Genomic DNA, 115,343 nt, shown 5'->3' with positions numbered 1-115,343 from the left:
GCCAGGCGCTTGTCGAGCACGCCATGCAGGCGGCGCACTTCGGCGTTGTAGCGCTCGATCGCGTAGGGAATCTTTTCCGGCGCATAGACGTTGAAGTGGCCCATCTGGCCGCTCATCGGCCCCAGCCCGCCCATCTGCCAGAACAACCATTCCAGCGCGGCGATGCGGCCACGCGCATCGCGCGGCAGGAAGCGGCTGGTCTTCTCGGCCAGGTACAGCAGGATGGCGCCGGATTCGAACACGCTCTGCGCGGGACCGCCGTCAGCCGGTGCGTGGTCGACGATCGCCGGCATCTTGTTGTTGGGCGAAATCTGCAGGAAGGCCGGCTCGAACTGCTCGCCCTTGCCGATGTTGACCGGCTTGAGCGTGTAGTCCAGCCCGGCTTCTTCCAGGAACAAGGTGACCTTGTGGCCATTGGGGGTGGGCCAGTAGTACAGGTCGATCATCGTGCGCTCCAGTTCGGCAGGGGGGTGGCACGCAGCCGCGCGCCTCGACGACCGATGGTACGACCAAGCCCGCGACCTGCGCGTGCGCTCGCCGTGGTGCTGACTGGAACGATGTGTGACGCGATTGCTCGCGGCCGATGCTGCAGTGCAAGTTGACTTGGTTAAGGCTGCGCTCACAAATGCACGACTGTTTCATCGACCTTCGCCTGTCCCGCCTGGGGCCGGCTTATCTTCACTTGGGGAAGAATCATTGTGAGAGAGCCACGCACCCTGCCGCGCACGCGGCGTCTGACGTCTGCCCTGCTGTTTGCCTTGTCGACGCCGCTGGCCGCGCAGACCGCACCGCCGCCGCAGTCCGCGTCCACCGTTCCGGGCGCAAGCCAGGCCGATCCGGCCACGCTCGATGCGGTGCAGGTCACCGGTATCCGCGGCAGCCTCACCTCGTCGATGAACGTCAAGCGCGATGCGCAGGGCATCGTCGACGGCATCGTGGCCGAGGACATCGGCAAGTTCCCCGACACCAATCTGGCCGAGTCGCTGCAACGCATCAGCGGCGTGTCGATCGACCGCTCGCTGGGCGAAGGCTCGCGCGTCACCGTGCGCGGCGTCGGCCCGGACTTCAACCTGGTGCTGCTGAACGGCCGCCAGATGCCGGGCGCCAGCATCGAGGAGTCCAACGCCTCCAACTCGCGTGCGTTCGACTTCGCCAACCTGGCGTCGGAGTCGATCTCCGGTATCGAGGTGTTCAAGACCAGCCGCGCCAGCACGCCCACCGGCGGCATCGGTGCGACCATCAACATCAAGACCAGCCGGCCGCTGGACAACCCGGGCCTGCATGCCAACGTCGGCCTCAAGGGCGTGCACGACAGTTCCAACGAGAACCTGCCCGGACGCCTGCAGGGCGATTCGCTGACACCGGAAATCTCCGGCATTTTCAGCAACACCTCGGCCGACGGGCGCTTTGGCGTGTCGCTGAGCGGCAGCTACCAGGAACGCGACTTTGGCTATAGCCAGGTCGGCGTGCCCAACGGCTGGCGTTCGTTCCGCGGCGATGCCACCGCCTACGGCACCATCCCGCAGCCAGGTACGTCCGGCTCGGAGAACATCGTCAACCGCCCCGGCCCCAACGATATCTATTCGGTGCCGCAGAACCTCAACTACCGCGTGGTCGGCGTGGAGCGCCAGCGCACCAACGGCCAGCTGGTACTGCAGTACAAGCCGCTGGACAACATCACCACCACGCTGGATTACACCTATTCGGAAAACAAGATCCAGCAGCAGCGCAACGAGATGTCGGTGTGGTTCAACTACGGGCCGTCGGCCAGCGCCTGGACCAACGGCCCGGTGGCAGGGCCGGTGAGCTATTCGGAAATCGTCAATCCGGCCACCAGCGATCTGGCCACCGCCGGCTCCAATGCGGCCACGCGCAACCAGAACAAGTCGCTGGGCTTCAACGTGGATTGGGCGGTCAATGATCAGTTCAAGCTCAACTTCGACATCCACCGCTCCACCGCCGAAGCCGGTGCGGACAGCCCGTTCGGTTCCAGCAATTCGCTGGGCGTGTCCGGCTTTTACCGCGGCACCTCGGTGGTGGATTTCAGCAAGGATTTCCCGGTGTTGCAGCAGCAGTTGGGCTTTGGGCTGACCGGACTGGATCCGTCACGCACGCTGGTCACCGGCTCGGCGTTCCGCAACAGCTACATGAAGTCGGAGATCGACCAGGCCCAGGTCAACGGCGACTTCACCTTCGAAAACTATTCGCAGTTGAAGTTCGGCATCGGCAGCACCGAAGTCAAGAACCGCTCGGCGTTCTCCAACGTGCAGCGCGATACCTGGAACGGCAACGGCACCGCGGCCGATTATCCGGACGATCTGTGGATTCCAAGCTCGTTCGCGCAGTACTTCGACGCGATCGACGGCAGCGGCAATCCGGCGCAGTTCAATCAACTGTTCCTGTTCGACTTCGAACGCGCCCGCCAGGCCGCCGCGCAGGTGGCCGGCGACGATGCGCTGTACCGCACCTCGCCGGTGTTCACCACCGACCGCCGCGTGACCGAAAAATCCAAGAACGCCTACCTGCAGTGGAACAACAGCTGGGACGATCTGCGCGTGCCGATCAGCCTGGCCGCCGGTGTGCGCTACGAAGAAACCAAGGTGGACGCACAGGCGCTGGTGCCGGTACCGGTGGGCATCGACTGGGTCGCCAACAACGAGTTGCCGATTCGTGTGGCCAACTCGGCGTTCGCCAGTGGCAGCGGCAAGTACGAATACTGGCTGCCCAGCCTGGACCTGAGCTTCAAGCTCACCGAAGACCTGGTGCTGCGCGGCAGCTACGGCGAAACCATCGGCCGGCCCGGCTGGGGCGATATCCAGGGCGGGCAGACGCTCAGCGAGATCGCGCGCGTGGAAGGCGGCACCGGCCAGGAAGGCAACCCGGGCCTCAAGCCGCTGCTCTCGCACAACATCGACCTGTCGCTGGAGTGGTACTACAGCGATGCCAGCTACGCCTCGGTGGGCTTCTTCCGCAAGAACATCGACAACTACATCGGCGTGACCACGCGCAACGATACCTCGCTGGGCTTGAACACCCCGATTGGCGGCACGTACTGGAACGAAGCGCTGGCCAATGGATGCGCCTCGGCCGACCTGACCTGTATCCGCAACTACATCTTCCGCAACCGTAACGGTTCGCCGGGCGTAGTGCGCGAGGCCGATGCCAACGGCAATGCCACCGGTGTGATCAGCGGGCAGCCGGGCGACCCGGTGGCCAACTTCGCCATCACCGCGCCAGCCAACCAGCGCTCGGCCTCGCTGGACGGCTGGGAATTCAACCTGCAGCACATGTTCGGCGACAGCGGCTTCGGCGTGTCGGCCAACTACACCATGGTCGACTCCGGCCTGACCTACGACAACTACGTGATCGGCGAGCAGTTCGCGCTGGAAGGGCTGAGCGATTCGGCCAACGTGGTCGGCTTCTACGACAGGGACAAGTGGCAGGTGCGTGCGGCCTACAACTGGCGCGACGAGTTCCTGGCCGCACGCTTCGACGGCAGCGGCCAGCCCAACCCGGTCTATACCGAAGCCTATGGCCAGCTGGACCTGAGCATCGGCTACCAGTGGACCGAGAACCTGTCGCTGAGCCTGGAGGCAATCAACCTCACCGACGAGGTGCAGCGCCAGCACGGCCGTCACCCGAACCAGATCATCTACGCCACCCAGACCGGCCCGCGCTACATGCTGGGCGTGCGTTACAAGTTCTGGTGATCTGAATGAGGTACCGAGCGTCCCGGCAGCGCGCCTGCCGGGACGCCCGCACCGCCTTTCCGCGCGCTGGCCGCAGTTGCTGCATCCGGCACTTGCCACGCGGAGGGGAACTGTCCAAGCATGGGCCACGCGCCCCGCGTGATCTGCCTGCCCCCATGACCAATGCCGTGTTGTTGAACAACCTCGATCACCGCGATCTGCGCGTGATCACCGCGCACGGCGCCGCCTTCGGCGATGACGTGATGTCGGCTACGACCTTTCCGCAGGAATTCCGCCAACTCCAGGCGCAATACCCGATCGTGTTCCATCGCAGCGGCGAGCGCAGTTTTCAGCCGCTGGCGTTGCTGGGCCTGCGCCTGGGCGAGAACCTGTTCCTGGACGGTACGCGCTGGGATGCGCCGTACGTGCCGCTGGCGATCCAGCGGCAACCGTTTCTGATCGGCGAGCAGGCGGGCGGACCGATGGTGCACGTGGACCTGGACAGCCCGCGCATCAGCCGCAGCGAAGGCGAGGTGCTGTTTCGCGAACATGGCGGTACCACCGAATTTCTCGACCACATCAGCCAGGTATTGCGCACCTTGCATGATGGCCTGACCGCGAGCGAGGCGTTCGTCGCACGCTTGCTGGGCTACGACCTGCTCGAACCGTTCGTGTTCGAGGCCACGCTGCAGAACGGCCTGGAATGCCGTCTGACCGGGCTCTACGCCGTGCACGAAGAACGCCTGCGCGCGCTCGACGATGCCGCACTGCTCGATCTGCACCGGCATGGCGATCTGGAACCGCTGTACATGGCGGTGGCCTCGATCGCGCAGTTCCGCCACCTGCTCGACCGCCTGCAGCGCCGCCATGCTGGTTGAGCCGCGCGCCATCGAAGAGCGACACGGGCTGGACCCGCAGCAGCTGGATCCGGCCGTGCTGCGCTCCACCACGCCGCTGGTCTTGCGCGGGCTGGTGCGCGACTGGCCGCTGGCGCAGGCCGGCGCGGGCTCTGCGCAGGCGGCGGCCGCCTACCTGCGCGGTTTCGATCGCGGCGAGGCGGTGGTGGCGCAGGTCGGCCCGCCGGAGATCGATGGGCGCTTCTTCTACAACGCGGACATGAGTGGCTTCAATTTCCGCCCCGAGCGGGTGCCATTGAACGTGGTGCTGGAGACCTTGCTGCGCGATCTGCACAACCCGCAGCCACCGGCGATCTATGTCGGCTCCGCCACGCTGGACACCTATTTGCCCGGCCTGCGCGCGCACAACCCCATCGCGCTGCCGCAGGCGCAGCCGCTGGCCAGCATCTGGATCGGCAACCGCACCCGCATCGCCGCCCACCAGGACCTGCCCGACAACCTGGCCTGCGTGGTCGCCGGGCGGCGCCGCTTCACGCTGTTTCCGCCGCAGCAACTGGCCAACCTGTATATCGGCCCGCTCGATCTCACCCCGGCCGGGCAGCCGGTCAGCCTGGTGGATATCGCCGCGCCGGACCTGCAGCGCTTTCCACGCTATGCGCAGGCGCTGGAACACGCGCTGGTGGCCGAGCTGGAACCGGGCGATGCATTGTTCATTCCCAGCATGTGGTGGCATCACGTCCAGGCGCTGACGCCGTTCAACGTGCTGGTGAATTTCTGGTGGCGGCAGAGCCCGGCCTACATGGATTCGCCGATGAATGCGCTGATGCTGGCGCTGCTCACCATGCGCGACCTGCCAGCGGAGCAACGCGCCATCTGGCAGGACGTGTTCGACCATTACGTGTTCGATGCCGACGCGGACACCGCCGCACACGTGCCGGAGTCTGCGCGCGGCGTGCTGGCGCCGATGGACGAGGTCCGTGCCCGCAGCCTGCGCGCGCGCTTGCTGCAACGCCTGAATCGCTGAGGATCTGATGCCATGACCGACACCACGCCTGCGGATCCACAACAGCGCCCGGTGCGCCGCGTCGTCATCGCCGGTGGCGGCACCGCCGGCTGGATGGCCGCCGCCGCGTTATCCAAGGTGCTGGGCCGGCACCTGCAGATCACCCTGGTGGAATCGGACGAGATCGGCACGGTGGGCGTGGGCGAGGCCACCATCCCCAGCCTGGTCACCTTCCATCGTCTGCTGGAGATCGACGAGGCCGCGTTCATGGCCGCCACCCAGGCCACCATCAAGCTCGGCATCGGCTTCGAGCACTGGCGCGATGTCGACCGGCACTACATCCATTCCTTCGGCCATACCGGCACCGATCACTGGAGCGCCGGCTTCCAGCATTTCTGGTTGAAGGGCCGGCAGCGTGGCGTGGCACGCGACTTCGGCGACTACTGCATGGAGCTGCGCGCCGCGCAGGAGGGCCGCTTCGCCCACCTGCCCAACGGCGGCATGAATTACGCCTATCACCTGGATGCCGGCCTGTACGCGCGCTTCCTGCGCCGTTTCAGCGAAGGCTTCGGCGTGCAGCGTATTGAAGGCCGCATCGGCAGCGTGGAGACCGATGCGCACAGCGGCTATCTCACCGCGCTGACGCTGGACAACGGCATGCGGGTGGAAGGCGATCTGTTCCTGGATTGCACCGGCTTTGCCGGCCTGCTGATCGGCAAGACGCTGGGCGTGGGCACGGACGACTGGTCGCAGTGGCTGTTTGCCGACAGCGCGCTGGCGGTGCAGACCGAATCGGTCGGCGCGCCGGTGCCCTACACCCGCTCGCGCGCCGATCAGGCGGGCTGGATGTGGCGCATTCCGCTGCAGCACCGGGTCGGCAACGGCATCGTGTATTCCAGCCGCTACATGGACCAGGACAGCGCCGCGCAGGTGCTGCAGCACAATCTCAGCGGCCGCGCACTGAGCCAGCCGCGGGCACTGCGCTTCACGCCCAATCAGCGGCATCGGGTGTGGGAAAAGAACTGCGTGGCGCTGGGGCTGGCCAGCGGCTTTCTGGAGCCGCTGGAATCGACCAATATCCATCTGATCCAGCGCGGCATCATCCGGTTGATGCAGACCTTTCCGCAGGTCATCAACGATGTCGACATCGCCGAATACAACCGCCAGGCCGCCGCCGAAATCACCCATATCCGCGATTTCGTGATCCTGCATTACCACGCCACCGACCGCCGCGACACGCCGTTCTGGCGCGATTGCGCGGCGATGGACATCCCTGACACGCTGCGCCATCGGGTGGAGTTGTTCCGCCAGAGCGGGCGGGTCTTCCATCAGGCCAACGAGCTGTTTGCCGAGAACTCCTGGGTGCAGGTGATGCTGGGCCAGGGCATCACGCCGAAGCAGCATCACCCGGTGGCCGACCTGATGGGCGATGCCGAGCTCCGTCATTTCCTGGAGACCATCCGCACGCGTGTCGATGCTGCCTTGCTGCGGCTGCCGGCGCATGCGGACTTCCTGCGGCGCTATTGCCCGGCACCGCTGCCCGAGCCGGCAACGCGGCTGCCGACCGACACGGCGCTGGTCACCGGGACGGAATGAATTTCGCGCCCGGCAGGCGCCCCCCTTGGCTTAGACCGCCCCAGCAATGCTAGATTGCCGCTTTGCCAGCCATTGCGGGAACAATGGCCGGCGCTCGCCGCAGCATCTTTTTGCAATCGGGGTAAGGGGGACGCATGTTGGATCTGACACAGGGCCGTATGGCACGCCGGATCGCGCCGGTCATTTTGTTGGTCGGCCTGGCCGCCTGCTCCAGGCAGGACGACAAGGCCGCCACCACCGCGCCTGCCACCGGCGCCACGCCTGCGGCACCGGCCACCGCGCCGACGCCGACCACGGCGGTGTCGCCGCAGGTGCAATCGATGGCTGCCGACCAGTTGCGCGCCTCGGCCACCAAGGCCTTGCAGGACAACCGCATGTACGCCCCGGCCGGCGACAACGCGGTGGAGTACTACCTGGCCCTGCGTGAGAAGCAGCCGCAGGACGCCACCGTCAACAGCGCGCTGACCGACCTGCTGCCGTACACGCTGATCGCCGCCGAACAGGGCATCAGCCGCGAAGAATTCCCCGAGGCGCAGCGCTTGATCGCGCTGATCGAAAAGGTGGACCCGAAGGCACCGGCACTGCCGCGCCTGAAAAGTGGCCTGGACACCGGCATGAAGACCGCCGCCAGCCGCTCCGAGCAGGATGCCGAGCAGGCCAGGAAGCTGGTCGAGGACAAGGCCAAGCAGGCGGCCGAGCAGAAGCGTCTGGCCGAACAGCAAACCCGCGAGGCGGCCGCCGCGCAGCAGATCGCCGCGCAACAGGAAGCCGCCCGCCAGCAGAGCGCCGAGGCCGAACGCCAGGCCGCCGCGCGCCGTCAGGCCGAGACTCCGGCGCCTGCGCCGACCCCGGCGGCCCCGCGCCCGGCACCGGCAACTGCCGCAGCTGCACCGGCCGCACAGTCGCTGCGCCCGATCAGCACCCCGGCACCGCGTTACCCACCCGAAGCGCTGCGCGCCGGCACCTCCGGCGAAGTGCTGGTGGAGATCACCGTCGGCACCGACGGCTCGATCACCGCCTCGCGCGTGCTGCGCGCCACCCCGCCGCGCGTGTTCGACCGCGAAGCGCTCAATGCGGTCAAGCGCTGGCGTTTCGAACCGGTGGCTGCACCGGTGACCACGCGGCGCACGCTGTCGTTCAACCCGGGGGGTTGAGTGGGGCGTTGGGCGATCAGGTAGTTCTGCATGCGGCTGAGTGAGTGAGTCCGTTGATTGCTTGGTCGTTGATTCCTTGATTGCTTGGTCGTTGATTGCTTGGTCGTTGATTGGTTGATTGGTTGATTGGTTGATTGGTTGATTGTTGGCTCATGGCTCATGGCTCATGGCTCATGGCTGCCGATGATCGATGCACTGCACTCCCGGCGGATGTCGGGCGCCAAACAAAAAGCCCGCATCGCTGCGGGCTTTTTGTTTCCTGGTGATCCGTACCCTCATCCGCCCTTCGGGCACCTTCTCCCGAGGGGAGAAGGAACTGCTAGCTGCTAGCCCGTTGCCTCTCGCCCCTCGGGAGAGGGGTTGGGGTGCGGGTACGGCGACAGAGTCGACGTCACGCACTGCGCAGACAACAACACCGTTCAATCAATCAACGTCAACATCGACATGCGTCACTGCGCATTCGTACCGGCAATTTGCACCGTCCTCCGGCGCTGTGCGACACCGTCTCCCGGCAGGAGAAGGAGCATCAGCCGGAAATCGCCAGCCGTTCCTGGTGATAGCGCCTTACCGCCGCGTACCACAGCAGCGCGGCCAGGCCAAAGCCCGCCAGCAGATACACCGCCCAGGTCTGGGCGTCGATCTGCTCGTGGCGGATCACCTTGAGCAGCATCTGGTTCTGCGCCAGAAACGGCACCGCGAAATGCCACAACTGCGTCTTCAACGGATACGCCATCAGCGCATAGCCCGGCAGCATCGGCAGCAGCAACAGCCAGGTCATATGCGCCTGCGCTTCCTTCATGCTCTTGGCGGCGGCGGCCAGATAGGTCAGCAGCGAGGTGCCGATAAACAGCATCGGCACCAGGATGAACAGCATCTGCAGCATCGGCACGACGCCGACATTGAGCTGGCGGCCCAGGTTCGACGTGGACAGCTGCGCACTCACCTTGAAGGCCAGCAAGGTCAGCAGCAACGACAGCATGCCGATCACGCAGGCGGCGGCGATCTTGCCGCTGACGATCGCGCTGCGCGGCGCCGGCGTGGCCAGCAGGGGTTCCAGCGACTGGCGTTCGCGCTCGCCGGCGGTGGCATCCAGGATCAGCGAGGCGCCGCCCAGGAACGAGGTGATCACCAGCAGCACCGGCAGCAGCATCGCCATCATCTGCCCGCGTTTGGCTTCGGCGGTGGCCAGATCCTGCGCGGCGATTTCCAGCGGCCTGCCCACCTGCGCATCGATGCCGCGCGCCAGCAGGCGCAGTGCACCGACCTGCTGGCTATAGCTGCTGAGCGCGGCCTGCAGGCGCAGGTTCGGCACGTCGGCCTCGCGCCGCGTGCTGTCCTTGATGACCTCCACCAGGGCCGGGCGCCCGGCGCGCCAGTCGTCGGCGTAGCTGGCGCTGATGCGCAGTGCCACATCCACATCCTGGTTGCGGATTGCGGCGGTCAGATCGGCCGGCGCGTCGACCGCGTTGAGCCCCTGCGCGGCCAGAAAGCGCACCAGATTGGGCGCGTTCTCGCGGCCGAGCATGGGAATTTCCAACGGCTTGTCGATCTGGGTACGCACGCGGCTTTCGCTCAGTGCCCCCATACCCAGGATCAGGATCGGATACAGCAATGGCGACAGCAGCAAGGCCAGTGCCAGCGTGCGGCGATCGCGACCGATGTCGCGCAGTTCCTTGCGCAGCACCGTCCACAGCGTGGACAACAACGATGTGGTGCTCATGCGTGCAGTCCCTCGTCCGAGCCAATCGCCTTGACGAAGGCGTCTTCCAGATTGTCTTCCCCGGTGGCGGCGCGCAGTTCGTCGGCCCTGCCGCAGGCCACCACCGTGCCCTTGGCAACGATGACGATGCGGTCGCACAGCGCCGCCACCTCCTGCATGATGTGGCTGGAAAAGATCACGCAGCGGCCCTCGGCCCGCAGTTGCTGCAGAAAGCCGCGCATGGCGCGCGTGGTCATCACATCCAGCCCGTTGGTGGGCTCGTCGAGGATGACGTTGCGCGGGTCGTGCACCAGCGCGCGTGCAATCGCGGTCTTGGTGCGCTGGCCCTGGCTGAACCCTTCGGTCTGGCGATCGAGAATGTCGTCCATGTCCAGCGCGGCCGACAGCAGGCGCGTGCGCTCGGCGATGCGCGTGCGCGACATCCCGTGCAGCTCACCGAAGTAGGCGATGTTCTCGCGCGCGGTCAGCCGCTTGTAGACGCCGCGCGCATCCGGCAACACGCCCAGCGCGCGGCGCACGGTCACCGGGTCGCGGGTGGCATCCACGCCATCGACAGTGACGCTGCCCTGGTCGGGCGACATCAGCGTGTAGAGCATGCGCAAGGTGGTGGTCTTGCCGGCACCGTTGGGGCCGAGCAGGCCGGTGATCTGGCCATCGGCGGCACTGAAACTGACCCCATCGACCGCCTTCACCGGCCCGGTCTTGGTCTTGAACGCTTTGTGCAGGTTGTCGACGACGATCATGCGTGCGCCTCCGTGGCGTGGTCGGTACGGCTCATGGTTCCCATCCGTTGAACGAGGTAAACGCGGGCACGTTGTTGAGGCTGGCCACGCACTGCGCATCCAGTGTCTTGGCATTGGCGGTCTGCAGGAACTGACCCAGCACCTTGGGCATGCAGCCGAGGCGAAAGACGCCATGGCCCTGCCCTGGCGCCACCAGGTGGCGGCCATTGGGCAGGCCCTGCAGTACACGTTCGGCATAGCGCGGCGGCGTCACCGGATCCAGCTCGCCCGACAGCAACAACACCGGCAGGTTGGACTTGAACGGCGCGGCATCGGCAGCCGGGGCCGGCTTGGTCGGCCAGGCCGTGCAGGGCGCGAAGAACATCTGCGCCACGTCCGCTCCCAGCAAGGTCCCGTCCTTGGCGGCTGGCGGGGTATAGCGTCCGGCGTCCTCGCTGCACAGCACCGACCACTGCATCGGGCGATTCATCTGGTCGGACATGTCCGATGCGCTCATCTGCGCCAGCGCCATCAGCGAGGCGTAACGGCCCGCCGCCGCCTCGTCCAGCACCAGCGGCAGCAACGAGGCGGTTTCCGGCGCATACGAAAACCCGAATGCCAGGCCGACCACGGTATCGGCCGTCACCTGCTCGTGGTGCAGTTCACCGGTGCGCGGATCGCGGTAATCCACTGCAACCGGCGCCTGCCGCAGGCGCTCCACCACCTGCCGCAGCTGCGTGCGCGTGTCCACCGGAAAGCGCTTGGCGCAGGCGGGTTCCTTGCGACATTGGCTGGCCTGCAACGCAATCGCATCTTCGAACGTCCGCGCAAATTCGCCGCCGATCACCAGATCGTTTGGCGCAACGCCATCGATCACCAGGGTGCGTGTGTGTTGCGGATAGCGCGCCGCATAGTGCTGTGCCACTCGGGTACCGTAGGAGCCGCCAATCAGGTTGAGCGTCTGCACGCCCAGTGCGGCGCGCACCGCATCCAGATCGCCAACGGCCTCACTGGTGGTGAAATAGCGTGGATCGGCGTCATTGCGCAGCCCCTGTGCACACTGGCGCGCGTAATCGGTCAGTTGCTCGGCGGTGGCGGCACTGCTGTTTTCCAGCATGAGCGGCTTGCCGGCGGCATCGCGGCACTCCAGCGGATGCGAGCCGCCGGTTCCGCGCTGGTCGACCAGGAAGATGTCGCGCTGCTTGCGGACTTCATGCAGCCCCATCTCCACGATCGCGGCGACCTGCGTGGCCGATTGCCCCGGCCCACCGGCGATGAAGAACACCGGGTCCGGCGTGCTGCCCGCACCGGCATCGCTTTCCAGCCAGGCGATCTTCAGGTCGATGCTGCGCCCTGTCGGCGCGGCCGGGTTTTCCAGCACCCGCAGGCTGGCGCACTGCGCTTCGATATTGCCGGCCGCGCTGCCGGAACTCAGCGTGCACGGTGCAAAGTGCAATGCGCCGTAGCGATTGCCGGCGGCGGTGCCGGTCTGCGCCGTTGCAGCACGCGGCCGCACGCTGCCGGACGCGGCCGGCACAGCCTTGGTCGCGCCAGCTGCGTTTTCAGCCGGCTGGTCCGCCCGCTGACATCCGCTCGCCAACAGCGCGAGCAGCAGCGCTGCCACCAGTGTGGGTTGCTTGACCATATTCACCATCTCTCCTGATATCCCTGTCCCCTGACACCGCAGCCGGTCGGGTGTGACCGGCGCGACTACTGCCCGTCTTCGTAAAGAAAGACGTGCTCGATCGATTCCCCGAACAAGCGCGCGATGCGAAACGCCAATGGCAGGCTGGGATCGTACTTGCCGGTCTCCAGTGCATTGATGGTCTGCCGCGACACACCCAACTGCTCGCCCAGCTCGCCTTGCGACCAGCCACTGGCCTCGCGCAGTTCGCGCACGCGACTATTCATTGAAACCGTCGTGCGTTGATGCTTTTGGTGACGCCGTAGATGGCGCACAACATCGGAAACACCCACAACATCGCCACCGTCGCGGGAATGTCGATCAGCTTGGCGGCCTGCAGAAAGCCGCCGGTCATGTACGCGCTGCTGAGCAGGCCGGCGGCAATGGCGATGGACTCCAGCTCGATGCGTCGCTGCATCTCATCCGAGTCGCGCACGTAGCGCGCCACCGCGCGGATCACCAGGGCGACCAGCACCGCCGGCAACAAGGCGATCAGCACGCGCGCCCAGCCCGGATCCACGCGGGCAAGCACCTGGTTCCAGAACAGCATCACCACCACATACATCCCCATCGGCACGCCGAACTCGCGGTGATAGCGTCGCGCCAGGACCGGCCGCGTGCTGTCGCGCAGGCTGCCACGCGACAGCCAGAGCAGCAGCGACAGCAACAGGCACGACACGCCCCCGCCCACGCACAGCCCGGCAAGGTAGGCGCTCAGCGGCAGCAGCCGCCAATGCCCGAGCACCCCCACGGCAAGCAGGCCCGCACCCAGGCAGAGCGCCATCAGCGCGTTGCGATTGCAGCCGGTCATGCGCCGTGCCGCGCAGGTGTCGATGCAGGCAGTGGCAGGCCAGCGCTGCGGATTCCGACTCCGCCGCGCAGCAAGGGCTGCGCCGACCATGCCGGTCTGCATTGCAGTTGCCGATGCCGCTGACGCATTCCCTTCGCCTGTCAAGTCAACTTGACAGGCAAGATGCGCCTGCCATGGCCGGCTGTCAAGCACCCTTTACATGGTCGATCGTGTGCGCCTTTCCCCCCGCTGCGGCGCGACGATCGCGGGAATGTGGGAATACCCAAAAGGCGCTAGTTCGGTACCCATAAGACGCTAGCGCGGCACCCATAAACGGCTAGTAGCGCCAGTTCGGACTCGACAGAGGGCTCGTACCTACCGAGACGTCTATTTGGATGGGCTTTAGGCATCGGCTAGTCGCGCACTAGCAAATTAGAGCTCCCTGCCATCCGTTTGGCGGATCACTCTTGCGCTTCGCACCGCTTTACGCACGCAGGACGGCGCAATGCTCCACGTCAACTACTTCTTCGAACTCGAGAAACGAGGAAGGTTTGGATGCCCGCGCTTCGGCGGCCGCCAATTCGCGACTTTTCTCATCCCAAGAATGCTTGACTCGCCAGCTCTTCGTGGGGCGGTAGAAGTTGTCTTGTCCTACCTCAATGAAGCCCGAGGAGAGCAGATAGGAGCGCAGTCGCGGGTTGTGTACACATTCCACCAAAATCGCATCCCAAGGCACAGCGTGGTCAGCCAGATCTATGAAGTCTTTGAACCAGCCCTTTCCGCGTAGCTCCGGCACGAGAAAGACACTAGCAAGGTCTAAAGTCGTCACATTCCTCCCAATAAGAGGTAATGACCAGCATGTTGATCGACGGATGTACAGCTTACAGACCCGCGTTGTGAGATCGATGCAGCGAGCAATTTTTCTGTGATCCACGAGTTGTGCCCAGGTGAAGAACTGCAGCTCTACCGACGGCAAACGACGAATCGCAATTTCGTTCTCCCAAGCATCATCCGAGATATTGATCATTGCATCCTAGTAGCGTCTTTGATTCGTTGATGAGCTCAAGCTCTGTAAGAAGAGCATCTCAACGTAAACGTTCCTGGAGTCCATCGACAGTTGAAGCCGTCGAACTGTCGCCCCAGTATCATTCAATGGCCAATGCTTACCAAGGCCTGGATAAAAAGCGGGCCAGACACCAGATGCCTGACTCCTGTCTGACGGCTTCAGTGAGAGTTTTGGCAATTCAATCCCTGCGCCGAGGGAAGCGGGACGCACAAGTTAAGGAGCAGCAGTAGCAATGCCGAAAGCTAGCCTGCAGATCAATCTTACCCTCCGACACGTGCGGTCTGCCCGCGCGCTTTTAGCTTGGTCACAAAAGGATCTAGCAAAGTGCTCAGGCGTCACTACCTCAATAGTTGAGGATTTCGAGCGAGGGCAGTGCACGCTTGCACTGGAAGATGTACAGGCTATTCGTGGCGCCCTTGAAGGCGCCGGCATCCGTTTCCTGCCCACTGGTGCGGTGACCGGCCCTGATGTTCCCGCAATCGCGTTTCTCCATCACTCAGGAACACCGGTTCGCTGGGTGAACGCCGACGACCTGTCCGAGTGGGCGAACCGGATAGATGCAGCTCATAGCCTGCCCGAACTCCTCGCTCATTTGATCCGTGGTAGCCATAGTTCAAAGATCCGGCTTCGCTTTCCCTCCGATAGTGGTGTGCGGCACTCCGGATGGGATGGTCAGACCTCCACGACCGAGGCAAGCGACTACGTCCCGCGCGGGAACACAGGATGGGAGATCGGCAGTCAGCGCAGCAATATCACCCGAAAGGCTAGCGAGGATTTTCTTAAAAGAACCGGGGATCCCGCGCCGCTCGATCCAGCCAAGGCAACCTATGTGTTCGTCACGCCTAGGCATTGGCCGAGGAAGGACCAATGGGCCAAAGCCAAACAAGCAAAGGGCATCTGGAAAGAGGTGCGTGCCTACGACGCCAACGATCTGGTGCACTGGATCGAGCAGACACCCGCGGCCGGATTGTGGCTGGCAACTCGCCTCGGGAAGCGTCCCATCGGCACGCGGCGGGTCGAAGATGTTTGGGATGAGTGGTCCCTCGCCACACAGTGGCCGCTGACGGAAGAGCTCGTGCTGAGCGACCGTGACGAGGACGCGGTGGAAGTGTTGCAGTGGCTTCGCAACGAACCGACCGTCCTCTCGCTGCAGGCGACCACCACGGATGAGGTTATCGCTTTTTTCCATGCGACCTTGGGCATGCTTCCAGAGTACGTGGCGAGCGTCTACCGCGCCCGCAGCCTGGTGGCGACCACCGCCGCCGGCGCCCGGGCGCTTCTGAACGCGCCGGGGCCACTGATCCTGCTACTCTCCGAAGCCGAGCCCGGACTCGCAAGGAGCTTGGTCGAGCACGGACACTACGTGCTGCAGGCTTACGACGATAGGCCTGTTTCCCGCGGCGAGATTCGGCAGTTGGAACGACTTTCGCGGGAAGGGATCGCATGCGCCTTGCTCAATACTGGCATAGCGGAAGCCAGGGCCCATGGCCTCGCCCGCGACAGTGCACGCAATCTTGCCATCCTGCGTCGACTTATTCCCAGCGCGCCGGGCCGCGCACCAAGTTGGGCTCAGGAGCCAGCGTCACGGGCATTGCTGGCAGGGCTGCTGGCCGGAGGATGGGACGAAGATTCCGAAGCCGATAAGGCGCGCGTTTCCGAGCTTGCCGGCCTGCCATACGAACACGTGACCGCCGCGCTTGCACACTGCGTGGGCGATCTCGACAAACCGCTGAGGAAGATCGGCTCGACCTGGCGCATGGCGTCTCCGCCGGATGCTTGGTTCCTGCTGGCGCCCAACCTCACGAGCGCAGACATCAGTCACTTTGAGGCCGCAGCGCATTCCGTGCTGGGTTCCACGGATCCGCGTTTCGATATGGATCCTGGCGAGCGCTGGATGGCCGCGATCAAAGGCGTCCACCCGGACTATTCTGTGCTGATGCGCCACGGCATCGGCGAGGTGCTGATCCTCCTCGCGCTGTGGGGCGACCGGGCGCACACGGTGCCCGATGCGACGAACCGCGTCGACGCCATAGTCCGCAAGCTGCTTTTGAACGCAGATCGACAACGCTGGTGGTCGCTTTCTGGCGAGTTCCGGCTGTTGGCCGAAGCTGCACCAAAAGCTTTTCTGGACGGAATTGAAGACAGCCTGGATCAGGCCGACCCGCCGATCCGAGCGCTGTTTGGTAGCGATGGCGACGACCTTTTTGATAGCGAACATCTTTCCGATCTGCTTTGGGCGCTGGAATCCCTGGCCTGGTCGCCGGACCTCATGCAGCGCGTGACCTACGTGCTGGCGCGGCTCGATGTCATCGACAATCCGCCGGGGCGGCACTCCAATCGGCCGGCCAACAGCCTCCGCGCAATCCACTTGCTGTGGAACCCGCAGACCTTCGCAGCGTTGGACCCACGGCTTGGCGCGCTTGACTTCATCCGCAGACGCGAACCCGATGCAGCATGGAAGCTCATGCTGCGCATCCTGCCCAGCGGACACGACAGCCTGAGCCCGTCCCCGCTGCCGCGTTGGCGCGACTATTCAGTCGATCAGGTCGAAGTCGTCACCTACGGGCTCATCCGGCGCGGCGCAGCCGCCATCTCCGAACGCCTGCTCGCCGAAGCCGGGTCCAGCGGGAAGCGGTGGACGGAGCTGCTCGAACATCTCACCCACCTCGCTCCCAACGTCCAGACTGGCCTTAGCGCACTGGAGCGTGCCGAGCCATCGATCACTGACGCTACTGATCGGCAAAAACTTTGGAAAGCCCTGCGACACTTGCTGCATCACCATCGCTCCTTTCCCGATGCCCAATGGTCGATGCCGGTCAGCCTGCTCGACCAACTTGAGAAAATCTACGACCGGTTCGCACCCATCGATTCGCTGGAGAGCGTCGCATGGTTGTTCGGATCAGGCGTGGAGCTACCCAACCCGTCGCAGCGCGGTTGGCAGGCAGCGCAGCGGGAAGTGGACGCTACTCGCGTCGACGTGGCGCAGTCGCTGTATGCAGAGCGCGGCGCCGCGAGTGTCCTTGCATTGGCGCAAACTGTGGAGGCTTCAGGACTACTCGGAAAAGCATTGTATGAGGGCGGCCTGCGAGGAAGTGATCTCGATGCCTTAGTGGAGACCGCAGTGCGAAGCGATCACCTGCGAGAAAGGGCCCTCGCCCACGGATTGATCGCGGAGGCATTCCGCGACCTCAAAGAAGCATGGGGAGAAGCCCTACTTGCCAGAGCGAAGGCCCACGCCTGGGGAGATGTCGCGCTGCTGACGATCCTGAGGGCATTCCCGAGCGAACGATGGACATGGGACCGGGTGGCAGAAACGGGAGAGGCAATCGAGGGCAACTACTGGCGTAACTTGCCAGTGTTCTGGATTGAAGAGAGCGCAGACCAGATCCAGTTCGTGATCCGAAAGTTCATGTCCGTCGGCCGCCCACGTCATGTGTTGCCGCTGGCCCAAAGTGGTGGAAAATCCGCACAGTCTTCTGAACTGTTGATCGAACTATTGCAGGAGGCGGCTAAGCAGCCAATCACCAGCGACGAGGGCGGCAATGAAGCGACGATGTTCCAGCACTATGTCGCTGAGATCTTCCGGATCTTAGATGAGCGAAGCGAAGTTGATGAGGGTGTGCTTGCCCCGCTCGAATGGACCTATCTGTCTGTGCTTAACCATTCTCACAGGCCGGCCAAGGCGCTGCTGAAAGTGCTGTCGGAGCAGCCGGCGCTGTTCGTGCAGATGTTGAAGGCGATCTCCAAGCCGGCCGGAGGCAGCAGAGTCTATGAGCCGGAGCCGGATGATCCTGAGCATGCAGGGACTATGGCAAGGCAGGCACGCAAACTTCTTGATCTATGGAACCGTGTGCCTGGAACAGATGAGCACAATAAGATCGACAGAGTGGCGCTTGAGCAATGGGTCACAGAAGCCAAATCGCTCTCGGAGTTAGTTGGCCGGGGCGAAATCGCAGACAAGAGAATCGGGATGATGTTGTCGGCCTCGCCGATGGGAGCCGACGGGCACTGGCCTGCCGAAGCCGTAAGGGACGCCCTCGATCTTTTCCGCAGTCGACCCATGATCGATAGTTTCTGGATCGGCAAGCGTAACCGCCGCGGCATGACAAGCCGAAGCCCGCGTGATGGTGGCGAGTTAGAGCGTAAGGAGGCGGCGAAGTATGCCAACTGGGCAAAGGCCATTTCCTTGGACCATCCGTACACAGCAAGGGCACTGAACATGCTGGCTGATAGCTACGAAGAAGAAGCAAAGCGACATGATGAAAGTGCCGGGCGCCTAGATTGGGAGTAATGGGAGTGGCCATTCGCACGAGAAAAATTACGCGGACGCTATGTCGCCTAAATGTGGGCGACCTTAGTCACGCAAGATCCGATGTGCAGTGGCCTTTGTGGACAGGCGGCTCATGCAGGTGAGCTGCAAAGAGGACTGTCAGCACGCCAGCACACGCCAGAGGCCTTCCCGGCTAGCGGCTCGCAAGCCGATACCCCACATCACCTAATGAGCGCGTGGTATGCTCAGGTCGTGAGTGCCCATAGTCGCCAAGAGCCAGGTTTCCGAATACAGGCGTGATCCCAAGGATCACGCCCCTGTAGCTCAATTGGTAGAGCAGCGGATTTATATCCCGTCAGCGCCAGATAAGCGGCAAATGCCGGTTCAAGTCCGGCCAGGGGCACCACTTAGTCCGCCGTCGAAGGTGACGCACTGACACGCGCTTGCCTTTACCCCTTGGAGGCTCACTAGGCAGCTTAGGTAATACGGCAATATGCGTTAGTCGATACCTAAACGCTCCGATTGGGCATGTCTCTATAAGCCGCATGCCATGTTCAAAGTCGGCACTGACGCTGTGCGGCCTATGCCCCCTCCGATCTGAGCAGCGGTCGGTTTAAAGTCCTGAGCTATTTGGCCCTAAGTTCGGCCCTATCCGTTATAGGCACTAACGGCACGTTATCCAAGCCATCGGCTATCCACTCAGCCCAACACACGGAGTGAGCAATCGGATGGTCCGCGAAGCAAAGTCGGAGGTAAGGCGCGAGGAACTTTCTCTGAGGGCATGCTTGATCTTAGTTCCTCTCTCCAAGGTGATGGCCCACAGCGAAGCTTAGTGGTCAGTGCGTTACCAAGCGCTCAGGCGCTCATGGTCGACTCCTTGTTTGATAAGAGAAGTGTTGTGCTTGCTCGGGTGGATGATTCAAATATCTACACTTAATCCAATCAATATCAATCCAGGAAAGCCGGACTTCATGGATTCCAAGTAAGGCCCGTTGCGAGAGATCGTACTGAGGTCCTCGTTGTTCGACTTCGAACGCGCGGATGATCTAGAGAGCTTTATGGAGCTTTTATCCGAACTGCCCACAGTCTTTAACGGAGCGGGCGATCTCGGGCTGGGCTTTCCCTATTAGTACCGATCTACCCCGGAGTAGATCTCCTTAACGGCTTCCAAGCATAAGCAGTCCCGTTTTAGGGAGATGGCTTTTGATTCTCTAGTTTCAGTTGTAACTTTTCCGTAGCCGCTTGATGCAAAGAGAGCATCTCCTCTAGGGAGAAGCCAAGTGGAAACGTTGAAGTCATCTTTCTAAGGACAGTGGCCACCGTCCCCTCCTGAAGTTCAACCTGCGTCAGGCCGCTCCTCTCGTAGATTCGGTCCGATAGCTCCGAAAGCCGTACATCCATTCCGTGCATCCCGCCTCTGGCTTCGACAGCGATGCGGCAGGCTAAGATCGCCCAGATGCAGGTGACAACCCCCTCCACTAGCTCAACAGCCGGACCATCCGCGCCTCGCACTACGCGAAGCTCCCCAATCAAGTCGCCTTCCTTGTTAAAGAACGTCGACAGGAGGCGACCGATCAAGAGCGCCCAGGATTGCTCGCCATCGGCTGGAAGTACCTGCCACTCCGTACCATGGCCCTTTAGCCTGTCCGAGCCGATAGGATAGGCCGCGCCAAGCATCATCAGTAGCACGGCCCTTAGCCGAAACATGTCTTGAAGCACCAGCGGCGACTTCTTCGCTTTTTGCCGCATTTGGTCGCAGAACTTTGCCGAGAACGCCACAATCTCATCCCTTGCCGCGAGGCGTGCAGCAAAGGCACCGCGGATCTTGTCCTTCTCAAGCTGCTGCCGGCGATCCTCGGAGAAGTCACCGGCGTACAGCTGAACTTGTGTTGGCGAATAGTCGTCGTCCTGGTCAACCTGGGCCTCGTCCTGCAGCTCAAGGGCCGCACGGACGTCGGCTGCATCGTCCAACTGTGCATGCTCCACTGGACCAGCTTCGAGACCAATAAGACGGTTCAAATACCTTCGGACGAGATCGAAGTCACTTCCCGCGAACGCTTGATGGAACTCCGTTTTGTGGTCTGGTCCAGACTTGCGGTTTGCGGTGAACTCCTCATAACTCAGCGTCCTGGAAGAGAGAGTAGGAGCGCGTAGTCTGGCGGCAGGCTTCTTCTTTCCCGCCTTGATCTGGTCGGGCTCAGATTCCAGCTCAGCCGTCTCGGCCTGAGCGATCAAATCGATGAACTCCAGAATCCACGGACCGATCCGTTCGTTTCCCCTCAGGCGGCTGCTTTCCTCATCAAATCGTCGAGACCTGGGCTCCCTGGTCTCCTGTCGAAGGACATCTGCCAGAACGATGATGGACGCGACCGATGTGTTATCGCCTACGCGCGCTCGCGCAAAGTAGGGCATCTCCGTCAGAGGGGGCATGGTGTACCTGCGGGCTGCATCGACCCAGGCGGTGTGCTTGTTCAGTTCAACTGGAAGCGCGGTGCCATTTTGGTCCAACAGGTCCAAGCGTGAATCGGGGTGACTGTAGGCAGTGGACGGCCACCACAGCAAATGCGTGCCCTTGATCTCAAATCGGCCGGGGTTTCGCGCCATCGCAGCATTCCGAGGCACGTCCGGCCGCACATGCCACCTCGGTAAGTCACTCCCGCCAAGTGCCCGCCCTTTGACCAACGAAGCAGTCAGCCCTAACTCGCTAAGCGCAGCTCCTACTTTCATTCGGCGATAGAGGCAGGCCTCCTCATTTCGCCAAGGAAAAAGACGGGCGCCACCCAATCCAGCCGTTGTGCAATTGGCGCTGCCATACAAAACGTGGTCGGCCTGCTTTGTCTGTGCAATGTAAACCTTGCCGTGAACAAATCGGCTCTGCTCTCCGGTAAGCGAGTACAGCCGAATCGAGTCTGAGTCCTTCAGGGCTTGAGCCGGGAATGAAGGCGCGGGGCCGCCGACTAGCACGCATACCTCATCGGCACCGATAGCCTTCTGCAGGGTTCGAAGCGTCCTAAGGTCCTCGTCCCAGTAAGGACTGATGACAATGAGCTTTTTCACGTTGTCCCCTGCAATATAGCGGGAGAATCGCGTACTAGTCGTCTGCTTGGATTGGCTATCAAGGAACGCCGCGGCATCGCCATTGGATAGCGATACCAAGCCGTCGGCGGGCTGAATATCCATCAGCCACGCAGTCTGCTTGCGTATTCTTGCGACTTGATTGGCGATGGCTTCCTGCTCCAAATCTAAGAAGCTCTGAGCGTACCTCCAGGCTGATGCCAATAGTTGAGACTCTCCGATCATTCCAGACGAAGCGGCCACCTGACCAATGACCTCTTTGTTGCCCCCTAGGCCTGGCGCGGTGAGGTTGGCCGACGAAACGAACAGCCGGCCAACTTTGACACCCAGCTGCAGGATCAGCTTTGGGTGGAACACGCCCTCAGCCTTGGCCCCTGTAACCGTGTACCGGCGCCCAGCATGTAGTGGAAACTCAGAGGTACTCGCCATCGCATAGGCAAGCATGCCTGCGTCCGCGATGACAAGATTATTATTACAGCCCACTGAGCGGAGGCGATTTAGTAGTACGTTCTCAAAAGCAGCGAAATCGATGGCGAAGCTTGTCATTACGCAGGAGTGATAGCCACGTTGGGAGAACTGCTCGAATAGCTTCATTGCCCCCCCAGCAGACGACCGACACGTGTCGCGGATGCATTCTCTCCAAGAAGGCCTAAGTCCTCAAGGAAGGTGATGGCATTGACCAACCGTGGACCGGTCCAGACGGGGCCATCGTCGCCACGCTTCCGGATCAATCCATCATCAGTCTCGAAGAGAAACGTATAGTCCCCATGGAATCTAAGCTTTCGCATTGCCACCCAAAGATGCCTTCGCAAGACTCGATCGAGGAACATTTGCCTGATCATCTCACTGAGAGTGAGGCTGCTGTTTTCTTCCAAGAAATTGAGTTCGGTCATAAGTGAACGGAAGCCGCTTTGGTTCAGTCCGGAGAGCTCGGTTGCAATCTCAGCTTTGTATGGCGTCATTCTTCTCTGCAGGACCGCCAGAACGCGAACTGCCGCGGCACACTGTTGGCCAGTGCTCATATCGTGCTTGCTAGCGCTCATCCACGAATGTCGAGTCAGATTCCACTCTGAGCCTGGATGATGCGGGTCTGATGCATCTGGCGATAGCTCTTGCAGAGCAACGAAGGTACTCCAATCCTTCGCTTCCGGGAGCTGGGCCGACGTCGTAGAGACGGCACGCTCAATCAGTTCACCTTGCGAGCACCCTGAGGGGTACGCTTCCAAATGAGTCAGAAGACCCATTAGCAGAGTCTCCATCGCAATATGCGCGATATCGTTAGCCTGATACACCGCCCACCGGAGCCTGTGGTCCTCAAGGCCACTGGGCAGAAGCCAAGGCGCCCCCGCTGGCAGGTAACCTGAGTACATGCTCCACCGCAGTTCGTCCGACCGCGGTGAACTGCCGACCCCGTCAGCCCAACGAAGAATGAGCTTCAGGGTGTTGCCCCGCATCTCATCGCGATTCGCGGGGGCGCTGTTTCCACCGAAGAGAATAGCCTCGTAGCAGTCCTGTTCATCGCCTCGGGTAATGCAGGATGGAGCCAGGGGGGCCATCTGCTCAAGCTCCTTGAGCGTTGTCCACCCGCGAGTGATTGTTCTGAGGAAAAGCTCACCGAGTTCACCCGCAGAACGGGCAAAAGCCTGCGCGAGTGCGCGCCCCAGTCCCACAGCGGTGGTTGCGATGTAGTGGTGCGTGTGCCTTTCCATTAGACCCATCTCTATAAGCTGGCTCTGATAGGCCTGCCCAAAGACGCCCCATGCATTCTGCAGGTAGTGCGTGTCGCTTCCAGGCTCCGTGTCGTCTTGGAAGTTCAGCCTGCCTTGCTCTGCAACCGCCAAGCGCCTTTGGGCCCAGTCTGCCCCGCCGACTCCGCGCTCTCCGCCTTTGACGTGAGAGATAAGCGCGTACAGCGCCTCGGCACGCCTGATCCGCCGCTGCCAAGTGGTTAGATTGGTGTCACCAAGATCCCGCGAGTAGCGGTCGGCCAACCAGAGATACAGACCATAATAGCGAATGCGCAGCGTGACGTTGCTAATGCCAGGCAGTAGTCGTTGATAAATGATAACGCTGGAATTCTGCATCCCCAGCGGATCGATTCCCCGCTTCTTTGATAACTGCGTCCATACCGGAACAGCGTTCCTGCTCAACTTGGTAATCCTTGTCGTATAAGGCCGGCAATGGGGAGTGGCCCAGATCCATACCGCCAAGGCTGCTTTAGCGGCTACGGATTTGCAAGCCAGCTTCCTGGATTGAAGTGCACCTACTGCTGGCGATTGGGCAGGTTTGCGGCACGTCCGCTTCGGCCAATAGCGGCCGTTGTCGTTGTCATTGTCAGCTTTGGATAGTTCGAGATAGGCGCCAACGACCCAAATGGGGCGGTGTTCGCACGGTAGCTAGACGTTGGGCTACTCACGCTCCTCGACGAGCACGTGACTAACGCTTTTAGCAGCCGCCAACGACTCCACAAGGCTCGTCTTGAGTGCTTGAGTCGCAACAGCAAAGTGTTCGAGCTGCGCGATGCGCTTCTCCAATTGCTCGATACGATAATTTTCGAGCTCTGCCTCCTCCCGTCCTGCCCTCACGATCCTAATACGAAGTTCGGTGAGAGGGTCTTCTTCGTCCAGGTGTTGGGCCAGCTCCAACCACTCGGCGCTGTCTCGCCCCGCCGCATGCGCGGCTTGCGTAAGGACATAGTGGATGAGGTTGCGAGCCGCACCATCTATCCCTAAGGCGGTCGTCAGAAGCTCCTCGACTTCACTGTCCCCGTTAGTCGCACGTGCATCAAGGGCGCGCCAGAGATCGTTGCGATAATGCGGTCCACCCTCCGGATGCAGGGAGTCGATGACCTCGATCACCCGGTCAATGGACTCGAAAGCCGATCGCTTTGCGGTGAAAGCCCGTGCCTGTGCCCACAGCTCCAGGATAGCGCGCGCACACAGCTGCTGAACCTCATCACGCTCGGGCAGATCGGCGTGCTCAGCGCGTACCATCAGCTCAGCCGTGTAATGCGCCATCCATCGCGCGAGCGTGTCGGTCGATTCAGCGAGCTTTAGTTCGACGACGAGCTTTTCGCCGAGGGCGAACGTCGCGGCCGACAATGTAGGGTGCTCTCGCTTTTTCGATAGTAATGATGCTCGTCGAGCGTTCTTCTTCAACATCTTCACTCCTGCTTTCGTAGTTGAAGGGGACCACTTGGCGATGGCAGGTGACTTCAAGGATCAACGTTTGCTCCTGCCGACCCAGGATCTTCTGCAGGAACTGTGTGTCGACCAGGAGGCGTCCCCCACTTGGAGTGCGCCCACGCTCATCGTCGGCGCTTTCTCTCCACCGCTCGACCCAGGCCACGCACGTACCGTCATCTTGGTGCCACTTACCAGAGGCTTCGTTCAGGAAAATTCCGAGTTCAGCCGCCACGGGCCCGGCGAGATCCGGAAAGCGTCGGGCCAATCCGCCGGTCCACGGATCATCTGAATCAGCGCCGGACTCGGCGCCTGACTCCGTCACCCACCCTTCCAAAACGAAGTCGCCGTGATGGATCTCATGAGTGTCCTGGAATTCGGGCAGTGCGTAGTCGTAAGGGTTCCGGGTCGTCGCCAAGGCCCGGGACAGTGCGCCAGCGCGGGCCCGCGACGCGAATGCGCTGACCACGCGGAGGGTTTCGCTGTTGCGCCCCTCGTACTGCGTCCACCGGCCTGCAACAACCACCGCCCCGACTTGGGCCATGAGACGCGAAAGCGCGTAATTCTTTGCCGGAGGGGCGGGCCACGCGCCCTTTTTGTGTGCTGGGAACTCGATGGCATCCGCCGGAGGCATCTGCCTGCGGTCCGCCAGCCAGTCGCCCTTCGCATCGAGCGAAGCCTTGTCCTCTAGCCAATGGGAAAATGATCCCCATGAACTTTCAGGGTCCTCATGGAGCGGATGTGTCTTCAGTAGCTGTCCTGCAGTCTCCATCAGGGCGTGATAGGAAAGATAGAACGAAAGGTTGTCCTGTTCGCCCAGTTCGCTTTCGCGGCGCCTAGAGTGTTCCTTGAATTGGCCGCACAGAGCGCGCGCATCCCGATCGTAGTGGCCGTTTTCCTGGAGCCCCCAGTCCTCGCGAATGACCCGGCATGCCTCGACCTCGATCTCTCTGGGGCTTATGGCAAAGCACCGTGCCAACGACTCCATCCAGCTGCTCGAGAAGTCGTAGCCGAAGGTGAACTCGCATACGACGTCCGAACGGGGCGGACTGCGGTGTGACCGGGTGTGATAGGCGGAAAACTGGGTCGGAAGCGTGGACGCATTGATCCGAACTAACGCATCTCGGGCCACAGGAGTCACAGGAACGTGGCCCCTATCGGCTAACGCCAACAGGGCGCGAGCTGCTATACCGCGCCACATAACATGACGATTCTGCCGCAATGCGAAAGACTCAAGCCAAGCGGCATGGCGCGAGACAACATCCCCGCTTTCGCGCGAAGCGCGGTCGAGAGCGGTCAGCAACCACTGGATCGCATGCATTCGATAGAAGTGGAAGCTTGCGTCTGTAAACGCTGACGCATCGCCGCCTGTCGAGAGCTCGAGGATATCCGCGAGGAGCGCATCGCGACCCAAGAAGCATAGCGCCCGGACCGCGTGCGCCGCCTGCCACCGGCGCCCCGATTCAACTGCCCCGAGAGCGGCCCAGATATAGCCTGCGATGCTCTGGCGACAGCCCCCGGTAGGCGCCAAGCGTGGGCTCCACGGCCCATCACCTTGCTCGCAGCCGAGTGTCTCCTCAAGATGCTCAAGGCCATAGCTCAGCGCGGATCGCGCTTCAACAGGATTCAAGAATTGAGCAAGGACAGCGACGAGCTGGAAAAAATCGCGCGACGTAGTCGGCAGGCTTGTCTCGGCGATCGCCTCCAGCGCACACCGCAACAGCTCTTGGCGCGAAACCCCTGTCTTCTCAAAAACAAGCTCGTAGGACAAGGATTGGTAATGACGGTTGACCTCGAGCGAAGTGGCATGGTCGCGGGCCATGCGCCGAACGAACGACGCCAATGCCTGTCGCGACGCAAGTCCATCCATCCAAGTTGCAGGGATCTGTTCGAGAAGCCCACGGACGGCATAGGGACTCCAATCGTCAACCGCCTCGAGGCTCTCGACGAACGCGCGTTCCCTGCCTACCTGCACGCGACCTATGGCTTCGCCGATCCATTCCTCGCGCCATCGCCCGAAACGGCGCTCAGGCATTCGCGCTTGGCTTTCGAGGAGGCCCGACGCGCTGGCGAGATCGATACCTGCAAACACTGCGTCCCAGTCCGGACTGGACTCGCGCCCGCTCGTCACAGATGACTGGTATGAGTCAGGATCCGATTCAGACCGTTCGGCGCGCTCTTCCAGTTCGCGAAAAGGCTGGGCATTCAGATCCCGTGCCTGGACCACATTGGCTACCTCTTTTAGAAACCGTCTGGAACTCGTTGAGAAGCGCAGGAATCGGTAGAACTGCGCTAGCAGCTTGTCTTTCTCAGGGCGGCTTCCGGCCGCATCGAGCGCGGCCGTGACCAGGCCCGGCCAATCCCAGTAGCCTTCGAAACAGACGAGGGCTGCCGCATCCCGACCATCCAGGTCACCACGCTTGCACAGGACGTCGACGAGCTGAGGGAAAAACCGCTCTGGCTCGCCGAATCTACGATCGCGCCACCGGCTCATGATTGCCGGCGCTGTGCTCGGCGACAGCGTGGCGATCGCCTCGATTGTGTGCTCCCAATCGAAGTGCTTGTCGCGATCGACGTACGATCGTGTTAGCTCGGCCGCACGGGCGAATCGATACGCTAGGCGCGGGTCATCGGCCCTATCTGCGGCGCAGACATCGCTCAGATACAAGAGGGCATGCCATCGCTCCAAGTTCTCCTGCCCGATCTTGCTGGCGACACGAACGGCCTCATTGAAATACTGCAGGGCCTCATCCTCTCTGGCCCCCAGCACGGCACGCGCTAGGAGGACGAAGCTGTCGGCCATGGATTCAGCGAGCTCCGAGTCCTCTCCGATCCTACCCCGAGCCTTGTGGGCAAAGGAAAGGACGATATGTGCGGGGCCGCCCGTCAATGCCGCCCGGCGTGCGAGGTCTGCCAGGATCGGAATGAAAAGTGGAATCCGTAGGCCCTCCTGCCATTGTAATAGGCGTGCCCAGAGCGTCTCATCTCCTCCAAGCAAAACAATGCATTCGGACCATAGCCGAGCGACCTCGTCCGCCGTTGCTGACCAGTCCTGGTAGATGTCGCGTCGATGGCGGGTCCATTGCTCCAGCGCCGCCAATAATGCGGTCTCAAATTCGCCTTTCAACATTGCGCCGGAACGGACCTTCACGCTCAGTTCGTGCCACGGCAATAACACCTTGAGGTTCTCAAATCCCCGGCCGCTGAAGCGATTATCGCTCGTCGGTTTTTTGCGCGACTTGCGCTTTGCGCCATAGATGAATTCGAGCGTCAGCGGCTTACCCAAAAGCGCTGCCAGCAACGCATACGTTCGCAGGAATGCAAGCCGATCGTCGTGGAGATTTTCCGATTCGAGAGTGCGAGACGCGCCTTTAGGCAAGTACCGACGCAAGAGGCCGGCGAGTGCACGCTTTGACGCCAAACGGTAGTGCCGCGCGGTATCGATAATCGACGCAACCGTACCAAGTCGCGTGCTCTCGCCTAGCCAGTCGCCCGGCGCATCGAGCTTGACTCGTGAATGCAAGAGTAGGCGCACAGTGCGTGCAGCGGCGGCTTTCGGCACATGCCGCTCGACTGTCCTGAGTTCGTCGGCTATCGCGAGAACCAGCCCGATATCATTGCCGGCTGCCAGAGCTAGGGCATCGGCATCCGCCCATCGCGCTCCGTCGACCAGGCGCTCTACGAGCAACCGCCCCACGCGATAAGAGAGCTCGCGCGGCTGCCATCGCCGCAACTGGGCGGCGCACTGGGTAGGGCCATGGACATTCAGCTCCGCCCATTCCAGCTCAAGGATATCGTTGTCCTTGACCGAGGTTCGGTGATGACTCTCCTTCCGGTTCCGCAGCCAATGGCCGAGCCAGTCATAAGCAAAGCGCAGCTGGGCACGTGCTTCACCCTCCAGGCCTTTTTGTCCTGAAAGTAGCGCTGCCTCATAGGCATGCTCAGAGCCAGTCCAGCTACCGCCGACAATCTGACGCCTGGATACCTGCTCCAGGAGTTGGTCCCGGTCCAGAAACCGCGATGCAAGATCCACATTTCCGCTCAGAAGCGTCTGTTGTCGGGCATCGGCCGCCACCCTCCCACCGGCCTTCAATGCAAGCTTGACGGCATCGGCGTAACGGCGCGCTCGAAGCGCGGCGAGTGTCGCAAACTCCAGCCGCTGCAACTCGACGTCACGCCGGGCGATCTCGTCCTTCTCAGGCAGTGCGTCGTCGTCCAGTGCGAGTCGAACCAGCTCATCGAAGCGATCCGTGCTCAACATCAACGCGGGAAGCGCCGACGCGGCATAGCGGCTTTCCCGCGCGAGCGGCTTCAGGCGGCGGACGAATGCCTCGAGTTCCTCGTGGCCCGGTTTGAAGTGCTCTTGGAACCATGTCTCCGTCGGCTCGTCCCTGAACTGGACGGAGTCGTCACGAAGCAACAGCGGTCGGCCGAGGTCATGGACGAAACTCCGGACCAACCCCTCGTCAACGCCCGCTGTTAACGCGATAATTCCGACGGGCACGAACGGACGCAGCGTAGCGAGCGCCGCGCAGATACGGTCGATCTGAAGCCGTTCGACCGCTGCTGCGACATGCCGGACCTGCCCTACGGCATGCTCCAGTAGGTCGCCAATGGTGTCGTCGACCGTGCGAGGCGATGGGCCTAAGCTGCGCAGGACCGTCGCCAAAGACGCTGCCGAGTCCAGGTCTAGCGCTGTGCGCTGCACGCGTGGATTGCGCGATGTCAGGCGATGGAATTCCCGAACGTCCACCTCTCGCACGTCCGGAAAACGGGTCCTGAGAAAATCCCCAGTCTCCTTCTCGGTAAACCCATCGAGCACAAAGCGGACCACGTCCGGTGGCGGCTGGAGCTTATCGACCCGATGAGGGCGCGAGGTGAGCACCAGCCGAACATTATCGGGAAAGGACTCTGTGAGCAGCAGACGCGGGAAGCTGGGCGGATGGTGGAACTCTTCGGCTGCCATCTCCGCATTGTCCGCCGCGTCTAAAATCAGAACGAGGTACGCATCAGTGGCCTGACTCCGCAAAGCGGCGCTGGCTTGGGCGACCCGCGCCAGAAACGCATGCACATAAGCAGCGTCGTCCGCTTTAGGTGTGGGGATCAGAGGGTGGCACAGGCCCTTAACAGCCATTTCGTTGGCTAGCTGGACCAATCCGTCCTTCGCGCGGTGTCTCAGGCCGGTGGCGCTTCGGTACCCGCCATTGCCGAAGCAGTCATAGACGAAGGCGATGCCTGGTAGCGCGTCCCCGATCTGGGTGGCGACGACGGATTTGCCATAGCCGCCATCGGCCGACACGATCATCGATGTCGGCGACTCAATAATCGCCTTGACCAGATCCGACATCTGGGCGCGAGGCACGACGACCGGAGGCGACTCGATGACGTTCGTCGCCGGAAACAGGTCATCTAGGCGGACGCCGATGGTGTCCAAGACATCCTCACGGCGGATCTCGTGATTGGACTTGAATTCAGACGTGGCCTTGCGTGCGACAAGCTCGCGTAGCGCGATCGCAGCATCCTTGTCGTTATCCGGGAGGTAGGCCCGTAGATCACGGTTGAGTAACGCACGCTGCTCGAGAAATCCCTCGACGCGCGTGATAGGCAGGAACAGGGAGGCAAACGCCTGGAGGTCAGCAGACGTCAACCCGGTCACACGGCAGATATAGTGGGCGTCGCGCCCCTGAGTGCCCTGCCTCAGCTCCGCTAGCGCTTGATACACACGAGGTGAGAGTGGGCGGTTGGTTTCGAACTCGAAAGTAAACCGCGCACAGACCTGTTTGATACCGAATTGTACGACCAATGCAGTAAAGCGGTCAGCGAAGTCCTTGAGCGTCTTTCGCAGGCCGCTCGCTGTCCACTCCTTGTCGGCGTGAAGTGTCGAATGCTTGAGCTGGCGATAGCGTACGAGCCGTGCCGTGGGCAGACTGTCACTGCCGTAGTAGAGGGCGAGGTCGATGGACTCGATGCCCGCGTTGACGGAGTCCTGCTTTGAAATGCCTTCAACAGACACGACCTTGAGGTCGGAGGAGGCTTCGAGAAGCTCCAGGCAAAGGCGGGACGCGCGTGAGTAATGAAACTGGTCGCCGTCTCGGCTGGGGCCAACATCAAAAATATCAGTCTGCCGTGACATCAACTCGTATGTCCCACGTCACAATGACGATCCGCGCCAAAATCTAGTGCGCACGCAGAGGCAGTCCAACCGATCAGGCGGACGTGCGTTGGCCCCATAGCTAGCACGCCTCAGTTTTACCCGAAGGTGCACTCCCCCCGCCTATGTTTGGGGCCGCACCGTCAGAATTTACTTGATCAGCATCCTAATCCTCCGCGCACCGGGGTGTCCACGTTCGGCCAACAGGAGAGTATCACCGCTTCCAAGGCCTTCATTTATGTTCGCAGATGCAAGAAGCGCTCTTACAGATAGCCGTGATTGACGCCGGGGGGCATGTGCACGACAGAGATGCGGCACATCTCGCCTGAGATGCCGCACTTCGTTGGCATGTCTTTACTAGCAGAAATTGGCGGTAGAGCAGGTTGTATCTTCCTCTTTTACCAACCCTTCGACCACCACAATCTCATGCAGGAAATGCCGCCCTGTTTCCAAGTATTTGTGGCGAAATCAATAGCTTAGTTGACTTCCCAATCTCTGGGGCTTCATAGTCGCTTGAAAGATGCTTATGGGCATAAACCGGCATGCGTAGACCGTCTTCGGCCGATATCGAAGCGAAATTGCTCGAGGAATATGGGGTTCTGCTCAACTCAGCAGATGCAGCCCAGGTACTTCGCTATCCAAGCGCCAATGCCCTAACCAAGGCGCGCCGAAAAGGCACCCTAAAACTGCCCATGATGCGAATCGCCAATCGCCGCGGCTGGTGGACAACGCCGCAGGAACTTGCTCACTACCTTACTGCCTTGTCTGCTGGAAATCGCCCACATCGTGAGGAGGCGGCGCAGGAGCAAAGCTGATTAATTCTCAAGAAATTCGAGAGCTGAGGTACATGAGCCACACCCAACATGAGAGGTGAAATCAGATGAACTAGGCCAATTACGTGCGCGTACCACACAACTCCGGGCCCTGAAGGCAGACAGGCCCCAGTTCTCGCCAAAGAACTGAGGCCCAAAACGCAGTGAAGCTTACCCTGCTTGACTGCAAGACTGCATGAGGCGACCGCCCCATGTCAACACGCTTTGATCGCGTGGCGGGCGGCGTTTGCCCGGATCCCCTCAAACCAGATATCTCCCCTTTTATGGGGAGGTATTGGCTTCAGGACGATCCAATGCCAGCACCCAATCCGATCTCAAGCAATACACGCTGGGCAGATCTACCACGCTGCCCCAACAACGGTGTCCCCGGCTACCAGCTGTACATCGAACCCCCGGCTGTCGCGCAGATACGTGTCCGTCGCCTCGTGCATCGAGGCGCTCCGCGCCCGGTGTATAAGTTTTGGTCCATCAAGCTCAACCGCATCGTGCAATGCGAATCCCTACTAGAGGTCGAAGTAGGGCAACTTCTCGATGCTTCGCCTGGCGTTACCTACTTCGGTGAACAGCCTGTTGTTATCCACTATTTCGAATACGGACAATGGCAGCGGCATATCCCGGACTTCTGCATGCAAATGCAACGGTCCCGGGAGTTCATTGAGGTTAAATATACGCATACGGTTGACCAAGAGACCGAGCGTCGTACAAATACGCTAACACATCAGCTTGCACGCCACGGCTGGGGCTATCGGTTGCTCACCGAGTCCGAGGTCCACCGCGGACCTTGGTTGTCGAATGCGCAGGTACTACTACGCAGGGGACGCGAAGCAGCCAACACGCTTTGGTCGTTGCATGCGTATGAGCAGGTACGCCAACGGTGTCACAATTTTCTTGGCGATTTCGGATGGACTAAGACTGAAAGCCAGGACGCAGTCTGGATAGCGAATGAGCTGATCCGAGGAACCCTTCTAGTCGATCGATCGAGCCCCCTCACCGCGCTAACCCCGGTAACGCTTCCAAGCCACGACCGGATGGGGAGAGCGCTCCCATGGTGAGTGGCTTTTTTCAGGTTGGTCAGCGATTCTTCCAAGAGGGCCAAGAGTATCGATTCATGCGCAAGGTAGAGCCTGATCTGTGGACCTTCGAGAATATCTCCACTGGAAGCTGGCAAGAAAAAACGGTAGATCAGCTACTTTCATATTGGACAGAAGGTAAGCTCCACGTCGCCGGAATTTCTAATGACGGTGCTGCAACGGCCCGCGCGAGTGCGTATCAGGACGCAGCGATAGAGGCTTTTCGTCAATCCTATCCGTCGATCCTGTGGCAGCGAGCGCAAGCAAAATTTCTCTACGTGCGTCGCCTTCAACGCACTCCTCTTACAGAAGCAATTGCGAGGCCGCTGATAGAGGAAATCCATAATGACAAGAGGTTGTGGAAGCAAGGTCAGATCTTTCGTGGTCCTCCCCACTTCACGACCGTGGCGAAGTGGCGAAGAAGATACTTTGATGCAGGTGAAGACATTCGTGCCCTGTGTGATCGGTTCCATGAAAAGGGAAACGAGAAGTCTCGCTTCGGAAATGAGGTCGACGCTCTAGCCGACGACGTGCTCGATACAACGTATCTGCAACCAGAGCGCCCCTCAATCGCGAGCTGCTTAGAGATCTTGCGCGGACGCATCGCACGTCTTAATCAAATGCGATTGCCAAGTGAACGTCTGGCCAGACCTGGCTTCGCTTATCTCAAACACAAGATAGGCCGGCTGAATCCCTACGACGTCTGTGCAGCACGCTACGGAAAGCGACACGCTGAGATTAAATTCCGCTCTGCCGGCATGGGGCCGCAGGCAGGTGCTCCTCTGAAGCGGGCTGACATCGATCACTGCCGAATGGACGTGATGGTTGTCGATGACAACACCGGACTCCCGCTCGGGAGGCCGTGGCTAACCCTGGTGCTCGATGAGGCGACCCGTTATATCTTGGGTTTCAATATTGGCTTCGAAGAACCCAGCGTCGTCAGCGTCAGCCGGGCAGTGCGCTGTGCCCTCATGCCAAAGGCTCAGCTATTAGCTGATTGCCCTGATCTGACGAACGGCTGGGACGCTTGGGGTGTCATTGAAATCCTTGTCGCAGACAATGGGCTGGAGTTCCACGCTGGCACCCTTGACAATGCAATCGGTCGCTTCGGCATGGTTCTGCAGTTCTGCCCGCGTCGCAAGCCTTGGTTCAAAGGCAAAATCGAGCGGTTCTTCGGTACGCTCAACGTAGGCCTTATCAACTGGCTACCCGGGAAGACATTCTCGAACGTGGTTGACAAGTGCGATTATGACTCGGCTAAGCACGCGATAGTTGGCTTGTCTGCGCTGAAGCGCATCGTGCTGACTTGGATCGTCGACATCTATCATCAAAAAAAACACCGTGGGATCGGCATGAGCCCCGCAGGCGCGTGGCGTGAGCAAATCTCAGGAGTCGACCGCTGGTTGCCGCCTTCATCGCTCGCTGTCGAGAGCGCCTTCAGTCGTAGCGATACCCGGCGACTAACCCACGTAGGAATTGAGTATTCCGGGCTGCTATATAACAGCCGCGATCTACGCTTGTTGCGTGAACTCCATGGCAGCGAGATCACGGTCGAAATCAAGGTGATGGATGAAGACATTGGTAGCATCGTTGTGGTCGTGCCCAACTCGACGGAGATCATCCGAGTGCCGGCATTGAACCAAGCCTACGCTGCCGGCCTAACTCGTTGGCAGCACCTGGTATGTAGACGCTATCAGCAGCGAATCAGCGAAGACGACGGGCTAGACATCGCTCTGCTTGATGCACGCGAACGCATACGACGAACGTTGGAGCAGGAACGCAAGCGTGGCAAGCCTCTGTCCAACGTCGTAGGACGATTCGAGGAGACGGGAGCCGTTGTTGCAGAAAAAGTAGCGCGCCCAGTCCCCGGTGCGCCGCTATCTGAGTCGCCCTCCCTGCCAACACAAGCGGAAGTGGAGAGGCCGAGCTTTCAGATCGGGGCAGAGGCAGAAGAGCTCATCCCTGATCTTGCAAGTCGTCGCGTCATCTCTACATTGGGGGCCAGTCATGCCGAAGAATGATCCTCAGAACCTCCTCGGCCTGGTCGCCTCAATCCGAGTTGAGCACGCAGCTTACACCCTGGGGTACGAGGCCCTGCGCGATGCCCTGAGGTCCGTCGGGAGCTCGGCCAACCCCATCTGTCTACATATCGTAGGTGATACCCGAACGGGCAAATCGACGCTTTTGGAGGATTTCATCCAGCAGCACGGGCGAAAAGTTACATGCGAGGGAAGTCGGCAAGCGGTGGTGTACGTCAAAGTGCCAGACAAAGGTACGGTTAAAGGCTTGCTAGAGCGGTTACTTCGCGCCCTAGGTGATCCGCACTGGCACCGCGGCTCCGAGACCAATCAGACCCATCGGGTGCTCACCCTTCTGGAAAGTGTTGGCTGCCGAATGATCATTCTAGATGAGTTTCAGCATTTGTCTGATAAAGGACAGAAGAAGCAGCTACGCAGTACTGCTGACTGGCTCAAGACGATGGTAGATAGCAAGCAGTGGGCCTTGGTGGCGGCAGGGCTGCCAGAATCTGCCTCCGTTATTCAAAGTAACCGCCAACTTCGCGAGCGCTTCGATGCACCTATCATTTTGCCCACGTTTGACTGGCGCCAGGTTGACCAGCGCGTGCAATTTCGCGCTGTTCTCAAGGCCTTCCAGTCGCAATTGTCTTCCGTGCAGCTGCCAGATTTGGTTAGCGCACCGATGGCGCTCCGTATGTACTTGGCCACTGCCGGACGCATTGGAATCGTGGCAAAGCTATTGGATCGTGCTGTCAGAAATGCTGTTAAGAGTGGTAGCCATGACATTTCATGCGCGGCATTGGGTAAAGCATTTGCTGAGGTTGTCTGGTACGCCAATCGCTTCCCTCACGAAGGAGGCCCGTTTTGCTCGCGCCTAGATGAGCACTGTAGCGCGCACTTGCTCGACCAGGTAATTGCTATCGCCAGCGAGGATAGTTACGCCGATCACAGCGGCGAGGTCCAGGTGGTCTCCAACGAATCCGACCGGTCAGTTCCCAGCCAATCCGAGGCCAAGCGAAAAGCCAAGCGCTCTGTTCGCCAAGTCAGGGCAGCTTTGCGAGGCGCTGCATGAGACTGGTGGTGACGCCAGCACCACTGGCAACCGAATGTGTCACGGGCTATCTCCACACCCTGTGTGCCCACAACGGCTACCCACGTCCTTCTTTTCTGCTTACCGGCCTAATCAGCGTCGGTAAGAACAGCTTCAAACAGGTGACGCCAGCGCTGCTTCAAGAGCTGTCCGGTCTGCCCCTCAGTGTGGCAAAGCGCCTATGCTTTGAGGGCCCCAAGCGTAGTTCGCGCCTCATGTCGCGACTGGTGGGCCAGCTTATCCACACTAGCCAGCTGCGCATGGATATCTTTGCGATCTGCCCAGCCTGCATAGCGGAGGGCGGCCGACATGAGGCAGCCTGGCACTTAGATCTCGTCGGTTGGTGCCCGCGTCACGGTCTGCGGCTGCTTCAAAAGTGCGAAATCTGCGACCGCGATTTGGAGTGGAATAGGCCGACTCTGGGCAAGTGCTCCTGCGGTGCAGATCTTACCAAGCAGGGACACCATGGCCAGGTCAGCCCGCCCGCTCTAGCACGTTTAGTCCAGGCCATAGAAGCCTCGCTCTATCGAAGGATTGATGTACGACCGTATCCGGCACAGATGCAACACTTGGCACATCTAACCCCGTATGCGCTTAGCCGCTTGATTGTCGTGTTATCGGAACAGTACACGCCGACAGGATCCGTATTACTTGAAGGTCGCAAGAGGGGCCGGAACGTCACGGCTGATCAGCTTGAAAAGGTGGCTGAACTATTGGACGACTGGCCTCGCGGCTTTCAACGATTTCTGGCCCTGCGGTATGGGAAGGAGGCGCTGGAAGACAAGGATGGTGCGGGATTTCGACAAGCATTCCATTGGGCGCTCAACACGTTATCCACCGCAGAGGCGTCCGCTGGCCCCATAGAATTCGGATTTTTAAGGGATCAGCTCTATCGCTTCGGTGAAAATTACCTTTCTCGCGAGCAACTTGTCAGAGGAGACCGTGTTCGTCGTCCGATCGCGACTTCTTGGGGCGCCCTCTTAGACGTCGCACTTGAGGCTAATGCCGATCCAAGGGCATTGGTCAAAGGAATGCGAGAAGACGACGCACTTTCTGTGCAGACAGACTACAGGCGGCTAAATCGCAATCTCATCGTTGATCCGCGGTGGCTTGAGAAATACAAGATTTCGCAATATGCCCCTATTCATGAACGAGATGCCGCCGACACGATAGGCATCTCTGCGTCACTGCTGAGTGCATTTCGAAAAGGTGGCATCTACGAATCCCACTTCTATGCGCGGAGCATCGGCGGATACTCTGAAGAGGACGTTGGTAGATTTGCCAAGATCCTGTCCGATCTCACAGCTCAGTACTCAATAGATGCGACGCCCGGCGGCATTACCTTAGACGGAATCAGTCTCAGAACTACCAAGAGCCTAGAGCTACGTACAGAGCTTATGGTCAAGCTTCAAATCCAGCATCCCGACGTTTGGAGCCGACAAAGGACGACGGTCGATGACCATGGCGAGGTGGAGGTGTGGGTTTATGGCCATAACCCGGCCATCGTGGGGAGGGCTTCAGTAGAGAACGATCCAAGACTACTGGTCCGCTATCCAAGCGGTGACATCGTGACTGCTCAATCAGCGTCAGATATGGCGGCACTACTCATAGAAGATGGCTTCAAACAGCACGATGTCGCATTGGCACGACCTGGGGGCGACATCACCTCACCAGATCAGCACACGTCCCAAGCTTTTCTACGCGTCTGGGACGAAGAGTGGAAGCGTCTGGCGGCATTACAGGAACGCATTTCATCCGGATTTCCGGATTGGTTCGATGCGCGCAAGGTCTCGCGCTTGCTCCGCCTAGATGATCCAAGAAATATCACAAAGCTGGAAGCGCAGGGCAAGTTACTGGGTATCCTGCTCCCCGTCTGGGGCCAGCGCATATATCCAACGTTTCAGTTCGATGCTACAACTCTCAAGCCGCAGATTGCCGAGCTGCTATCGTATCTTCCTCGCGATCCCAACGGTTGGGCGCAGGCTATCTGGCTAATCTCGAGTAACAAGCAGCTTGGGGGATCAGCGCCGATCGATATGGCAGAAGATTTAGCCGCCCTCGTTCAGGCCACAAGCCCCTAAGCAATTGATGTGGGAATGATACCAATGGTTGCGTTTGGCGATCTATACTAGGCACGCAATGACCTGTTTATCGCGTCTAGTCCGTGGTCACTAGGAAGCGGGCGTCCGGAGGAGGCATGCTATTCCGCAAAGACTTATAGGGAGATTCCGTGGCTCACACATTTGGCGACATCGCCTGCATTAAAGCTCAGCGCCTCCCGGGTGATCTTCCTGCACTCACGCTTGAGAGAATGCGGGAAAACCAGGCAAAAGGCGTTGACACACAGCTGATTCCTGACACCAATGTCGTCATCGACATGATCGATGCAGTTGGACGAGACGACCCACTGCGCACACAGAGGGCACGCGATCGGCTTGGACCCTTAATTGAATTTCTGCGCGAATGCAGCAAACAGGGATTGACCTACTACTTCAGTCCAAAGTTCGGTTTGGATGAAATGAAGAGAGGAGAAACAACAGAGGGAATCTCATTGCTGGACACGTTCGGCCGTCAATTTGGCCTGAACTGGGGCGATGCCCATCCAGAACATCCGATACCAGACGAGGTGGGTACCGTCGACGCGAACCGCAGCTTTTGTAAGCTAGGCATTGATCATCAGCTGCTCTTGTCCCTTCCCTTTGGTGCGCTACTACTTGCACTTGTGGTAGGCCGAGACCTTGCGTCCGCTACGCCACTGGCCAAGTTTCGACACTTCGTGCGCCTCTATCGCCGCATGATAGACATCGTCTCGATCCGGGAGATCACCATCGCCAGATTCATATTTGCTCCACCTGCCGCAGAGGTTAGCCCGATCAAAGCTGTTCAGGACAATATCGTCAGGAACTTCGCCCGCGATAGACGACGCGACGTGCATTGGCCCCAAACTTATGAGCAACTTGACCGAACCGCTCTGAACGGAGCATTCGACTTGCATCTGTTAAATGTGGCGATCACCAGCGATCACATCAGCGTTGATGAGCAGCCTTTGGATACTTGGATCCTCAGTGCTGACTCCAAGCTGGCTGCGCTGACCGATGCATTACACCACTCTTCCATGGGAACCGATGAGTCCGGCAAGTACTTCGTCACGCAGGATTATTGCGACTATGGCGACTACTGGCGCCAAACTCATCAGGATATGCAGAACGTGATTCAGCGCTTCCGTGCAGATCTAGAGCATTCCTTCATACACCAGCGCGCACGCGCATTTGGTGTGCTTGCACTGGCGGAGCAGGGCCTACGAGGTGATCGGCCAGTACAAGGTGTTCAACTTCGTCACGCAACATCACCGCGTAACGGCGAGGACCGACTTGGCGTGTTGGTGCAGCCACAGTTGGTTTGATGCAAGACTGCGGGAGTGTTTTAGCTAGCTGCGAGAACTGCTTGCCGATCTTGCTGAAGCACGTACTGAGGAGTTTCGCCATGGTGAGGAACCACTACCCACACTAGCCGGTGATTTGCTCTCGGCATGCAAGTAGAGTCATGCCCGCGCCTGATCCCTCAACAGCTCATCGAGACTAGCAATAGGCGGCCGTTGGGTTGGACTACCAAGTTGGGAAGCGGTGTGGCGTCTGGTTTTTACACCGTAGTTAGTGCAGCTATGGACTAACTACGGTGACGGAGTTTCCCCGGAACTATGGTGTCCACCAAGCTAGCTCTGGCGAGCCATGTTCAGAACTACAGTAGGGCTGCGATCGCTTCATTGGTAGACCATCCTATAAGCCACATACGCGCCTAAGTCTAAGTAAGTGCCACTTGGTCGCCGATGGACCCTTGGCCCAGGTTGGTGAACCGGTGTAAGCTGCCATCGGCCCATGCGCGGGCCCGCCCGTCCACAAGGCGAAGTCGAATCGACAGCGCGTGGCTTACACAAGACCCGCCTTGACCTCCAGAGGTCGCCGCTGGCTTGGTGTGTGGACGCATCGACCTTGCAGCGACCGCTGAGATTGAGTCATGGCCAATAGTCTTTTGCCGGCACAGATCATCCGCATCAAGCGTCAAGCCAAGAAGTTTGCCCGCGAGAATTCCCTAACGCACGCCGAGGCCCTTGACCGGGCGGCAGCAGAGCATGGGTTCGCCAACTGGTCGTTGCTGGCAAAGGCACGCGGTGCACCTGGCGGTCAACCAAAGGTGACCGCCGAAGCATCGGTAGGGCGGGCAGCTACCCGTTACTATCTGCATGGCGACCAGGATGAGGAGGATCCGTCCACCTATTACTGCGCACGATGCGATTCGTTCCGCCCCCCTGATCATTTCGAGAATGCCGCTCTGCATCGAGGGCAGTCCCATGAGATGCGGTACCTTGAATCGATTGAGCGCTGGAGCGAGCGCGGCGCGGTGTGGCGAAGCCGGTACCGCCGACCAGAAGGCGCCACCAATATGCTGGCGGCAAAGGCCGTGTCCCTCAACGCGGCCTACCAGCAATCCCGATCTGCGTTCCATCGCTGGCTACTGGCCCAGGTAGATCGTGACGACATGGTGTCGGATCTGGCAGTGGATGTGCGCGCTGACAAATCATTCCCCGTCAGCGAGAGCAGCCGGCAAGAGATTGAGAGCTACTTGGCCAGGCACGGCAACCACGTGCTGGAAGCATTGGAGCGCGCCTGGCTGGAATTCTCGTCAGCACACGGCGAACGATGAACTCCCGAACTGCAGAGGTCGACCGGCGGTGGCGCTGGCGCAACGGCAATATCGGCTAGTTGTGCACAGACTGTGCGCTCCGACGACACGACACCGACCACTGCACAAAGCGTTACAGATCAGACGCATAGCTGTGTGCTGCTACAACTATGCGTTGCATGGACACCACAGTCAGTGCATTGGGGTCCCCAAAATGTCCGCACCGTGGTGTCCAGGGGTGCCCACGATCGTGTTCGCCCCACGTGCGGGCACAATTTTTAGGCGGCGGCAGCTTCCAACAGCGTCAGATTCTTTTCGGCATGTGTTAAATCACCCAGGGCGACACGGCCCCCGCTAGGAGCTGTGTCCTGGCAAGCGGACCTGGACCCTTAGCGTAGGTGGACGCGCGGCACGCAGACGACTTGCAGACCGAAGGTAGAAGCGTAGATAGGCGCATCTTCGCTAACAGCACCTGATCGACCCAAGTCACTGATAATGCTGAAATTATGTTAGCCCCCGGTCGAGCTAGCGCCTTATGGGTACCCGCCTACACGAAACTAGCGCCTTATGCCCTTCGTTTGCTAGCGGGACATGGCACCGAGCTAGGTCAAAGCATTGAACTACGGGGCTGGCCACTAGGTCCTATTGGTCTAACCCACAGGGAAGCAGACGCAAGCAGCTGCGGCGTGCAGCGCGGGACCCGAGCTGGGTTACGCTCCCCCGATCGAACCTCGGCGGGAGCGCCAATGCGTCTGAAGATCTTGTTGGCAATTGCACTGGGCGGCTGCATGGCGGCCTCTGCCATGGCGCAGGCGCCAGCGCCGCGCACCATCCAGGTGGATCTGGGCAGCGCCGGCGGGCCGGTCGACCGGTTCCACGATCTGTCGATCGGCTCGGACTTTCCCGGCACCTTGATCCGCAGCGACAGCCAGGCGCAGCTGGTGCCCGCGGTGCAGGAGCTGGGGTTTCGCTACATCCGCTTCCACGACGTGTTCCATGACGTGCTCGGCACCGTCAAGGAGGTGGACGGCAAACTGGTGTACGACTGGACCAAGCTGGATCAGCTCTACGACGCGCTGCTGGCCAAGCGCATCCGCCCGTTCGTCGAGTTGGGCTTTACGCCCGGCGCGATGAAGACCTCCGAGCAGACGCTGTTCTACTGGAAGGGCAACACCTCGCATCCGGACCCGGCCAAGTGGACCCAGCTGATCGATGCATACGTGCGCCACATCCGGGCGCGCTATGGCGCCGAGGAAGTACGCCAGTGGTACTTCGAAGTGTGGAACGAGCCCAATCTCAAGGATTTCTGGGAAAACGCCGACCAACAGGCCTACTTCGAGCTGTATGCGAACACCGCACGCACGATCAAGGCAATCGATCCGCAGCTGCGCGTCGGCGGCCCGTCCACCGCCGGTGCGGACTGGGTGCCGGAACTGCTGGCCTATGTTGCCAAGAACAAACTGCCGATCGACTTCGTCACCACGCATACCTATGGCGTGGACGGCGGCTTTCTCGATGAAGACGGCAAGCAGGACGTCAAGCTGTCGGCATCGCCGGACGCCATCGTCGGCGATGTGCGCCGGGTGCGCACGCAGATCCAGGCTTCGCCATTTCCGGATCTGCCGCTGTATTTCACCGAGTGGAGCAGCAGCTACACGCCGCGCGATTTCGTCCACGACAGCTACATCAGCGCGCCCTATATCCTGACCAAGCTCAAGCAGGTGCAAGGCCTGGTGCAGGGCATGAGCTACTGGACCTACACCGATCTGTTCGAAGAACCCGGCCCGCCGCCCACGCCCTTCCACGGCGGCTTCGGGTTGATGAATCGCGAGGGCATCCGCAAGCCGGCCTGGTTCGCCTACAAGTACCTGCACGCGCTCAAGGGCCGCGACATTCCGCTGGGCGATGCGCATGCGTTTGCGGCGGTGGATGGCCAGCGCATCGCGGCAGTGGCCTGGGATTGGCAGCAGCCGGTGCAGGCGGTGAGCAATACCCCGTTCTATACCAAGCAAGTGCCCAGCACCGACAGCGCAGCGCTGGTGTTCCGGCTGGCGCAGGTGCCGGCCGGCAACTACCGGCTGCAGGTGCGCAAGACCGGCTACCGGCGCAACGACCCGCTGTCGCTGTACATCGACATGGGCATGCCCAAGGACCTGGCACCGCGGCAGCTGGCGCAGCTGCAGCAGGCCACGCGCGATACGCCCGAACAGGACCGCCGCGTACGTGTCGGTGCCGACGGCGTGGTGGAGATCCGCGTGCCGATGCGCAGCAACGACGTGGTGCTGATGACCTTGGAGCCTTCGGCGCGCTGAGTGCACGGCAAGCTCTTGCCCCCGTGCACGCGGGCGAGGGCGGACGGCGCGCAGGAACCGCAGTGCGCGCATGACACGTGCCGGGTCCTGGCGCCGGCCGCATCCGCCTGGTGGCGAGCGCGGTGCTTCCGATGGCCGCGCCTACTTCAGATACGTCCTGAGAATGGCGGCGATGTCGTCGACCGCCAGCTCGCGCTCGCTCAGCGCGTCGGGCGCGGCGACGTGATGCTTCAAGTGCTCGCTGAGCAACTCGACCATCAAGCCCTGCGCAGCGCCACGAAACGCCGCCACCTGCGTCAATAACGCCGTGCAGTCCACGTCCTGCGCCAGGGCCTTCTCCAGCCCCTCCACTTGTCCACGGATCCTGCGCACGCGGGCGAGCAGCTTGGATTTGTCCTGATTCAGATGCGCCATTGCCATATACCCCCTGAGGGTACCTGAGATACCATAGGGGGGTATCGTAGCCAGGGCCTCTCCCGATGTCGATCATGCATGCCGCGCCGCACTGCGCGCAGTCGCACACCTTCGCCAGCGCCAACCCGCTGGCCGAGCGCAGCACCCGCAAGGCGGTCATTCTGACCGTGGTGATGATGGTGGCGGAGATCGTCGGCGGCTGGACGCTCAACTCCATGGCCCTGCTCGCCGATGGCTGGCATATGAGCTCGCACGCGCTGGCGCTGGGCCTGGCGCTGTTCGCCTACCGCTTCGCGCGGCGCAATGCAGGCGACCTGCGCTTCAGCTTCGGCACCTGGAAGGTCGAAGTGCTCGGCGGCTATACCAGCGCAATGCTGCTGCTGGGCGTGGCCGGCCTGATGGCGTTCCAGTCGGCGGAACGGCTGTTTTCGCCCAGGCCCATTCAGTACCAGGAAGCCACCGTCATCGCCGTCATCGGCCTGCTGGTCAACCTGATCTGCGCCTGGTGGTTGCGCGACTCGCATGGCCATGCGCATGGCCACCACCACGGGCACGACCACGCGCATGACGGTCATGGTCATGGTCATCACCACGATGGGCATGCCGATCTCAATCTGCGCGCCGCGTATCTGCACGTGGTGGCCGATGCCGCGACCTCGGTCCTGGCGATCGTCGCGCTGCTCGCCGGCATGTACTGGGGCGTGAGGTGGCTGGATCCGATCATGGGCATCGTCGGCGCGGTGCTGGTCACCGTGTGGGCATGGGGCCTGCTGCGCAGTACCGGCCGGGTGCTGCTGGATGCGGAGATGGATGCGCCGGTGGTGGCAGAAGTGAAGCAGGTCATCGCCGGGCTGCCGCATGCCATCGCCATCGGCGACCTGCATGTCTGGCGTGTGGGCAGCGATCGTTATGCCTGCGTGGTCAGCCTGGTCACTGCGGCCGACATCGATGCGGACCTGGTGCGCGCCGCCCTTCAGATCCACGAAGAACTGGTGCACATCACCGTCGAGTTGCGTCGCCCGCGGGCGGCGCTGGCGGCGGCCTAGCGGCCCGGCAGGGCCAGCTGTGGGCGGGCCTTGCCATCGCCGGGGCAACCAGGCCTGCGCCGGCCTCGCGCGGGAAGCCTCAGGTCTTTGCCGGTGCCGGGCTGACGTACTTCTCGCGGCGGATCTGCGCGTTCGGCAGGCCGGCTGCCTTCAGGGCGTCGATGCAGCTGTCCACCATGTCCGGGTTGCCGCACAGGTAGGCGATATCGCCCTGCGCATCGGGCGCGCATTCGGCCAGCTGCTGCTGCACGTACCCGTGCCGCACATCGGCATGCGGCTGTTCCGGCAGCTCGCGCGAAAAACACGGCATATAGCGGAACTGCGGGTGCGCATCGGCAAACGCGCGGAAGTCGTCGCCGTACAGCAGCTCGGCCGGCGTACGCGCGCCCTGCAGCAGCAGCACCTGCACGCCGCGGGTCGCGATCGCCTCGGCCAGCAACGGCAGCATCGAGCGGTACGGGGTGACGCCGGTGCCGGTGGCGATCAGCACATAGCGCCGGTTGTGGTCGCCCGCCGGCAGGCAGAAACGTCCATAGGGACCACTGGCCTGCAACCGGTCGCCGATCTGCAGGCCTTCGAACAGCGCGGTGGCCGAGCCGCCGGGCACGAAGCTCACCGCGATATCCACCGCCTCGCCCGGTCCGAACGCGTGGTCGTGGATGGTCGCCAGCGAATAGCTGCGCTTGGTCGGCGTGCCGTCGGCGGCAGTGAAATGGATCTGGATGAACTGCCCGGGCTGGAAATCCAGCGGCTGCCCGTCGTCACGCAGGAACTGGCAGTGGGCCACGGTGGGCGCGATCATGCGCCGGTCGACAAGCTTGAGGGGGAATTGAACGGGCACGAACGTATTTAGGACAGTCTGTGATCGGGGCTTGCCCCCGCGGGCTTCTATAATAACGGCCTGCAACTCGCTGCGCCGTCACGCTGACGCGAAGGAACATCTTGAATTCCCCATCTCCGACCACCGCACCCGCGCTGCGTGTGTGCGATCTGCGCAAGACCTACGACAACGGCACCCAGGCGCTCAAGGGCGTGTCGCTGGACGTGGCGCCAGGCGACTTCTTCGCCCTGCTCGGCCCCAACGGCGCCGGCAAATCCACCCTGATCGGCATCATCAGCTCGCTGGTGAACCTGTCCGCCGGCCAGGTGGAAGTGTTCGGCACCGACCTGGTCGGCCAGCGCAGCGATGCGATGCGCCTGATCGGCCTGGTCCCGCAGGAGGTCAACTTCAACCTGTTCGAAAAACCCTTCGACATCCTGGTCAACTACGCCGGCTTCTACGGCATGCCGCGCGAGCAGGCCGCCGCGCTGGCCGAAGCCGAGCTGCGCCGCTCGCACCTGTGGGAAAAGGCCCAGGTGATGAGCCGCACGCTGTCCGGCGGCATGAAGCGCCGGCTGATGATCGCCCGCGCCATGATGACCCAGCCGCGCCTGCTGATCCTGGACGAGCCCACCGCCGGCGTGGACATCGAGATCCGCCGCGACATGTGGCGCGTGCTCAAGGAGATCAACGCCGCCGGCACCACCATCATCCTGACCACGCATTACCTGGAAGAAGCCGAGCACCTGTGCCGCAACCTGGCCATCATCAACCACGGCCAGATCGTCACCCAGGGGCCGATGCGCGAGCTGCTGGCCAAGCTCGACGTGGAGGGCTTCCTGTTCGATATCGACGGCGACCTGCCGGCCGAACTGCCGGTGATCGAAGGCACCACGCTCACCGCCATCGACGGCCACACGCTGGACCTGGACATGCCGCGCGCGATGGATCTCAACCGCGTGTTCGCCACGCTCGGCAGCGCCGGCATCCGGGTGCGTTCGATGCGCACCAAGAGCAATCGGCTGGAAGAGCTGTTCGTGCGCCTGACCGGCGACGCCCCGGCACCGGCCGATGCCGCCGCCACCGCATCCACGCCTGTCGTGCCCCACGGCACGCCGCCAGCGCAGCCGCGCAGCGGAGGCCAGCCATGAACGAGATCCACACCGTGACCGAACCCACCAACGCGCGCCGCAACTGGATTGCGCTGGGCACCATCGTGCGCCGCGAAGTGCAGCGCATCCTGCGCATCTGGGGCCAGACCCTGGTGCCGCCGGCCATCACCATGACGCTGTACTTCTTGATCTTCGGCGGGCTGATCGGCTCGCGCGTGGGCGACATGGGCGGCTACACGTACATGCAGTTCATCGTGCCGGGCCTGGTGATGATGAGCGTGATCCAGAACAGCTACGGCAACATCTCCTCCAGTTTCTTCGGCGCCAAGTTCGGCCGGCATGTGGAAGAGCTGCTGGTCAGCCCGATGCCCAACTGGGTGATCCTGTGGGGCTACGTCTCCGGCGCGGTGCTGCGTGGGGTCATGGTCGGCGCATTGGTGCTGATCATCGCGATGTTCTTCACCCCGGTGCGCATCCCGCATCCGCTGGTGACCCTGACCACGGTGCTGCTGGGCGCGACCATCTTTTCGCTGGCCGGCTTCGTCAATGCGGTGTACGCCAAGAAGTTCGACGACGTGGCGATCGTGCCGACCTTCATCCTGACCCCGCTGACCTATCTGGGCGGCGTGTTCTATTCGGTGAAGCTGCTGCCGCCCTGGGCCGAAGCGGCCACCCACGCCAACCCGATCTTCTACATGGTCAACGCGTTCCGCTATGGCCTGCTCGGCAGCTCGGACGTGCCGATCTGGGTCGCCTACGCGCTGATGCTGGGCTTTGTCGCGGTGCTCAGCGCGCTGGCGCTGTGGCTGCTGCGCCGTGGCGTGGGCTTGCGGAGCTGATGACGATGGCGATGCGTATCTTGATCCTCGGCGCCGGCGGCACCGGTGGCTATTTCGGCGGGCGTCTGGCGCAGGCCGGGGTCGATGTCACCTTCCTGGTGCGCGATGCGCGCGCGGCACAGCTGCAGGCCGATGGCCTGCGCATTCGCAGTCCGCTGGGCGATGCGGAGCTCCCGGTGGCGCATGTCACCGCGCAGGATCTGCCGGCGCTGGTGGCGCAGCGGCCGTTCGACCTAGTGATCCTCAGCTGCAAGGCCTACGACCTGGACAGCGCGATCGAGGCGATTGCGCCGGCGGTGGGCGAGCACACCACGGTGCTGCCGATCCTCAACGGCCTGCGCCATTACGCCGCGCTGGACGAGCGTTTCGGTGCGGCACGCGTGCTGGGCGGGCTGTGCTTCATCAGCGCCACCAAGGGCGCGCAGGGCGAGATCCTGCACCTGGGCAAGCCGGCGGCGATGACCTTCGGCGAGCGCGATGGCAGTGCGGAGTCGACGCGCGTGCAGGCATTTGCGGCAGCCTGCACGCAGGCCGGCATCGATCATGTGGCCAGCGCGCAGATCGCGCAGGAGCAGTGGATCAAGTACAGCTTCCTCACCGCGCTGGCCGCTGCCACCTGCCTGATGCGTGCGCCGGTCGGGGCGATCGTCGCCACCGACGACGGCCGCGCCTTGATCAACGGCGTGTACAACGAATGCCTGTGGGCCGCCGATGCGGCCGGGCAGCCGATTCCGGAAAGCGCGCGCGCCAAGGCGCTGCAGACCTTGTTGCAGGTGGATTCGCCATTGAAGGCCTCGATGTTGCGCGACCTGGAAGCCGGCCAGGAAGTAGAAGCGGCGCAGATCGTCGGCGACATGCTCAGGCGCGTGCGCGAAACCGGACGCAACGCACCACTGCTGATGGCCGCCAACGTGCATCTGCAGGCGTATCAAGTGTTGCGGCATAGCTGATGGGCATGGTGGGCGGGCGTACGCGTCGCCCCCATCCGCCCTTCGGGCACCTTCCCCCGCAAGCGGGAGAAGGCAGTGGCAGCCCCGCTGCATGACTGGACGAGCGGCCTGCGTCGTCCCTACGCCGCTTAGCCGCGGCAAATCCTTCTCCCGCCTGCGGGAGAAGGTGGCGCAAAGCGCCGGATGAGGGCGCGTCCACTCGGCGCAACCGTCGCACCACCACAGCAACCTCCCCGCCCCCACCGCTTGCTCCCGCAGATCCCTTCCCTTCTCCCGCCTGCGGGAGAAGGTGGCGCAAAGCGCCGGATGAGGGCGCGCCGGGGGTCGGCGCAGCCTTCGCGCCGTCACGACGCCACGCACACGATGCTCTGCAGCCCTCCCTCGCCGTCGTCATCATGAAGCTGCTCAGCCATCTGTTCCGTGCCGGTCACTTCGTGATCCTGGCGTTCTTCGTGCTGTGCGCGGCGGGCCTGGTGACGATGGCCGGGCTGGAGTTGTGGCATGGCTTCACCCCCGGCGGCGACATGGTGGTGCGCGACCGCTTCAACGTGGTGCTGGAAGCCGTCGGTCTGCTCACGGTGGCATTGGTGACGCTAGAGCTGGGCCAGACGATCTTCGAGGAAGAGATCCTGCGCGACGTCAAGGTCAGCGGGCCGACACGCGTGCGCCGTTATCTGTCGCGCTTTTTCGTGGTGATCGTGATCGCACTGGCGATCGAAACCCTGGTGTCGATCTTCGAGCTGATGCACGCCGATCCGGCCAAGCTGCCATATGCCGCGGCGGTTGGCTCGTGTGCGGCATTGCTGCTGATTGCCTGGGGCGTGTTCGTCAAGCTCAATCGCAGCGCCGAAGAGCTGGAACCCGAGGCGATGGCAGAAACCAAGCGCGAAGACCGCGAGGTCGAGGAATAGGCAAGCGCACGCGGCTGCCGGTTACGCAGCCGAAGCTTGCGGTCAGCGCATGTGCACCCGGTGCGCCCTGCCATGCGCGCATGACAGGTGCCTGGCCGGCTGCATCGGCGGCAAGAACAGCGCTGGTTGCAGCCTCAGCCTTTGTCCGTCATCGGGAGTGCCGGCACCGAGGTCGGCTTGCCGTCATCGCCAAGCGCGATCATCACGAAGTGGCCGCGGGTGCACAGCTCGCGCACGCCGCTGAGCAGGTCCTCGGCGATCAGTTCCACTTCCACCTTGATCGAACTGCGCCCCACCGACACCACCCGCGCGATGGTTTCCACCATCTGGCCCTGGCGGATCGGCAGCTTGAAATCCACCTGGTCCGAGCGTGCGGTCACCACCGCACGCCGCGCGTAGCGCGATGCGGCCAGGAATGCGGCCTTGTCCATCCACGCCAGCGCCTGCCCGCCGAACAGCGTGCCCATATGGTTGGTGTGGTTGGGGAACACGATCTCGGCCATGCGGGCTTCGATCGGTGGCTGGGTCTGCAAGCTGTCTGACATGAGGGGTTCCAGTGGAGAGGCGCTGCGTGCCAAGGCGATTGCAGCAGCCTGACACAGACAGGATAGGCGGTCAGCCGCAGCGGCGTACGCCGGAACGCAGCGCAGCGGCCACGGCGATCCAGCGTGCCGACGCGGGCGCTTGCGCACTGCCGCTGCGGGAGGGTCGCCAACGGCCGGCATCCTGGGTGACTATCGCATGTACTGCCGCGTGCACGATGAGGCCATCGGGATGGCGGTCGCGGCCGGGGCCGCTCCTACGAGGGCATCGCGTTCGCGTCGGCAATCGCCTGGCGAGACGGTGGCGTGCAGCACTCTTCTCGATGCATGCAGCCGCGGGGAACATGCAACCCTAGGCGCGCAGGCCCCTGCGCCGCCCCGGTGGCTCAGAGGCTGGTCTTGACCGCGGTTTCCACCTGCGCCGGCGACTGGAAGCCGGGCAGGCGCGCCACCTCGCTGCCATCGCGGTACAGCGCCAGGGTCGGGGTCTGGCGCAGGCCCAGGCCGCGGAAGAACTCCTCGCCCACCACTTCCAGCTTGACCTTCAACAAGGCCACGCCCTCGGCGGCCTCGCTGTTGGCGAACTTGTCCAGCGACATGTCGAGCATGCGGCAGCCGGGGCAGTTGTCCTTGTAGAAATCCACCAGCGCGCGCGGATGCGCGGCCAGGGTGGCGGTGTAGTGCTCAGGCGACGTGACGGTAATGGTGTGCATCGTGGGGATCGTGTTGGCATTGGGCCAGGACCTCGTCGGTCCAGGCGGCGATGGCCTGCGCGTCGCGCACGCCGTGGGGCATCTGTTCGATGGTCAAACGCGGAAACGGGCTGGCGAAGAACTGTGCGATGCGATGCACTGCACCGCAAAAATAGTCCTCGCCCCACTGCGTTTCACCGGTGCCGAACACCGCCACCCGCGGCGGCTTGCCCAGCGTTTCGACCAATTCGACGATGAAGCGTTTCATCTCTGCCGGCGTTCGGCCACCGTTGTCGGTCCAGCTACCGAGCACAAACAGCTCGTACTGCCCGGGCGCATGCGGCACCTGCTCCAGCCGCTGCACGTCGGTCTCCAGCCAGGTCACCGTGTGCCCGGCCGCTTCGCAGCGCAGTGCGACACTGCGCGCGACATCACGCGTGTTGCCGCTCAACGAGGCAAGTGCGAGCAGGATGTTCATGGGGCAGGGATTCGGGAGTCGTGATTAGGGATTCGTCTAAAGCAGGGATTGGAGAGTCGAAGTGGAGATTCGCCAAAGCACATCAAGTTGCTGTTGCAAATCCCGCCTACCCACTATCCAATCCCGGATCTTGATGATTCGTAAAGCGCATCGATGCGGCTGCGACGAATCACTAATCCCGAATCCCAAATCCCGGCTCCTCACAGATCGTCGAAGCCGTTATCCGAGTTGGTCTTCTTGTACGAGGCATTCCGCATCTCGAAGAAGTCGGTCTTGGTTTCGGTGAAGTTGTCGGCGTAGGCCTTGATCCACGGCATCACGTTGTCGTTGGCGCCTTCGTACAGCTTCTCGATGCCGAGCATGCCGGCCATCTTGTTGGCGCGGTACTTCACGTAGCGGATCATCTCGTCCACGTCGATGCCGTCGATGCCGTCCAGCACTTCGGCGGTCCACTGGGTTTCCAGGTCGATCGCGTGCTCGAAGGCCTTGTGCACGTAATCGGTGAGCTGGTCGCCCTGCAGCGCCTGGTTCTCGCCGATGATGGCGCGAATCAGCTCGCTGATGAACTTGGAGTGGGCCAGCTCGTCGCGGTTGATGAAGCTGATGATCTTGCCGGTGCCGGTCATGCGGTTCTGGCGGACCAGATTGTAGAAATACGCAAAGCCGGAATAGAAGTTGATGCCTTCCAGGATCGAGGACTGGATCAGTGCGCGGATCAGCGTTTCGGCCGTCTTGTCGCGCATGAAGTCTTCGTAGGCGCCCATGATCGGCGCATTGCGCTTGATGATGGTCGGATGCGTGCGCGCGATCTCGAACACGCGGTTCTGGTCGGCCAGGCCGGTGATCGAGGCCAGCACGTAGCTATAGCTCTCGTTATGGATCACTTCCTGCTGGCCGATGATCGCGGCATTGGCATGCGCGGCCGGGTCGGTGATGTATTCGGCGACGTTGTAGATGAAGCGCGTCTGCGGCGAATCCAGCGTGGCCAGCAGGCCGATGATCGAGTCGTAGGCATTCTTCTCGCGCGCCGACAGCTCGTTGTACTGGCGCGCGTCGCCCTTCATGTCCACCTCGTCGGGGATCCAGAAGTTGGTCGACAGCTCCTTGTAGGCCCGATAGAAGGACGGGTACGGGATGTCGTTCCAGTTGAGGATGCCGGAGGTTTCGCCATTGATGATGGCGGTGGAGCGGTTCGGGTGACGCGGCTCCAGGATCTTGATGCGCTCAAGCGGTGTTGCGGACATGGGTCTCTACTCGTGTTTCAGGCGTCGCACGCGTGTGCAGCGGGGACGACGGCAGCAATCATTCTGGAAGAAAGCCCCCTGCGTGAGGGGGCGCGCCGAAGGCGCGGGGTGTGGGAGCTGGTGAAGCAGGGTCCACGGTTCGCAACGCGAACCGTGGAAGCGAAGCGCGAATGCGCTTCGCTACCGCATGCGCTTTAGCTCGAACACCACTCGCACTCGCTGATGTCGATGTCGTTGGAACGCACGTAGTACGTGGTCTTCAGGCCTTCGCGCCAGGCGGTCATGTGCAGGTCGAGCAAGGTGCTGGCACGGATGGTGCTTGGCACGTAGAAGTTGAAGCTGATCGACTGGTCGACGTGGCGCTGTCGACGCGCGTTCTGGCGCACGCTGGCGAACTGGTCGACCTTGTAGGCACCCTTTTCGTAGTACGGCCAGGTTTCCAGCGACAGGCCCGGAGCGGCGACCGGACGGCGGAAGTCCTTCTTTTCTTCGTAGTAGAACGCGCTGTAGATCGGGTCGATCGAGGCGGTGGAACCGGCGATCTGCGCGGTGCTCATGTTCGGCGCAACCGCCAGCATCCAGGCATTGCGCACGCCATTGACGGCCACCTGCGCGGCCAGCTCCAGCCACTGCGGGCTGTTGTAGTCGCGCGCACGGAAGTACTCGCCGGTGTGCCAGTCGCTGCCGCGGAACACGCTGTAGGTGCCCTTTTCCTTGGCCAGCTCCATGCTCGCCTGGACGGTCAGGTAGTTGATGCGCTCGTACAGCTCGTCGCTGTAGTCCTCGGCTTCCTTGGCATTCCAGTGGATGGACTTCTGCGCCAGCAGATGGTGCCAGCCGAAGGTGCCCAGGCCGATGGCGCGGTACTTCTGGTTGGTGATGGTAGCCTGCGGCACGGGCAGCTGATTCAGGTCGATCACGTTGTCGAGCATGCGCACCTGGATCGGGATCAACCGCTCCAGCACGTCGGCGCCCAGCAGGTCGGCCTGGTCTGCCTGCACGGTGATCGCGCGGCCCAGGTTGATCGAGGACAGGTTGCACACGACGAAGTCGCCGGCCTTCTTGGTGGTGACGATCTGATTGCCGCTGATGATCTCCTGCATCATCCGCGTCGGGCTCATGTTCTGCAGGATCTCGGTGCACAGGTTGGACGAATAGACCATGCCCTCGTGCTTGTTCGGGTTCTTGCGATTGACTTCGTCGCGGTAGAACATGAACGGATTGCCGGTTTCCAGCTGGCTGACCATGATCCGCTTGAAGATCTCGATCGCCTTGACCGTCTTGCGGGTGATGCGCTCGTCGGCAACCACTTCCTCGTACTTGCGACGGAAGCTGCTGTTGGCATCGCCCTTCTTCTCGTCGTAGAAGTCCTGCAGGTACCAGCCCTTGATCCGCTTCACTTCGTGCGGATCGAACAGATACCAGTCGCCGCGACGCTCGACCGCTTCCATGAACAGGTCGGGGATGCACACCGAGGTGAACACGTCATGCGCGCGCAGGCGCTGGTCGCCGTTGTTCAGGCGCAGATCCAGGAACGCCTCGATGTCGCGGTGGAAGATGTCCAGATAGACCGCGATGGCGCCCTTGCGCTGGCCCAGCTGATCCACCGACACGGCGGTGTTGTTGAGCTGCTTGATCCACGGCACCACGCCGCCGGAGGAATTGGACACGCCGCGGATCGCCGAACCGGACGAACGCACATAGCCCAGGTACGCGCCCACGCCGCCGCCGTGCTTGGACACGCGCGCCACGTCGGTGTTGGAGTCGTAGATGCCCTGCAGGCTGTCGTCGACGGTGTCGATGAAGCAGCTCGACAGCTGGCCGCCAACCTTGCCGGCATTGGCCAGGGTCGGGGTGGCCACGGTCATGTACAGGTTGGACAGCGCCCAGTAGGCCTCGCCGACCAGCTGCATGCGGCGCTCGCGGCTGCCCTTGCCATTGCCGATCTCGTCCTGCATCAGGTACAGCGCGATGGTCAGCCAACGCTCCTGCGGCAGCTCGAACACGCCGCGCGAATTGTCGGTGGCCAGGTAGCGCGTAGCCAGCAGGTACAGGCCGTTGTAGGCGAACAGCTTGTCGCGCTCGGGCTCGATCATCTTGCCGGCTTCGATCAGTTCGTCCTTGGAGTAGCGGCGCAGGATGTCGTTGGAATAGACATTGCGGTCGGCCAGGCTCTCCTGCAGGCCGACGAACGAGCCGTACTTCTGGCTGGCGTCGTAGAAACGGTTGCGGCTGGCGCGCTTGTACAGCCGGCGCAGGTACAGGCGCGCGGCAAAGTGCTCCCACTCCGGGGTGGTCAGATCGACGCGGGCCTCGGCCTCGCGGATCAGATGGTCGACCAGGTCGTCGGCGTTGACGCTGTCCTTGCGATCGACGAAGCCGAACACCGAGCGCTTGTAGTCGGACACGTCCAGCTGCGGGAATTCGGCATGGATCTGGTCGATGGCGCGCTCCAGGCGCTCCGGCTCGAACGGGATCCGGCGGTTGCCGGCTTCCTTGGTGATCCAGGTGGCGACGGCTTGTTCTTCGATGGTCTGTGCGTGCATTGCAATGGCTTGGCGGGGAGGCGGCACGATGTCCGACGGGTCGGTCAATTCCGGCGCGCCGCAACCGGGCGCGCTGACACCGGCGGGAACGCTGGTGGGTGTTGCGGTACCGGCGGCGATCGCGGCAAGGGTGTCGTTGGTGGTCATGCGTCCTCCATGCGTAGGCACACGAACCCGGCTGGGGGACGGGTTGCGGCCGGATCCGGACTCCCTGGACAGCGATGGCGGTGCGCAACGACCAGCACGCAGGACACGGGGTCCGCGGCGGCATCGCCTCACCAGCCATCTCCTTACCGGAGATTCCACGGCCGCCACCGCGCGGTGTGCTGTCGCGCAGTGGTCGGTGGCGAAACAACAGCGGCGCAACGAGACCACGCCGCCTGCTCCAGGCGAGGCCCGGATGGCTGTGATCGTTCATCGCTGCCGCCGCGGAGAGGCGTTTGATTGGCAACCTGCTGCAAATCATGCTCTCACTGGTCCGGACGCCTTGGGGCGACCAACCACCGACTCCCCCAAGATAGTGGGGTCACCCGGAGGGGTCAACACCAAATGTAGGAAATTCCCGAAAACCCTTACAGCACAAAGCACTGTCTGACGAACGGTCGGCAAGAGGCTGGGAACCCGTCCAATTGGACTGCGCAGTCAAGGCCTAAACCGGCATTTCCATCGACCCGTTGGGTCCGGTTGGGTTGGCTGCGACACGCATCGATGCTGAAGCCGGTCAGTTGGCCGTGACCGCCTCAAGCGGCACCGCACGCCTGGCGGGCCGCTCCGCCGGCACGCCCAAGCTGGGGAAGCAAACTCGCCACTGCCGAATCCCGGTGTGCGCTGCCGTTCTCTTTATTGGACGTTGCGGTAGAGGGCCCTGCAGCAAGGACTCGCAGCGTCGAGGGCGCGGCGCCCTCACCGCACCAGACAGTTGGCCGGCTGCTTTATTGAAAACCCTGCACACCGACCATCTCGACTGGTCCTTGCCCGCCCACCGTCGCGGGACCTTGAGCGGCATGGATGCCGCGCCAGAGCCTACACGGACGTACTTGCGGCGTGTCCTGCGATGGTGGGCGGGCAAGGGCCCTGCAGCAAACTCGCAGTGTCGAGGGCGCGGTGCCCTCACCGCACCAGACAGTTGGTCGGCTGCTTTATTAAAACCATGCACACCGACCGTCTCGACTGGCTCTTGCCCGCTCACCGTCGCGGGACCTTGAGCGGCATGGATCCCGCGCCAGAGCCTACACGGACGTACTTGCGGCGTGTCCTGCGATGGTGGGCGGGCAAGGGCCCTGCAGCAAACTCGCAGCGTCAAGAGCGCGGTGCCCTCACCGCACCAGACAGTTGGTCGGCTGCTTTATCGAAAACCATGCACACCGCCCATCTCGACTGGCTCTTGCCCGCTCACCGTCGCGGGACCTTGAGCGGCATGGATCCCGCGCCAGAGCCTACAGGGACGTACTTGCGGCGTGTCCCGCGAGGGTGGGCGGGCAAGGGCCTTGCAGCCAAGCCACAGACCTAACGGCGCCCGTCCGTCAGCAGCGTCCACCCGATGACCGCGAAGACGCTTTGCGAGCGCTCTCAAGTGAACCGCCTGACGCCTTTAGCGCGGCCAATGCGCGGGATCAGATCTCGGTCGGGCCGATATGGTGCCGCTTGCGGTAGCGGATCGAGGACCACACCGAGGCGGCGATGAAGGCCACGCCGATCAGGCCGGTCAGCACTTCCGGCACATGGTAGACGGTGCCGACCAGCATGATGATCGCCAGCACGCCGATCGCGTAATGGGCGCCGTGCTCCAGGAACACGAACTCGTCCAGGGTGCCCTTGTGCACCAGGTAGACCGTCATCGAGCGCACGAACATCGCGCCGATCGCCAGGCCCAGCATGATGATGACCACATCGCGGGTGATCGCGAACGCGCCGATCACCCCGTCGAACGAGAACGAGGCGTCCAGCACTTCCAGGTACAGGAAGGCGGCAATGCCAGAGCGCTTGGCCGGGCCCATACCGTCCTCGCCCTCTTCGGCCTCGAACAGCGCGTCCACGCTGCCGACCAACAGGTACAGCAGGATGCCGCCCAGGCCGGCGAACAGCACGCTCTGGAAGATGGCGTCAGGCAGGAACAGCTTGGTGCCCAGCAAGACCGACACTGCCACGATCACCGACATCGCGTCGGCCTTGCCCAGCTTGCCGACCAGCCGTTCCACCGGGCCGAGCCAGTGCAGCTTGCGCTCCTGGTCGAACAGGAAGTTCAGGAACACCAGCAGCAGGAACATGCCGCCGAAGGCGGCGATGGACGGGTAGTTGTCGGTCAGCACCTGGCTGTAGCGGTCCGGCTCCTTCAGCGCCATCTGCATCACCGGCACCAGGCCCATGCCGGTGGCCACCGACACGATCACGATCGGGAACACCAGGCGCATGCCGAACACCGCGATCAGGATGCCGACGGTGAGGAACAGCTTCTGCCAGAACGCGTTCATGTGCTTGAGCACGCCGGCGTTGACCACCGCGTTGTCGAACGACAACGACACCTCCAGCACGCTCAGCACCAGGCATAGCCACAGGGCCTGCCAGATGCCCATCGCGGAGGTATGACCCCACCAGGCGGCCAGGCCCAGGCAGATCGCTGTGACCAAGAACGACATTCTGAAATCGCGAAACATTGACACTCCCAGGCGGGCCAAGACGACAGCCGGAGCAACGGGCCGGGGCGAGGCCCGGCAGATCCGGCATGCGGTGAGGAGGGGGGACCGCGGCGTGACCCAAGGTCAGGCCGGGCGTGGCTCGCCCATTATAGGGAGTGTCACCGCCATCAGGGTTGCATCGTCCGGATCCGGGCGTACCCCGAAGCCCAGGCTCTGGCACATCGCCAGCATGGTGCGGTTCTCGCGCAGCACCTGGCCTTCGATCTGCTTCAGGCCCAGCCAGCGCGCGTACTCGATCATGATGCGCATCAGCTGCCAGCCGATGCCGTGGCCCTTGAGGTCGGAGCGGATCAGGATGCCGTACTCGCCGCGCTCGTAGTCGGCGTCGGCATGCAGCCGCACCGCGCCGAGCATGTCGCCGGTCTTGGGGTCGATGGCCACCAGCGCGATCGAGCGCGCGTAGTCGAGCTGGGTCAGCCGGGCGATGAACTCGTGGCTGAAATGCTTGACCGACTGGAAGAAGCGCAGCCGCAGGTCTTCGTCGGTGACCCGCGCGAAGAACGCGCGGAACAAGGCGTCGTCCTCCGGGCGCACCGGACGCACCAGCGCATGCGTGCCATCGCCCAGCCCGATCTGGCGCTCCCATTCCTTCGGGTACGGGAAGATCGCAAAGCGCGGATGGCCGCGGCCCTTGTGCAGCTTGCGCGCCGGCGCCACCGCCACGCGCGCGTCCAGCGCGATCACGCCATCGCGGTCGGCCAGCAACGGGTTGATGTCCAGCTCGGTGATTTCCGGGATGTCGGCGGCCAGCTGCGCCAGCTTGACCAGCACCAGCGCCACCGCGCGCTCGTCGGCCGCCGGCACGTCGCGGTAGGCCTTGAGGATGCGCGAGACCCGCGTGCGCCCGATCAGCTCGTGGGCCAGGCGCAGGTCCAGCGGCGGCAACGCCAGCTCGCGGTCGTTGATCACTTCCACCGCGGTGCCGCCACGGCCGAACACGATGGCCGGGCCGAACACCGGGTCGTCGGCGATGCCGGCGATCAGTTCACGCGCCTTCGGCCGCAGCACGGTGGGCTGCACGATCACCCCCTCGATCACTGCATCCGGCAGCGCAGCGCGCGCCCGCGCCAGGATGCCGGCCGCCGCCTCGCGCACCGCCGCCACGCTGGACAGGTTCAGGCGCACGCCATCCACATCGGACTTGTGCGCGATGTCGCTGGACAGCACCTTCAAGGTCACCGTGCGGCCGACGGCCAACAGCGGGTCGGCCAGCAAGGCGGCCTCGTTGGCGGTGGCGGCCACCTGCAGCGGCACGATCGGGATGCCGTAGGCGGCCAGCAGGCGGTTGGTGGCGACCGGGTCCAGCCAGCGCCGGCCGGCCGCCAGGGCGTCGTCGACCACGGTGCGGGCGATGGCCGCATCCACCACGAAATCTTCCGGCAGGCTGGGCGGGGTCTCCATCAACGCCGCCTGCGCCTCGCGATAGCGCACCAGGTGGGTGAAGCCGCGCACCGCGTCCGATTCGGTCGCATAGGTGGGCACGCGCGCGGCGTTGAGCGCGGCAATCGCCGCATCGTCCTGGCCCAGCCATACCGCGAACACCGGCTTTTCGCGCTGGTAGCGGTTGCGTTGGTCCAGCGCGCGGGTCAGCGCCTTGGCCGCATCGGCCGAGGAGGTGAACGCGGTCGGCACGTTGACCACCAGCAGCGCGTCGTTCTCCGGGTCGTCCAGCAAGGCTTCGATCGCCGCGGCATACCGCGGCCCATCGGCATCGACGATGATGTCCACCGGGTTGCTGCGCGACCAGCCTTGCGGCAACGACTGATCCAGCCGCTCCAGCGTCTTGGCCGACAGCTCGGCCAGGGTGCCGCCGCGCAGCACCAGCTGGTCCACCGCCAGCTGCCCCACCCCGCCGCCATTGCTGAGGATGGCCAGCCGCCGGCCGGGAAAACTGCCGAGCCGGCCCAGCGTCTCGGCGGCGGCAAACAATTCGTCCAGCGCGCCCACCCGCAACAGGCCGGCACGCGCGAATGCGGCGCCATACACCGCATCCGAGCCGGCCAGCGCCTGCGCATGCGTATCGGCATTGGGATTGATGCGGAACTGGCGGCCCGACTTGACCACCACCACCGGCTTGGCGCGCGCGGCGGCGCGGGCGGCCGACATGAACTTGCGCGCATCGCCGATGCGTTCGACGTACAGCAGGATCGCGCGGGTGCGGTAGTCGGTGGCGAAGTAGTCGAGCAGGTCGCCGAAATCCACATCCAGCGTGTCGCCCAGCGACACCACCGCCGAGAACCCCACCGAGCGCGCCACGCCCCATTCCACCAGCGCGGCGGCAATCGCGCTGGATTCGGAGATCAATGCCAGGTCGCCGGCCTGCGGGCAATGCGCGGCGATGCTGGCATTGAGCCGCGCATGCGGGGCGATCACGCCCAGGCAGTGCGGGCCGAGGATGCGCATGCCCTTGGCGCGCGCGGCCGCTTCCATCCGCGCGGCCGGCGAGCCGGGGCCGCTGCCCAGCCCGGCGGTGAGGATGATCGCCGCAGCCACCCCGCGCCGCGCGGCGATGGAGACGATGCGCGGCACGATGCGCGCCGGCGCGGTGATCACCACCAGGTCCGGCACCCACGGCAGATCGGTCAGCCGCGCCACCGTGCGCACGCCGTCGATCTCGGTATAGCGCGGGCTCACCCAGCCGATCTGCCCGGGAAACCCGGCCGCGCGCAGATTGCGCACCACCGCCCGCCCGGCCGAGCGATCGCGCGGGCTGCCGCCGACCACCGCCACGGTGGTGGGACGAAAGACCTGCTGCAGGTGGTAGGTACTCATGGCGAAGAGACGGCGGGGAAAGCGGACACGGTACACGTCGGCCCGAGCGCACGTCATTGATCCCGCGCTGGAGAAGCGCGACGCAGCGCCTGTTATTGTTGTGAACGATTCGCATTTTCGTTAATATCGTGTGGTCAGCCAGCTTCCTGCGCCGCCCCGCGCCCTGCCGCCAGCGACCCACTCGGAACAGGGCCCCCCATGAAACTGCTGACCTTGTCGGCGCTGCTGCTCGCTGCCTCCGCCTCTGCGCACACCCCTTACCTGGCACCCAACACCTTCACGCCCCAACCGGGCCAGACGGTGACCCTGGACGCGGCCTTCGCCGAGACCTTCTTCGTCCCGGAGGCGGCCTTCGACCAGAGCCACTTCCGCATCACCGGGCCCGACGGCCGCGATGTCGCGCCGGCCCGGGTGCAGGCGCTCGACACCCGCACCGTGGTCGAACACACCCTGGGCAAGCAGCCCGGCACCTACCGGGTCAGCACCGGCCTGCGCGTGGGCGCGCAATTCCGCACCTGGGAGCTGGATGGCAAACGGCAGACCGTGCGCGATCCGAACGTACCCATGCCCAAGGGCGCCACGCTGCTCGCCAGCTTCCAGTCGCGCACCCTGGCCGACACCTATCTGAGCGTCGGCAAGCCCGATCGCACCGCGCTGGCGCCGCGCAACCGTGGTCTGGAACTGGTGCCGGTCTCCCATCCCAACGACCTGTATGTCGGCGAGCGCTTCGTCTTTACGGTGCAGTACGACGGCGTGCCGCTGGCCAGGCAGACCGTGGACATCAGCGAGGCGGTCTGGACTTCCGACCGCAGCCCGACGCTGGTCAGCCTGACCACCGACGCAGCCGGCCGCGCCACGATGAAGCTTGACCGCGCCGGCACCTGGTTAGCGCTGTCCCGCCACCGCACCCCGGCCCCGGCCGACGCCCCGGTGCGCGAGTACAGCAACAGCACCACGCTCACCTTCCAGGTGCTGGAGCCGTAGCGCCGCGCAACCGCTGCGGCGGTTGCATGCCCCACTGGCCCGACTTCGCCGGCGCGGTGTCTCCGCCCGGCGTACCGACACGCCTGCAGGCCCAGCCAGCGCCACGGCCCGCCACCGTTTCCCCCCTCAAGAGGCAATCCATGAACACTGGCTCCCTGGCCGGCGCGTGCCTGTGCGCGCTGCTGCTTCCCGCAACCGCACTCGCCCAGTCCGGGCCGCGCCCGCTGCTCGGCGGTCACGGCAACAACGTGCAGGCCTTCATCACCCAGCATGACGACGACCGCGACGGCCGCATCACCGCCGCCGACTTCGCCGCCTTTCGCCGCGCCCGCTTCGACGCCACCGACCGCAACCACGACGGCAGCGTCGACGAGGACGAATACGTGGCCGAATTCCGCCAGCGTCGCCAGCAGGCGCTGGAGCAGGAACGCAGCGCGCAGGCCGCGCACGGCAGGCAGCGCTTTGCCGCACTCGATGCCGATGGCGACGGGCAGGTGGCGCGCACCGAATTCGACGCCGCCGGTGCGCAGGACTGGGCGCGCGGCCAGGCGGCGCTGACGGCGGCGGCCAAGGCGCCCCCTGGCGACAGGACACAGGCCTTCGATCGCGACGGCGGCCGCCCCGGCATGCCCGACAGCCAGTCGGCCGAGGGCTTCCTCGCGCTGTACGACGAGAACGGCGACGGCAAGGTGGGCCGCAAGGAATACGCCGGCCTGCGCGCGGCGCAGTTCGCCAGCGCCGACGGCGACCGCAACGCGGCGCTGTCGCCGGACGAGTACCGGGTGGAGTTCGAAGACCGCCTCAACCGTCGCCTCACCGCGCTCGAGCAGGCCGACGACCGCCAGGTGCATGTGCGTTTCAAGGTGCTCGACACCGACAAGGACCAGCGCATGACCTTCGCCGAATATCAGGCGTCGGGGCTGCGCACCTTCGCCCGCGTCGACCGCAACCACGATGGCGTGGTCGATGCCAGCGATGCCGCGCTGCCGGCGACCGCGCCGGCCACCACGCCGGCCCGGGCCGACTGACCTGCCGCGCGGGCCCGCCAGCCGCGCCCCCTGGTCCGCCGCTGGCGGGCCCACCCAGCTACGCGACTGCGGTGTTCTGCCGCTTGCAGCCAGGTCCGCGCCGTCCGGCGCTCCTTCCTCTTCCTGACTGTGGACTCCACGATGACCTCGACACCGACCCTGCTGGCCCTGGCGATCGCCACCGGCCTGGCCTTCCCGCTGCATGCCGAACAGGCACCGGCCGACGCCACCACCTTCGACCCGGTCGAAGTGAAGGCCGCGCGCGACAAACGCGCCTCCGGCAACCAGAACGTCACCACCCTCGACACTGCGCAGCTGCAGCAGGAACAGGCCGAGAGCATGGAGGACCTGGTGCGCTACATCCCCGGCGTGAGCATCGCCGACATGGGCCGCTTCGGCGAGAACGGCTTCAACATCCGCGGCCTGGAAGGCGACCGGGTGGCGATGACCATCGACGGCCTGTCGATGGCCGAGGGCGTGGAGACCGCGCGCGACTACGAGTTCTTCCGCGCCGGCCGCGGCGGCGTGGACGTCGATTCGCTCAAGCGGGTGGACATCGTCAAGGGCGCCGATTCCATCAGCGCCGGCAGCGGCGCGCTCGGTGGTGCGGTGGTATTCACCACCAAGGACCCCTACGACTACCTCAAGGCCCAGGGCAACGACAGCCATGTCGGCCTGAAGACCGGCTACACCGGCCACAACGACCAATGGCTGGCCAACCTCACCGTCGCCAACCGCAGCGGCATCGTCGAATCGATGCTGAGCTACACCCGCCGCGAGGGCCACGAGTCCGAGGGCTGGTATTCCAGCACCGGGATCGACACCGGCAGCGCGCGGCGGACGCCCGACCCGATCGACAACGAAAGCGACAACGTGCTGGCCAAACTCGACGTGGTGCCGAACGCACAGCACCGCTTCGGCGTGGTGTACGAGCGCAACCGCGCGCAGAACCGGGTCGACAATCTCAGCCGCGTCAGCGCGCCCAGCTACGCCGAACGCGTTGGCGACGACAGCAACGACCGTGACCGCTACGGCCTGCGCTACCTCTGGAATGCCGACAACGCCCTGTTCGACACCCTGCAGGCGCAGCTGGACCGCCAGCAGACCGACAGCCGTGGCACCACCCGCATCCTCACCCAGAGCGGCAGCTCGAGCACGCCGGCCACCGCCGCCACCACGCGCTGCACGGTGGCGCTGCCGTGCCGCCGGGCCGAAGATCGCGACACCGAGCAGACCCTGGACCGCATCGCGGTCGACTTCGACAAGCAGCTGCATGGCAACGGCTGGTCGCAGGCGCTGCTGTACGGGGCGGCCTGGCAGCGCCGCAGCATCGACTACAGCGCGATCGACTACCGCTGGAACAATGCCGGCACGCTGGACACCGCCACCATCGACCCGGCGCAGGTGCCCAAGACCGATGCCGACAGCTGGAACGTCTACCTGCGCGATCGCATCGGCCTGCTCGACGACCGCCTGCAGCTGACCCTGGGTGCGCGCTACGACCACTATCGCTACGCGCCGACGCTGTCGCCCACCTTCGTCGACAGCACCGGCACGGTGCGCGAGGTGACGTTCTCCTCGCCCACCTGGCAGGCCGGCATCAGCTATGCCTTCACCCCGCAGCAGACGCTGTGGTTCCAGGCCGGGCGCGGCTTCCGTGCCCCGACCACGGCCGAGATGTATGCCCCGACCAGCATCACCGCGCTGACCCGGGTGGACACCGGCGCCACCGTCAACGTGCCCACCGTGGCCGCCAATCCCGCACTGGAGGCCGAGCGCAGCCTCAACCTGGAACTGGGCTGGCGCTGGGAGAGCGACTGGGCGCGCGTGGGCCTGTCGGTGTTCCGCGACCGCTACGACGACTTCATCCAGAGCGAGACCGTCACCACCGATGCCGGCACGCTCTACCAGACCTGTACCCGCGGCGTGTGCACCACGCGCAACGGCTACGCCTACACCACGCTGCGCAATGTCGGCCAGGTCGAGGTCAAGGGCGTGGAACTGGATGCGCAATTCAGGCTCGGCGATGCCTGGCTGCTGCGCGCGGCATGGACCCACAACCAGGGCGAGCTGGAAGACGGCCGCCCGCTGGACAGCATCAATCCGGATCGCGGCGTGCTCGGCCTGAGCTGGCAGGGTCTGGACGAGCGCCTGCGTGTCACCGCCAACATCACCCATGCGCTGGCCAAGCAGGCCAAGGACGTCAAGGTCGAGAACGACATCTTCGGCGCTGCGGCCGAGCCGTTCCTCAGCGATGCCTACAGCGTGGTCGACCTGTTCGGCAGCTACCGTTTCAACGCGCACGTGCGCGTCAATCTCGGCGTCTACAACCTGTTCGACGAGCGTTACTACCAGTGGGCGCGCATCCGCAATGTCACCCGCGGCGATTTCTATCTGTACGGCTATGCCACCGATGACGGCATCGGCCGCTACAGCGAACCGGGCCGCAACCTGCGCGCCACGCTGTATGTGACCTTCTGAGGCGCGATCGCCGCTGCGCCTCGCTGCACGGTGGGCCGTGCAGCGAGGCAGGCTGGACCGCCGATCCGGCCTGGCCCGGCACCGGCCGAGTGCCGAGTGCCGAGTGCCGAGTGCCGAGTGCCGAGTGCCGAGACGCAGCGTCAACGACCGGGCGAGGTGCCGCAATGCGTGCGGCTTCTCGACCGGAGCATGGCGGGGCGCAATTGTTCGCGCGCCCCGCGCACTGCCCGCGGCGCTACAACAAGGTGCCGCTGAGGATCGCGGCGGCAATGCTGAAATAGATCACCAGGCCGGTGACGTCCACCAGCGTGGCCACGAACGGCGCCGAGGCGCTGGCCGGGTCGAAGCCGAACCGTTGCAGCACGAACGGCAGCATCGAGCCGGACAGCGAGCCGAAGGTGACGATGCCGATCAGCGCCGCGCCGATGGTCAGCGCCACCATCTGCCAGTGCGGGCCGTAGTCGTACAGGCCGGCGGTCTGCCAGAGGGTGATGCGCACGATCGCCAGGATGCCCAGGATGGCGCCCAGGGTGAGCCCGGTGGGCAGTTCACGCAGGGCCACCTTCCACCAGTCGCCCAGGCGCAGTTCGCGCAGTGCCAGCGAGCGGATCAGCAGCGAGGTGGCCTGCGAGCCGGAGTTGCCGCCCGAGCTCATGATCAACGGAATGAACAGGGTCAGCACCACCGCCTTGGACAACTCGTCCTCGAAGTGCTGCATCGCGCTGGCGGTGAGCATTTCGCCCAGGAACAGCACGCTCAGCCAACCGGCGCGCTTCTTGATCATCTGGCCGAAGCCGATCTGCATGTAGGGCTTGTCCAGCGCCTCCATGCCGCCGAACTTGTGCACGTCCTCGGTGGATTCGGCGATCAGCGCGTCCAGCACATCGTCCACGGTGACGATGCCCAGCACATGGCCATGCGCATCCACCACCGGGATCGCCAGCAGGTCGTGGCGGCGGATCAGCCGAGCGACTTCTTCCTGGTCCAGCGCCGGGTCCACCGTGACCGGCGGGTTGACCTGTGCCACCTCCAGGATCGGCGCATCCGGCGCGCCGGTGATCAGCCGGCGCATGGTGACCACCTGGGTCAGCACCCGGGTGTGCGGGTCGAGCAGGTAGATCGCATAGACCGTCTCGCGGCTGCGCTCCACCTCGCGGATGTGCTGCAGGGTGCGGCCCACGGTCCAGTCGGCCGGCACCGCCACGAACTCGGTGGTCATCAGCGCGCCGGCGGTATTGGGCGGGTAGCGCATCAAGCCCTGGATCGACAGCCGCGCCTCGGCACTGAGCAGCCACAGCAACCCCTGGCGCTGCTCGGCATCCAGGCCATGGAAGATGTCGGTGGCGCGGTCGTCGGCCATCTGCCCGAGCAGGGAGGCGGCCTGCTCGGACGGCAGTTGCGCGACCAGGGCGCTGGCGTCGTGCAGCTCGGGTTGTTCGAGCACCTTCACCGCACGCGGCGGCGGCAGCGCGGCCAGCACATGGGCGGCATCGTCGCGGTCGAGGGTGTTGAGGTATTCCACCGCATCGGCCGTATTGAAGTCGGCCATGGGTGCGATCAAGGCATCGACGCCTTGGGCAAGGCGCAGGGTTTCGTTGTACATGGGGTTCGCCTGGTGACGACCGTCGTCGATGACAGCCGGCGAACCTGAAGCCTCAGGCGCGCGCCAACTGGGTCATCGACCCGGGTCTAGGGTGACTGTCGCTGGACATGAGAGAGGGCTCCGAGAGTGCGTACCGACCGGTGATCCGGGCGGCGGCGCGGCGCAGTCTGCGCGCCTGGGCTGGCGTGGTCAATGCCCTGCGTGGGCGGCGCTCAGCGCGCGTCCAGCCGCCGGTGCACGGCATGGCTTGAAAGGCGCGATCGGGCCGCCGGGCAGCGGACGCCGCACGCACGCCCTGTGGCAGATCCACAGTGGCGAGCAGCCAGCGGGCCGCCGCCGGAACAGGGCGCGTGCGTCGTGCCCTAGGCTGCCCCGGCGTTCGATGGCGATGCCGGCGCCCGCTGGCGGCGATCGCCTGCCGTGTTGCAGGCAGGACACGCTGATCCGGGCAGACAGGCCGCCGCGGGCGGCATAATGCACCTCTCAACGGAGAGTGCGCATGCATAGCGGTGGTCTGGAACTGGCTCTGGTGCTGATGCTGGCCGCCATCGTGGCGGTGCCGGTGTTCAAGCGCTTCGGCCTGGGCGCGGTGCTGGCCTACCTGGTCGCCGGTGTGGTGCTCGGCCCCGATGGCGTGGGCGTGGTGCAGGATGCCGAGCGCATCAGCGGCGCGGCCGAGATCGGCGTGGTGATGCTGTTGTTCGTGATCGGCCTGGAACTGTCGCCGGCACGTTTGAAGGTGATGCGGCATTCGGTGTTCGGTGCCGGCGCCACCCAGGTGGTGGTGACCACGCTGATCCTGGGCGGCCTGCTGATGCTCGGCAACCTGGGCTGGAAAAGCGCGTTGATCGTCGGCGTGGCGCTGGCGTTGTCGTCCACCGCGGTGGGGCTGCAGCTGCTGGCCGAACGCAAGGCGCTCAATAGCGACTACGGGCGCCTGGCATTTGCCATCCTGCTGTTCCAGGACCTGATCGCCATTCCGTTGCTGGCCGCGATTCCGCTGCTGGGCGGCAGCAAGAACGCCACCCTGGAATGGCAGGACGTGGCCAAGGCGGTGGCGGCGCTGGCGCTGGTGATCCTGTGCGGGCGCTTCGTGCTGCGCTATCTGTTCAACATGGTGGCACGCACGCGCATGCCGGAAGTGTTCACCGCCAGCGCCTTGCTGGTGGTGCTGGGCACCGCCTGGATCATGCAGGAAGCCGGATTGAGCGCCAGCCTGGGCGCGTTTCTGGCAGGCGTGCTGCTGGCCGATTCGGAATTCCGCCACGAGCTCGAATCGCAGATCGAGCCGTTCGAAGGTTTGCTGCTGGGACTGTTTTTCATCTCGGTCGGCATGGGCATCGACCTGAACCGGGTGATCGCCGAGCCGTGGCTGATCGCCAGCGGCGTGGCGATCCTGCTGGTGGTGAAGTTCTCGCTGCTGGTCGGGATCGGCAGCGTGGCCAGACTGCCGCTGCGCAGCAGCCTGATGCTGGGCAGCGTGTTGTGGCTCGGCGGCGAGTTCGCCTTTGTGGTGTTCAACGAGGCCGATCGCGTCGGCTTGCTGGAGCGCGCCAACCACGACCGGCTGGTGGCCATTGTCGGTGTCTCGATGGCGCTGACGCCGCTGTTGCTGCTCGGCATGCAGCGCATCCTCAACGGGCCGCTGCGGCTGCATGCACCCACGTCCGATCGCCCGTTCGACGCCATCGATGCGCAAACGCCCAAGGTCCTGGTCGCCGGCATGGGCCGCTTCGGCCAGGTCGTGGCGCGCCTGCTCACCGCGCGGCATGTGCCGTTCGTGGCGCTGGAACACAATCCGGACACCGTGGAGGACTTGCGCCGCTTCGGCAGCCAGTTGTACTACGGCGACCCCACCCGCCCGGAACTGCTGCGCGCCGCCGGTGCCGACCGCATCAAGGTGTTCGTGATCGCGGTGGACGATCCGGAAACCAACATCAAGGCGGTGCGGCTGATCCGCCGCCTGTACCCGCAGGCCACGGTGCTGGCACGTGCACGCAATCGCCAGCATGCCTGGAAGCTGATGGACCTGGGCGCCGAACCGTTCCGCGAGGTATTCGCCTCCAGCCTGGAACTGAGCGAACGCGTGCTGACCTCGCTCGGGCTGGGCGAGGCGGTGGCTAAGGAGCACGTCAAACGGTTCCGCCAGCACGACGAAGAGTTGTTGCATCGCCAGCATCTGGTCTATGACGACGAAGCCAAGGTGATCCAGACCTCGCGCGATGCACGCGCGGACCTGATGCATCTGTTCGAAGCCGACGTCAAGGCCGATGTGGACGGCGAGCCCGCACCCACCACGCTCGATCGCTGAGCCCTTCGTAGGAGCGTGCCTGCGCGCGACGGGGCTTTACCGATAACGCCTCGTCGCGCGCAGGCACGCTCCTACGCGGATGTGGTGCATCTTTCGTCAGCGTTAGCTGCGCAGTCGATGCTTGAAGACGACCTGCACGCGAGCATTCGATCGCGTCCAAGTCCTAAGCCGATGCGGATGGCGAACCTGCACCAACCACCCACAATCGCTGCCGTGTTCGTAGGAGCGTGCCTGCGCGCGACCCGGGCGTTACCGATAAAGCCCGTCGCGCGCGGGCACGCTCCTACGTGGAGCTGCGGCGGCCGTATGCCGCTCGCATCCCTCAGCGGCGTGGCGTGCGCGCCGCGGTCTTGCTGGTCGACTTCTTCGCTGCGCGCTTGCCTGCCCCGGTTTTGCCGGCGGTCTTTGCGACCTTGCCGGTTGCGCGTTTGCTCACGGCTTTCTTGGTCGCGCTGCCCGGCGACGTAGCCGCATCCTGTAATGGTCTTGCTGCAGCCGCAGATGCGCGGCTGGCTGGCGCCTTGGTGACCTTTTCGGCTGCCGCCTTGGTGATCTTCCTGGCCGGTGCCTTGGCAACCTTCTTGGCCGTCTTCCCGGTGGCTTTCTTGACCGGCGTGGTGGCGCTGCCACGGGCGTCCGGTGCGCGGCGCGGCGGTGGCTTGCGGCCCGGGGTGAGCGCGCGCCAGGCGTGTCCACCATTCATGGCCAGCAAGGCATCGGCGGCCGAGGGGCCGGCGCTGCCGGCGGCGTAATTGGGGAAGTCGCTGGGCGGTTGTTTCCAGGCATCCAGGATCGGCTGCACGATGCGCCATGCCCCTTCCACCATGGCCGCGTCCTGGAACAGGCCGGCCTCGCCGTTCATGCAGTCCTGCAGCAGGCGCTCGTAGCCCACCGTGTATTCCTTGGGGAACCAGTCGCGATAGCGGAAGTCCATGCGCACCGGTGCCAGGCTGACCTGCGCGCCGGGGCGCTTGACGTCGAACTGCAGCGAGATGCCTTCGTCGGGCTGGATATGCAGCACCAGCCAGTCGGGGCCGTAGCCGCCCACTTCGGTGCTGCGGAACGGCGCCAGCGGCGCCGGCTTGAAGCGGATCGCGATCTCGGTGGTGCGCTCACGCAGGCGCTTGCCGGTGCGCAGGTAGAACGGCACGCCGGCCCAGCGCCAGGTGTCGACCTGCAGCTTCATCGCCACATAGGTTTCGGTTTCCGAATCGTCCGGCACCGTGTCTTCTTCGCGATACCCCGGCACGGCGCTGCGGTTGACCGCGCCGGAGGCGTACTGGCCGCGCACCACGTCTTCGGGCTTGATCGGGCGCACTGCTTCGATCACTTCGGCGCGGCGGCGATGCATCGCCTCGGTGGTGAACGCGGCCGGCGGCTCCATCGCAATCATCGCCAGCAACTGGAACAGGTGATTGGGCACCATGTCGCGCAGGCAGCCGGTGGGATCGTAGAAGCGTCCGCGCCCCTCCACCCCGATGGTTTCGGCGGCGGTGATCTGCACATGATCTATGCGGTCGCGGTTCCATACCGGCTCGAACAGGCCATTGGCGAAACGGAACGCCAGGATGTTCTGCACGGTTTCCTTGCCGAGGAAGTGGTCGATGCGGAACACCTGATCCTCGTGCAGCACCTTGGCGACGGTGGCATTGAGCGCGACGGCGCTGGGCAGATCGTGGCCGAAGGGTTTTTCCACGATCACCCGACGCCAGCCCTCGCCCTCGCGTTGCCTGACCAGCCCGGCTTCGCCCAGGTTGAGCAGTACCGGCTCGAAGAAGCGCGCGGCGGTGGCCAGGTAAAACAGCACATTGCCCTGGGTGCCATAGCGCTTGTGCAGTTTCTCCAGCGCGCCACCCAGGGTTTGATAGGCGCCCAGGTCGGTGAAATCGCCGCGCAGATAATGCATGCGCTCGCGCAGCCACTCCCAGGTGTCGGTATCGAACTCGTCGGTCTGGAATTCGGCATCGCGGCTGCTGAGCAGCTCGGTCATCGACTGGCCCATCATCGTGCGCCACGAGCGCTCGCTGATATCGCCATGATCCATGCCGACGATGGCGAACTGCTCGCCCAGCGCGCCGGAGCGGCGCAGGTTGTATAGCGCCGGCATCACCAGGCGCTTGGTCAGGTCACCGCGTGCACCGAACACCACGATGATGCACGGCGGGGTTGTGGCTTGTTCGTTCATGGATGTGTTTCCTTTTCGCCCATGCGTCCGTGCAGGCGCAATGCCGCATTGACCAGAGCCACGTGGGAATACCCTTGCGGGAAGTTGCCAAGCATGCGTTTGCTGCGCGGGTCGTACTCTTCGGCAAGCAGGCCCACGTCGTTGCACAGCCCGAGCAGACGTTCGAGCAGCATGCGTGCCTGCTCGGTGCGCCCGAGCAATGCATAGTTTTCCACCAGCCAGAAGCTGCAGGCAAGAAAGGTGCCCTCGCCGGCCGGCAGCCCGTCGGCGCTGTCGTCGGCGCGATAGCGTTCGACCAATCCATCGATGGTCAGGTCGCGTGCGATCGCATCGGCAGTGGCGGCGATGCGCGGATCCTCGGCCGGCAGGAACCCGACGATCGGAATCAGCAACAGCGACGCGTCCAGACGGTCGGAACCATAGCTCTGCACGAAATGCCCGTCCGGGTGCACGCCCTTCTCCAGCACTTCTGCGCGGATTTGCTCGGCGATACGGCCCCAGTGTGCGCGCTTGGCCGCATCGGCATTGGTGATGCCATCGCGCGCGCCGCAATCGAAGGCCAGCCAGGCCATCACCTTGGAATGCACGAAATGACGGCGCTCGTCGCGGATCTCCCAGATGCCTTCGTCGGGCAGCCGCCACAGCGTTTCCAGCGTCTCCAGCACTTTTTCCAGCAACGATGCCGACGAGCCATCGGCGTCGGACAGCGGTGCCACGCCCTTTTCGCGCGCGTAGTGGAACGCGCCGATCAACTCGCCGTAGACGTCGAGCTGGAACTGATCCACCGCCCCGTTGCCGATACGCACCGGGCTGGAGTTTTCATGGCCGGGCAGCCAGTGCGCTTCCCATTCCTGCAGCCGGCGCTCGCCGGCGATGCCGTAGAGCGCCTGCAACTGGTCCGGCGACCCGGCGATGGCGCGCTGTACCCAATCGCGGAAGGCTTCTGCTTCGTCGCGATACCCGGCCTGCAGCAAGGCGATCAGCGTGAACACCGAATCGCGCAGCCAGCAGTAGCGGTAATCCCAGTTGCGGGTGCCGCCCAGATGCTCGGGCAACGAGGCCGTCGGCGCAGCGACGATGCCGCCGGTGGGCAGATAGCTGAGTCCTTTCAACACCACCAGCGAGCGACGCACCTGCTCGGTCCAGGGGCCGACATCGGTGCAGCGACGTGCCCAGCCATGCCAGAACGCGGCCGTGCGTTGCAGCGCCTGTTCCGGATCGATCGCCGTCGGCGTGGGCTGATGCGACAGGCCATGGCTGAGCAGAAACCAGGTGCTCTGGCCCTGACGCAGCGTGAAGTCGGCTTCGGTGCCCATGTCCTCGCCATGCAGCGCCTGTGGCGAGCGCAGGGCGAGCTGGTCGGGCCCGGCGATGGCGCGGATGCCGCCATCGATACGCGTCACCCAGGGCACGGTGCGGCCGTAGTTGAAGCGGAAGGTCAGGCGCATGTGCATCGGCACCTCGCCCTGCACGCAACGCACGATCCGCACCAGGTGCTGGTGGCCGTCGCCTTCCTCGCTGGCGACCATGAAGTCGACCAGTTCCACCGTGCCGGTGTCGGTGTGCATGCGCGTGCACAACACCAGGCTGTCGTCTTCATAGGCACGTTCACTGCGAAAGTCGCCGGCCGGCGACAACGCCCATTGCCCGTGCTGCTCATCGCCCAGCAGGGATGCGAAAAACGCGTCGGAATCGAAACGTGGCAGACACAGCCAGTCGATGGTGCCACGGTGGTCGACCAGGGCCGCGCTGTGGCAATTGCCCAGCATGGCATGGTCCTCGATACGCACGCTCATCGTAGAGGCGCTTCCTTCGTGCGAGTGAGGGCCCAGTCTTGCACGCGCAGTGTCGGGATCAGGTTACGAGAACGCCGGCAGACGCAGCAATGGTGGCACCGTGTGTTCCAGGCGACGGATCAGTGCCGGGTCCATGTAGGCGTAGTCGTCGGGAATCTGCAGACAGGCCACCCGGCAATGGCGCAGATGCGCGGCAAAGCGTTTGCGCAACAGCTGCAGATGGCGACGCTCCATCACCAGCACCAGCTGCGCCTCGTGCAACAGCTCCGGGGTGAGCTGCACGTCCGCATCGGCGGCCAGCCCGGCCGATTGCGTCTGCACGCCCGGCCAGTCGGCGAACACGCGCTCGGCGGTGGGGCTGCGCAGCCGGTTGCGACTGCACACGAACAGCACCCGCAGCGGTGCCCCGCCGCGCTGGCTCAGCGGCCTTCGCGCAGGAAGCGCGCCATCGAGGACACACCCGGCAAGGCGGGCTCGAACTGGCCGGCCACATCGATGAAACCGCGCATGATCGCGATCTCGCGCGGGGTGCGGTTGAGCGCGTCGCGGCGGTCGGCATCGGCGCCGGCCCGCAGCAGGCGCTGCACCAGCAGCGGCAAACCGTGCAGGGCGGCCAGGTGCAGCGGGCCGAAACCGCGCTGATCGGCCACGTCCAGCGAGACGTCTTCGTCGAGCAGGCGTTCCACGCCAGCCAGCACCACCTGCTCGTCGCAGGCGGTGCCCGGTTCGGCGCGCGCGCCCAGCAACAGCAGCAGGGGGCTGACCCGGCCACCGGCCAGATACTCCGGGTCGGCGCCGGCCAGCAGCAAGGTATCCAGCAGGGCCAGCAGGCGGCTCTTGTCGCGCGCGGTGAAGCCGTACAGCGCGGCGCAATGCAGGGGCGCCAGGCCCTGGTCGTCGTTGGCGTGCACGTCGGCCGCCGCGGTGAGCAGGCGCGCCACGATATCCGGCAGGCCCAGCGCGCAGGCCAGCATCAGCACGGTGACGCCGCCGGGCAGGCGGTGCTCGATCTGCGCGCCGGCCTGCAGCAACGCGGCCACGATCTCGGTCTGGCGCATGCTCACCGCCGCCGACAACGGCGTGGCGCCGCTATTGGCTGCGCGTTGCGGATCGGCGCCGCGACCGAGCAGATGCGCCACCACGCCGAGATGGCCGCCACCGGCCGCACGCAGCAGCGCGGTGCAGCCCTGCGCATCGACGGCGTCGACCGGCAGGCCGAGATCGATCAGGCGACGCACCGCATCGGTGTCGCCGACCATCGCGGCCGCCGGCACATCCGCCTCGCGCAGGCTGCGGTGCGGCAGCGACCAGATGCGCCAGTCCAGCCAGTCGGCCAGGTCGCGGCGGCCGATCGACAGCGCCACGCCCAATGGGGTCTGCCCGTCGGCAGCGCGCGCTTCCGGCGAGGCGCCCTGCTTGACCAGCAATTTCAGCGATGCCTCGCGGCCCAGCGCGGTGGCCAGGTGCAGCGCAGTCATGCCGTGGCTATCGCGCGCCTCGCGGTCCACGCCGTGTTCCAGCAACCACTGCTGCAGGCGCAGCCAGCCCAGCCGCACCGCCAGCGACAACGGCGGATCGCCGGCCGCCGATGCGGCGAACGGGTCGGCGCCGCGTTCGAGCAATTCCAGCGCGAACTGTTCCAGCCCGCGCGATGCCGCATCGTGCTGCACGCAGGCGCTGAGCAGCCGTGTCAGCCCGCCCGCACCGGCGGGCGAGACGCCATGGCGCAGCAGCGCCTGCAGTGCCGGCACCGCCTCCACGCCCCGCGAGAGCAGTGCAAACATCGGCACGTCGCCGCAGGCATCGCGCACTTCGGCATCGGCCCCATGGCGCAGCAGCCAGTCCACCGCATCGGCGTTCAAGGCCAGATGCGCGTCGTGCAGCAGGCTGCCAAGTTCTTCCGGGCCACACAGGCGGGCCAGCGCGACCAGGCCGTCGCGTTGACCGAACTGCAGGCCTTCGCGCAACAACACCAGGGGCGGGCGGTCGGGCAGCAGCGCCACGCCGGGGGTCTCGCCGTGCGCATCGCTGACCGCCGCCGGCAACGGATAGGCGGGGTCGAGCAATTGCACGATCGCCCAGCGCCCGGCTTCGGCGGCCACATCCACCGCGCGCCGGCCGTGCGCATCAGCGCTGTCGGCCGGCACCTGCAGGTCGAGCAGGCGCCGGATCAGGGCTGGCGACACGTTGTCGGCGGCGCAGGCCAGCATCACCGCGTTGCGGCCCTCGCCATCGACGGCCAGCACATCGGCCTTGCGTGCGACCAGGCGTTCGAGCACGCCGCTCCGTGCCTGCCGCGCCGCATCCAGCCACGGCGTGCGGCCGAGCAGATCGCGCGCTTCCAGATTGGCGCCGGCCGCCAGCAGCGCCTCGACGATGTCGCCGTGCCCGGCCAGTGCGGCTTCGTGCAGGGCACTGCGGCGTTGACGATCGCGCGCATCCACGCGCGCCTTGTGCTTGAGCAGCAGTTGCACGCCGGCCGGGTCGTCTTCCTCGGTGCCGGCCGCTGCCAGCAGCACCGGCGCGCCGCCGTCCGGTTCGGAGTGGGCGCCGCGTTCCAGCAGGAACTTGGCCAGCCGCCAGTTGCCGACCTGGCAGGCCATCGCCAGCGGCGAGTGACCATCGTGGTTGAGCGCGTCGAGCTCGGCGGCGGCATCGCGCAGCAGCGCGGCCACGCCCGGGTCGGAACTGCGCACCGCGTGATGCAGCGGCGTATTGCCGTCGTTGTCGCTGGCGCGCGGGTCCGCGCCGTTGGCCAGCAGCGTCATCACCGCGTCCGGGCGACCGTGCCAGCTGTCGCGCGTGGCGGCCAGCAACGGCGTCATGCCGCGATGCGGCTGGTTGACGTCGACACGGCGCACGATCAGCTCGCGCAGCAGGCGCAGGTCCGGCAGCACCGCCGCCAGCGCGGGCAGGCTGCGTTGGTCGCGCCACTCCGGCAGCGGCATCGCCTGCGGGTCGGCGCCGGCATCGAGCAACTGCAGCGCGCGGTCCACGCGTCCGCTGCGCGCGGCCTCGAACAGCTCGGGCACCAGTTGGTGCTGGGCCACCGGCTCCAGCGGACGCGGCTCGGCCGCCGCTTCGGAAAAGAAATCGGCCGCCTGCAAGGCCGCCGGGGCGTCGCTGCGTCCCGGCGCGGCGGTGCGCTGCAACAGCAGATGGGCGGCCGGCAGCAGCACGCTGGCGGCGATCGCCAGGCTCCAGCGCAAGCTGCTCGACAGCCAGCCCGGCCAGGCCAGCGCCACCACCAGCGTGCACATCGCCAGCACCAGGGCAGCGGCGAGCAGGCCGCGCCAGGCGTGCAACTCCTGCGTCGCCAGCGCATGCCAGCGCGGGGCCAGGGCGCCGCCATCGCGCTCGACCTCGCCCCACAGCGGCCAGGTCCGCCACAGCCCGAGCAGCGCAGCGCTGACCGCCACACTCAGGGCCAACGCGGCAGCCAGGCTGCCGCTGTCGCGCAGGGCGGTCAGCGGCCAGCTGATCAGGGCGGCCAGCGCCAGCAGGCCCACGCCCCAGACCGTCAGCAGCGGCGGCAGGGCCTGCGCAACCGCGCGCGGCGGGCTGGGCAGTGCGCGGGTACCGCGCGCCCACGACACCGCCAGCGCGAACGCCGGCTGCGCCAGCCACAGCACCACCGCGGCAACGCCGCCGCCGATGCCGCCCAGCAACGACAACGCCACGCCGGCCGCCCCGGCCAGCGCTGCGGCCCGCACGCGTGCGGCCCGTGCGGCCTCAGTCATAGTCGCACTCGCCCGCCAGCACCACCGTCTTGGGCAGCTGCAGATAGAAGCCATGCTTGCCGAGTGCGTCGCGCACCGTGGCCACGTCGGCCTGCGCCAGGCGGCGCTCGGGCGTCAACGCCACCTCCAGCACGAACGCGAACGGCGCCAGCTGCGCGTGCACGGCGGCGGGAAGACCGGAGAAGTCGTCGCGCGTGGCGAGATAGACGAAGGTGTCCTGCTTGCGTTGGCTTTTATAGACGTAGGCGTGCATGCGCGCGTGGTCGCGCTCGATCGGCAAGTGTGTCGCAGGATTGTGTCCCAATTGCGCCGATGGCGAAAGCGCGGCAGCACGCGAAAAGTCCTGCCCCGTCAGCGACATGACCGGCACGTTCAGTTGCGCCATCGACGGGAGGCAGACCCGCCATCGATATACTGAGCCCACTTTTTGCCAGCAGACCACCGTGAGCCAAGCGCAGCATCCGTCCCAGATGGCCCCGGTCGCCGTCACCGCCTTTACCTCCACCACCGCGCTCGGCGCCGGGCTCGATGCCCAGGCTGCCGCCCTGACCGCTCGCCGCAGCGGCATGCGTCGCAACGATTTCGGCCCCCAGCCGCTGCCCTGCTGGATCGGCCGCGTGGAGGGCGTGGAAGACGTCGTCCTGCCGCAATCTCTGCAAGGCTGGGACTGCCGCAACAATCGCCTGGCCTGGCTGGCCCTGCAGCAGGACGGCATGGCCGAGGCCGTGCAGGCCGCCGCGCAGCGCTACGGCGCCGAGCGCGTGGCGGTGATCATCGGCACCTCCACCTCCAGCATCGGGGCCAGCGAGGAGGCCTATACGCGCCTGGTCGAAGACGCCGACGGCGCACGCTTCCCCGACGATCTGGATCGCCCGATCGTGCATACCCCGCACTCGCTGGGCGACTTCGTGCAGCACGCCACCGGCCTGCGTGGCCCCAGCGTGACCGTGGCCACCGCCTGTTCGTCCAGCGCCAAGGTGTTCGCCCAGGCCGCGCGCCTGATCGATGCCGGGGTGGTGGATGCCGCCCTGGTCGGCGGCGTGGATACCTTGTGCGGCAGCGTGCTGTTCGGCTTCAACTCGCTGCAGGTGGTGGCCCCGGAGCTGTGCCAGCCGTTCGATGCGCGCCGGGTCGGCCTGAGCCTGGGCGAGGCCGGCGGCTTTGCCCTGCTCGAACGCACCGCTGCCGCACCGCACGCCACCCTGTGGCTGTACGGCTATGGCGAATCCAGCGATGCGCACCATATGTCTGCCCCGCATCCGCAGGGCCTGGGCGCGCAGCTGGCGATGCGCGATGCGCTCGATCGCGCCGGCCTGGACGCCGATGCGGTGGGCTATCTGAACCTGCACGGCACCGCCACCCCGGCCAACGACAGCGTGGAGGCGGCCGCGGTGGCGGCGATCTTCCCCGCCACCCTGCACGCCAGTTCGACCAAGGCCTGGACCGGCCACACCCTGGGCGCGGCCGGCATCGTCGAATCGGTGATCGCGCTGCTGGCGCTGCGCGACGGCGTGCTGCCGGGCACGCTCAATAGCGCCGTGCCCGACCCGGCCTGCGGCCCGCAGATCCGTTTCGACAATGCCCATTCCAAGATCGATTACGCCATGAACAACTCCTTCGGCTTTGGCGGCAACAACTGTTCGCTGCTGTTCGGGCGGGCCCGCTGATGCTGGCTGCCACCATCGAGGGAATCGGCTTCTGGACCCAGGGCCTGCCGAGCTGGGAGGCTGCTGCGGCGTTCGTCCGTGACGGCACGCTGCAGGACACCGGGGCACGCCCGGCGCCGCAGCTGCTGGCCGCCAACGAACGCCGCCGCGCACCGGACACGGTGGCGGTCTCGCTGGAAGCGGCGCTGGCCGCCTGTCACGCCGCCGGCCGCGCGCCGGCCAGCCTGCCGTCGATCTTTACCTCCACCTATGGCGATCTGGCCATCTCCGACTACATGTGCACCACGCTGGCCAGCGACCCGTTGGCGATCTCGCCGACCAAGTTCCACAACTCGGTGCATAACGCCGCGGCCGGCTACTGGACCATCGGCGCCGGGGCGATGACCCCGGCCACGGCGATCAGCGCCAGCCTGGGCAGCTTCGCGCAGGGCCTGCTGGAGGCGTTGGTCCAACGCGCCGCCGGCATGGACGCGGTGCTGCTGGCCGGCTACGACGCCCGCTCGGTCGGGCCGCTGGGCCGGGTCGCACCCAGCCAGGGGCTGCTCGGCGGCGCGCTGGTGCTGGGCGCCCCCGGCCAGGCCGGCAAGCCGCAGCTGCGGGCGTGGCTGGACGACGGCACGCCAACACCGGGCGAGGGCCCGTTGTCGCGGCAGGTCGCCGGCAATGCGATGGCGCCGATGCTGCCGTTGTTCGACCTGCTCGCCGCTGGCGGCGAGCGCGTGGCGCTGTACGCCGGCCCGGGCCGGGTGCTGCAGCTGGAGGTGCAGCAGTGAGCCGGCAGCCGCTGACCCGCGAGGACACCGCGATCCTGGTGCCGGCCCTGAACGAGTCGCTGCGCATCCGCGAAGTGGTCAACGATGCGCTGACCTATTGCTCGAACGTGATCGTGATCGACGACGGCTCCGATGACGGCACCGCCGACTGCATCGCCGACCTGCCGATCACCCTGATCCGGCATCCGCAGCGCAAGGGCAAGGGCGCCGCGTTGCGCAGCGGGTTTGCGCAGGCGCAGCGGATGGGCATGCGCGCCGTGATGACCATGGACGGCGACGGCCAGCACAAGGCGGCCGATTTCCCGCGTCTGTTGGCCGCGGCCAACCGCCACCCCGGCTGTGTCATCGTCGGCGCACGCATGCGCAAGCGCGCCACCCAGCCCACCATCCGCCGCATCGGCAACGATTTCGGCGACTGGGGCATCGCCTGGGCCTGCGGCTTCCAGCTGGTCGACAGCCAGAGCGGCCAGCGCCTGTATCCGGCCTCGGTGTTCACCCTGCCCGACGTGCCCGGCGAAGGCTTCGTGTTCGAAGCGCAGCTGCTGATTTCCGCCGCACGCCAGGCCGGCGCGCGCGTGGTCGCGGTGCCGATCGAAACCCGCTACGCCGGCACCTCGCCGGGCACCTTCCGCAAGAGCCATTTCCGGCTGGTGCGCGACCTGTGGGAGATCACCTCGCACGTGGTCGTGCAGGCCTGGAGCTATGGGCATATCTGGCGCGAATACCGCCGCGTGCGCGCCAACCCGGTGCTGATCGACGACGCCGACGGCGAATTTGCTACTGTGCCCGCGGTCACCACGAACAAGCCATCCCCATGAATGCACAGCGTGCCGATGTCGTTATCACCGGTGGTGGCCTGGCCGGCCTGAGCCTGGCGCTGCAGCTGCGCCAGCGCGACCCCGAACTGGCGATCACCGTGCTGGAGCGCCGTGCGCATCCGGTGCGCGAGGCCGCGTTCAAGGTCGGCGAATCCACGGTGGAAATCGGCGCGCATTATTTTGCCGACGTGCTGGGCCTGCGCGAGCACCTGGAGACCGAGCAGATCCGCAAGTTCGGTTTCCGCTTCTTCTTTTCCGACAGGCGCCAGGACATCGACCGCTGCACCGAGCTGGGCGTCAGCCAGATCCTGCCGACGCCGTCGTGGCAGATCGACCGCGGCCGCTTCGAGAATTTTCTCGGCGAGCGCGCCCGCGCGCAGGGCATCACGTTTGTCGACGGCTGCAGCGTCAAGGGCGTGGACTTGGCCGATGACGATGCCGACCACGCCGTGCGCTACGAGCGCGCCGGCGAGGCCGGCACGCTGCGCGCACGCTGGGTGGTGGATGCCAGCGGCCGCGCCGGCCTGCTCAAGCGCAAGCTCGGCCTGGCGCAGGACAACGCGCACGACGCCAATGCAGTGTGGTGGCGCGTGGAAGGCCTGATCGACCCCAATGGCTGGTCGCAGGACAGCAGCTGGCTGCAGCGCTGCACTCCGCCGGATCGCTGGCGCTCGACCAACCACATGTGCGGGCCGGGCTACTGGTTCTGGTTGATTCCGCTCTCCTCCGGCGCGCATTCGCTGGGCATCGTCTGCGATGCGGCCATGCATCCGCTGGACACGATGAACACCCACGACAAGGCGATGACCTGGCTGCGCACGCATCAGCCGCAGGTCGCCGCCACGCTCGACAAGGCCGACTACCGGCTGCAGGACTTCCTGTTCCTGCGCAACTTCTCCTATGGCTGCACGCAGGTGTTCTCGCCGCAGCGCTGGGCGCTGACCGGCGAAGCGGGGTTGTTCCTGGACCCGTTCTATTCGCCCGGCAGCGACTTCATCGCAATTTCCAATACCTACATCTGCGAACTGATCGGCCGCGACCGCGCCGGCAGAGCGCTCAGCCCGTATGTCGAGCTGTATCAGCAGCTGTATTTCTCGTTCTACGAAAACACCCTGACCCTGTATCAGGATCAGTACGCCCTGTTCGGCGATGCGCAGGTGATGCCGGTCAAGGTGATCTGGGATTACACCTACTATTGGTCGCTGCTGGCGCCGCTGTTCTGCAGCGGACGGATCGCCGACCTCAGCCTGCTCTCGCGCATGAAGGCGGATTTTTTCTACGCGCGCGACATGAATCTGGCGATGCAACGCGTGCTGCACGACTGGGGCCAACACAACACTGCACAAGGCCTGGCCAGCGACGATGGGCGCCTGCTCGATCAATACCTGATCGGCTGGTTCAACGAACTCAACGGCGCCTTGCACGACACCCTCGACGACGATGCCTTTGCCGCGCGCATCCACCGCAACGTCGCGCAGATGGCGGTGCTGGCGCGCGAGATCCTGCACAAGGCGCGTCAACGCCATGCCGGACTGCCGGACCATGGATTGGACGCCTTGACCGCCAACGCCGTCGGCGAACCCATCCTCACCGCCGCCTGGTACGCCGACGCGGCGTAAGCTTGAAGACCGCCGGCGACGGCGCGTTTTTTCTGGATCCGCGCCAGCTTGATTCAAATGCCGGATCGGAAGACGCCGATCAAACCGCAACGCATCGAACGGCCGCGCGAGGTGCATTGCTTGCACAGGCACACCACCCATCTCGCCCGGTCCTTGCCCGCCCACCATCGCGGGACCTTACGCGGCAGGGATGCCGCGTAAGAGCCTCCATGGACGGATTCACGGCGTGTCCCGCGATGGTGGGCGGGCAAGGGCCCTGCAGCAAACTCACAGCGGCGAGGACACCGCACCTGCCAACCTGGTCGTGCGCTGATAGGAACCAAACTAGCCGCGCCTACCTGGGGGGGAGGCATCGTCGTTCTATCAGCGGCTCTCAGCCCATTCCACCATTGATGCCGATGACCTGGCCGTTGATATAGCCAGCTGACTCCGAACACAGGAACGCAACCAATGCGGCCACTTCGTCGGGCTTGCCGACGCGGCCGGCCGGCACCAGTTGCTTGATCACCTCCGGCGCGAAGCTTTCGCCGACCATCTCGCTTTCGATCACGCCCGGCGCGACCACGTTGACGGCAATGCCGCGGCTGGCCATCTCGCGCGACAGCGATTTGCTGGCGCCGTGCAAGGCGGCCTTGGCCGCGGCGTAGTTGGTCTGCCCGCGATTGCCCAGCACTGCCGCCACCGACGACACGCTGACGATACGGCCCCAGCGCGTACGCGCCATCGGCAGCAGCAACGGCTGGGTGACGTTGAAGAACCCGTGCAACGACACGTCGATGACCCGATGCCACTGTTCGGCGTTCATGCCGGCCATCGGCGCATCGTCGTGGATGCCGGCATTGTTGACCACGATCTGGATCGGGCCAACCTCCAGCAGGCTTGCCAGCGCCGCTGCACTGGCCTGCGCATCGGCCACATCGAACGCCACCGCCTGGGCACTGCCGCCGTCGGCCACGATCGCTGCGACCACGGCGTCGGCGCGGGCGAGATTGCGATTGGCGTGCACGATCACATGGCGACCCTGCGCCGCCAGGTGACGGCTGATCGCACCACCGAGATCGCCGCTGCCGCCGGTGACCAGCGCGCGGCGCTGTGGAATGGATGTGCTCATGGACGCCTCGATGGAAGCCGCAGAAATGACGGCGGAAAAGAGCCTCATCCTAACGACTGGCAGCAAGTGCAGGAATAGACCGCCCGCATTGATCGCCCACATTCGGCAGGAGCGCGCTTGCGCGCGATGAGGCTTCAACGGTAACGCATCATCGCGCGCAAGCGCGCTCCTACAGGGCCCGCCCGGCGACCAGCATCACCGTGGCGCGGCCTTCGGCGAGCAACTGCCCCTGGTGGGTCAGGCGAAAGCTGTATTGCTGGCTGTCGTCGGCCTGCATCAATACCACTGCTTCGCATTCGATCGCAGCAGGAAGGTCGTCCAGATAGGCCAGATGCAACTCCACGCCTCGCAGGGCGACCAGCATGCCCAGGCGCGCTGGCTGGCTGGGATCATGCCCCAGCAAACCGCCATGCACCGCCATCGCCTGCGCACCGTATTCGCACAGGTGCAGCGCGCGCAGGCGGCCATCGGCGCGCAACGGATGCGTGTCGCTGCGATGCGCGTGACTGCGCAGCACGATGCGCTGCGCATCCCAGTCGACCACCTCTTCCCACAGGCACATGCTGCCCTGGTGCGGAATCAAGGCGGCAATCGCGTCACGTCCCTGCATGTGCACCTCCACTTCTTGCGCGCTCCAGCGCCGGCTCGCGCGACACCAGCAAGGCCAGGATGAAGTTGAACAACACCCCCAACGCCACCGTGCTGCCGATCGCCCGCAACACCGGGATGCTGGAGGCAGCCAACAACGCAAACACCAGCAAGGTCATCAGGCTGCACACGATCAAGGCATGCAAGGTGCGCAGCTGGTCGGCGTGATCGTCGCCGGCATGGTCGAAGAACAGCGCGTAATCCAGGCCCAGGCCTGCCGCCAGGATCAGCGCGATCAGGTGGAACAGGTTGAGCTCCACCCCCATGCCGCGCAGGATCGCCAGGATCAGCACCGTGGTCAGCGCCATCGGCAGCAACACGCGCACGATCCGGCGCGGGCTGCGCAACGCGATTGCCACCGTCACCGCCAGCAGCAGCGCAGCCAGCCCCAGCGCGCCGAGCACACGCCCACGATAGGCGGCAACCAGGGATTCGGAGGCATCCTTGAGATCCAGCGATTGCGCGCCACTGCCTTGCACGGCGGCAGCCACCACCGACGGATCGCGCAGGCCGGTCAACGACACCAGCGCGGTGCTGCGATCACCGCGCCCCAGCAGCAGCCCGCCGACCGAGGTCGCCAGCGGCGAGCCGGCCAGGTCCTTCGGCAACAGCGGCGCGGCGCGCTTGGCGGCGTCCAGATCCTGCAGGAATGGCGCAAACGCATCGCTGCGAAACGGCGTAGCGGCCACCGCACTGTCGGTCAATGCGCGCGCTTGCGCAGCATCCGGCAACGCGGCCTGACGCGCACGCTGGGTCTTGATGCTGGGCAGATAGCGCGCGGCCATGTCGTAACCGGTCAACGCACCGGCGCGCACCAGCGCATCCAGGCGCGGGCGCAACTGCTCGCTGGCCTGCAGCGCTGCCTCGTCGCTGGCGGCAGGCAATGCGAGCACGTAGCGCACGTCGGGGGCGCCCAGTTCCTGTCGCAGGTGCGTGTCCTGCGCCAACGCCTTGGGCGGCACCGGGGTCAGTTTCGACAGATCGTTCTGCCAGAACTGACCTGGCGCGAACGCGATCACCGCGATGCCGATCAGCGCAATCACCGCCAGACTGATGCGCGGCCGTGGCAGCCGCGCGATGCCACGCCACAGCGCGGCGAGGATGCGCGAATCGGCGTAGTCGCGCGGCGCCGGGTCGATCAACGCCGGCAACAGCCACCGGGTGGTGATCGCGGCGGTCGCCAGCCCGGCGATGGTGAACACCGCCAGCTGCCGCAAACCGTCCACACCGGAAAACAGGAAGGTCACATAGGCAATGCAGGTCGACACCACGCCGGTGGCCAGCGTCGGCCACAGATGGCGCGCGTTGTCGCGCGGATCCAGGCCGGGACGCTGATGGCTGAACAGGTGGATCGGGTAATCCTGCACCACGCCGATCAGGGTGAAGCCGAATGCCACGGTGATGCCGTGCACGCCCTCGAACAACACGGCCACCGCGCCCAGACCGGCCAGGCCGGCACTGGCCAACGGCAGCACGCCGAGCACCGGGATCTTCCAGCTGCGGTAGGCGACCAGCAGCAACAGCACCAGCCCCACCGTATCCAGCGTACCGATCCATTGCGCCTCGCCCTGCGTGCGCGCGGTGATTTCCACCGCAAAGGCGCCGGGGCCGGTCAGGACGAGCTGCGTCGAGGTGCCCTGGCTGACCTTGGCAAACGCCGTCCGCACCGCGTCGTAGGCCAGCTGCTGGCCGGTGGGATCGAAGCCGGCTGCGCGCGTCTGCGCGATCAGCAAGGCCGAGGTGCCGGCACGGTCGAACCACACCGCGTTGCGCGTCTGCGGCGCCGCGGCCGGCTGCAGGGTTTCGGCCAGATGCAGTACTTCCAGCGTCGGGTCGCGCGGCAACAACGGCTCCACCATCGCAGCGGCAGGTGAGCCCAGATCCTGCACGCGCGACTGCAACGCCGCCTGCAGGGTGTGCGCATCCAGCGGCGCGGCGTCGAAGCTGTCGCTGAGCAGATAGCGATACGGCAGCAGGCGCTCGGGGATCGCATCCAGGCCCGCGCTGCCGCCATTGCCGACCAGCTCGAACAGCCGCGGCTGCGCGGCCAGGGCCTGCTGTAGTGCCTGCGACTGCGCGGCCAGCGTGGCCGGGTCGCTGTTGGACAGCGCCATCAGCAACAGGCGCGAGCCGGGGCCTTCGCCCAGTTCTTCGATCAGCAGTTTCTGCGCCGGCGTGCGCGGGGCGGGCATGAACTTGCGCAGGTCGCCGGTGACCTTGAGCGTCTCGCTCAACCAAAACCCGGCCACCGCCAGCAAGGCCAGCCAGAGCAGCGCCAGGCCGATGCGGCGGTTGGCATTCAACTCAAATGCCATGTATCAGCTCCAACTGCGTGGCCGAACGTGCACCGGCCGCACGCGCGGCATCGGGCAGCAACAGTGCTTTCAGTGTGCTGAGGGCGGGCATGAACTTGCGCAGGTCGCCGGTGACCTTGAGCGTTTCGCTCAACCAAAACCCGGCCACCGCCAGCAAGGCCAGCCACAGCAGCGCCAGGCCGATGCGGCGGTTGGCATTCAACTCAAATGCCATGTATCAGCTCCAACTGCGTGGCCGAACGTGCACCGGCCGCGCGCGCGGCATCGGGCTGTGCGGGCGCCTTGCTGGCGCCGCAGGCGCGCTGCGTCACGCGCCCGACCCGTGGCACAGCGTGGTCAGCGCCGCCGCATCGGTCACGCGTGCAGCCTCGCGCGCGGCACCGGCCAGCAGCGTGCGCTGCACCTCGCCCTTGGCCGGCAGGCTTTCGATGCAGCGCAACTCGTCATTGCGCCCGTACAGCCGCAACTCGCGTACCTGCCTGGCGACAGCGGCGTCCTTGGGCTGCAGGGTCAATGCCCAGGATTGCAGCTGGCCCTGCCCGCTGATGCGGTAGTGCTGCTCCAGCAGCGCGCGGTCGCCGGCCAGCAATGCGCCGAAGCCGGACTTCAAGCCGGCCAGCTCGGGCACGCGGCTGAGCGCAAAACGCCGCGGCGCCTTGCCTTCGCGTTCCAGCACGCCTTGGTCGCCTTGCAACGTGGTGGTCTCGCGATACGGTGCGCTGACCTCGCGCACCAGCGTCTGTGCGTCCGGACGCCGGTAGTGGCCCTGCACGCGCAGCGGCGTCTTCAGCAGGGCCGAGCCGCGCAGTTCGACGAACTCGGTGCTGACCGGTGCGGGGCGTGCCAGGCGCTGCAGCACCTGGCCCACGTCCAGCGTCTCAGGCGGTGCGGCGCATAGCGGTGCGGCGCTGAACAGCAGTATCAGCATCCACGGCAGGGTGCGGCACATCGGCATGGTGGGTGTTCCAGAAATCGTAGAAGTTGAACCAGTTGTACGGCGCGTAGCGTGTGTAATGTTCCAGCCTGGCCGCGTAATCGCGCATGAGTACCGCCAGCACCGGCGCACGCTGGCGGCGTGGCACGTCCAGGCCTTCGCTGAAGGTCTCGAACGCCAGCTCGTAATGATTGCCGCCGCGGTACAGGCCGAACGCCAGCACCACCGGCACCTTCAGCGCTGCGGCGATCAGCCACGGCGAGGTCGGGAACATCGCGTTGCGGCCGAGGAACATCGCCGGCAATGCCGGGTCGCCCTCGCGCGGGCGGTCGATCAGCAGCGCGACCAGCGCGCCGGCATCGGTGGCGTCCTTGATCGCCATGACGATCGAGGTCGCGTCCATGCCGGCATCGATGATGTTGGCCGCCAGCTGCGGATTCAGCGCGCCCAGCAGCTCGGTCATGGCGCGGTTGTGCGCCTTGTCCAGCACCACCTTGACCTGCACGTCCGGCCGCTCGGTGGCCAGCACGCGCAGCGCATCGAAGCTGCCCAGGTGCGAGCCGAAGATCAGCACGCCGCGGCCGCGGTCCATCTGCGTATGCAGCTGATCCAGCCCGGTGATGTCGACCCGGAAGCGCTGCATCTGCCCGCACAGCATGTACACGCGGTCCAGAATCGTCGAGGCGAAGGTGTGGATATGCCGCGCCACGTCGCGCAGCGTGGCCGGGCGGTCCAGCACGTGGGTCAGATACGCACGCGAGGCGCTGCGCTCGGGCGCACGCACCAGCAGGAAGTACAGCGTGATCGGATACAGAAGCGCGCGTCCCACCGCGCGCCCGGCATGCTGGGCGATGCCGCGGATCAGCCACAGCGCGAAACGTCCACCGCCTTCGGGACGTTGCTTCCACTGGCTGCTCATTGCGCCGCCTCCGCCACCAGTTCGCCGCTGACCAGCAGCTCGTCGGCGCGCTGCACGCGAAAGCGCCAGCGCGGGCCGACGCCGTCCAGCGTGATCGATGCCACCTGCCCCGGCAGCAACGGCCGCACGAACTTCACCTGCGGCAGGCGCGCCGCCGCGCGTGGGCCATGGGCGGCTTCCACCGCCTGCAGCACATGGTCGAGCACGACCACGCCAGGCACCACGGGACGCCCCGGAAAGTGCCCGGGCAGGCAGGGATGATCATGCGGCACGACAAAATCCATAAGCGGGCAACTCAAATCCTGGGTTGAAGCATCGCAGCCACGGCGTCATGTGCCTGCTCGGTCAATTGCTGGCGGTCCGGCGCATCCGGCCCGGTCACCGGGATCGGATCGCCGATACGCACACGGATGATGCCCGGGCGCACCCTGAACACACCCTCCACCGGCAGCACCTTGCCGCAGCCATCCAGCGCCACCGGCACCACCGGCACGCCAGCATCGATAGCGGCCTGCAACAGCCCGGCCTTGAACGGCAACAATGCGCCGCTGCGGCTGCGGGTACCTTCGGGAAACAGACACAACTGCTTGCCCTCGCGCAGCAGCGCCGCTGCCTGCCGGCGCACCATCGCCCCGGCACGCCGGCTGTCGCGGTCCAGGAACAGCATGCCGGTGGCCCGCGCATACCAGTTCACGAACGGCACCTTGAGCATCTCGTCCTTGAGCAGGAACCGCAGCGGCACCGGCAAGGCGTAGAACAACGCGCAGATATCGATGACCGACTGGTGGTTGCTGACGAACAGATAATTCCTGGACCAGTCCACGCGCTCGCGGCCTTCCACGATCACCTTGGCGCCGGCGCCGCGAAACAGCACCGGCGACCACATCCAGGCGCCCATGCGCAGCAGGCGGTCGGCATCGCGCGTGATCGCCAGCAGCACCAGGGCATAGACGATTCCGCCAGCGGTAAACGTCAGCGTGAAGGCCAGTTGCAGCAGATTGAACACGGCCCACGCCAGGCGCGACGGCATCCTTGCCAACGGCATTTTTGTCTTGTCCCCGAAAATGTGCACGTACGTCGCTGCCCTGGCCACGCACTCAGCGCAGCAGATCGCGCCAGAATTCCGGCCCGAGCCGCGCCATCTGGCGCAAGAAGTCTGGCAGATTACGATAGGGGCGCTGTGGAAACCAGCGGCCGCGCAAGAGATATTCGCCCACGAAGAACCCGCCAACCACCCCGTACGCCAGCAGATTGGCGAACAACGACGCGCGCGCGTCGCTGATCGGCAGCGGCGAGGCGTGGCCCAGTTGCGCCAGCACGCCACTGGGTTCGGCGCACAGGCCCAGCACCAGGTTGACCAGGGTCAGCGCGCACAGCAGCAACGCCCAGGCCAGGGTGAGGCGGCGCGTGTAGCGGTATTGCTCCGGGGTGATCGGCATGCCGGCCTGGCGATACAGCCCTTCGACAATGCGGCTGATCAGCGGCGTGCGCCCGCGGCGCAGGCTGCGCCCGAAGAACCAGGCGATCCAGCCGGTGAACACCACCGGCGGCGCGGCCAGCACCAGCATCGCGTACGGCGAGTGCCACAACGCGCTCAGGCCCAGCAAGGTCAGCACGGCCAGCGCCCAGGCCCAGGCGCGGCGCGCGACCATCGGCTCGATCAGCACCATCAGCACCAGCAAGGCCCCGGCGATGACCGCCAGGTCCGGGCGATGGCTGGCGTTGGCCCAATGCGCCAGCGGCGAATACGCCACCGCCAGCAGCACGCCCAGCCCCAGCACCCACGGGGGCGCATCGGCAGGCGCTGCAGTTGGCAGGTCAGACGGTCTTGTTGGCTTGGACATGCGCCGACAATGCGCGCAGCGACGCGAAGATGCGACGGTTCTCGTCATTGTCCGAGCGCAGCTGGAAGCCGTAGCGCTTGCTGATCGCCAGCGCCAGTTCCAGCGCGTCGATCGAATCCAGCCCCAGCCCGGTATTGAACAACGGCGCCTCCGGATCGATGTCGGCGGGCTGGACGTCTTCCAGGTTCAGGCTTTCGACCAGGAGTTCGGCCAGTTCACGTTCGGCAGCGGTTTGCGAGGACATCCAGAGAGCTTCCAGGTGAGGGGCGGGCGACACGATCAGAGCGAGGGACTTCAGCACAACCACCACAGCGTCACAGACAACCGTCAGGTCGGCGTGGGCGATTGCGCAACACAGTGTACGTTGCCGTGCCGGCCGATTCCGAGCACTCGCCGCGGCTGCCTTGCGGCCGCATTGTCGATGGCGTCGATCGTTCTGCAACAGCGATTCGGCGGCCGGCATACCTGTCCGGGCCGCCGGTCAGGCTATCATGACTGCATGACGCTCGCCCGCTGCAGGTTCGTTCCAGGATGACTTCCACTGCTGTTCGCCCCACCCCGACCGCCATGCCGGCAGCCGGGCCGGCTCCCGGGCCCGAGTGCCCGGATGTCCTGATCATCGGCGGCGGGCCGGCGGGCTGTACGGCGGCGATCGTGCTGGCCCAGCAGGGCTGGCAGGTGACCTTGCTGGAGAAGGCGCAGCATCCGCGCTTCCATATCGGCGAGTCGCTGCTGCCGATGAACGTGCCGATTCTCGAACGCCTGGGCGTGCTGGAGGACGTGCGCGACATCGGCGTGCTCAAGCGCGGGGCGGACTTTCCCAACGACAGCGGCGGCTACAACACCTTCCGTTTTTCGCATGCGCTCGATGCCAAGGCCGATTTCGCCTTCCAGGTGCCACGTGCGCAGTTCGACCAGGTGCTGTTCGAGCGCGCGCGCGCGGTGGGCGTGGATGCGCGCGATCAGGTCAAGGTCGAAGCGGTGGAGTTCGACGGGCAGCAGCCGGTGCTGCAGGCGCAAGGCGTGGCCGGGGTGCAGCGGTTTCGCCCGCGCTATCTGCTCGATGCCAGCGGCCGCGACACCTTCCTGGGCACCCGCTTCAAGCTCAAACGCGCCAATGCCAAACATCAGTCGGCCGCGTTGTTCAGCCACTTCCGCGGCGTGGCGCGCCGGCCGGGCGAGGATGCCGGCAACATCAGCATCTACCGCCACGCACATGGCTGGATGTGGCTGATTCCGTTGCCGGACGACATCATGAGCGTGGGCGCGGTCTGCTACCCGGAATACATGAAGACCCGCAAGGGCGACAGCGAGGGCTTTTTCATGCGCACGCTCGCGCTCAATGCCGAGCTCAACGCGCGCATGCTCGGCGCCGAACGCGTGGCCCCGGTGCATGCCACCGGCAACTACGCCTACGAATGCACGCGCATGTCCGGCCCGCGCTGGTTGATGCTGGGCGATGCCTACACCTTCGTCGACCCGATGTTTTCGTCGGGCGTGTTCCTGGCCATGCACAGCGCCGAACGCGGTGCGGCGATGGTGGACCAGGCCCTGCGCATGCCGCAGCACGAGGCGAAACTGCAGCGCGCCTTGCAGCGCGAACTCAGGCGCGGCGTGGACGAGTTCAAGTGGTTCATCTACCGCTTCACCTCGCCGACCATGCGCGCCCTGTTCGCGCAACCGCAGAACACCTGGCGGATCGAAGAAGCGGTGGTGGCGATGCTGGCCGGCGACGTGTTCGACAGCCCCAGGGTGCGCCTGCGCCTGCGCGCGTTCCGCGCCATCTATGCCTTGACCACCTTGTCGATGATGCCGCGCGCCTGGCAGTCCTGGCGCCAACGCCGACGTCAGGCCACGCTCGGCTTCGACGGCGAGACCTTGCAACGCGACACGCAACGACGGGACACCCGATGACCGCTTCCCAGGCCCAGACCACGCACAGCGTGCGCCATCCCCGTCTGCAGGTCGACTATGTCGAGCAGACCGACCCGTCCGCACTGCTGGCCGACCCGCAGGTGCTGGCCGTGTTCGGCTTCGGCACCGCGGCGCCACGCCTGGACGACCCGCGCTACCTGCGCGTGCCGCTGCAGCCGTATCAGGCCGAGATGCTGGAGGTGTGGCGCAGCGATGCAGCCGTGCACAGCGGCCGCGATGGCAACATCGCCTGGGCCAGCGACGGCCGCCTGCAGTTCGGCGTGATCGAGATCGACGAGCAGGATGTCGATATCGAAACCGCCGCCGCCAAGGCCTATGCGGAAATCACCGCCTTCGTCACCGGCAGCCAGACGCCGCGCCTGCTGCGTATCTGGAACTATCTGGACGCCATCACCCTGGGCAGTGGCGACCGCGAACGCTACCGGCAGTTCTGCGTGGGCCGTGCGCGCGGCCTGGGCGCCTTCGACACTGCGCAGCTGCCGGCCGCCACCGCGGTGGGCCGCTGCGATGCCGAGCGCATCATCCAGATCTACTGGCTGGCCGCCGCCGATGCCGGCACCCCGCTGGAGAATCCACGCCAGGTCAGCGCCTACAACTACCCGCGCCAGTACGGCCCGCAGCCGCCGAGTTTCGCGCGCGCCATGCTGCCGCCGGCCGGCAGCGACATGCCGCTGCTGCTGTCGGGCACCGCCGCCGTGGTCGGGCATGCCTCGATGCACACCGGCCAGCTGCTGGCGCAGCTGGAAGAAACCTTCGCCAACTTCGACGCCCTGCTCGGTGCCGCACGCCAGCACGCCCCCGCCCTGCCCACGCAGTTCGGCGCCGGCACCCGCCTGAAGGTCTACGTGCGCGAGCAGGACGACCTGCCCAAGGTCGCCCAGGCACTGGACGCCCGCTTCGGCGATGCGGTACCGCGCCTGCTGCTGCACGCGGTGATCTGCCGCGACGAGCTGGCGGTGGAGATCGACGGGGTGCATGGGTGAGTCATTGAGCGCATTGCGCTGGTTCGATATCGCCCACACCGCCTTCTTCGTTCACCGTCAACGCGGCTGACCCAGCCTTTGGCGTAGCAGACCACTGCCGCGCCCACGCATTGCCCAGCACATCAGCTCTTGCGAGATCGCTGGCTGTCGCGCGCTTCTGCAACCAGGCGATGTTGTCGTCTATCACCTCGCGCGAGCGCGGGCCGGCAGTTGCCGGCAGCTGCTGGCTGCCACGTCGATACAGCGCCAACGATCGGGCCAGATCCGTCTGGACCACCTGCGCCAGGAAAAAGCGCTCACCGGTATCGCGGCGAGGTGAATAAGCCGCCGCCAAGGCCAGGGAGGTTTGCAGGTCTCCGCGCGAGGCTGCCTGCAGCGCCATCGATTCCGCTTCTTTTCGATAGCGCTGCAGTTCCGGCAGAAGCTCCAGCATGTCGCGGCGCCGAAACGCGTTGCCGACCGCGTAGTGCGCAAGCGCCCCCCGATTGCCACCAAGCGCACCTTGTCGCCACAACGCGACCCGCTCGGCCACGGAAACCTGCCGTACACCTTCGCAACGATCCGCAGCTTTGAGCAGTCCCGTCGCCATGCCATCCAGCATCTTGTCCCATGCAGCAAAGTCGGCGTTCGCATTGGGGGTGACGACCTTTCGCTCACGCGCACGCTGTGCGCGCCACACCAACTCGTCGTAAGTGGCGAGTTGCTGCTGGATCACATCGCAGCGATCAAGCTCGATAGCCAAGCGGCATGCGGCCGCTGGATCACCTTGCTCCGCGCGACGACTGAGGTCGTCGAAGACTTGGCGCAGCGGCGTATCAGCTGGCGGTAGAGGCGCGGAAGCGACAACAGGCTTGGATTGTCCGGCCGGCATGACAACAGCAGTGGCCGCATGCACAGGATCCGCCTCAACTGCCTGATCCAGGCGATGCCATCGCAGCCACGCCAGGCACATCGCCACAATCGCCAATACGACTGCGGCACTGATGAGTACTAATCTGCTTGCAGATCCCTTGCGCATGCGGCCACGCCTCCTTGGTGTCCGGCCAGTATCGCTCAGCCGTTGAGCAAACCCAGCACCACATCGCGTGGCAGCTTGCCGGTTTCGTTGCGTGGCAGTGCGGCGAGTTTGCGCAGGCGGCGCGGGAGGAACACCGGGTCGACGCTGACGCGCAGGGCGTCGAGGATCTGCGCCTCGTCCAGAGTCGGGGCGACCACCAGTGCGGCGATGCGCCCGACCGCCTGGCCGGGGTCGGGTGCGAGTTGCACGATGACGCCATCGATCACGCCGGGGATGGCCAGCAGGCGACGGGTGAGATCGGCCAGCGAGGCGCGTTTGCCGGCGATTTCCAGCAGATCGGCCTGCCGGCCGCGCACCTGGAAACGGCCGTCGGCGGCCACGTCCATCATGTCGGCCAGCAGCACCGGCGTGGCCAGATGCGGCGCGTGCACCAAGGTGCCTGCCGCCTGCGTTTCCAGGCGGACGCCGGGCAGCGGTGTCCATGCCGCTTCCAGCGCGGTGCGGCGCACGGCGAACACGCAGGTTTCGGTCGAACCGAACATCTCGCGCACCTCGCCCCCAAAGCGCGCCTCGGCGGCAGCGGCCACGTCCTGCGCCAACGGCGCGGTGGCCGAGACGATGCCGACCAGCGGCGGCAACGCCACGCCCGATTCCACCAGCGCGCGCAGATGCACCGGCGTGGTCACCAGCACGCGCGGGGCGGGAACATCGGCCAGCGCGCGCGCCACATCGTCCGGGAAGAACGGGCGGCCCGCATGCACCGCAAGCGCAGTCACCATCGGCAGCAGGACCGACAATTCCATGCCGTACATGTGCTGCGGTGGCACCGTGGCGACCACGTGCGGCACCGCGTCGGTGTGCGCCCACAGGCTTTCCAGCGCGACCAGGTCCTGGCGCGTGCTGGTCAGGAAGCTGCCCCAGGTCTTGGGGTTGGGTTGCGGGCTGCCGGTGCTGCCGGAGGTAAAGCCGATGGCCACCAGGGCATCGTCGGCCAGTTGCGGGATCGGGCCCGGGGCCTGCGGCAACTCGGCCGGCAACTGCCAGTAGCGCGGCGGCGCCAGCTCCAGCGCCAGATCGCCCAGGCAGTACGCATCGGCATGCCGCGCCTGCACCTCGCCGACCACGGCCGGTGCGCGCGAGGACGGCAGCAGCGACACCTGGCCGCGCAGCGCGCACGCATAGAACGCGACCATGAAGCGATAGCGGTCTTCGCACAGGTTCACCACGTGGCGACCGTCCGGCAGCTGCTGCGCCAGGCCGTGCACGTGCGCGATGAAGGTGGCCAGGTCGACCGACTGCCCCGCGCGCCAGGCCAGCGGCCGGCTGGGCGCGCCGACGGCCATCGGGTGGGAAACGGCAGGAACAGGCAGGCTGGACATGGGAACCGACAATCGCAAAAGCGCGCTAGCTTGGCCGCCACCTGCGCTGCTGGCAAGTCGGGAGGTTTCCAGCTATGCGGCGGTGGCGGCGGTTCGAACCTGGGCGAAGGCGTACATGACCCAGGCTCCACGTTGCTGCTGGCGCGGCGCGCGGCGTGGAGTGCATCGCGCCGATGCGCTGACGTCGGCCGACATGCGCGCACCGCAGCTGGTCGCGTCCGCCAGCGGCGAATGCCTTGCCTCGTCGATGACGCACGCACCGCCCCACGTCCATGACCTGTGGCCCAAGCCTCCGATGGAAGCGAGCTGCTAGGCTTGTCCGCTCCTTGTTGCGTCCAGTCGTTACCGATGCCCAGATTGTTGCCGCTGTCCTTGTTGTTGCTGGCTGTCACCGCGCACGCGCAGTCCGCCACACCGCTCACCATCGAACAGGTGATGGCCGATCCGGACTGGATCGGGCCGTCGGTGGATCAGGCCTGGTGGCAGTGGGACGGCAAGCAGGTGCAATACCTGCTCAAGCGCGATGGCTCACCGGTGCGCGACACCTACCGCCAGGGCGCCGGCGGCGGCACTGCCGAACGCGTGGCCGACAACGCCCGTGCCGGCCTGGATGCGGATAACCCGAGCTACGATGCGACCCGTCAGCGCATGCTGTTTGCGCGCAATGGCGACATCTTCCTGCGCGACCTGCGCTCCGGCGCGCTGACCCAGCTGACCCGCAGCAACGAGGTCGAATCGCGGCCGCAGTTCGCCAGCGATGGCGGTGCGATCTGGCGCGCGGGCAACAACTGGTACCACTGGCGCGCCGACGCCGGCACCGCGCAGGTTGCGGTAGTCAAGGCCGAGCGCGATCCCAACGCCGCGCCCAAGGCCGACGTGTTGCGCGAGCAGCAGCTGGCCACGCTGGCCACGCTGCGGCGCGATCGTGAGCAGCGCGATGCCTTACGCGCGCAGGAAGACGCCTGGCGCCGCGCCGATGCCACCCGTGCGGCGGCACCGGTGTATCTGGGCGATGAGGTGGAGATCGTCGACAGCGCGTTGTCGCCGGACGGCCGCCATCTGCTGGTGGTCACCCAGGCCAAGGGCGCCGAAGAGGGCCAGGCCGGCAAGATGCCCAAGTACGTGACCGAATCCGGTTACGAGGAATTCCAGGAAGTGCGTACCCGCGTCGGTCGCAATGCACCGGTGGCGCATGCGCTGTGGCTGGTGGATGTCAGCGCCGGCACCGCCAGAGCGCTGTCGTTCGACACGCTGCCGGGCATTGCCACCGACCCGCTGGCCGCGCTGCGCAAGGCCGCCAGGAAAGATCCGCTCAAGGGCGACCGCGCCGTGCGTGTGGAAAGCGATGGCGACGGCAGCGGGCCGGCGGTGCATTGGAGCGATGACGGGCGCAATGTGGCGGTGGAGATTCGCGCGGTGGACAACAAGGACCGCTGGATCGCCAGCGTGGACCTGGCCAACGCCACCTTGCAGCCGCGGCATCGCCTGAGCGACAGCGCCTGGATCAACTGGGACTTCAACGATTTCGGCTGGCTGCCCGACAACCGCACGCTGTGGCTGCTGTCGGAAGAATCCGGCTATTCGCAGCTGTACACCGTGGAAGGCAACGGCAAGCCGCGCCAGCGCACGCGCGGCAAGTGGGAAGTGTCGATGCCGGTACCCAGCGCCGACGGCAGCAGCATGTTCTTTCTGTGCAATCAGACATGGCCGGGCGACTACGAGGTGTGCAAGCTGGATCTGCGCAGCGACCAGCTCACCGAAGTCACTGCCTTGAATGGCGTGGAAGGCTTCCGTCTGTCGCCGAACGGGCAGCAATTGCTGGTGCGCTATTCCGGCAGCTACCTGCCACCGCAGCTGGCGGTGGTGCCGGCCGCAGGCGGCCAGGCCACGCTGCTGACCGACACCCGCACCCCCGCCTTCAAGGCGCAGCCGTGGATCGCACCGCAGTACGTGCAGGTGCCGTCCCGGCATGGCGCCGGCACGGTCTGGGGCAAGTACTACGGGCCGCAGAACCCCGAGCCCGGCAAGCAGTATCCGATCGTGATGTTCGTACATGGCGCGGGCTACCTGCAGAACGTCTCGCAGCGCTACACGCCGTATTTCCGCGAGCAGATGTTCCACAACCTGCTGGTGCAGCAGGGCTACATCGTGCTGGACCTGGACTACCGTGCCTCGGAGGGCTACGGCCGCGACTGGCGCACCGCGATCTACCGCAACATGGGCCATCCGGAGCTGGAAGACTACCTGGACGGGCTGGAGTGGCTGGTGACGCAGAAGCAGGGCGACCGCGCGCGCGCCGGCATCTATGGCGGCTCGTACGGCGGCTTCATGACCTACATGGCGCTGTTCCGCAGCCCCGGCACGTTCAAGGCCGGCGCGGCGCTGCGTCCGGTCGGCGACTGGATGCAGTACAACCACGAGTACACCTCCAACATCCTCAATACGCCCGAGCTCGACCCCGACGCGTACAAGACCTCATCGCCGATCAACTATGCCGACGGGTTGCGCGACCATCTGCTGATCGCGCACGGCATGATCGACGACAACGTGTTCTTCAAGGACTCGGTCGACATGACCCAGAAGTTGATGGAGCTGCACAAGGACAACTGGCAGGTGGCGCCGTATCCGCTGGAACGCCACAGCTTTACCCGCGCCGATTCGTGGCTGGACGAATACAAGCGCATCCTCAAGCTGTTCAATGAGCAGGTGAAGCCGTAAGCCCTGGCGCTGCGACCGGGCGATGGGTGGTACATCGTCCGGCCGATGGCATGTCGCAGCGGCAGCATCCGCATCCTGCAGCAAGCTGCAGGCCAGCCACGTCGCACGCGTGATGCGCCAATGCGTTACGCATGCCACGCGACACCATGTCGGTACTCACCTCCACGTACGCAACTAGCTCTAAGCTTGGTGCAGGATCGGCAGATCGCTGGCGCATTGCGCTCCCCTCTGCCGGCCCGCCGCCCGACCGGAGCGCCGCCGGCACCGCAGCGGTTTCCGATTCGCGGCGCGCAGAAGGTAATCGCGATGGGCCTGTGGGACCGTTTGTTTGGACGCAAGACCCCGGTGGCCACGACGCCCCGAACCGAACCCACCGCAGCGCCGGCGGCTGCAGCCGATGACACCGCGACCGACGTCGAGATCGACCCGGCACTGCAGCCCGCACTGACCCTGTTCCAGCGCGGCGATCAGCTGGGCGCCTACAACGCTGCGCAGGCGCAGCTGCACCTGGGTGCCGACGCGCAACGCCTGTGCGCACTTGCGCTGAGTGCGCTGGACCGCTATCACGAGGCGTATCCGCACTGGCTGGCGCTGTACGAGCTCGAACCCAGCGCACACAACGCACTGCAGTTGGCGACCACCTCGGTGATGTGCAACGAGATCGATCGTGGCGAGCAGTGGTTGCTGACCTTCGATGATTTGAACGCGCAGGAGCGTTCCACCTCGCCGGCCACCGCACGCACCAGTTTCCTCACCGCGCTGACCCGCGCCGGTCACGGCGCACACGCGTTGCCGCATCTGGAGTGGTTGCGCGAGGCCTACGCCGGAATGTCGATCACCGACAGCCACTTCCTCTACGTGCGCGGGCTGCCCTTCCTCGACGCTTTCCTGGAGCGCAGCACACCGTTGTTGCGCCAGTGCCTGCCGGCCGACGCGCTGCCGGGCTGGTACGCGCAACTGCAGCCAGCGCTGGATCCTCCGGGCCAGGATGCCGTGGCCGCCCATATCGCATCGCTGCAATGAGCACGCCGGCACCGGCCTCCCGACCACGCGGCGGCTTCGTCACGCCGCTGGCGTGGGTGTCCTTGTTGCTGGGCGTCGTCAGTGCGATGTCCAACCTGTTGCAGATCGTGATGATCGCGCTGATGCCCGACGCGGCGACGCTGGGCCTGCCCGAAGGGATCACCCTGCCCGCCTCGTTGCAGTGGCTGATCGATCATGCCGTGTCATTGTCGGTCGTAGGCGTGGTGCTGTCGGTCGCCTTCGCATGGTTGAGCTGGGCCTTGCTGCAGCGACGCGAGTGGGCGCGGGTCGGGTTCGTAGTGGTGTTGCTGGTGACCGGGCTGCTCAATGTCGGCGGCCTAGCATTGATCGGGCCGGTGTTCGAGGGCGTGCAGGCGATGCTGCCGGCCGACGTCCTGCACAGCCCCGAGTGGCCGGAGCTGCAGGCACGCCTGCAGGCAACACGCCAGGCGGCGCTGCTGCTGACGGGCCTGGGCGTGCTGGCGATCGGCTGTCTCCACGCGGCGCTGGCATGGCGGTTGTGCACGCCTGCGGTGCGCGCCGAATTTACGGCCTCGCGCAAGGCATGATCGCTGGTTGAAGTTGGCCTGCGTCCCCAGCCATGCACACCGCCCATCCCCGATGGTCCGTGCACGCCGCAGCGGGACCTTGGCCAACCGCCACCCCGCTTCCGTTCTTGCCCATACACACCGACCATCCCGACTGGTCCTTGCCCGCCCGCCGCCGCGGGGCCTTGGCCCGACCGCCACCCCCGCTTCTGCTCTTTCCATGTACACCGGCCATCTCGACTGGTCCTTGCCCGCCTACCGTCGCGGGACCTTACGCGGCATGGATGCCGCGTAAGAGCCTACAAGGACGTACTTGCGGCGTGTCCTGCGATGGTGGGCGGGCAAGGGCCCTGCAGCAAACCAGCAGATCAACGCCCTGCTTTTTTTGCTTTTGCTTTTGCTCGTGCTTCTGCCTCGCCCACACCGCCCAACCCAACGGAAAACGCCAGGCGTGAAGCCTGGTGTGGGACGACGCAGCAAAGCCTGGCTGCTCATGCGCCCGATCCCCACACGACGCAGCGCCTCGCCCTGCGACAAACGGGCGCGTTTGCCCGACTGCAAGAAGCGCGACGCAGCGCTTAGAATCGTGGCATGAACGAATTCGACCGTGTACGCGATTATTTGACCGGCCTGCAGGATCGTATCTGCGCTGCCGTGGAAGCCATCGATGGCAGCGCGCGTTTTGCCGAAGACCTATGGCAACGCGAGGAAGGCGGTGGCGGACGCACCCGCATCCTGCGCAATGGCGCGGTGTTCGAGCAGGCCGGCATCGGGTTTTCCGATGTGTCCGGCTCGCGCCTGCCGCCGTCAGCCAGTGCGCATCGGCCCGAGCTGGCCGGGGCGACGTGGCGCGCCTGTGGCGTGTCGCTGGTGTTCCATCCGCACAATCCGCATGTCCCCACCACCCACGCCAACGTGCGCTACTTCCGCGCCGAGCGCGATGGCGAAGTGGTGGCGGCCTGGTTCGGTGGCGGCTTCGACCTGACCCCGTTCTATCCGGTCGACGAGGACGTGCTGCACTGGCACCGCACCGCGCAGGCATTGTGCGCGCCGTTCGGCGAGGAACGCTATGCCGCGCACAAGCACTGGTGCGACGAGTACTTCTTCCTGCGTCACCGCAACGAGACCCGTGGCGTGGGCGGGCTGTTCTTCGACGACCTGGGTCAGGATTTCGAACGCGACTTCGCCTACCAGCGCGCGGTCGGCGACGGCTTCCTGGATGCCTACCTGCCGATCGTCACGCGCCGCAAGGACACGCCCTATGGCGAACGCGAACGCCAGTTCCAGCTCTACCGCCGTGGCCGCTACGTGGAGTTCAACCTGGTCTACGACCGCGGCACGCTGTTCGGCCTGCAAAGTGGCGGGCGTGCCGAAAGCATCCTGATGAGCCTGCCGCCACAGGTGCGCTGGGAATATGGCTTCACGCCGGAACCGGGTAGCGCCGAGGCGCGGCTGATGGACTATCTGGTACCGCGCGACTGGCTGGGCTGAATCCAGATAAAGAACACGGTACTGATGAAACGCTGTGTTGATTAATTGAAGTAATTCAGCCCATTTAAATTTGTGATTACCAACGGTACCGGTGAATGCGCAATGCGCTGAACCGGTTATGTTGCGTAGCAAAATAATTCGACGCCGAAAATAAAAAGCCCCGCAGACCAGGGGGAGGTCGGCGGGGCCAGGGAACGGAAACTTGGGGAGTAGTTTCCGTTCCGAGATCTGCTCCAGGGGATGGGAGAGATCTGACGACAGGCGTTGCGCCCGTCGAGGGATATAACACCATTTTCTACATTGATGGATCGTGAAGATACCTGTTAAAAAAATGTAGAATTTAGCGGTTATTCATTCCATCAGCGCAGGTCCGATACGCATTATGTCTGGTCTGCGCGTTCAGCATATCGGCGCCGCTCCTGCATCAATGCGCCTCATCCCAGTTGTCGCCAACCCCCGAGTCGACCACGAGCGGCACGCGTAATTCAGCAGCAGCCGACATACGCGCGGTCACTTCGCTCAGCAGCGTGTCGACGAAATCGGTCTCGGCTTCGAACACCAGTTCGTCGTGCACCTGCAGGATCATCAGCGCGCGCTGCGCGTGCTCGGCGATCCAGCCGTCCACGCTGACCATGGCGCGCTTGATGATGTCGGCGGCGGTGCCCTGCATCGGCGCATTGATGGCAGCGCGCTCGGCGCCGGCACGCTGGCCCTGGCTGCCGGCGTTGATGAAATCCAGATACAGCCGGCGGCCGAACACCGTCTCCACGTAGCCCTTGTCGCGCGCCTGCTGGCGGGTGGTCTCCATGAAGTCGCGTACGCCGGGGTAACGGCTGAAGTACAGCGCGATGTAGTCCTGCGCCTCGCCTCGGCCGATGCCGAGCTGGCGGGCCAGGCCGAAGGCGCTCATGCCGTACATCAGGCCGAAGTTGATCGCCTTGGCGGCGCGGCGCTCGTCGCCGCTGACGGTGTCGATGGTGCGGCCGAACACCTCGGCGGCGGTGGCGCGGTGCACGTCGGCACCGGACTCGAACGCGCCCACCAGGCCGGGGTCGCCGGACAGGTGCGCCATGATGCGCAGCTCGATCTGCGAGTAGTCGCAGGCGATCAGCTTGCGCCCGGCCGGGGCGACAAAGGCGCGGCGGATGCGGCGGCCGTCCTCGGTGCGGATCGGGATGTTCTGCAGGTTCGGATCGGACGAGGACAGCCGCCCGGTGGCCGCACCGGCCTGGTGGTAGCTGGTGTGCACGCGCCCGGACTGCGGGTGGATCATCTCCGGCAGCTTGTCGGTGTAGGTGCTGCGCAGCTTGGTCAGGCCGCGGTATTCCAGGATCACCCGCGGCAGCTCGTGCTGGTCGGCGATGGCCTCCAGCGCCTCTTCGTTGGTCGAGGGCTGGCCCTTGGGCGTCTTGACCACCGCGGGGAGCTTGAGCTCGTCGAACAGCAGCGCCTGCAGCTGCTTGGGCGAATCCAGGTTGAAGCTGCGCCCGGCCAGCTCGGTGGCTTTCTGCTGGGCGGCGAGCATGCGCTTGGACAGGTCCGCGCTCTGGCGGCGCAGTTCGGCCGCGTCCACGCACACGCCGTTGGCCTCGATGCGTGCAAGAACCTCCACCAGCGGCATCTCGATGTCGCGGTAGACCTGCTCCAGGCCGGGTTCTGCGGCCAGCTTGGGGCCGAGCACCTGGTGCAGGCGCAGGGTGATGTCGGCGTCTTCGGCGGCGTAGCGGGTGGCATCCTCCAGGCTGATCTGGGCGAACGGGATCTGCTTGGCGCCCTTGCCGCAGACGTCCTCGTACTTGACCGTGTCATAGCCCAGGTAGCGCTTGGCCAGGCTGTCCATGTCGTGGCGGGCGCTGCCGGAATTGAGCACGAAGCTTTCCAGCAGGGTGTCGTCGCTATAGCCGGCCAGGGCGATGCCGTGGCGGCGCATCACGTGCAGGTCGTACTTGCCGTGCTGGCCGAGCTTGCGTACCGCAGGGTCGGTGAGCAGCGGCGCCAGCTGCGCCAGCGCCTGGGCGCGGTCGAGCTGGGCCGGGGCGCCGGGAAAGTTGTGGCCGAACGGCAGATACGCCGCCTGGCCGGGCTCGGCGGCCACGCTCAGGCCGATCAGGTCGGCCTGCAGCGGATCCAGGCTGTCGGTTTCGGTATCGAAGGCGAACTGGCCGGCGGCGCGCAGGCGCGCGATCCAGCCGTCGAGCTGTTCCTGGGTCAGGATGGTCTCGTACTGGCCGGGTGCCGACAGCGCCGGGTCCACCTCCACAGGGGCGCTGACCGGGCCGGACACGAAACCGGTGCCGCGGGCGCGGCCGGGTTCGGTGCGGGCGCTGGCGGCGGCGGCGCCGAGCGCCACCGGTTCGGTCGGCAGGCCGGCCTGGGCAGCGGCGCCGCCGAGTTCGCGCAGCGCCTGGGTGAAGCCGTAGCGGGCGTACAGCACCGCCAGCGTCTCGGCGTTGGGCTCGCGCAGGTCCAGCGCGCGCGGGCCACTGGCCAGCGTCACGTCGGTCTTGATGGTGACCAGCTCACGGTTGAGCGGCAGCCGTGGCAACGCGGCGCGCAGGTTGTCGCCGATCTTGCCCTTGATCCTGTCGGCGTTGGCGATCACGCCATCGAGCGACTCGTATTCGGCCAGCCATTTGGCGGCGGTCTTGGGGCCGCACTTTTCCACGCCGGGCACGTTGTCGACGGTGTCGCCCATCAGCGCCAGCAGGTCGACGATCTGGTCGGGGCGCACGCCGAACTTGGCGATCACCGCCGCGTCCGAATCCATGCGACTGCCGCTCATGGTGTTGACCAGCTCGATGCCCGGGCGGACCAGCTGGGCAAAGTCCTTGTCGCCGGTGGAGATGGTCACGCTCAGGCCATCGGCGGCGGCCTGCAGGGCCAGGGTGCCGATCACATCGTCGGCTTCCACGCCATCGATGCGCAGGATGTCGATGCCCAGCGCATGCACGATGTCGCACATCGGCTGCACCTGCGCGCGCAGGTCGTCGGGCATCGACGGGCGATTGGCCTTGTAGTCGGCATACAGGTCATCGCGGAAGGTCTTGCCCGGCGCATCCACCACGAACGCGACATAGGCCGGGCGCTCCTTCAGGGTGGCGCGCAGCATGTTGACCACGCCGAACAAGGCGCCGGTGGGCTCGCCCTGGGCGTTGGTCAGTGGCGGAAGCGCGTGGAACGCGCGGTACAGGTAACTGGACCCGTCGATCAGGACTAATCTGCTCATGCGCCAATTCTACGCTGCACGCCCACGCTACACCTTGCCAGCGCATACTGGCCGACGACCTAGAACGGATGACGACAATGATCAGAGCGAGTCTTTTGCTGCTGCCGTTACTGCTGCTCGGCGGCTGCGCCACCAGCGGTGCGGTCGGCGATGTGCCGGCCGGCGCGGATGTGACCAGCAAGACCATGGGCAACGGCGACAAGGTCGACGAGTACCGCGTCAACGGCCAGCTGGAAATGGTGCGGGTGACGCCTGCACGCGGGGCGCCCTACTTCCTGTACGACCGCGATCACGATGGGCATACCGATGCCGAGAGGGACAAGGTCAACAAGGTGTATTGGAAGCTGTATAGCTGGTGATTCGGGATTCGGGATTCGGGACCGGCACGGGCTCTCAGCGTTGCGCAACCGCGGCCGTGTTCGGTGCGCTGGCAGTGGCAGGAAGCGCACTGGCCGGGGTGACCTGCGCCAAGGTCAGGCGTGCGGCACGCAACGGCTCCTCGGCATCGCCGTAGATGCCGGTCAGGATCTGCAAGGCCTGCTGTGCGTGAGCGCGCGCGGCAGCCCGCTGGCCGAGCCTGCGCTCGGCCTCGGACATGCCGCGCAGGATCTCGGCGGTCTGTGGATGCGCCCGGCCCAACACACGCAGGGACGAGGCCAGCGATGCGCGTTGTTCGGCCAATGCGGCATCCACCTGCCCGGCATCCAGCAGCCAGAGGGCATGGTTGCTGCGGTAGGTGATGGTGGCTTGCGCATCGTCGCCGAACACGGTGCGCGCACGCTCCATCGCGGCGCGGTAATGCGGGCCGGCCTCGGCCAGCTTGCCCTGCTGACGCAATGCATGGGCCAGGTTGCCTTCCACCATCAAGGTATCGGCGGCGTTATCGCCATAGAGCTTGCGGGTGACGCGCAGCAGCGCGGCCAGTTCGGTTTCGGCTGCGGCAAAATCGCGCTGCATCAGTAGGAACATGGCCAGGCTGTTGCGCATCGGCACGACCAGCGGATGGTCGGGACCATGTGCGGCAACCCGCTCGCGCAGCAGGCTGCGCTGCAACGCAATCGCCGGGGTCAGTTGCCCGACGTCGGCCAGAATGCCGGCATAGACATTGCCCGCGTCGATGCGTTGGTCGGCAGTGGTGGACGTGTTGGCCACGGCAGCGACATAGGCGTGCCGGCCCTCCATCAGTGCATCGCGCATGCGACCCTGGCCGCGCAGCGTCCACGCCAGCCACGCACGCATTTCATTGCCCAGCGCCTGCTGCCTCGCGTTGCCGTGCGCTGCCTGCGCCATGCCTTGGCGTAGCGCCTGTTCGGCCTCGCCCGCCTTGCCGGCGCCAGTCAGCGCCTGGCCGAGCATCGACGCTGCCTGCAATGCCTGCAGGCTGGCAGCGCCCTTGCTGCGCTGCGCCAGTGCATGCGCAGTCCGCAGATGCGCCGCCGCCTGCGGATAGTCGGCAAGCGCGATCAGCGTGCGGCCCAGCGTCAGCTCCACCTGGAGACGCGCGTCCGGCTGGTCGGCCAGCTCGCGCGCGGCACGCTGCGACGCCTGCTGCAGCACGCGCAGCATCAGCGTCTTGTCCAGACCCTGCGCAATGCCCGGATCCACGCTGGACAATACCGAACTCATGAAATCGCCGGTGACCTGCGCGCGTTGCGCATCGCGCGCAGCATGTTGCAGCGACCACAACGTTGCGCCCAGGCCGGCAATCAGCGCAGTGGACACCAGGGCGGCAGCCAACACGCCACTGCGGTGGCGCTGGGCAAACTTGCGCACGCGCAACCAATGGCCGGCCTGCAGGGCGCGTGGCGGATACCCGTCGAGCCAGCGATGCAGATCGTCCATCAAGGCCGACACCGATGCATAGCGTGCACCAGGCTCCGGCGCCAACGCGCACAACACGATCGCATCCAGGCCATCGCGCAGTTGCTGCTGCAGTCGCGGATGCGTGGTCGCGCGTGCCGCGCAGATCCGCGCACGCGCGTCGGCCGGTACCGCCGCCACGCGTTGCGATGGTGGCTGCGGCAATCCATCGCGCCCGGCCACCGGCGCCAGCCCGCAGCTCAACTCATAGAACATCGCGCCCAGTGCATAGATGTCGCTACGTGCGTCCATGTCCTGGGCGCCGCGCGCCTGTTCCGGACTCATGTAGCCGGGCGTGCCGCGCCCCTGCGCGAAGCGCATGGCCGGGTTGGCCGCATCGATCGCGATGCCGAAGTCGATCACGCCCGGCATCGGCCGCCCGTCGACGTCGCTGACCAAGACGTTGCCGGGCTTGAGGTCGCGATGGATCACGCCTTTCTGGTGCGCATGCTGCACCGCTTCGCTGACCCGCAGCATCAGCTGCACACGCGCCTGCAGCGACAACAGATGTGCATCGCACCACCAGGTGATCGGCTCGCCGCGCAGGTATTCCATCACCAGGTACGGGCGGCCGTGCGCGTCGGTGCCCACGTCGTGGATCTGCGCGATCGCCGGGTGCACCATCTGCGCCAGCAAGCGACATTCAAACTCGAACAACGCGCGGCCCTGCACATCCAGCGCGTCGGCGGCGACCAGCTTGATCGCCACCTCGCGCTCGTACGCACCGTCGGCGCGATGGCCCAGATATACCTGGCCCATGCCACCGGCACCGATCAGACGGTCGATCGCCCATGCACCGAAGCGGGTACCGGCCGGCAGTTCCGGCAATGGCGCGCGCAAAGCCGCCACGGCCTGTTTCAACGGTGCGCGGACGCGTAGCGTGGCCTGCGATTCCACTGCCAGCATCGCCAGCAATGTATCGCGCAGCACCACATCCTCGCCGGCCTGCGCGCGCGCAAACGCCTGGCGCGCGTCCACCGGCAGCTGGCAGGCCTGATGGAACAAGGCTTCCAATCGCTGCCAGGAGGTGGCGGCACTGCTCATAGCTGCGCCGCCAGCCACACCCGCGCAAAGCGCAGATCGCGCTCCAGCGTCGGCACCGATACCTCCAGTTGCGCGGCCGCCTCGGCCACGCTGAAACCCACCAGTTCGGTCAGCGCGAATGCCTTGGCCTTGCGCTCATCCACGCGCGCCAGCTTGTCGAAGGCATCGGCCACCATCAGCAACGCCTCCGGCCGCGGCGCGCCATCGGACAGGCTGATCGTCAACGTTACCGCCTGCCCGAGCCGCTTGGCGCTGGCCTGCCGCCGCGCCAGATCCACCAACAGATGGCGCATCTGCAGCGCGGCGACCGAATAGAAATGCGCGCGCGACTGAAACCCCTGCTGGCCCTGCTCCAGCCGCATCCACGCCTCATGTACCAGCTCGGTCGCCTGCAAGCCCGCGCGTGCATCGCGCCGCAGCGCCCGCAACGCGGTCTCGCGCAGCGCCGTGTACACCTGCCGCGCCAATGCATCGCCCGCGCCGGGTTCGTCGCGCTGCCAGGCCTGCAACAACTCGGTGATCGGCAGCTCGGACATCGGGCCATCTCGCCTGCGTGAGAACCCAGTATCCCGCATTGGCGATCGGGTGGGCGTTTCAAAACCAAACGGTTTAGCTCGCTCGATCAGCCGGGGCTTGGTACCCAAGCATCCCGCGCAACGGCCAGCCTGCCATGCTGCATTTTCTCCAGCCAGCGCCGTTCCCAATCTGACCTCGATGCGATGCCGTTGCGATTGGCTTTGCGTTGGCCGCCACCCAAGGCACAGGCAGCGTCCATGCAGCTTCCCAGCGCCGCGGTGCATCGAGGAAGGGGCCGGCCGGTTGGCCTGGATCGGCATCGATCGCACCGACGCGTGACGCAGCGCCGGGTTCACGAAACGCGGTGATGGCCTGGCGCCGCTTTTCTCGGTTGGTCAGATGACAGGCCCCGGGGAGCGGGCCGCAGGTAGCACCCGCATGAGCAACACCGGCTATGACAATGCCATCGTCCCGCAGGCCTCCGCATCGGTGGAGGCGCACGCGCCGCTGATGAGCGAGCTGCTGGCCTATATCGAGCAGCATATCGGCGAAGCCGAGCTCGGTACCGGGTCCCTGCAGCAGGCGTTCGCGGTGTCGCGTGCGTCGTTGTACCGGCTGTTCCAGTCGCGTGGCGGGGTGGCCCGCCATATCCGCGAGCGGCGCCTGTGCACCGCGCACCGCTATCTGCAGGCCTACCCGGAGTGCAGCCTGACTTGGTTGCTGTACGAAGTAGGCTTTGCATCGGAGCGCCAGTTCCAACGCTGTTTCCAGCAGCGTTTCGGCATGCCGCCGGTGCAGTGGCGCCGCCAGTGCCGTGCCGCGCGGCCGACGCATGCGCCACGCCGCGGGCACGCCATGCCGCTATGGCGCTTCATGCGCGAGCTGAGCCCGCACCCGCTCCGGGAAGACGCGCCGGTGCGTACCGGCATGCCGCCGGTGCGCTCCGCAGCCTTGCTGGATCGCGACCTGCTGCATCCCGAAGCGCTACGGCGTCTTGCACACGCCACACGCCTTGCTGCAGCTCGGCCGGAGCCGATGGAACGCTGATCCAATCGGCGTAGGAGCGGTGCCTGCGCGCGATGGGTGTGGCCGGTAACGCTTCGTCGCGCTCGGGCGCGCTCCTACGAAAAGACGTGCCGCCAAGAGGATGTGCGATTTGAGCGCGCGATGCGCTGCCGGTGGTCCTGCGCAGCAAGACGTCCGGCAGTCAGCGGATCACCAGCACCGGAATCGAACTGTGCGTGAGCACTTCCACCGTCTGGCTGCCGAGCAGCACGCGGCGCATGCCGCGGCGGCCGTGCGAGGTCATGATGATCAGATCGCTGTTGCACTCCTTGGCGGTCTGAACGATGCCTTCGGCGGCGAAGCGGTCCAGCACGTGGCGCGAGGTGGCCTTGATATTGGCCGCGGCTGCCAGCTCCAGCGCCGGGCGCAGGATCTTCTCTGCGGCAGCTTCGCGTTCCTTGCGGTACTCCGGACTTGCCTCGTAGCCCACGCTCCAGCCCATCGCGTCGTACATGCCCATCGCCCACGGCTCGGACACGGTGACGATATCCACCTTGGCACCGGTGGCCTTGGCCAACTCCAGGCCTTGGAACAACCCGCGATGCGACAACTCGGACGCATCGATGGCGATCAGGATACGTTTGTACATGGTGACCTCCTTGGATGACCGGCCTGGCTGCCGGTGGAATCAGCCTGACAGTCCGCTGCGGCACACGCCTTGATCCGCATCAATGCCGCCACGCGGGTTGCTGCAATACTCAATCGGTTGGCGCTGCATCGGCAGCGTCGCGGCGTGCACGTATACGCGCCGGATTGCCCAGCGCGGTCGCGCCGGCCGGCACATCGCGGGTGACCACCGCACCGGCGCCGATCACCGCATCATCGCCGATGCACACGCCCGGCAGGATGATCGCACCGCCACCGATCCACACGTTGCGCCCGATGCGGATCGGTCGCCCGAACTCCAGACCGCTGGAGCGTCCTGCCGCGTCGCGCGGATGGTCGGCGGCATAGAACTGCACCGCCGGGCCCACCTGCGTGCCCTCGCCGATGCTGACCTCGCAGACATCCAGGATCACGCAGTTGAAGTTGAGGAACACGCCGGCGCCCAGGCGGATGTTGTAGCCGTAGTCGCAATGAAACGGCGGGCGGATCACCGCGCCTGCACCCACCTCGGCCAAGCGCTCGACCAGCAGCGCGTGCCGGTGGGCAGACGGCTGCGCGGCGCTGGCGTTGTAGCGCGCCATCCAGTCGGCCGCGGCCACCTGGTCGGCCTGCAGTTGGTCATCGGCAGCGTTGTAGAGCTCGCCTGCCAGCATCTTGTGTTTTTCGGTGCGCATCGGGCCGTGGGTCTGCCTGCGTTCGATTCGAACGCAAGGGTGTCACGGATGCCGCAGTGAATGCATCGGGCGATGCACCAATGCTGCCGGCAGTGCCTTCATGCCGATGACACTGTCCGGCCGGATCAGGACGCGGCTGCCGCCTACCGAACACACCCCGCGACGCAGTGCGATTGCTCGCCCCGCCTATACCACCGTCAGATTCGCGTAGGCCATCACCAGCCACTTGGCGCCGACGTCGTCGAACTGCACCTGCACGCGTGCATGCCCGCCGGCGCCTTCATAGTCCACGACCACGCCGCCGCCGAACTTGGGGTGTTGGACATTGGCACCGAGCTTGATCGGTGCGGCTTCGACCACGCCGTGTACCGGGCCGCCGCGCGTCGCGCCCAGCGACGCGGTGCGTGAGACCTGCACTTTCGGGCGTACCTCGTGCAGCAGCTCGCGCGGGATTTCGCGCAGGAAGCGCGAGGGCACGTTGTAGTTGTCCTGGCCGTGGATGCGCCGCGATTCGGCGTAGCACAGCACCAGCTTCTGCCGCGCACGGGTGATGCCCACATAGGCCAGGCGCCGCTCTTCTTCCAGCCGGCCGCTTTCTTCCAGCGAGCGTGCGCTGGGGAACAGGCCATCTTCCAGGCCGACCAGGAACACGATGGGGAATTCCAGGCCCTTGGCCGAATGCAGCGTCATCAGCTGCACGCCTTCTTCGCCGGCCTGCGCCTGGCCTTCGCCGGCCTCCAGCGAGGCGTAGGCCAGGAAGGCCACCAGCTCGGTCATGCCCTGGCTGTCTTCATCGTCCGGGCGGGTGAAGCGCGAGGCCACCGACACCAGTTCGTCCAGGTTCTCGGTGCGCGATTCCGAATCCAGCCCGCTGCGGCTTTCCTTGGCCCAGTGCTCGCGCAGGCCCGAGCGCATCAGCACATGGTCGATACGTTCGGCCAGTTCCATGTCGCCGGTTTCGGCATGCAGCTGGCCGACCAGGCTCAGGAACGTGGCCAGCGCATTGCGCGCGCGCGCGGCCAGGGTGTTTTCCTGCGTGCACAACATCGCCGCTTCCCACAGCGACAACGCATTGGCGCGTGCCAGGCGGCGCACTTCATCCAGCGTGCGATCGCCGATGCCGCGCGTGGGCGTGTTGACCGCGCGCTCGAACGCGGCATCGTCGCTGCGGTTGGTAAGCAGGCGCAGGTACGCCAATGCATCCTTGATTTCGGCACGCTCGAAGAAGCGCATGCCGCCGTACACGCGGTACGGCAGCTGCTCGGAAATCAGCGCTTCTTCCAGCGCGCGCGACTGCGCGTTGCTGCGATACAGCACCGCCACTTCGCCGTAACTGCCGCCGTCGCGCACCCACTGCCGCGCGCGCTCGACCACATAGCGCGCCTCGTCGACCTCGTTGTAGGCCGCATACAGGTCGATCGGATCGCCGTCGCCGGAATCGGTCCACAGCTGCTTGCCGATGCGGTCCGGGTTGTGCGCGATCACCGCATTGGCCGCGCCCAGGATATTGGCGCTGGAACGGTAGTTCTGCTCCAGCCGCACGGTCTGCGCGCCGGGAAAATCCTTCAGGAAGCGCTGGACGTTCTCGACCTTGGCACCACGCCAGCCGTAAATGGCCTGGTCGTCGTCGCCGACCACGAACACATGCCCGGTCTCGCCGGCCAGCACGCGCACAAAGGCATACTGGATGGCGTTGGTGTCCTGGAACTCGTCGACCAGGATCTCGCGGAAGCGCGCACGGTAATGCGCCAGCAAGGCCGGGGTGTCGCGCAGCAGTTCATGCGCGCGTAGCAGCAACTCGGCAAAGTCAAGCAGGCCGGAGCGGTCACAACGTTCCTGGTAGGCCGCGTACACCTGCCGGCGCACCTCGGTCCAGTCGTCGTTGGGCTCGGGCTGGATATGCTGCGGACGGCGGCCTTCGTCCTTCTGCTCGTTGATCCACCAGCTCATCTGCTTGGGCGGATACTTGCCCTCGTCCAGCTCCAGCGCCTGCACCACGCGCTTGACCAGCCGCAGCTGGTCGTCGCTGTCCATGACCTGGAAGCCTTCCGGCAGCCGCGCATCCTGCCAGTGCAGGCGCAGCAACCGATGCGCCAGCCCATGGAAGGTGCCGATCCACATCCCGCGGCTGCCGTTGCGCAGCTGCAGGTCGGTGCGGTGGCGCATTTCGCCGGCGGCCTTGTTGGTGAAGGTCACCGCGAAGATGCCGTGGTTGGGCACGCCCTGGACTTCGTTGAGCCAGGCAATGCGATGGATCAGCACGCGCGTCTTGCCGGAGCCGGCGCCGGCCAGCACCAGGTAATGCCCCGGCGGCGCGGAAACGGCCTCGCGCTGGGCGGGGTTTAAATGATCGAGCAAATGAGAGACATCCACCGCCGCATTTTACCGGTTGTGGCGTCGCTGCGGCTGAGATTGCGATGAAGCGGTTGGGAATGCGGCGCTGCGCCCTGCCCTCATCCGCCCCTGCGGCGCCTCTTATCCCAATGGGAGAAGGACATAAGGCCCCTCTCCCGGTGGGGCGAAGAGACGCCGCTTGCGCGCCATTGGCGCGCGTGTCCTGGATCGCCCGCGTCGCAAGACGTGGGCCGCGCCCGAACCCGGGCGCGGGCGCGGAGCGGGGGTCGGGGTGAGGGTACGAGGCGAAGCAGTCGGGGCATCACGTCCGAAGGCGCGTGGCGACGCGTTTGTCACTGCAGGCACTGGTAGATGTCTGAGGCGCCCTCATCCGGCGCTACGCGCCACCTTCTCCCGGCGGGAGAAGGGAGCGACGCCGATCAATCACCGCCCAAGCAGTCCCAACACATCCCGCGCAATCGCCGCTGCCTGCTCACGCAGCTCCGGTACCGCCAGGCTCTCCCACAACGAACCGATCCGCAGGCTGCCGATCACCCGCAGCCGCGGATTGGCGCGCCCATCGGCATCGATCAGGCAGCCATCGGCATCGGTATCCACCCCGATCCCATGCGGCCCGGCGACCGCAATGCCCTGCCCCAGCAGCTGCTGCAGCAGCGGGTTGCGCATCGCCTGCACGCGCATTTCCACGCCGGTGGCGTTGACCAGCGTCTGCACATCCAGCTGCAGCGGATGCCCGGCACTGGCGCCGGCACTGAGCCGCACGCAGGCACCGGCCTGGTACGCCACCTCCAGCCGCGCGCGATGCAGCTGCAGTTGCCCGCGCGCGCGCATCGCCTGCAACTGCGCATGCACCGGCGCGGCGATGCGGTGGCGATGCACATCCCAATAGCGCACCACATGGCGCAGGAAGCGGCGTTGGTCGGCGATCGACAGCGTTTGCCACAAGGCCTGGCTCAGCGGGCGCAGACGCTCCATCACGCTCTGCCAGGGCAGGCCTTGCGCCATCGCAACCCGCGCATGCTGCCGCACGCTGCGCATGCGCGCACGCAGCGGCAGCGCCAGCAACGGCTGCGGATCGAAGTCCGCCGCAACGCAGTGCACCTGTGGCAACGGCAGCAGCCCATGCCGCGATACCACGTGTACCGCACCGCGATGCGCCTGCGCGGCCAGCGTTACCACCGTGTCGGCCATGCTCAGTCCCGAGCCGACGATGCACACCGCCGCCTCCTGCGGCAACGCGGCGACCGCCTCGGTATCCCAGGCTTCCACCCGCTGCGCTGCCGACAGGCCGGTGGCCCCGCGCAGTGGCAACGGCCGCAACGCATTGCCTACCGCCAGCACCACGCTGGTGGCCTGCAGGGTCTGTCCATCGTCGAGCTGCAACAGCGCGCCATCGGCATCGCATTGCAATGTCTGTACGCGGGCGCCGTGCACGGTGAGCGTCGCCGGACCCTGCGCACGCGCAGCCTGCAGGCGATTGCGCAGGTAAGGCGCGTAGTGCCGACGCCCGACGAAGTGCTGCGGCAGCTGCGCGTCCTCCAGCTCCGGGCAGCAGCTGTGCGCACGCAGGTAATCGACGAAATCCTGCGGTGCCTCCACCAACGCACTCATCCGCGCGGCGGGCACGTTGAGCAGATGTTCCGGCCGCGTGGTGGAGTAGGCCACGCCCTCGCCCAGCACCGCGTGCGGCTCGATCAGCACGATCTGCAGCGGCGCCACGGCCTGACGTAGCAGCTGCAGCGCCACCAGCACACCGGATGCGCCACCGCCAACGATGGCGATCACTGCATCGCCGGGATCACGCAGTTCATTCATCCGGTAATTGTAGGCGATGCGTCGCGTCGCACCGATGACAGTGGCCATGCCCGCCGCAATGGCCGGGGTAGCACCGTGCAGACAGACCGGTCGACTGCCGCGCCCGTCCAATAGAGGTCGCCTGAGGCATCAGTTGCAGCGCGGGCACGCCCGCACCCGGTAAGGCCTTGCTGGCCCACGCTTGCACCCAGCATGACGCCTGCCATCGCAGGCACCACCCACGCTCCACCGGGCACTGCACCGCGTGAACCGGGCAACACACGCAAGGTCTACATCAACGCATCGGCCAGGCGTGCAATGCCCTCGCGGCTGCGGCGCCAGGCCGGGCGCGTGCGCCACTGCTCCAGGTCCAGCTGGCGGGCGTTGGCCAGGTAATCCTGCTCGATCGCACGCAGCCGCTGCACCACGCCCCGGTCGTAGCAGAGCATGCCGATCTCGGCATTGAGCGCGAACGAGCGGATGTCCAGGTTGATCGAGCCGACCAGTGCGATGTCCTCATCCATGCTCAGGTGCTTGGCATGCAGGAAGTGCGGGCGGTACAGCGCGATCTTGACCCCGCAGCGCAGCAGCTCCTCGAAATACGCCTCCTGCGCCCAGGCCGCCAGGACCTGGTTGTTGCTCTCCGACAGGATCAGCTGCACATCCACGCCGGACACCGCAGCGATGCGCAAGGCGCTGAGCAAGGCTTCGTCGGGAACGAAGTACGGCGTCACCAGCACCACCTTGCGGCGCGCCAGATGGATCACCGCGTTGATCGCATCGCGTGCATTCTCGAACGGATACGCCGGCCCGCTGGGCAGCAACTGCGTGGCGATGTTGGCCTCGCAGACCGGTGCGTCCGGCCACACGTCCAGGCGCTGCCCGGTTTCGGTGAACCAGTCGCTGGCGAATACCGCTTCCAGATGATTGACCACCGGCCCGCGCACGCGCGCCACCAGCTCGCGATTGGGCACGCCATCGATGAAGCCGGCCTCGGCCAGATTCTGCGAGCCGACGAAACCCACCTGGTTGTCGATCACCGCAATCTTGCGGTGGTTGCGCAGATCCATGCGCCCGCTGCGGCGCCAGCGCAGGCCGCCGGGCAACACCGCCAGCACGTCCACGCCAGCATCCTGCAGCCGCTTGCGGTAATGGCGCAGACCGCGCTTGGCGCCCACCGCATCCAGCAGCACGCGGCAACGCACGCCGCGCGCGCTGGCGCGTTGCAGCGCAGCGACCACTGCATCGCCCACCGCATCGTCGAACATCAGGTAATACAGCAGGTGCACGCGCTTTTGCGCCGTGTCGATCGCCGTGACCAGGGCCTGCAGCGATTGCGCGTAGTCGTCCAGCAACTCCACCGCATTGCCCAGCGTGGGCATGAAATCGCCCTGGCGTTCGATCAGCGGCACCACCTCGGCGCTGCTGGTATCCGCCTGCGGGGTCCAGCGCAAGGCATGCAGCGGCAGTTGCTGCTCGCGGATCACCTGCGAGGCGGTGGCCTGGCGTTCCACCCGCACCCGCGAGAGCCACGGATGCCCGAACAGCAGATACAGCGGCAGGCCGACCACCGGCACGAAGCCGATCAGCAGCAACCAGCTACGCGCTGCACCGGGCGTGGTGCGGGCCGGAATCCACAACAGTGCGGCCAGGCGAATCACCCAGTCCAGCGCCAGCAGCCAGGTCCCTTGCAACCAGTCAGGCAGCATCAGCAATCCGTTCTCAAGAAGGTTCCGATTCTGACCGCCCGGTGTGTGAACGCAACGGGGCGGGCGCGTCGATCGGCACGCAATAGCGAAACGGCCCGCCCTGCGCATCGGCCGGCTGCACGCGCTCGGCGCAGACCTGCCGCAGCGTCTGCACGAACGCCGACTGCGCGCGGGTGGGATGCCAGTCGCTGCGAAGCGTCATGCCGATCTGGCGGCGCAGTTGCGGCCCGGCGCGGCCGATCTCGCACAGCAACCCGGCGCGGCGCTCGAACAGGAACTGGTCGCGCGACATCAGCGTGAGCCAGTCGCCTTCCAGCAGCAGCCCGCGGATGGTCAGTTCCGCGCCGCACTCGATGCGTAGTGCCGGTGGCTCGATCTGCTGATCGCGAAACATGCGCTCCCAGCGCGCGCGCACCGGCGTGCCGGTGGTGGCGATCACCCAGGGATAGTCCAGCAGCTGCGCAAACGCATAGGCGCGCCCGGCCAGCGGGTGCCCGCTGCGCGCCACGATCACCGGCTCGTCGTCGAACAATGGCTCCTGCAGCACATCGCGCAGCGGCAACGGCTCGCGCAGCGCACCGATCAGCAGATCCAGCCCG

At 65.2% G+C, this 115,343-nt stretch carries 82 protein-coding genes and 1 tRNA gene (2 of these 83 cut by a window edge); 36 read left to right on the top strand and 47 right to left on the bottom strand.

Annotation, left to right across the window (positions count from 1 at the left end):
• Positions 1-446, bottom strand: the 5' portion of a protein-coding gene (locus EO170_RS05270) for a glutathione binding-like protein (protein ID WP_104584198.1). Its footprint begins 244 nt before the window's first position; 446 of the gene's 690 nt are visible here — the first part of the coding sequence; it begins with the start codon at positions 444-446; the stop codon falls past the left edge of the window.
• Between the two features lie 252 nt (positions 447-698).
• Between EO170_RS05270 and EO170_RS05265 the strand changes: the two genes are divergently transcribed.
• The 5 genes from EO170_RS05265 (at position 699) to EO170_RS05245 (ending at position 8,299) form a co-directional block, all read left to right on the top strand.
• Complete coding sequence (locus tag EO170_RS05265) at positions 699-3,710, top strand: TonB-dependent receptor (protein ID WP_126943042.1); 3,012 nt, start codon at positions 699-701, stop codon at positions 3,708-3,710.
• Between the two features lie 155 nt (positions 3,711-3,865).
• Positions 3,866-4,567, top strand: a complete 702-nt coding sequence (locus tag EO170_RS05260; RefSeq protein ID WP_164740913.1) for a SapC family protein — start codon at positions 3,866-3,868, stop codon at positions 4,565-4,567.
• Positions 4,557-5,570: a cupin-like domain-containing protein gene (locus EO170_RS05255; RefSeq protein ID WP_126943039.1), complete on the top strand. Its 1,014-nt coding sequence runs from the start codon at positions 4,557-4,559 to the stop codon at positions 5,568-5,570. Before EO170_RS05260 ends, EO170_RS05255 begins: the two co-directional genes overlap by 11 nt.
• Positions 5,571-5,582: 12 nt before the next feature.
• Positions 5,583-7,145: a tryptophan halogenase family protein gene (locus EO170_RS05250; RefSeq protein ID WP_126943036.1), complete on the top strand. Its 1,563-nt coding sequence runs from the start codon at positions 5,583-5,585 to the stop codon at positions 7,143-7,145.
• A 134-nt stretch (positions 7,146-7,279) separates the two neighbouring features.
• Positions 7,280-8,299 carry an energy transducer TonB gene (locus EO170_RS05245; RefSeq protein ID WP_126943033.1) on the top strand — a complete coding sequence of 340 codons (1,020 nt, stop codon included), beginning with the start codon at positions 7,280-7,282 and terminating at the stop codon, positions 8,297-8,299.
• A 526-nt stretch (positions 8,300-8,825) separates the two neighbouring features.
• Here the strand turns inward: EO170_RS05245 and EO170_RS05240 are convergent.
• The 6 genes from EO170_RS05240 to EO170_RS05215 form a co-directional block, all read right to left on the bottom strand.
• Positions 8,826-10,019, bottom strand: coding sequence for an ABC transporter permease (locus tag EO170_RS05240; RefSeq protein WP_126943030.1), 1,194 nt, complete (start codon positions 10,017-10,019; stop codon positions 8,826-8,828).
• Positions 10,016-10,762, bottom strand: a complete 747-nt coding sequence (locus EO170_RS05235; protein ID WP_126943027.1) for an ATP-binding cassette domain-containing protein — start codon at positions 10,760-10,762, stop codon at positions 10,016-10,018. Before EO170_RS05235 ends, EO170_RS05240 begins: the two co-directional genes overlap by 4 nt.
• A 31-nt stretch (positions 10,763-10,793) precedes the next feature.
• Positions 10,794-12,392 carry an alpha/beta hydrolase gene (locus EO170_RS05230; RefSeq protein WP_164740912.1) on the bottom strand — a complete coding sequence of 533 codons (1,599 nt, stop codon included), beginning with the start codon at positions 12,390-12,392 and terminating at the stop codon, positions 10,794-10,796.
• 59 nt (positions 12,393-12,451) lie between these two features.
• Complete coding sequence (locus tag EO170_RS05225; RefSeq protein WP_126943021.1) at positions 12,452-12,652, bottom strand: helix-turn-helix transcriptional regulator; 201 nt, start codon at positions 12,650-12,652, stop codon at positions 12,452-12,454.
• Positions 12,649-13,236 carry a hypothetical protein gene (locus tag EO170_RS05220; RefSeq protein ID WP_126943018.1) on the bottom strand — a complete coding sequence of 196 codons (588 nt, stop codon included), beginning with the start codon at positions 13,234-13,236 and terminating at the stop codon, positions 12,649-12,651. The genes EO170_RS05225 and EO170_RS05220 overlap by 4 nt, the downstream gene beginning before the upstream one ends.
• 463 nt (positions 13,237-13,699) lie before the next feature.
• Positions 13,700-14,242 (bottom strand): hypothetical protein, encoded by a 543-nt coding sequence (locus EO170_RS05215; RefSeq protein ID WP_119131596.1) that lies wholly within the window; start codon positions 14,240-14,242, stop codon positions 13,700-13,702.
• A gap of 271 nt (positions 14,243-14,513) precedes the next feature.
• On the opposite strand from EO170_RS05215, the gene EO170_RS05210 reads away from it, so the two are divergent.
• Both EO170_RS05210 and EO170_RS05205 read left to right on the top strand, forming a co-directional pair.
• The gene (locus tag EO170_RS05210) at positions 14,514-18,572 is read left to right on the top strand and encodes an XRE family transcriptional regulator (RefSeq protein ID WP_126943015.1); all 4,059 of its coding nucleotides are present in this window, start codon (positions 14,514-14,516) and stop codon (positions 18,570-18,572) included.
• A 292-nt stretch (positions 18,573-18,864) separates the two neighbouring features.
• Positions 18,865-18,957, top strand: a tRNA-Ile gene (locus tag EO170_RS05205).
• 782 nt (positions 18,958-19,739) lie between these two features.
• Here the strand turns inward: EO170_RS05205 and EO170_RS05200 are convergent.
• The 4 genes from EO170_RS05200 to avs3a form a co-directional block, all read right to left on the bottom strand.
• Positions 19,740-22,220: a hypothetical protein gene (locus EO170_RS05200; protein ID WP_119131594.1), complete on the bottom strand. Its 2,481-nt coding sequence runs from the start codon at positions 22,218-22,220 to the stop codon at positions 19,740-19,742.
• A complete protein-coding gene (locus EO170_RS05195) occupies positions 22,217-23,776 on the bottom strand; it encodes a hypothetical protein (protein WP_126943012.1) in 1,560 nt (519 codons plus the stop codon). The genes EO170_RS05200 and EO170_RS05195 overlap by 4 nt, the downstream gene beginning before the upstream one ends.
• Positions 23,777-24,034: 258 nt before the next feature.
• Positions 24,035-24,727, bottom strand: a complete 693-nt coding sequence (gene avs3b, locus EO170_RS05190) for an AVAST type 3 anti-phage proein Avs3b (RefSeq protein WP_126943009.1) — start codon at positions 24,725-24,727, stop codon at positions 24,035-24,037.
• A complete protein-coding gene (avs3a, locus tag EO170_RS05185) occupies positions 24,669-30,941 on the bottom strand; it encodes an AVAST type 3 anti-phage nuclease/ATPase Avs3a (RefSeq protein ID WP_126943006.1) in 6,273 nt (2,090 codons plus the stop codon). The genes avs3b and avs3a overlap by 59 nt, the downstream gene beginning before the upstream one ends.
• 560 nt (positions 30,942-31,501) lie before the next feature.
• Here avs3a and EO170_RS05180 point away from each other — a divergent pair.
• The 8 genes from EO170_RS05180 to EO170_RS05145 all read left to right on the top strand — a co-directional run bounded on the left by EO170_RS05180 (position 31,502) and on the right by EO170_RS05145 (position 42,962).
• Positions 31,502-31,774, top strand: a complete 273-nt coding sequence (locus EO170_RS05180; protein ID WP_126943003.1) for a hypothetical protein — start codon at positions 31,502-31,504, stop codon at positions 31,772-31,774.
• Positions 31,775-31,983: 209 nt separating this feature from the next.
• Positions 31,984-32,844 carry a TnsA endonuclease N-terminal domain-containing protein gene (locus tag EO170_RS05175; protein ID WP_126943000.1) on the top strand — a complete coding sequence of 287 codons (861 nt, stop codon included), beginning with the start codon at positions 31,984-31,986 and terminating at the stop codon, positions 32,842-32,844.
• Entirely contained in the window at positions 32,838-34,883 is a 2,046-nt protein-coding gene (locus tag EO170_RS05170; protein ID WP_126942998.1) for a DDE-type integrase/transposase/recombinase, read from the top strand. Before EO170_RS05175 ends, EO170_RS05170 begins: the two co-directional genes overlap by 7 nt.
• A complete protein-coding gene (locus tag EO170_RS05165) occupies positions 34,870-35,952 on the top strand; it encodes a TniB family NTP-binding protein (protein ID WP_126942995.1) in 1,083 nt (360 codons plus the stop codon). The genes EO170_RS05170 and EO170_RS05165 overlap by 14 nt, the downstream gene beginning before the upstream one ends.
• Positions 35,949-38,051, top strand: a complete 2,103-nt coding sequence (locus EO170_RS05160) for a TniQ family protein (RefSeq protein WP_126942992.1) — start codon at positions 35,949-35,951, stop codon at positions 38,049-38,051. Before EO170_RS05165 ends, EO170_RS05160 begins: the two co-directional genes overlap by 4 nt.
• Before the next feature lie 149 nt (positions 38,052-38,200).
• Positions 38,201-39,373, top strand: coding sequence for a hypothetical protein (locus EO170_RS05155; RefSeq protein WP_126942990.1), 1,173 nt, complete (start codon positions 38,201-38,203; stop codon positions 39,371-39,373).
• Positions 39,374-39,984: 611 nt separating this feature from the next.
• Positions 39,985-40,671, top strand: a complete 687-nt coding sequence (locus EO170_RS05150; RefSeq protein WP_126942988.1) for a YozE family protein — start codon at positions 39,985-39,987, stop codon at positions 40,669-40,671.
• Between the two features lie 725 nt (positions 40,672-41,396).
• Positions 41,397-42,962, top strand: coding sequence for a beta-xylosidase (locus EO170_RS05145; protein WP_126942985.1), 1,566 nt, complete (start codon positions 41,397-41,399; stop codon positions 42,960-42,962).
• A 141-nt stretch (positions 42,963-43,103) separates the two neighbouring features.
• Here EO170_RS05145 and EO170_RS05140 read toward each other — a convergent pair whose 3' ends face one another.
• On the bottom strand, positions 43,104-43,376 hold the full coding sequence (locus EO170_RS05140; RefSeq protein WP_104584178.1) for a metal/formaldehyde-sensitive transcriptional repressor: 273 nt from the start codon (positions 43,374-43,376) through the stop codon (positions 43,104-43,106).
• Positions 43,377-43,441: 65 nt separating this feature from the next.
• Between EO170_RS05140 and dmeF the strand changes: the two genes are divergently transcribed.
• On the top strand, positions 43,442-44,422 hold the full coding sequence (gene dmeF, locus EO170_RS05135) for a CDF family Co(II)/Ni(II) efflux transporter DmeF (RefSeq protein ID WP_126942982.1): 981 nt from the start codon (positions 43,442-43,444) through the stop codon (positions 44,420-44,422).
• Positions 44,423-44,501: 79 nt separating this feature from the next.
• Here the strand turns inward: dmeF and EO170_RS05130 are convergent, their stop codons facing one another.
• Positions 44,502-45,329 (bottom strand): ferredoxin--NADP reductase, encoded by an 828-nt coding sequence (locus EO170_RS05130; protein WP_164740911.1) that lies wholly within the window; start codon positions 45,327-45,329, stop codon positions 44,502-44,504.
• A 35-nt stretch (positions 45,330-45,364) separates the two neighbouring features.
• Here EO170_RS05130 and EO170_RS05125 point away from each other — a divergent pair, with 35 nt between their 5' ends.
• From EO170_RS05125 to EO170_RS05110, 4 genes are all read left to right on the top strand, one after another.
• Positions 45,365-46,393, top strand: a complete 1,029-nt coding sequence (locus tag EO170_RS05125; protein ID WP_241235952.1) for an ABC transporter ATP-binding protein — start codon at positions 45,365-45,367, stop codon at positions 46,391-46,393.
• On the top strand, positions 46,390-47,193 hold the full coding sequence (locus EO170_RS05120; RefSeq protein WP_104584169.1) for an ABC transporter permease: 804 nt from the start codon (positions 46,390-46,392) through the stop codon (positions 47,191-47,193). Before EO170_RS05125 ends, EO170_RS05120 begins: the two co-directional genes overlap by 4 nt.
• Positions 47,194-47,198: 5 nt before the next feature.
• Positions 47,199-48,143: a 2-dehydropantoate 2-reductase gene (panE, locus tag EO170_RS05115; protein ID WP_184650811.1), complete on the top strand. Its 945-nt coding sequence runs from the start codon at positions 47,199-47,201 to the stop codon at positions 48,141-48,143.
• 395 nt (positions 48,144-48,538) lie between these two features.
• The gene (locus EO170_RS05110; protein ID WP_104584167.1) at positions 48,539-49,054 is read left to right on the top strand and encodes a hypothetical protein; all 516 of its coding nucleotides are present in this window, start codon (positions 48,539-48,541) and stop codon (positions 49,052-49,054) included.
• Between the two features lie 134 nt (positions 49,055-49,188).
• Here EO170_RS05110 and EO170_RS05105 read toward each other — a convergent pair whose 3' ends face one another.
• The 7 genes from EO170_RS05105 to EO170_RS05060 all read right to left on the bottom strand — a co-directional run bounded on the left by EO170_RS05105 (position 49,189) and on the right by EO170_RS05060 (position 60,024).
• Positions 49,189-49,599: an acyl-CoA thioesterase gene (locus EO170_RS05105; protein ID WP_104584165.1), complete on the bottom strand. Its 411-nt coding sequence runs from the start codon at positions 49,597-49,599 to the stop codon at positions 49,189-49,191.
• Positions 49,600-49,982: 383 nt separating this feature from the next.
• Complete coding sequence (locus tag EO170_RS05100) at positions 49,983-50,309, bottom strand: thioredoxin family protein (protein WP_119129833.1); 327 nt, start codon at positions 50,307-50,309, stop codon at positions 49,983-49,985.
• Positions 50,281-50,766: a flavodoxin gene (locus tag EO170_RS05095; RefSeq protein ID WP_104584160.1), complete on the bottom strand. Its 486-nt coding sequence runs from the start codon at positions 50,764-50,766 to the stop codon at positions 50,281-50,283. The genes EO170_RS05100 and EO170_RS05095 overlap by 29 nt, the downstream gene beginning before the upstream one ends.
• 200 nt (positions 50,767-50,966) lie before the next feature.
• Positions 50,967-52,010, bottom strand: a complete 1,044-nt coding sequence (locus tag EO170_RS05090) for a ribonucleotide-diphosphate reductase subunit beta (RefSeq protein ID WP_024940691.1) — start codon at positions 52,008-52,010, stop codon at positions 50,967-50,969.
• A gap of 194 nt (positions 52,011-52,204) precedes the next feature.
• Positions 52,205-54,703 carry a ribonucleoside-diphosphate reductase subunit alpha gene (locus tag EO170_RS05080; protein ID WP_119129836.1) on the bottom strand — a complete coding sequence of 833 codons (2,499 nt, stop codon included), beginning with the start codon at positions 54,701-54,703 and terminating at the stop codon, positions 52,205-52,207.
• A 1,466-nt stretch (positions 54,704-56,169) separates the two neighbouring features.
• Positions 56,170-57,210 carry a DUF475 domain-containing protein gene (locus EO170_RS05065; protein ID WP_104534912.1) on the bottom strand — a complete coding sequence of 347 codons (1,041 nt, stop codon included), beginning with the start codon at positions 57,208-57,210 and terminating at the stop codon, positions 56,170-56,172.
• A gap of 105 nt (positions 57,211-57,315) precedes the next feature.
• Positions 57,316-60,024: a bifunctional acetate--CoA ligase family protein/GNAT family N-acetyltransferase gene (locus EO170_RS05060; RefSeq protein ID WP_104584156.1), complete on the bottom strand. Its 2,709-nt coding sequence runs from the start codon at positions 60,022-60,024 to the stop codon at positions 57,316-57,318.
• 198 nt (positions 60,025-60,222) lie between these two features.
• Here EO170_RS05060 and EO170_RS05055 point away from each other — a divergent pair, with 198 nt between their 5' ends.
• The 3 genes from EO170_RS05055 (at position 60,223) to EO170_RS05045 (ending at position 64,517) form a co-directional block, all read left to right on the top strand.
• Entirely contained in the window at positions 60,223-61,008 is a 786-nt protein-coding gene (locus tag EO170_RS05055; protein WP_126942970.1) for a DUF4198 domain-containing protein, read from the top strand.
• Between the two features lie 140 nt (positions 61,009-61,148).
• Positions 61,149-62,036 (top strand): EF-hand domain-containing protein, encoded by an 888-nt coding sequence (locus tag EO170_RS05050; RefSeq protein WP_126942967.1) that lies wholly within the window; start codon positions 61,149-61,151, stop codon positions 62,034-62,036.
• A 141-nt stretch (positions 62,037-62,177) separates the two neighbouring features.
• On the top strand, positions 62,178-64,517 hold the full coding sequence (locus EO170_RS05045; RefSeq protein WP_126942964.1) for a TonB-dependent hemoglobin/transferrin/lactoferrin family receptor: 2,340 nt from the start codon (positions 62,178-62,180) through the stop codon (positions 64,515-64,517).
• Between the two features lie 235 nt (positions 64,518-64,752).
• On the opposite strand, the gene mgtE is transcribed toward EO170_RS05045, so the two are convergent.
• Complete coding sequence (gene mgtE, locus EO170_RS05040; RefSeq protein ID WP_126942961.1) at positions 64,753-66,120, bottom strand: magnesium transporter; 1,368 nt, start codon at positions 66,118-66,120, stop codon at positions 64,753-64,755.
• A gap of 499 nt (positions 66,121-66,619) precedes the next feature.
• Between mgtE and EO170_RS05030 the strand changes: the two genes are divergently transcribed.
• The gene (locus tag EO170_RS05030; protein WP_126942956.1) at positions 66,620-68,431 is read left to right on the top strand and encodes a monovalent cation:proton antiporter-2 (CPA2) family protein; all 1,812 of its coding nucleotides are present in this window, start codon (positions 66,620-66,622) and stop codon (positions 68,429-68,431) included.
• A 322-nt stretch (positions 68,432-68,753) separates the two neighbouring features.
• Here EO170_RS05030 and zwf read toward each other — a convergent pair whose 3' ends face one another.
• The 5 genes from zwf to EO170_RS05005 all read right to left on the bottom strand — a co-directional run bounded on the left by zwf (position 68,754) and on the right by EO170_RS05005 (position 76,405).
• On the bottom strand, positions 68,754-70,616 hold the full coding sequence (zwf, locus tag EO170_RS05025; RefSeq protein WP_164740910.1) for a glucose-6-phosphate dehydrogenase: 1,863 nt from the start codon (positions 70,614-70,616) through the stop codon (positions 68,754-68,756).
• A complete protein-coding gene (locus EO170_RS05020) occupies positions 70,613-72,412 on the bottom strand; it encodes a glycoside hydrolase family 15 protein (RefSeq protein ID WP_119129842.1) in 1,800 nt (599 codons plus the stop codon). The genes zwf and EO170_RS05020 overlap by 4 nt, the downstream gene beginning before the upstream one ends.
• A 63-nt stretch (positions 72,413-72,475) precedes the next feature.
• The gene (locus tag EO170_RS05015) at positions 72,476-72,805 is read right to left on the bottom strand and encodes a phosphotyrosine protein phosphatase (RefSeq protein ID WP_104585219.1); all 330 of its coding nucleotides are present in this window, start codon (positions 72,803-72,805) and stop codon (positions 72,476-72,478) included.
• Positions 72,806-72,831: 26 nt separating this feature from the next.
• Positions 72,832-76,152 carry an ankyrin repeat domain-containing protein gene (locus tag EO170_RS05010; protein ID WP_126942950.1) on the bottom strand — a complete coding sequence of 1,107 codons (3,321 nt, stop codon included), beginning with the start codon at positions 76,150-76,152 and terminating at the stop codon, positions 72,832-72,834.
• Positions 76,145-76,405, bottom strand: a complete 261-nt coding sequence (locus EO170_RS05005) for a YcgL domain-containing protein (protein ID WP_104585241.1) — start codon at positions 76,403-76,405, stop codon at positions 76,145-76,147. The genes EO170_RS05010 and EO170_RS05005 overlap by 8 nt, the downstream gene beginning before the upstream one ends.
• A 217-nt stretch (positions 76,406-76,622) precedes the next feature.
• On the opposite strand from EO170_RS05005, the gene EO170_RS05000 reads away from it, so the two are divergent.
• Genes EO170_RS05000 through EO170_RS04985 form a run of 4 tightly spaced genes read left to right on the top strand, consistent with a single transcriptional unit; the run spans position 76,623 to position 81,029 of the window.
• Complete coding sequence (locus EO170_RS05000; RefSeq protein ID WP_126943226.1) at positions 76,623-77,819, top strand: beta-ketoacyl-[acyl-carrier-protein] synthase family protein; 1,197 nt, start codon at positions 76,623-76,625, stop codon at positions 77,817-77,819.
• On the top strand, positions 77,819-78,592 hold the full coding sequence (locus EO170_RS04995; RefSeq protein WP_115678070.1) for a beta-ketoacyl synthase chain length factor: 774 nt from the start codon (positions 77,819-77,821) through the stop codon (positions 78,590-78,592). The genes EO170_RS05000 and EO170_RS04995 overlap by 1 nt, the downstream gene beginning before the upstream one ends.
• Positions 78,589-79,410, top strand: a complete 822-nt coding sequence (locus EO170_RS04990) for a glycosyltransferase family 2 protein (protein WP_104585211.1) — start codon at positions 78,589-78,591, stop codon at positions 79,408-79,410. Before EO170_RS04995 ends, EO170_RS04990 begins: the two co-directional genes overlap by 4 nt.
• On the top strand, positions 79,407-81,029 hold the full coding sequence (locus EO170_RS04985) for an NAD(P)/FAD-dependent oxidoreductase (protein ID WP_126942948.1): 1,623 nt from the start codon (positions 79,407-79,409) through the stop codon (positions 81,027-81,029). Before EO170_RS04990 ends, EO170_RS04985 begins: the two co-directional genes overlap by 4 nt.
• Before the next feature lie 373 nt (positions 81,030-81,402).
• Here EO170_RS04985 and fabG read toward each other — a convergent pair whose 3' ends face one another.
• From fabG to xanC, 10 genes are all read right to left on the bottom strand, one after another.
• Complete coding sequence (fabG, locus tag EO170_RS04975; RefSeq protein ID WP_126942942.1) at positions 81,403-82,140, bottom strand: 3-oxoacyl-ACP reductase FabG; 738 nt, start codon at positions 82,138-82,140, stop codon at positions 81,403-81,405.
• Between the two features lie 169 nt (positions 82,141-82,309).
• Positions 82,310-82,750, bottom strand: coding sequence for a phosphotransferase (locus EO170_RS04970; protein ID WP_104585239.1), 441 nt, complete (start codon positions 82,748-82,750; stop codon positions 82,310-82,312).
• Positions 82,737-85,103, bottom strand: a complete 2,367-nt coding sequence (locus tag EO170_RS04965) for an MMPL family transporter (RefSeq protein WP_126942939.1) — start codon at positions 85,101-85,103, stop codon at positions 82,737-82,739. Before EO170_RS04965 ends, EO170_RS04970 begins: the two co-directional genes overlap by 14 nt.
• Positions 85,093-85,317 carry a hypothetical protein gene (locus EO170_RS04960; RefSeq protein WP_104650325.1) on the bottom strand — a complete coding sequence of 75 codons (225 nt, stop codon included), beginning with the start codon at positions 85,315-85,317 and terminating at the stop codon, positions 85,093-85,095. The genes EO170_RS04965 and EO170_RS04960 overlap by 11 nt, the downstream gene beginning before the upstream one ends.
• A gap of 93 nt (positions 85,318-85,410) precedes the next feature.
• On the bottom strand, positions 85,411-86,058 hold the full coding sequence (locus EO170_RS04955) for a LolA-related protein (protein ID WP_104585237.1): 648 nt from the start codon (positions 86,056-86,058) through the stop codon (positions 85,411-85,413).
• Positions 85,982-86,956, bottom strand: a complete 975-nt coding sequence (locus EO170_RS04950) for an acyltransferase (RefSeq protein ID WP_104585201.1) — start codon at positions 86,954-86,956, stop codon at positions 85,982-85,984. The genes EO170_RS04955 and EO170_RS04950 overlap by 77 nt, the downstream gene beginning before the upstream one ends.
• Positions 86,953-87,180: a hypothetical protein gene (locus EO170_RS04945; protein WP_232087889.1), complete on the bottom strand. Its 228-nt coding sequence runs from the start codon at positions 87,178-87,180 to the stop codon at positions 86,953-86,955. Before EO170_RS04945 ends, EO170_RS04950 begins: the two co-directional genes overlap by 4 nt.
• A gap of 71 nt (positions 87,181-87,251) precedes the next feature.
• Positions 87,252-88,001, bottom strand: a complete 750-nt coding sequence (locus tag EO170_RS04940) for a lysophospholipid acyltransferase family protein (protein ID WP_104585197.1) — start codon at positions 87,999-88,001, stop codon at positions 87,252-87,254.
• A gap of 52 nt (positions 88,002-88,053) precedes the next feature.
• Positions 88,054-88,737, bottom strand: a complete 684-nt coding sequence (locus tag EO170_RS04935; protein ID WP_164740922.1) for a ketosynthase — start codon at positions 88,735-88,737, stop codon at positions 88,054-88,056.
• A 37-nt stretch (positions 88,738-88,774) separates the two neighbouring features.
• On the bottom strand, positions 88,775-89,044 hold the full coding sequence (gene xanC / locus EO170_RS04930; protein ID WP_005914783.1) for a xanthomonadin biosynthesis acyl carrier protein XanC: 270 nt from the start codon (positions 89,042-89,044) through the stop codon (positions 88,775-88,777).
• 323 nt (positions 89,045-89,367) lie between these two features.
• Here xanC and EO170_RS04925 point away from each other — a divergent pair, with 323 nt between their 5' ends.
• A complete protein-coding gene (locus EO170_RS04925; RefSeq protein ID WP_119129851.1) occupies positions 89,368-90,714 on the top strand; it encodes an NAD(P)/FAD-dependent oxidoreductase in 1,347 nt (448 codons plus the stop codon).
• Positions 90,711-91,718 carry a pteridine-dependent deoxygenase gene (locus EO170_RS04920; RefSeq protein ID WP_164740909.1) on the top strand — a complete coding sequence of 336 codons (1,008 nt, stop codon included), beginning with the start codon at positions 90,711-90,713 and terminating at the stop codon, positions 91,716-91,718. Before EO170_RS04925 ends, EO170_RS04920 begins: the two co-directional genes overlap by 4 nt.
• A 1-nt stretch (position 91,719) precedes the next feature.
• On the opposite strand, the gene EO170_RS04915 is transcribed toward EO170_RS04920, so the two are convergent.
• Together EO170_RS04915 and EO170_RS04910 are read right to left on the bottom strand one after the other, a co-directional pair.
• Positions 91,720-92,736: a hypothetical protein gene (locus EO170_RS04915; RefSeq protein WP_126942936.1), complete on the bottom strand. Its 1,017-nt coding sequence runs from the start codon at positions 92,734-92,736 to the stop codon at positions 91,720-91,722.
• 35 nt (positions 92,737-92,771) lie between these two features.
• The gene (locus tag EO170_RS04910; RefSeq protein ID WP_206513979.1) at positions 92,772-94,115 is read right to left on the bottom strand and encodes an AMP-binding protein; all 1,344 of its coding nucleotides are present in this window, start codon (positions 94,113-94,115) and stop codon (positions 92,772-92,774) included.
• Between the two features lie 357 nt (positions 94,116-94,472).
• Between EO170_RS04910 and EO170_RS04905 the strand changes: the two genes are divergently transcribed.
• From EO170_RS04905 to hemF, 4 genes are all read left to right on the top strand, one after another.
• The gene (locus tag EO170_RS04905; RefSeq protein WP_164740921.1) at positions 94,473-96,833 is read left to right on the top strand and encodes a S9 family peptidase; all 2,361 of its coding nucleotides are present in this window, start codon (positions 94,473-94,475) and stop codon (positions 96,831-96,833) included.
• 306 nt (positions 96,834-97,139) lie between these two features.
• Positions 97,140-97,856: a hypothetical protein gene (locus EO170_RS04900; RefSeq protein ID WP_104650332.1), complete on the top strand. Its 717-nt coding sequence runs from the start codon at positions 97,140-97,142 to the stop codon at positions 97,854-97,856.
• The gene (locus tag EO170_RS04895; protein WP_126942930.1) at positions 97,853-98,425 is read left to right on the top strand and encodes a hypothetical protein; all 573 of its coding nucleotides are present in this window, start codon (positions 97,853-97,855) and stop codon (positions 98,423-98,425) included. Before EO170_RS04900 ends, EO170_RS04895 begins: the two co-directional genes overlap by 4 nt.
• 570 nt (positions 98,426-98,995) lie before the next feature.
• Positions 98,996-99,895 carry an oxygen-dependent coproporphyrinogen oxidase gene (gene hemF / locus EO170_RS04885; protein ID WP_126942924.1) on the top strand — a complete coding sequence of 300 codons (900 nt, stop codon included), beginning with the start codon at positions 98,996-98,998 and terminating at the stop codon, positions 99,893-99,895.
• Positions 99,896-100,319: 424 nt separating this feature from the next.
• On the opposite strand, the gene polA is transcribed toward hemF, so the two are convergent.
• Positions 100,320-103,121: a DNA polymerase I gene (polA, locus tag EO170_RS04880; protein WP_126942921.1), complete on the bottom strand. Its 2,802-nt coding sequence runs from the start codon at positions 103,119-103,121 to the stop codon at positions 100,320-100,322.
• Between the two features lie 77 nt (positions 103,122-103,198).
• Between polA and EO170_RS04875 the strand changes: the two genes are divergently transcribed.
• Positions 103,199-103,480 (top strand): DUF2782 domain-containing protein, encoded by a 282-nt coding sequence (locus EO170_RS04875; RefSeq protein ID WP_104585172.1) that lies wholly within the window; start codon positions 103,199-103,201, stop codon positions 103,478-103,480.
• A gap of 34 nt (positions 103,481-103,514) precedes the next feature.
• On the opposite strand, the gene EO170_RS04870 is transcribed toward EO170_RS04875, so the two are convergent.
• Together EO170_RS04870 and ecfK are read right to left on the bottom strand one after the other, a co-directional pair.
• Positions 103,515-106,043 (bottom strand): serine/threonine-protein kinase, encoded by a 2,529-nt coding sequence (locus EO170_RS04870; RefSeq protein ID WP_126942918.1) that lies wholly within the window; start codon positions 106,041-106,043, stop codon positions 103,515-103,517.
• Positions 106,022-106,561 carry an ECF-type sigma factor EcfK gene (ecfK, locus tag EO170_RS04865; RefSeq protein WP_104650338.1) on the bottom strand — a complete coding sequence of 180 codons (540 nt, stop codon included), beginning with the start codon at positions 106,559-106,561 and terminating at the stop codon, positions 106,022-106,024. The genes EO170_RS04870 and ecfK overlap by 22 nt, the downstream gene beginning before the upstream one ends.
• A gap of 352 nt (positions 106,562-106,913) precedes the next feature.
• On the opposite strand from ecfK, the gene tagK reads away from it, so the two are divergent.
• Positions 106,914-107,588, top strand: a complete 675-nt coding sequence (gene tagK, locus EO170_RS04860) for a transcriptional regulator TagK (protein ID WP_126942915.1) — start codon at positions 106,914-106,916, stop codon at positions 107,586-107,588.
• A 160-nt stretch (positions 107,589-107,748) separates the two neighbouring features.
• On the opposite strand, the gene EO170_RS04855 is transcribed toward tagK, so the two are convergent.
• The 6 genes from EO170_RS04855 to EO170_RS04825 all read right to left on the bottom strand — a co-directional run.
• Positions 107,749-108,195 carry a universal stress protein gene (locus EO170_RS04855; protein ID WP_104585166.1) on the bottom strand — a complete coding sequence of 149 codons (447 nt, stop codon included), beginning with the start codon at positions 108,193-108,195 and terminating at the stop codon, positions 107,749-107,751.
• A 109-nt stretch (positions 108,196-108,304) separates the two neighbouring features.
• Positions 108,305-108,886: a sugar O-acetyltransferase gene (locus tag EO170_RS04850; protein WP_126942912.1), complete on the bottom strand. Its 582-nt coding sequence runs from the start codon at positions 108,884-108,886 to the stop codon at positions 108,305-108,307.
• Positions 108,887-109,072: 186 nt separating this feature from the next.
• Positions 109,073-111,259 carry a DNA helicase II gene (gene uvrD / locus EO170_RS04845; protein ID WP_104585164.1) on the bottom strand — a complete coding sequence of 729 codons (2,187 nt, stop codon included), beginning with the start codon at positions 111,257-111,259 and terminating at the stop codon, positions 109,073-109,075.
• A 405-nt stretch (positions 111,260-111,664) separates the two neighbouring features.
• The gene (locus tag EO170_RS04835) at positions 111,665-113,056 is read right to left on the bottom strand and encodes an FAD/NAD(P)-binding protein (protein WP_126942909.1); all 1,392 of its coding nucleotides are present in this window, start codon (positions 113,054-113,056) and stop codon (positions 111,665-111,667) included.
• A gap of 269 nt (positions 113,057-113,325) precedes the next feature.
• Positions 113,326-114,744 (bottom strand): cardiolipin synthase, encoded by a 1,419-nt coding sequence (cls, locus tag EO170_RS04830; protein WP_104650350.1) that lies wholly within the window; start codon positions 114,742-114,744, stop codon positions 113,326-113,328.
• Positions 114,745-114,757: 13 nt separating this feature from the next.
• Positions 114,758-115,343, bottom strand: the end of a protein-coding gene (locus tag EO170_RS04825) for a LysR substrate-binding domain-containing protein (protein ID WP_126942906.1). It continues 725 nt past the right edge of the window; 586 of the gene's 1,311 nt are visible here — the last part of the coding sequence; the start codon falls outside the window, past its right edge; its stop codon occupies positions 114,758-114,760.

The organism is Xanthomonas sp. BRIP62409, from assembly GCF_003992965.1.
In the GTDB taxonomy this organism is placed as follows: domain Bacteria; phylum Pseudomonadota; class Gammaproteobacteria; order Xanthomonadales; family Xanthomonadaceae; genus Xanthomonas; species Xanthomonas euroxanthea.
This window is presented reverse-complemented; position numbering and strand designations above follow the sequence as displayed.

Excerpts from the sequence above, each read along its gene's own strand:
- EO170_RS05260 (WP_164740913.1), top strand. The coding sequence starts at position 3,866 with ATGACCAATGCCGTGTTGTTGAACAACCTCGATCACCGCGATCTGCGC.
- EO170_RS05255 (WP_126943039.1), top strand. The coding sequence starts at position 4,557 with ATGCTGGTTGAGCCGCGCGCCATCGAAGAGCGACACGGGCTGGACCCG.
- EO170_RS05250 (WP_126943036.1), top strand. The coding sequence starts at position 5,583 with ATGACCGACACCACGCCTGCGGATCCACAACAGCGCCCGGTGCGCCGC.
- EO170_RS05245 (WP_126943033.1), top strand. The coding sequence starts at position 7,280 with ATGTTGGATCTGACACAGGGCCGTATGGCACGCCGGATCGCGCCGGTC.
- EO170_RS05240 (WP_126943030.1), bottom strand. The coding sequence starts at position 10,019 with ATGAGCACCACATCGTTGTTGTCCACGCTGTGGACGGTGCTGCGCAAG.
- EO170_RS05235 (WP_126943027.1), bottom strand. The coding sequence starts at position 10,762 with ATGATCGTCGTCGACAACCTGCACAAAGCGTTCAAGACCAAGACCGGG.
- EO170_RS05225 (WP_126943021.1), bottom strand. The coding sequence starts at position 12,652 with ATGAATAGTCGCGTGCGCGAACTGCGCGAGGCCAGTGGCTGGTCGCAA.
- EO170_RS05220 (WP_126943018.1), bottom strand. The coding sequence starts at position 13,236 with ATGACCGGCTGCAATCGCAACGCGCTGATGGCGCTCTGCCTGGGTGCG.
- EO170_RS05215 (WP_119131596.1), bottom strand. The coding sequence starts at position 14,242 with ATGATCAATATCTCGGATGATGCTTGGGAGAACGAAATTGCGATTCGT.
- EO170_RS05210 (WP_126943015.1), top strand. The coding sequence starts at position 14,514 with ATGCCGAAAGCTAGCCTGCAGATCAATCTTACCCTCCGACACGTGCGG.
- EO170_RS05200 (WP_119131594.1), bottom strand. The coding sequence starts at position 22,220 with ATGAAGCTATTCGAGCAGTTCTCCCAACGTGGCTATCACTCCTGCGTA.
- avs3a (WP_126943006.1), bottom strand. The coding sequence starts at position 30,941 with ATGTCACGGCAGACTGATATTTTTGATGTTGGCCCCAGCCGAGACGGC.
- EO170_RS05180 (WP_126943003.1), top strand. The coding sequence starts at position 31,502 with ATGCGTAGACCGTCTTCGGCCGATATCGAAGCGAAATTGCTCGAGGAA.
- EO170_RS05175 (WP_126943000.1), top strand. The coding sequence starts at position 31,984 with ATGTCAACACGCTTTGATCGCGTGGCGGGCGGCGTTTGCCCGGATCCC.
- EO170_RS05170 (WP_126942998.1), top strand. The coding sequence starts at position 32,838 with ATGGTGAGTGGCTTTTTTCAGGTTGGTCAGCGATTCTTCCAAGAGGGC.
- EO170_RS05165 (WP_126942995.1), top strand. The coding sequence starts at position 34,870 with ATGCCGAAGAATGATCCTCAGAACCTCCTCGGCCTGGTCGCCTCAATC.
- EO170_RS05160 (WP_126942992.1), top strand. The coding sequence starts at position 35,949 with ATGAGACTGGTGGTGACGCCAGCACCACTGGCAACCGAATGTGTCACG.
- EO170_RS05150 (WP_126942988.1), top strand. The coding sequence starts at position 39,985 with ATGGCCAATAGTCTTTTGCCGGCACAGATCATCCGCATCAAGCGTCAA.
- EO170_RS05145 (WP_126942985.1), top strand. The coding sequence starts at position 41,397 with ATGCGTCTGAAGATCTTGTTGGCAATTGCACTGGGCGGCTGCATGGCG.
- EO170_RS05140 (WP_104584178.1), bottom strand. The coding sequence starts at position 43,376 with ATGGCGCATCTGAATCAGGACAAATCCAAGCTGCTCGCCCGCGTGCGC.
- dmeF (WP_126942982.1), top strand. The coding sequence starts at position 43,442 with ATGTCGATCATGCATGCCGCGCCGCACTGCGCGCAGTCGCACACCTTC.
- EO170_RS05120 (WP_104584169.1), top strand. The coding sequence starts at position 46,390 with ATGAACGAGATCCACACCGTGACCGAACCCACCAACGCGCGCCGCAAC.
- panE (WP_184650811.1), top strand. The coding sequence starts at position 47,199 with ATGGCGATGCGTATCTTGATCCTCGGCGCCGGCGGCACCGGTGGCTAT.
- EO170_RS05110 (WP_104584167.1), top strand. The coding sequence starts at position 48,539 with ATGAAGCTGCTCAGCCATCTGTTCCGTGCCGGTCACTTCGTGATCCTG.
- EO170_RS05105 (WP_104584165.1), bottom strand. The coding sequence starts at position 49,599 with ATGTCAGACAGCTTGCAGACCCAGCCACCGATCGAAGCCCGCATGGCC.
- EO170_RS05100 (WP_119129833.1), bottom strand. The coding sequence starts at position 50,309 with ATGCACACCATTACCGTCACGTCGCCTGAGCACTACACCGCCACCCTG.
- EO170_RS05095 (WP_104584160.1), bottom strand. The coding sequence starts at position 50,766 with ATGAACATCCTGCTCGCACTTGCCTCGTTGAGCGGCAACACGCGTGAT.
- EO170_RS05090 (WP_024940691.1), bottom strand. The coding sequence starts at position 52,010 with ATGTCCGCAACACCGCTTGAGCGCATCAAGATCCTGGAGCCGCGTCAC.
- EO170_RS05080 (WP_119129836.1), bottom strand. The coding sequence starts at position 54,703 with ATGACCACCAACGACACCCTTGCCGCGATCGCCGCCGGTACCGCAACA.
- EO170_RS05065 (WP_104534912.1), bottom strand. The coding sequence starts at position 57,210 with ATGTTTCGCGATTTCAGAATGTCGTTCTTGGTCACAGCGATCTGCCTG.
- EO170_RS05060 (WP_104584156.1), bottom strand. The coding sequence starts at position 60,024 with ATGAGTACCTACCACCTGCAGCAGGTCTTTCGTCCCACCACCGTGGCG.
- EO170_RS05055 (WP_126942970.1), top strand. The coding sequence starts at position 60,223 with ATGAAACTGCTGACCTTGTCGGCGCTGCTGCTCGCTGCCTCCGCCTCT.
- EO170_RS05050 (WP_126942967.1), top strand. The coding sequence starts at position 61,149 with ATGAACACTGGCTCCCTGGCCGGCGCGTGCCTGTGCGCGCTGCTGCTT.
- EO170_RS05045 (WP_126942964.1), top strand. The coding sequence starts at position 62,178 with ATGACCTCGACACCGACCCTGCTGGCCCTGGCGATCGCCACCGGCCTG.
- mgtE (WP_126942961.1), bottom strand. The coding sequence starts at position 66,120 with ATGTACAACGAAACCCTGCGCCTTGCCCAAGGCGTCGATGCCTTGATC.
- EO170_RS05030 (WP_126942956.1), top strand. The coding sequence starts at position 66,620 with ATGCATAGCGGTGGTCTGGAACTGGCTCTGGTGCTGATGCTGGCCGCC.
- zwf (WP_164740910.1), bottom strand. The coding sequence starts at position 70,616 with ATGAACGAACAAGCCACAACCCCGCCGTGCATCATCGTGGTGTTCGGT.
- EO170_RS05020 (WP_119129842.1), bottom strand. The coding sequence starts at position 72,412 with ATGAGCGTGCGTATCGAGGACCATGCCATGCTGGGCAATTGCCACAGC.
- EO170_RS05010 (WP_126942950.1), bottom strand. The coding sequence starts at position 76,152 with ATGACTGAGGCCGCACGGGCCGCACGCGTGCGGGCCGCAGCGCTGGCC.
- EO170_RS05005 (WP_104585241.1), bottom strand. The coding sequence starts at position 76,405 with ATGCACGCCTACGTCTATAAAAGCCAACGCAAGCAGGACACCTTCGTC.
- EO170_RS05000 (WP_126943226.1), top strand. The coding sequence starts at position 76,623 with ATGGCCCCGGTCGCCGTCACCGCCTTTACCTCCACCACCGCGCTCGGC.
- EO170_RS04995 (WP_115678070.1), top strand. The coding sequence starts at position 77,819 with ATGCTGGCTGCCACCATCGAGGGAATCGGCTTCTGGACCCAGGGCCTG.
- EO170_RS04985 (WP_126942948.1), top strand. The coding sequence starts at position 79,407 with ATGAATGCACAGCGTGCCGATGTCGTTATCACCGGTGGTGGCCTGGCC.
- fabG (WP_126942942.1), bottom strand. The coding sequence starts at position 82,140 with ATGAGCACATCCATTCCACAGCGCCGCGCGCTGGTCACCGGCGGCAGC.
- EO170_RS04970 (WP_104585239.1), bottom strand. The coding sequence starts at position 82,750 with ATGCAGGGACGTGACGCGATTGCCGCCTTGATTCCGCACCAGGGCAGC.
- EO170_RS04965 (WP_126942939.1), bottom strand. The coding sequence starts at position 85,103 with ATGGCATTTGAGTTGAATGCCAACCGCCGCATCGGCCTGGCGCTGCTC.
- EO170_RS04960 (WP_104650325.1), bottom strand. The coding sequence starts at position 85,317 with ATGGCATTTGAGTTGAATGCCAACCGCCGCATCGGCCTGGCGCTGCTG.
- EO170_RS04955 (WP_104585237.1), bottom strand. The coding sequence starts at position 86,058 with ATGCCGATGTGCCGCACCCTGCCGTGGATGCTGATACTGCTGTTCAGC.
- EO170_RS04950 (WP_104585201.1), bottom strand. The coding sequence starts at position 86,956 with ATGAGCAGCCAGTGGAAGCAACGTCCCGAAGGCGGTGGACGTTTCGCG.
- EO170_RS04940 (WP_104585197.1), bottom strand. The coding sequence starts at position 88,001 with ATGCCGTTGGCAAGGATGCCGTCGCGCCTGGCGTGGGCCGTGTTCAAT.
- xanC (WP_005914783.1), bottom strand. The coding sequence starts at position 89,044 with ATGTCCTCGCAAACCGCTGCCGAACGTGAACTGGCCGAACTCCTGGTC.
- EO170_RS04925 (WP_119129851.1), top strand. The coding sequence starts at position 89,368 with ATGCCGGCAGCCGGGCCGGCTCCCGGGCCCGAGTGCCCGGATGTCCTG.
- EO170_RS04920 (WP_164740909.1), top strand. The coding sequence starts at position 90,711 with ATGACCGCTTCCCAGGCCCAGACCACGCACAGCGTGCGCCATCCCCGT.
- EO170_RS04915 (WP_126942936.1), bottom strand. The coding sequence starts at position 92,736 with ATGCGCAAGGGATCTGCAAGCAGATTAGTACTCATCAGTGCCGCAGTC.
- EO170_RS04910 (WP_206513979.1), bottom strand. The coding sequence starts at position 94,115 with ATGTCCAGCCTGCCTGTTCCTGCCGTTTCCCACCCGATGGCCGTCGGC.
- EO170_RS04900 (WP_104650332.1), top strand. The coding sequence starts at position 97,140 with ATGGGCCTGTGGGACCGTTTGTTTGGACGCAAGACCCCGGTGGCCACG.
- EO170_RS04895 (WP_126942930.1), top strand. The coding sequence starts at position 97,853 with ATGAGCACGCCGGCACCGGCCTCCCGACCACGCGGCGGCTTCGTCACG.
- hemF (WP_126942924.1), top strand. The coding sequence starts at position 98,996 with ATGAACGAATTCGACCGTGTACGCGATTATTTGACCGGCCTGCAGGAT.
- polA (WP_126942921.1), bottom strand. The coding sequence starts at position 103,121 with ATGAGCAGATTAGTCCTGATCGACGGGTCCAGTTACCTGTACCGCGCG.
- EO170_RS04875 (WP_104585172.1), top strand. The coding sequence starts at position 103,199 with ATGATCAGAGCGAGTCTTTTGCTGCTGCCGTTACTGCTGCTCGGCGGC.
- ecfK (WP_104650338.1), bottom strand. The coding sequence starts at position 106,561 with ATGTCCGAGCTGCCGATCACCGAGTTGTTGCAGGCCTGGCAGCGCGAC.
- EO170_RS04855 (WP_104585166.1), bottom strand. The coding sequence starts at position 108,195 with ATGTACAAACGTATCCTGATCGCCATCGATGCGTCCGAGTTGTCGCAT.
- EO170_RS04850 (WP_126942912.1), bottom strand. The coding sequence starts at position 108,886 with ATGCGCACCGAAAAACACAAGATGCTGGCAGGCGAGCTCTACAACGCT.
- EO170_RS04835 (WP_126942909.1), bottom strand. The coding sequence starts at position 113,056 with ATGAATGAACTGCGTGATCCCGGCGATGCAGTGATCGCCATCGTTGGC.
- cls (WP_104650350.1), bottom strand. The coding sequence starts at position 114,744 with ATGCTGCCTGACTGGTTGCAAGGGACCTGGCTGCTGGCGCTGGACTGG.